At 71.9% G+C, this 112,443-nt stretch carries 103 protein-coding genes and 1 pseudogene (2 of these 104 running past the window's edge); 41 read left to right on the top strand and 63 right to left on the bottom strand.

Going from position 1 to position 112,443, the window contains the following annotated elements; genetic code table 11:
• The 3 genes in view from NNW99_RS21795 to NNW99_RS21785 are tightly spaced (at most 10 nt apart) and all read left to right on the top strand, a layout consistent with a single transcriptional unit that may run on beyond the window.
• On the top strand, positions 1 to 107 hold the 3' portion of the coding sequence (locus tag NNW99_RS21795) for a helix-turn-helix transcriptional regulator (RefSeq protein WP_215120806.1). It extends 706 nt beyond the left edge of the window; the window shows 107 of its 813 coding nt (coding positions 707–813); the start codon falls outside the window, past its left edge; its stop codon occupies positions 105 to 107.
• Positions 104 to 286: a DUF397 domain-containing protein gene (locus NNW99_RS21790; protein WP_215120805.1), complete on the top strand. Its 183-nt coding sequence runs from the start codon at positions 104 to 106 to the stop codon at positions 284 to 286. The genes NNW99_RS21795 and NNW99_RS21790 overlap by 4 nt, the downstream gene beginning before the upstream one ends.
• Before the next feature lie 10 nt (positions 287 to 296).
• Complete coding sequence (locus NNW99_RS21785) at positions 297 to 557, top strand: DUF397 domain-containing protein (RefSeq protein ID WP_215120804.1); 261 nt, start codon at positions 297 to 299, stop codon at positions 555 to 557.
• Here NNW99_RS21785 and NNW99_RS21780 read toward each other — a convergent pair.
• Positions 464 to 1,549, bottom strand: a complete 1,086-nt coding sequence (locus NNW99_RS21780) for a serine hydrolase (protein ID WP_251057888.1) — start codon at positions 1,547 to 1,549, stop codon at positions 464 to 466. The two genes, NNW99_RS21785 and NNW99_RS21780, sit on opposite strands and share 94 nt — an antisense overlap.
• A gap of 96 nt (positions 1,550 to 1,645) precedes the next feature.
• The gene (locus tag NNW99_RS21775; protein ID WP_215120803.1) at positions 1,646 to 4,153 is read right to left on the bottom strand and encodes a tetratricopeptide repeat protein; all 2,508 of its coding nucleotides are present in this window, start codon (positions 4,151 to 4,153) and stop codon (positions 1,646 to 1,648) included.
• Positions 4,154 to 4,236: 83 nt separating this feature from the next.
• Here NNW99_RS21775 and NNW99_RS21770 point away from each other — a divergent pair, with 83 nt between their 5' ends.
• Entirely contained in the window at positions 4,237 to 4,749 is a 513-nt protein-coding gene (locus tag NNW99_RS21770) for a DUF2165 domain-containing protein (protein WP_215120802.1), read from the top strand.
• Here NNW99_RS21770 and NNW99_RS21765 read toward each other — a convergent pair.
• Both NNW99_RS21765 and NNW99_RS21760 read right to left on the bottom strand, forming a co-directional pair.
• Positions 4,742 to 5,302 carry a hypothetical protein gene (locus NNW99_RS21765; RefSeq protein ID WP_215120801.1) on the bottom strand — a complete coding sequence of 187 codons (561 nt, stop codon included), beginning with the start codon at positions 5,300 to 5,302 and terminating at the stop codon, positions 4,742 to 4,744. The two genes, NNW99_RS21770 and NNW99_RS21765, sit on opposite strands and share 8 nt — an antisense overlap.
• A 205-nt stretch (positions 5,303 to 5,507) precedes the next feature.
• The gene (locus tag NNW99_RS21760) at positions 5,508 to 6,500 is read right to left on the bottom strand and encodes a glycosyltransferase family 2 protein (RefSeq protein WP_251057887.1); all 993 of its coding nucleotides are present in this window, start codon (positions 6,498 to 6,500) and stop codon (positions 5,508 to 5,510) included.
• A gap of 96 nt (positions 6,501 to 6,596) precedes the next feature.
• On the opposite strand from NNW99_RS21760, the gene NNW99_RS21755 reads away from it, so the two are divergent.
• A complete protein-coding gene (locus NNW99_RS21755; RefSeq protein WP_215120799.1) occupies positions 6,597 to 7,067 on the top strand; it encodes a GtrA family protein in 471 nt (156 codons plus the stop codon).
• A gap of 18 nt (positions 7,068 to 7,085) precedes the next feature.
• Positions 7,086 to 8,498 (top strand): hypothetical protein, encoded by a 1,413-nt coding sequence (locus tag NNW99_RS21750; RefSeq protein ID WP_215120798.1) that lies wholly within the window; start codon positions 7,086 to 7,088, stop codon positions 8,496 to 8,498.
• A gap of 201 nt (positions 8,499 to 8,699) precedes the next feature.
• Here the strand turns inward: NNW99_RS21750 and NNW99_RS21745 are convergent, their stop codons facing one another.
• From NNW99_RS21745 to NNW99_RS21735, 3 genes are read right to left on the bottom strand one after another with little or no spacing between them, the layout of a single operon-like run.
• Positions 8,700 to 11,285 carry a bifunctional FO biosynthesis protein CofGH gene (locus NNW99_RS21745; protein WP_215120797.1) on the bottom strand — a complete coding sequence of 862 codons (2,586 nt, stop codon included), beginning with the start codon at positions 11,283 to 11,285 and terminating at the stop codon, positions 8,700 to 8,702.
• Positions 11,286 to 11,328: 43 nt separating this feature from the next.
• Positions 11,329 to 11,535, bottom strand: a complete 207-nt coding sequence (locus NNW99_RS21740; protein ID WP_215120796.1) for a hypothetical protein — start codon at positions 11,533 to 11,535, stop codon at positions 11,329 to 11,331.
• 38 nt (positions 11,536 to 11,573) lie between these two features.
• Positions 11,574 to 12,428, bottom strand: a complete 855-nt coding sequence (locus NNW99_RS21735; RefSeq protein WP_215120795.1) for an LLM class F420-dependent oxidoreductase — start codon at positions 12,426 to 12,428, stop codon at positions 11,574 to 11,576.
• Positions 12,429 to 12,591: 163 nt separating this feature from the next.
• On the opposite strand from NNW99_RS21735, the gene NNW99_RS21730 reads away from it, so the two are divergent.
• Together NNW99_RS21730 and NNW99_RS21725 are read left to right on the top strand one after the other, a co-directional pair.
• On the top strand, positions 12,592 to 14,109 hold the full coding sequence (locus NNW99_RS21730) for a CehA/McbA family metallohydrolase (protein WP_215120794.1): 1,518 nt from the start codon (positions 12,592 to 12,594) through the stop codon (positions 14,107 to 14,109).
• A 60-nt stretch (positions 14,110 to 14,169) separates the two neighbouring features.
• Positions 14,170 to 14,562: a nitroreductase/quinone reductase family protein gene (locus NNW99_RS21725; protein ID WP_215120793.1), complete on the top strand. Its 393-nt coding sequence runs from the start codon at positions 14,170 to 14,172 to the stop codon at positions 14,560 to 14,562.
• A 6-nt stretch (positions 14,563 to 14,568) separates the two neighbouring features.
• Here the strand turns inward: NNW99_RS21725 and NNW99_RS21720 are convergent, their stop codons facing one another.
• The 9 genes from NNW99_RS21720 to NNW99_RS21680 form a co-directional block, all read right to left on the bottom strand.
• The gene (locus NNW99_RS21720) at positions 14,569 to 16,020 is read right to left on the bottom strand and encodes an aldehyde dehydrogenase family protein (RefSeq protein WP_215120792.1); all 1,452 of its coding nucleotides are present in this window, start codon (positions 16,018 to 16,020) and stop codon (positions 14,569 to 14,571) included.
• A complete protein-coding gene (locus NNW99_RS21715; RefSeq protein ID WP_215120791.1) occupies positions 16,017 to 17,747 on the bottom strand; it encodes an amidohydrolase family protein in 1,731 nt (576 codons plus the stop codon). Before NNW99_RS21715 ends, NNW99_RS21720 begins: the two co-directional genes overlap by 4 nt.
• A gap of 96 nt (positions 17,748 to 17,843) precedes the next feature.
• Positions 17,844 to 18,962 carry an LLM class flavin-dependent oxidoreductase gene (locus NNW99_RS21710; protein ID WP_215120790.1) on the bottom strand — a complete coding sequence of 373 codons (1,119 nt, stop codon included), beginning with the start codon at positions 18,960 to 18,962 and terminating at the stop codon, positions 17,844 to 17,846.
• Between the two features lie 105 nt (positions 18,963 to 19,067).
• Positions 19,068 to 19,838, bottom strand: coding sequence for an SDR family NAD(P)-dependent oxidoreductase (locus NNW99_RS21705; RefSeq protein WP_215120789.1), 771 nt, complete (start codon positions 19,836 to 19,838; stop codon positions 19,068 to 19,070).
• A gap of 8 nt (positions 19,839 to 19,846) precedes the next feature.
• On the bottom strand, positions 19,847 to 20,749 hold the full coding sequence (locus NNW99_RS21700) for an LLM class F420-dependent oxidoreductase (protein ID WP_215124392.1): 903 nt from the start codon (positions 20,747 to 20,749) through the stop codon (positions 19,847 to 19,849).
• A gap of 14 nt (positions 20,750 to 20,763) precedes the next feature.
• Positions 20,764 to 22,014, bottom strand: a complete 1,251-nt coding sequence (locus NNW99_RS21695) for an amidohydrolase family protein (RefSeq protein ID WP_215120788.1) — start codon at positions 22,012 to 22,014, stop codon at positions 20,764 to 20,766.
• A gap of 140 nt (positions 22,015 to 22,154) precedes the next feature.
• Positions 22,155 to 23,084 (bottom strand): hypothetical protein, encoded by a 930-nt coding sequence (locus NNW99_RS21690; RefSeq protein ID WP_215120787.1) that lies wholly within the window; start codon positions 23,082 to 23,084, stop codon positions 22,155 to 22,157.
• Positions 23,085 to 23,214: 130 nt separating this feature from the next.
• Positions 23,215 to 23,400, bottom strand: a complete 186-nt coding sequence (locus NNW99_RS21685; RefSeq protein ID WP_215120786.1) for a hypothetical protein — start codon at positions 23,398 to 23,400, stop codon at positions 23,215 to 23,217.
• Between the two features lie 231 nt (positions 23,401 to 23,631).
• Positions 23,632 to 26,652: a BTAD domain-containing putative transcriptional regulator gene (locus NNW99_RS21680; RefSeq protein WP_215120785.1), complete on the bottom strand. Its 3,021-nt coding sequence runs from the start codon at positions 26,650 to 26,652 to the stop codon at positions 23,632 to 23,634.
• 315 nt (positions 26,653 to 26,967) lie between these two features.
• On the opposite strand from NNW99_RS21680, the gene NNW99_RS21675 reads away from it, so the two are divergent.
• Complete coding sequence (locus tag NNW99_RS21675) at positions 26,968 to 27,897, top strand: SMP-30/gluconolactonase/LRE family protein (protein ID WP_215120784.1); 930 nt, start codon at positions 26,968 to 26,970, stop codon at positions 27,895 to 27,897.
• Here NNW99_RS21675 and NNW99_RS21670 read toward each other — a convergent pair.
• On the bottom strand, positions 27,840 to 29,489 hold the full coding sequence (locus NNW99_RS21670; RefSeq protein ID WP_215120783.1) for a FadD3 family acyl-CoA ligase: 1,650 nt from the start codon (positions 29,487 to 29,489) through the stop codon (positions 27,840 to 27,842). The genes NNW99_RS21675 and NNW99_RS21670 overlap by 58 nt on opposite strands.
• 95 nt (positions 29,490 to 29,584) lie before the next feature.
• Here NNW99_RS21670 and NNW99_RS21665 point away from each other — a divergent pair, with 95 nt between their 5' ends.
• From NNW99_RS21665 to NNW99_RS21650, 4 genes are read left to right on the top strand one after another with little or no spacing between them, the layout of a single operon-like run.
• The gene (locus NNW99_RS21665; protein ID WP_215120782.1) at positions 29,585 to 30,733 is read left to right on the top strand and encodes a lipid-transfer protein; all 1,149 of its coding nucleotides are present in this window, start codon (positions 29,585 to 29,587) and stop codon (positions 30,731 to 30,733) included.
• A 10-nt stretch (positions 30,734 to 30,743) separates the two neighbouring features.
• Positions 30,744 to 31,157, top strand: a complete 414-nt coding sequence (locus tag NNW99_RS21660) for a Zn-ribbon domain-containing OB-fold protein (protein ID WP_215120781.1) — start codon at positions 30,744 to 30,746, stop codon at positions 31,155 to 31,157.
• Positions 31,154 to 31,927: an enoyl-CoA hydratase/isomerase family protein gene (locus NNW99_RS21655; protein WP_215120780.1), complete on the top strand. Its 774-nt coding sequence runs from the start codon at positions 31,154 to 31,156 to the stop codon at positions 31,925 to 31,927. The genes NNW99_RS21660 and NNW99_RS21655 overlap by 4 nt, the downstream gene beginning before the upstream one ends.
• Positions 31,928 to 31,979: 52 nt before the next feature.
• Positions 31,980 to 32,933: an alpha/beta fold hydrolase gene (locus NNW99_RS21650; protein WP_215124391.1), complete on the top strand. Its 954-nt coding sequence runs from the start codon at positions 31,980 to 31,982 to the stop codon at positions 32,931 to 32,933.
• A gap of 208 nt (positions 32,934 to 33,141) precedes the next feature.
• Here the strand turns inward: NNW99_RS21650 and NNW99_RS21645 are convergent, their stop codons facing one another.
• Both NNW99_RS21645 and NNW99_RS21640 read right to left on the bottom strand, forming a co-directional pair.
• Positions 33,142 to 35,547: a serine/threonine-protein kinase gene (locus tag NNW99_RS21645; protein ID WP_215120779.1), complete on the bottom strand. Its 2,406-nt coding sequence runs from the start codon at positions 35,545 to 35,547 to the stop codon at positions 33,142 to 33,144.
• Between the two features lie 192 nt (positions 35,548 to 35,739).
• Positions 35,740 to 36,477, bottom strand: coding sequence for a VOC family protein (locus tag NNW99_RS21640; RefSeq protein WP_215120778.1), 738 nt, complete (start codon positions 36,475 to 36,477; stop codon positions 35,740 to 35,742).
• Positions 36,478 to 36,598: 121 nt separating this feature from the next.
• On the opposite strand from NNW99_RS21640, the gene NNW99_RS21635 reads away from it, so the two are divergent.
• A complete protein-coding gene (locus NNW99_RS21635) occupies positions 36,599 to 37,246 on the top strand; it encodes a TetR family transcriptional regulator (protein WP_229873153.1) in 648 nt (215 codons plus the stop codon).
• A gap of 115 nt (positions 37,247 to 37,361) precedes the next feature.
• Here NNW99_RS21635 and NNW99_RS21630 read toward each other — a convergent pair whose 3' ends face one another.
• Positions 37,362 to 37,844, bottom strand: a complete 483-nt coding sequence (locus NNW99_RS21630; RefSeq protein WP_215120777.1) for a nitroreductase family deazaflavin-dependent oxidoreductase — start codon at positions 37,842 to 37,844, stop codon at positions 37,362 to 37,364.
• Positions 37,841 to 39,028 (bottom strand): acyl-CoA dehydrogenase family protein, encoded by a 1,188-nt coding sequence (locus NNW99_RS21625; RefSeq protein ID WP_215120776.1) that lies wholly within the window; start codon positions 39,026 to 39,028, stop codon positions 37,841 to 37,843. The genes NNW99_RS21630 and NNW99_RS21625 overlap by 4 nt, the downstream gene beginning before the upstream one ends.
• Before the next feature lie 109 nt (positions 39,029 to 39,137).
• Here NNW99_RS21625 and NNW99_RS21620 point away from each other — a divergent pair, with 109 nt between their 5' ends.
• From NNW99_RS21620 to NNW99_RS21610, 3 genes are all read left to right on the top strand, one after another.
• A complete protein-coding gene (locus NNW99_RS21620) occupies positions 39,138 to 40,307 on the top strand; it encodes an acetyl-CoA acetyltransferase (protein ID WP_215120775.1) in 1,170 nt (389 codons plus the stop codon).
• A 78-nt stretch (positions 40,308 to 40,385) separates the two neighbouring features.
• Complete coding sequence (locus NNW99_RS21615; RefSeq protein WP_215124390.1) at positions 40,386 to 40,811, top strand: pyridoxamine 5'-phosphate oxidase family protein; 426 nt, start codon at positions 40,386 to 40,388, stop codon at positions 40,809 to 40,811.
• 46 nt (positions 40,812 to 40,857) lie between these two features.
• The gene (locus NNW99_RS21610) at positions 40,858 to 41,526 is read left to right on the top strand and encodes a pyridoxal 5'-phosphate synthase (RefSeq protein WP_215120774.1); all 669 of its coding nucleotides are present in this window, start codon (positions 40,858 to 40,860) and stop codon (positions 41,524 to 41,526) included.
• 6 nt (positions 41,527 to 41,532) lie between these two features.
• Here NNW99_RS21610 and NNW99_RS21605 read toward each other — a convergent pair whose 3' ends face one another.
• The 4 genes from NNW99_RS21605 to NNW99_RS21590 are packed head-to-tail and all read right to left on the bottom strand — an operon-like array spanning position 41,533 to position 43,930.
• Positions 41,533 to 42,390, bottom strand: a complete 858-nt coding sequence (locus NNW99_RS21605; protein WP_215120773.1) for a GNAT family N-acetyltransferase — start codon at positions 42,388 to 42,390, stop codon at positions 41,533 to 41,535.
• 40 nt (positions 42,391 to 42,430) lie between these two features.
• Positions 42,431 to 43,045 carry a GNAT family N-acetyltransferase gene (locus NNW99_RS21600; RefSeq protein WP_215120772.1) on the bottom strand — a complete coding sequence of 205 codons (615 nt, stop codon included), beginning with the start codon at positions 43,043 to 43,045 and terminating at the stop codon, positions 42,431 to 42,433.
• A gap of 40 nt (positions 43,046 to 43,085) precedes the next feature.
• Entirely contained in the window at positions 43,086 to 43,481 is a 396-nt protein-coding gene (locus tag NNW99_RS21595; RefSeq protein ID WP_215120771.1) for a Zn-ribbon domain-containing OB-fold protein, read from the bottom strand.
• Positions 43,481 to 43,930: a DoxX family membrane protein gene (locus tag NNW99_RS21590; RefSeq protein ID WP_215120770.1), complete on the bottom strand. Its 450-nt coding sequence runs from the start codon at positions 43,928 to 43,930 to the stop codon at positions 43,481 to 43,483. Before NNW99_RS21590 ends, NNW99_RS21595 begins: the two co-directional genes overlap by 1 nt.
• A 215-nt stretch (positions 43,931 to 44,145) precedes the next feature.
• On the opposite strand from NNW99_RS21590, the gene NNW99_RS21585 reads away from it, so the two are divergent.
• The 5 genes from NNW99_RS21585 to NNW99_RS21565 all read left to right on the top strand — a co-directional run bounded on the left by NNW99_RS21585 (position 44,146) and on the right by NNW99_RS21565 (position 50,884).
• Complete coding sequence (locus tag NNW99_RS21585; protein WP_215124389.1) at positions 44,146 to 45,684, top strand: subtype B tannase; 1,539 nt, start codon at positions 44,146 to 44,148, stop codon at positions 45,682 to 45,684.
• A 215-nt stretch (positions 45,685 to 45,899) separates the two neighbouring features.
• Entirely contained in the window at positions 45,900 to 47,105 is a 1,206-nt protein-coding gene (locus NNW99_RS21580; protein ID WP_215120769.1) for an NAD(P)/FAD-dependent oxidoreductase, read from the top strand.
• Between the two features lie 117 nt (positions 47,106 to 47,222).
• Complete coding sequence (locus tag NNW99_RS21575) at positions 47,223 to 49,451, top strand: acetate--CoA ligase family protein (RefSeq protein WP_215120768.1); 2,229 nt, start codon at positions 47,223 to 47,225, stop codon at positions 49,449 to 49,451.
• Positions 49,451 to 50,236 (top strand): enoyl-CoA hydratase/isomerase family protein, encoded by a 786-nt coding sequence (locus NNW99_RS21570; protein ID WP_215120767.1) that lies wholly within the window; start codon positions 49,451 to 49,453, stop codon positions 50,234 to 50,236. The genes NNW99_RS21575 and NNW99_RS21570 overlap by 1 nt, the downstream gene beginning before the upstream one ends.
• Positions 50,237 to 50,278: 42 nt before the next feature.
• Complete coding sequence (locus tag NNW99_RS21565; protein WP_251057886.1) at positions 50,279 to 50,884, top strand: flavin reductase family protein; 606 nt, start codon at positions 50,279 to 50,281, stop codon at positions 50,882 to 50,884.
• Here the strand turns inward: NNW99_RS21565 and NNW99_RS21560 are convergent.
• From NNW99_RS21560 to NNW99_RS21550, 3 genes are all read right to left on the bottom strand, one after another.
• Positions 50,881 to 52,011: a class I SAM-dependent methyltransferase gene (locus NNW99_RS21560; RefSeq protein ID WP_215120766.1), complete on the bottom strand. Its 1,131-nt coding sequence runs from the start codon at positions 52,009 to 52,011 to the stop codon at positions 50,881 to 50,883. The two genes, NNW99_RS21565 and NNW99_RS21560, sit on opposite strands and share 4 nt — an antisense overlap.
• A 613-nt stretch (positions 52,012 to 52,624) precedes the next feature.
• Positions 52,625 to 53,473 (bottom strand): helix-turn-helix transcriptional regulator, encoded by an 849-nt coding sequence (locus tag NNW99_RS21555; protein ID WP_215120765.1) that lies wholly within the window; start codon positions 53,471 to 53,473, stop codon positions 52,625 to 52,627.
• A gap of 19 nt (positions 53,474 to 53,492) precedes the next feature.
• Positions 53,493 to 54,017 (bottom strand): DUF6879 family protein, encoded by a 525-nt coding sequence (locus NNW99_RS21550; protein WP_215120764.1) that lies wholly within the window; start codon positions 54,015 to 54,017, stop codon positions 53,493 to 53,495.
• Between the two features lie 387 nt (positions 54,018 to 54,404).
• Here NNW99_RS21550 and NNW99_RS21540 point away from each other — a divergent pair, with 387 nt between their 5' ends.
• Together NNW99_RS21540 and NNW99_RS21535 are read left to right on the top strand one after the other, a co-directional pair.
• Positions 54,405 to 54,620, top strand: coding sequence for a hypothetical protein (locus NNW99_RS21540; protein ID WP_215120763.1), 216 nt, complete (start codon positions 54,405 to 54,407; stop codon positions 54,618 to 54,620).
• Positions 54,617 to 54,910 (top strand): hypothetical protein, encoded by a 294-nt coding sequence (locus NNW99_RS21535; RefSeq protein ID WP_215120762.1) that lies wholly within the window; start codon positions 54,617 to 54,619, stop codon positions 54,908 to 54,910. Before NNW99_RS21540 ends, NNW99_RS21535 begins: the two co-directional genes overlap by 4 nt.
• Here the strand turns inward: NNW99_RS21535 and NNW99_RS21530 are convergent.
• The 3 genes from NNW99_RS21530 to NNW99_RS21520 all read right to left on the bottom strand — a co-directional run bounded on the left by NNW99_RS21530 (position 54,888) and on the right by NNW99_RS21520 (position 57,881).
• A complete protein-coding gene (locus NNW99_RS21530) occupies positions 54,888 to 56,033 on the bottom strand; it encodes an RNA polymerase sigma factor (RefSeq protein ID WP_215124387.1) in 1,146 nt (381 codons plus the stop codon). The two genes, NNW99_RS21535 and NNW99_RS21530, sit on opposite strands and share 23 nt — an antisense overlap.
• Positions 56,033 to 56,452: a YciI family protein gene (locus tag NNW99_RS21525; RefSeq protein WP_215124386.1), complete on the bottom strand. Its 420-nt coding sequence runs from the start codon at positions 56,450 to 56,452 to the stop codon at positions 56,033 to 56,035. Before NNW99_RS21525 ends, NNW99_RS21530 begins: the two co-directional genes overlap by 1 nt.
• Positions 56,453 to 56,555: 103 nt before the next feature.
• Entirely contained in the window at positions 56,556 to 57,881 is a 1,326-nt protein-coding gene (locus tag NNW99_RS21520) for an MFS transporter (RefSeq protein WP_370869152.1), read from the bottom strand.
• 38 nt (positions 57,882 to 57,919) lie between these two features.
• Here NNW99_RS21520 and NNW99_RS21515 point away from each other — a divergent pair, with 38 nt between their 5' ends.
• On the top strand, positions 57,920 to 58,945 hold the full coding sequence (locus NNW99_RS21515) for a GlxA family transcriptional regulator (protein WP_215120760.1): 1,026 nt from the start codon (positions 57,920 to 57,922) through the stop codon (positions 58,943 to 58,945).
• Here NNW99_RS21515 and NNW99_RS21510 read toward each other — a convergent pair.
• From NNW99_RS21510 to NNW99_RS21500, 3 genes are all read right to left on the bottom strand, one after another.
• Positions 58,935 to 59,984, bottom strand: a complete 1,050-nt coding sequence (locus NNW99_RS21510; RefSeq protein WP_215120759.1) for a Zn-dependent alcohol dehydrogenase — start codon at positions 59,982 to 59,984, stop codon at positions 58,935 to 58,937. The genes NNW99_RS21515 and NNW99_RS21510 overlap by 11 nt on opposite strands.
• A complete protein-coding gene (locus NNW99_RS21505) occupies positions 59,984 to 61,132 on the bottom strand; it encodes an acyl-CoA dehydrogenase family protein (RefSeq protein WP_215120758.1) in 1,149 nt (382 codons plus the stop codon). The genes NNW99_RS21510 and NNW99_RS21505 overlap by 1 nt, the downstream gene beginning before the upstream one ends.
• A gap of 117 nt (positions 61,133 to 61,249) precedes the next feature.
• Entirely contained in the window at positions 61,250 to 62,161 is a 912-nt protein-coding gene (locus NNW99_RS21500) for an SDR family oxidoreductase (RefSeq protein WP_215120757.1), read from the bottom strand.
• Positions 62,162 to 62,265: 104 nt separating this feature from the next.
• Between NNW99_RS21500 and NNW99_RS21495 the strand changes: the two genes are divergently transcribed.
• On the top strand, positions 62,266 to 63,192 hold the full coding sequence (locus tag NNW99_RS21495; RefSeq protein WP_215120756.1) for a cyclase family protein: 927 nt from the start codon (positions 62,266 to 62,268) through the stop codon (positions 63,190 to 63,192).
• 506 nt (positions 63,193 to 63,698) lie between these two features.
• Here the strand turns inward: NNW99_RS21495 and NNW99_RS21490 are convergent.
• From NNW99_RS21490 to NNW99_RS21475, 4 genes are all read right to left on the bottom strand, one after another.
• Entirely contained in the window at positions 63,699 to 64,178 is a 480-nt protein-coding gene (locus NNW99_RS21490) for an ATP-binding protein (protein WP_215120755.1), read from the bottom strand.
• Between the two features lie 443 nt (positions 64,179 to 64,621).
• Entirely contained in the window at positions 64,622 to 65,500 is an 879-nt protein-coding gene (locus tag NNW99_RS21485) for an acyl-CoA dehydrogenase family protein (RefSeq protein ID WP_215124385.1), read from the bottom strand.
• A 2-nt stretch (positions 65,501 to 65,502) separates the two neighbouring features.
• Positions 65,503 to 66,636 carry an acyl-CoA dehydrogenase gene (locus NNW99_RS21480; RefSeq protein ID WP_215120754.1) on the bottom strand — a complete coding sequence of 378 codons (1,134 nt, stop codon included), beginning with the start codon at positions 66,634 to 66,636 and terminating at the stop codon, positions 65,503 to 65,505.
• Positions 66,637 to 67,839: an amidohydrolase family protein gene (locus tag NNW99_RS21475; RefSeq protein ID WP_215120753.1), complete on the bottom strand. Its 1,203-nt coding sequence runs from the start codon at positions 67,837 to 67,839 to the stop codon at positions 66,637 to 66,639.
• Positions 67,840 to 67,930: 91 nt separating this feature from the next.
• On the opposite strand from NNW99_RS21475, the gene NNW99_RS21470 reads away from it, so the two are divergent.
• Complete coding sequence (locus NNW99_RS21470; protein ID WP_215120752.1) at positions 67,931 to 69,433, top strand: class I adenylate-forming enzyme family protein; 1,503 nt, start codon at positions 67,931 to 67,933, stop codon at positions 69,431 to 69,433.
• Between the two features lie 105 nt (positions 69,434 to 69,538).
• On the opposite strand, the gene NNW99_RS21465 is transcribed toward NNW99_RS21470, so the two are convergent.
• Both NNW99_RS21465 and NNW99_RS21460 read right to left on the bottom strand, forming a co-directional pair.
• Positions 69,539 to 70,051 carry an EF-hand domain-containing protein gene (locus NNW99_RS21465; RefSeq protein WP_215120751.1) on the bottom strand — a complete coding sequence of 171 codons (513 nt, stop codon included), beginning with the start codon at positions 70,049 to 70,051 and terminating at the stop codon, positions 69,539 to 69,541.
• A 168-nt stretch (positions 70,052 to 70,219) separates the two neighbouring features.
• Positions 70,220 to 70,600, bottom strand: a complete 381-nt coding sequence (locus NNW99_RS21460; protein WP_215120750.1) for an STAS domain-containing protein — start codon at positions 70,598 to 70,600, stop codon at positions 70,220 to 70,222.
• Positions 70,601 to 70,928: 328 nt separating this feature from the next.
• On the opposite strand from NNW99_RS21460, the gene NNW99_RS21455 reads away from it, so the two are divergent.
• Entirely contained in the window at positions 70,929 to 71,510 is a 582-nt protein-coding gene (locus NNW99_RS21455; RefSeq protein ID WP_215120749.1) for a sigma-70 family RNA polymerase sigma factor, read from the top strand.
• Between the two features lie 11 nt (positions 71,511 to 71,521).
• Positions 71,522 to 72,784, top strand: coding sequence for a zf-HC2 domain-containing protein (locus NNW99_RS21450; protein WP_251058120.1), 1,263 nt, complete (start codon positions 71,522 to 71,524; stop codon positions 72,782 to 72,784).
• Positions 72,785 to 72,862: 78 nt separating this feature from the next.
• On the opposite strand, the gene purU is transcribed toward NNW99_RS21450, so the two are convergent.
• Positions 72,863 to 73,744, bottom strand: a complete 882-nt coding sequence (gene purU, locus NNW99_RS21445; RefSeq protein WP_215120748.1) for a formyltetrahydrofolate deformylase — start codon at positions 73,742 to 73,744, stop codon at positions 72,863 to 72,865.
• 58 nt (positions 73,745 to 73,802) lie between these two features.
• A complete protein-coding gene (locus tag NNW99_RS21440; RefSeq protein WP_215120747.1) occupies positions 73,803 to 74,303 on the bottom strand; it encodes a hypothetical protein in 501 nt (166 codons plus the stop codon).
• A 117-nt stretch (positions 74,304 to 74,420) separates the two neighbouring features.
• Here NNW99_RS21440 and NNW99_RS21435 point away from each other — a divergent pair, with 117 nt between their 5' ends.
• Positions 74,421 to 75,731, top strand: a complete 1,311-nt coding sequence (locus NNW99_RS21435; protein ID WP_215120746.1) for an ABC transporter substrate-binding protein — start codon at positions 74,421 to 74,423, stop codon at positions 75,729 to 75,731.
• Positions 75,732 to 75,777: 46 nt separating this feature from the next.
• Here the strand turns inward: NNW99_RS21435 and NNW99_RS21430 are convergent, their stop codons facing one another.
• The gene (locus NNW99_RS21430) at positions 75,778 to 77,844 is read right to left on the bottom strand and encodes a hypothetical protein (protein ID WP_251057884.1); all 2,067 of its coding nucleotides are present in this window, start codon (positions 77,842 to 77,844) and stop codon (positions 75,778 to 75,780) included.
• A 201-nt stretch (positions 77,845 to 78,045) separates the two neighbouring features.
• Entirely contained in the window at positions 78,046 to 79,431 is a 1,386-nt protein-coding gene (locus tag NNW99_RS21425; RefSeq protein ID WP_215120745.1) for a transcriptional regulator, read from the bottom strand.
• 306 nt (positions 79,432 to 79,737) lie between these two features.
• Between NNW99_RS21425 and NNW99_RS21420 the strand changes: the two genes are divergently transcribed.
• The 3 genes from NNW99_RS21420 (at position 79,738) to NNW99_RS21410 (ending at position 82,885) form a co-directional block, all read left to right on the top strand.
• A complete protein-coding gene (locus tag NNW99_RS21420; protein WP_215124383.1) occupies positions 79,738 to 80,400 on the top strand; it encodes a bifunctional DNA primase/polymerase in 663 nt (220 codons plus the stop codon).
• A gap of 101 nt (positions 80,401 to 80,501) precedes the next feature.
• Positions 80,502 to 81,296 carry an ABC transporter ATP-binding protein gene (locus NNW99_RS21415; RefSeq protein ID WP_215120744.1) on the top strand — a complete coding sequence of 265 codons (795 nt, stop codon included), beginning with the start codon at positions 80,502 to 80,504 and terminating at the stop codon, positions 81,294 to 81,296.
• Entirely contained in the window at positions 81,293 to 82,885 is a 1,593-nt protein-coding gene (locus NNW99_RS21410; protein WP_215120743.1) for a transporter, read from the top strand. Before NNW99_RS21415 ends, NNW99_RS21410 begins: the two co-directional genes overlap by 4 nt.
• A gap of 25 nt (positions 82,886 to 82,910) precedes the next feature.
• Here NNW99_RS21410 and NNW99_RS21405 read toward each other — a convergent pair whose 3' ends face one another.
• Complete coding sequence (locus NNW99_RS21405; RefSeq protein WP_215120742.1) at positions 82,911 to 83,918, bottom strand: alpha/beta fold hydrolase; 1,008 nt, start codon at positions 83,916 to 83,918, stop codon at positions 82,911 to 82,913.
• A gap of 682 nt (positions 83,919 to 84,600) precedes the next feature.
• A complete protein-coding gene (locus NNW99_RS21400; protein ID WP_215120741.1) occupies positions 84,601 to 85,293 on the bottom strand; it encodes a metal-dependent transcriptional regulator in 693 nt (230 codons plus the stop codon).
• 302 nt (positions 85,294 to 85,595) lie between these two features.
• On the opposite strand from NNW99_RS21400, the gene NNW99_RS21395 reads away from it, so the two are divergent.
• Positions 85,596 to 86,351 carry an SIS domain-containing protein gene (locus tag NNW99_RS21395; RefSeq protein ID WP_215120740.1) on the top strand — a complete coding sequence of 252 codons (756 nt, stop codon included), beginning with the start codon at positions 85,596 to 85,598 and terminating at the stop codon, positions 86,349 to 86,351.
• Positions 86,352 to 86,411: 60 nt separating this feature from the next.
• Here NNW99_RS21395 and NNW99_RS21390 read toward each other — a convergent pair whose 3' ends face one another.
• Entirely contained in the window at positions 86,412 to 87,878 is a 1,467-nt protein-coding gene (locus NNW99_RS21390; protein ID WP_215120739.1) for a PAS domain-containing protein, read from the bottom strand.
• A 407-nt stretch (positions 87,879 to 88,285) separates the two neighbouring features.
• Between NNW99_RS21390 and NNW99_RS21385 the strand changes: the two genes are divergently transcribed.
• Positions 88,286 to 88,756, top strand: a complete 471-nt coding sequence (locus tag NNW99_RS21385) for a diadenosine tetraphosphate hydrolase (RefSeq protein ID WP_370869151.1) — start codon at positions 88,286 to 88,288, stop codon at positions 88,754 to 88,756.
• Between the two features lie 84 nt (positions 88,757 to 88,840).
• Here the strand turns inward: NNW99_RS21385 and NNW99_RS21380 are convergent, their stop codons facing one another.
• Positions 88,841 to 89,941 carry a citrate synthase 2 gene (locus NNW99_RS21380; RefSeq protein ID WP_215120737.1) on the bottom strand — a complete coding sequence of 367 codons (1,101 nt, stop codon included), beginning with the start codon at positions 89,939 to 89,941 and terminating at the stop codon, positions 88,841 to 88,843.
• Positions 89,942 to 90,225: 284 nt separating this feature from the next.
• Between NNW99_RS21380 and pdxH the strand changes: the two genes are divergently transcribed.
• A complete protein-coding gene (pdxH, locus tag NNW99_RS21375; protein ID WP_215120736.1) occupies positions 90,226 to 90,894 on the top strand; it encodes a pyridoxamine 5'-phosphate oxidase in 669 nt (222 codons plus the stop codon).
• A 10-nt stretch (positions 90,895 to 90,904) separates the two neighbouring features.
• On the opposite strand, the gene NNW99_RS21370 is transcribed toward pdxH, so the two are convergent.
• The 11 genes from NNW99_RS21370 to NNW99_RS21320 form a co-directional block, all read right to left on the bottom strand.
• Complete coding sequence (locus tag NNW99_RS21370) at positions 90,905 to 91,462, bottom strand: hypothetical protein (protein ID WP_215120735.1); 558 nt, start codon at positions 91,460 to 91,462, stop codon at positions 90,905 to 90,907.
• 34 nt (positions 91,463 to 91,496) lie between these two features.
• On the bottom strand, positions 91,497 to 92,108 hold the full coding sequence (locus tag NNW99_RS21365) for a TetR/AcrR family transcriptional regulator (RefSeq protein WP_215120734.1): 612 nt from the start codon (positions 92,106 to 92,108) through the stop codon (positions 91,497 to 91,499).
• The gene (locus NNW99_RS21360; protein WP_215120733.1) at positions 92,096 to 92,830 is read right to left on the bottom strand and encodes an enoyl-CoA hydratase family protein; all 735 of its coding nucleotides are present in this window, start codon (positions 92,828 to 92,830) and stop codon (positions 92,096 to 92,098) included. Before NNW99_RS21360 ends, NNW99_RS21365 begins: the two co-directional genes overlap by 13 nt.
• Entirely contained in the window at positions 92,827 to 94,395 is a 1,569-nt protein-coding gene (locus NNW99_RS21355) for a 4-coumarate--CoA ligase family protein (RefSeq protein ID WP_215120732.1), read from the bottom strand. Before NNW99_RS21355 ends, NNW99_RS21360 begins: the two co-directional genes overlap by 4 nt.
• Before the next feature lie 33 nt (positions 94,396 to 94,428).
• Complete coding sequence (locus NNW99_RS21350; protein WP_215120731.1) at positions 94,429 to 95,556, bottom strand: acyl-CoA dehydrogenase family protein; 1,128 nt, start codon at positions 95,554 to 95,556, stop codon at positions 94,429 to 94,431.
• A gap of 56 nt (positions 95,557 to 95,612) precedes the next feature.
• The gene (locus NNW99_RS21345; protein ID WP_215120730.1) at positions 95,613 to 97,502 is read right to left on the bottom strand and encodes a biotin carboxylase N-terminal domain-containing protein; all 1,890 of its coding nucleotides are present in this window, start codon (positions 97,500 to 97,502) and stop codon (positions 95,613 to 95,615) included.
• Positions 97,503 to 97,513: 11 nt separating this feature from the next.
• On the bottom strand, positions 97,514 to 99,112 hold the full coding sequence (locus NNW99_RS21340) for an acyl-CoA carboxylase subunit beta (protein WP_215120729.1): 1,599 nt from the start codon (positions 99,110 to 99,112) through the stop codon (positions 97,514 to 97,516).
• Positions 99,109 to 100,776: an acyclic terpene utilization AtuA family protein gene (locus tag NNW99_RS21335; protein ID WP_215120728.1), complete on the bottom strand. Its 1,668-nt coding sequence runs from the start codon at positions 100,774 to 100,776 to the stop codon at positions 99,109 to 99,111. The genes NNW99_RS21340 and NNW99_RS21335 overlap by 4 nt, the downstream gene beginning before the upstream one ends.
• Positions 100,773 to 101,591, bottom strand: coding sequence for a TIGR03084 family metal-binding protein (locus NNW99_RS21330; protein WP_215120727.1), 819 nt, complete (start codon positions 101,589 to 101,591; stop codon positions 100,773 to 100,775). Before NNW99_RS21330 ends, NNW99_RS21335 begins: the two co-directional genes overlap by 4 nt.
• 186 nt (positions 101,592 to 101,777) lie before the next feature.
• Positions 101,778 to 102,632, bottom strand: a complete 855-nt coding sequence (locus NNW99_RS21325) for a helix-turn-helix transcriptional regulator (RefSeq protein ID WP_215120726.1) — start codon at positions 102,630 to 102,632, stop codon at positions 101,778 to 101,780.
• Positions 102,633 to 102,638: 6 nt separating this feature from the next.
• Positions 102,639 to 103,154: a DUF6879 family protein gene (locus tag NNW99_RS21320; protein WP_215120725.1), complete on the bottom strand. Its 516-nt coding sequence runs from the start codon at positions 103,152 to 103,154 to the stop codon at positions 102,639 to 102,641.
• Between the two features lie 576 nt (positions 103,155 to 103,730).
• Between NNW99_RS21320 and NNW99_RS21310 the strand changes: the two genes are divergently transcribed.
• Together NNW99_RS21310 and NNW99_RS21305 are read left to right on the top strand one after the other, a co-directional pair.
• The gene (locus tag NNW99_RS21310) at positions 103,731 to 103,874 is read left to right on the top strand and encodes a hypothetical protein (protein WP_215120724.1); all 144 of its coding nucleotides are present in this window, start codon (positions 103,731 to 103,733) and stop codon (positions 103,872 to 103,874) included.
• Positions 103,871 to 104,428: a hypothetical protein gene (locus NNW99_RS21305; RefSeq protein WP_215120723.1), complete on the top strand. Its 558-nt coding sequence runs from the start codon at positions 103,871 to 103,873 to the stop codon at positions 104,426 to 104,428. The genes NNW99_RS21310 and NNW99_RS21305 overlap by 4 nt, the downstream gene beginning before the upstream one ends.
• 320 nt (positions 104,429 to 104,748) lie before the next feature.
• On the opposite strand, the gene NNW99_RS21300 is transcribed toward NNW99_RS21305, so the two are convergent.
• A complete protein-coding gene (locus tag NNW99_RS21300) occupies positions 104,749 to 105,207 on the bottom strand; it encodes a pyridoxamine 5'-phosphate oxidase family protein (protein ID WP_215120722.1) in 459 nt (152 codons plus the stop codon).
• A gap of 99 nt (positions 105,208 to 105,306) precedes the next feature.
• Between NNW99_RS21300 and NNW99_RS21295 the strand changes: the two genes are divergently transcribed.
• From NNW99_RS21295 to NNW99_RS21285, 3 genes and pseudogenes are all read left to right on the top strand, one after another.
• Entirely contained in the window at positions 105,307 to 105,957 is a 651-nt protein-coding gene (locus NNW99_RS21295) for an SUMF1/EgtB/PvdO family nonheme iron enzyme (RefSeq protein WP_215124382.1), read from the top strand.
• Between the two features lie 15 nt (positions 105,958 to 105,972).
• A pseudogene (locus tag NNW99_RS21290) lies at positions 105,973 to 106,530 on the top strand (GNAT family N-acetyltransferase); the annotation flags it as partial.
• Positions 106,531 to 106,546: 16 nt separating this feature from the next.
• Positions 106,547 to 107,383 carry a phosphotransferase enzyme family protein gene (locus NNW99_RS21285; RefSeq protein WP_215120721.1) on the top strand — a complete coding sequence of 279 codons (837 nt, stop codon included), beginning with the start codon at positions 106,547 to 106,549 and terminating at the stop codon, positions 107,381 to 107,383.
• A gap of 158 nt (positions 107,384 to 107,541) precedes the next feature.
• Here NNW99_RS21285 and NNW99_RS21280 read toward each other — a convergent pair whose 3' ends face one another.
• From NNW99_RS21280 to NNW99_RS21270, 3 genes are all read right to left on the bottom strand, one after another.
• Positions 107,542 to 108,531: a DMT family transporter gene (locus tag NNW99_RS21280; RefSeq protein WP_215120720.1), complete on the bottom strand. Its 990-nt coding sequence runs from the start codon at positions 108,529 to 108,531 to the stop codon at positions 107,542 to 107,544.
• 162 nt (positions 108,532 to 108,693) lie between these two features.
• Positions 108,694 to 109,830, bottom strand: coding sequence for a peptidoglycan bridge formation glycyltransferase FemA/FemB family protein (locus NNW99_RS21275; protein WP_215120719.1), 1,137 nt, complete (start codon positions 109,828 to 109,830; stop codon positions 108,694 to 108,696).
• Positions 109,831 to 109,930: 100 nt separating this feature from the next.
• Positions 109,931 to 112,443, bottom strand: the 3' portion of a protein-coding gene (locus NNW99_RS21270) for an FAD-binding and (Fe-S)-binding domain-containing protein (protein WP_215120718.1). The gene runs 406 nt beyond the window's last position; the window shows 2,513 of its 2,919 coding nt (coding positions 407–2,919); its start codon lies off the right edge, out of view — the gene reads right to left on this strand; the stop codon is at positions 109,931 to 109,933.

Raw genomic sequence — 112,443 nt, 5'->3', positions numbered from 1 at the left:
GGGAGGCCCAGATCCTCGACATGCGCTATGGAATGATCCGGGCCCAGGCCCTCTCACCCCGGGAGTCCCTGGCCTTCATTGAGAAAGTTCTGGGAGAAGAGACGTGACCACTGAGCTCGACTGGTTCAAGAGCAGCTACAGCAGCAACGACGGTCCTGATTGCGTCGAGGTCGCCATATCCCACCCCACGATCCACATCCGCGACTCCAAGAACAAGGACGGCGCGCACCTGGCCGTCACCGGCGGTGCCTGGTCCGAGTTCCTGATACTCGCGGCGGAGCACTGAGAGCAGCGGCGTGGGCACCCAACTCGACTGGTTCAAGAGCAGCTACAGCGGCAACGACGACGCTGATTGCGTCGAGGTCGCCATATCCCACCCCACCATCCACATCCGCGACTCCAAGAACAGGGACGGCGCCCGTCTGGCATTCACCGGCGGTGCCTGGTCCGAGTTTCTGGATACTCAGTCCGCGCAGAGTGCCGTGTCGACCGCGGCGATGAGGGACGTCGTGGTCGCGTCCGTGCGTGGGGACTCGTTGATGACGAGGGTGACCTGACGGCCGTCGGGGGCGGCGGCGGAGATCGTGTTGTGGCCGCCTCGTACGGAGCCGGTGTGGCCGGTCCAGTGGTCTCCGCAGGACAGGGGCGAGGTGATCAGGCCGAGGCCGTAGCGGCCGTCCGGGCCCAGTCGGTCGGGGTCGCCCGGGACCGTGTTGCGCATCTCGGCCAGCCCGGGGCGTGAGAGGAGACGGCCGTTCAGGAGGGCCTCGAAGAACGTGTTCACGTCCCGGGGCGTGGAGATCAGCGCGCCGCCCACGCCGCCCGCCGAGGTGTTCCACTCGGTGCCGTCCACGCGCTCGGTCGTGAAGTAGCTGCGGGAGTGGCGACCGCGGATGTGCTCGGAGTCGCCGGGCCAGTACGTGTCGCGCAGTTTCAGGGGCTTGATGATCCGGCGGGAGATCTCCTTCTCCGCCGGGTGGCCTGTGACCTTTTCGATGACCAGGCCCGCCAGGATGTAGTTCGTGGTCGAGTAGTGCCATGTGGCCTTGGGGGGCGGCAGTTGCAGGGCCCGGGAGACCAGTTCTCGGGGTGTGAACTGGTGGTGGCGCAGCCAGTCGATGTCGGCGGTGGCCAGCGAGTCGCCGTGGTCGGGGAGTCCGCTGGTGTGGCGGAGAAGGTCCCGCACGGTGATGTCGCGGCCGTCGTAGCCGTTGCCCTGGACGAGGCCGGGGAGGCAGTCCGCCAGTTGCAGGACCGTGGTGGCGGTGAAGGTCTTGGTGACGCTGCCGATGCGGAGACGGTCCTCGGCGTTCATGGGCCGTCCGGTGCGGAGGTCGGCCCGGCCGGCTGCGGAGGTCCAGCGGCCGCAGGACGGGTCGGTCACCTCGGCCGCCGCTCCGGCGAGTTGGTGTCTCCCGGTGAGCTCGTCCAAGGCGTGTTGCAGGCCCGGAGGCGCCTCGCAGTTCCACGTGGTCGCGTGGGAGGTGGGGTGGGGGGCGGCGACGGCCATCCCCGTGAGAAGCGCCAGGAGTAAGGCAGGGGTCTTCATGGCTCAGGACGCTACGGGGAGGGGTGTCGATTCTCGCTCCGGCTGTCCTCCGTCTCGGGGGTGGAGTCATGTACACCCCTGGGACGGGGGCGATGTTCACCCCGTGAGGAACGGGCCCAGTACCGCGCGGTCCGGATCCGGGAGGCGTTGCAAGGCGCCGGGGTCCAGGTCGCGTACGTGTTCCACGTCCGCCCGGGCCTGTTGGTGCTGGTCCATGGTCGCGTGGAGCGCGGCGCGGCGGCACAGGGCCCAGACGTAGGTCGGGCGGAGTTCCACTGCGCGGTTCAGGTCCGCGAGGGCTTCGGTGTGGCGGCCGAGGTGGGCGAGGGACGCGCCGCGGCTGGCGTACGCCGAGGTGTAGGCGGGGTCCAGGGCGAGCGCGTGGGTGAGGTCGGCGACGGCTTCCTCGTCGCGGCCGGCCGTGCGCAGGGCGTCGCCTCGTTCGCAGCGGGCCCACGGCCAGTCGGGGGTCAGGGCGAGGGCGCGGTCGAGGTCGGCCAGTTGGCGGGCGGAGTCGCCGAGGGACCGCCACACGCGGGCGCGGCGGGCTAGGGCCCAGGCGTAGTCCGGCTTGAGGTCCAGGGATCGGCCCAGGTCGGAGAGGGCGGCGTCCAGGTCTCCCCGGCGTTCGTGTGTGGCGCCCCGGGACGCCCAGGCGAAATCGTTGGCCGGGTCCAGGCGGATCGCTTCGGTCAGGTCCCGGAGCGCCTCCGTGTCGTGCCGGGCGATGCGGTGGTGCTCGCCGCGCAGGGCGACGTACCCGGCGTGGTTCGGCTCCAGCGCCACGGCCCGGTCGAGGTCGGCGATCGCCGCGTCGTGGTCGCCCAGGTCCCCGCGGATCCCGGCCCGGTAGCGGTAGGCGACGGCCAGATCGGGATCGAGGGCGACGGCCCGGTCGTACTCGGCGAGGGCATCCGTGTACGCGCCCGCGCCGCGCAGTTCGTCGCCCCGGATCACCCGGGCCCGGGCCTGGTCCGGGGCGTCGAGTGCGGCGTGGCTCAGCAGCAGGGCGAGTGCCGCGGCGATGCTCTCCGTGTCGAGTGCCGTTGTCAGCTTCCTTCCCCATTCGGCCACCGGCTCCGCGTCGGCGTCCTGTCCGGCGTCCACCAGGACGCGGGCCCATCGCACGGCCATGACCTCACCGGCGCCGCAGGCGTGGACGAAGTCCCGCAGGGCCTGCGGCAGTGCGTCCCGGTCGCCCGCGCAGAGGAGGTGGTACGCCTCGGCCTGGCGCAGGTCCCGCCAGGTGTCGTCCGCCCAGAGGTCCTCCAGCCCCCGTCCGGTCTCCTCCCGCCATTCCCTGAACGTCCGTGCCAGCCGTCGCTGCCGCCCGGCCCATTCGCGTGGGGACCGTCGCCGTTCGGCGCGCAGCATCGGCGCTCGTACGACGTCGTGGTAGCGCAGCCGTCCCCCGCCCCGCTCGACGACGAACGGCATGCCCCGCAACCACGTGTAGAGGGAGGCCAGTTCCTCTTCGGGGCAGTCGGCCGCCGCCCGGAACACATCGCCGTCGAGCCATCTCGGCAGTGCGCAGGACAGCGCGGCGGCCCGGCGTGCCGGGTCCTGCTCCCACTTCAGGAAGCGGTCGACCGCCGTGGCGCTGGGGTCGCCCACGTCGTCCGCGTCGGTGGGGCGGGACTCGGCGAGGGTGGAGACCAGGACGGGGAGGCCGCCGCTGAGGCGCAGTACCTCCTCGACGACCGGTTCGGCGGTCACGCCCTTGCCGGCCAGCAGTCCGCGGGCCTCGTCCTCGGTGAAGGGGGCCAGGGGTACTTCCGCCACGAAGTCCCGCACCCCGCCCCAGCGGGTCGCGCCCAGGGGGCGTTGGCCCGCCGTGACCACGACGAGTGTGGCGGGGACGGCCCCGTGGCGGTCGGTCGTCATCGTCTCGTGCAGCCAGTGGTCCAGATACGGGGCCGTGCGCTCGTACGTGTCGAGGAAGAGGGCGATCCAGGGGGCCGACGCCGCCGCGTCCGCGAGTTCGCGCAGGAGCACCGGGGTCAGCACCTGCTCCGGGGCGAAGACCAGTTGCACGTCCTCGTGGTTGCGGAAGCGGGCCATGACGCTCTCGCGGAACCGGTCCACTCCGCCCGCGAACTGCTCCGCGTCGAGCATGCCCGCGAGGGGGCCGACGACCGGGACCATCCCCAGCGCGATCATTCCGCCCCGGGCCACCGCTCTCCCGCCCGTCGACGGGCCGGTGTCCGCCGCCTGCCCGTCGAGGGTGGCGAGGGCGGCCAGAGCCGCCTCGTGGCGGCGCTCCTCGTGGGCGGCGAGCAGGCGGTTCAGTTCCTTCAGCCTGTGCCCCTGCGCGGCGAACTGACGGCTGATCTCCGCCATCACCTCCGGCACGCTGCCGGCGCTGTCGTCCACGTACGCGGTCAGCGCGCCCTGTTCACGGGCGATCTGCTCCAACTCCCGCACCAGAAAGGTCTTTCCGACGCCCGCGTTGCCGTGCACATGGAAGCGGAAGCGGTGGCGTTCGTCGTGCAGGGCGGTGGCGAAGTTGGCGCGGAACAGGGCCCGTTCGGCGCTCCTGCCGACGAAGCCGGCCCGGGTGCGTTGCCGTATCAGGTCCTGCATCGACGGTCCCGGCTGCGCCATCCGTACGTTCCCCTCGTCTCGCCCGGTCGGCTTCCGTCGTCATTGTCTCGCGCTCGCCCCGGCGTCCGGGGAGAATGATCGGCATGGCCACCTCCCCCACTTCACGCGGCACGCTGCCTCTTGCCGCCACGCTGCTCACCGCCACCATCGCCCTCTACATGACGCTCGTCGCCTTCGGGAACATCACCGACTTCGGCACCAACCAGCAGTTCGTCCGGCATGTGCTCGCCATGGACACCACGTTCAAGGACGAGGACCTGATGTGGCGGGCCATCACCAGCGAGACACTTCAGGACGCCGCCTATATCGCGATCATCGCGTGGGAGACCGTCGCCGCGTTCGCCCTCATAGCGGGGAGCTGGCTGTGGGCCAGACGTGATCAGCGGCGCGCCCGGCAGGTGTCGACGTACGGGCTGCTGATGGTGATGTTGCTGTTCGGGGCCGGGTTCATCGGGGTCGGCGGCGAGTGGTTCTCGATGTGGCAGTCGAAGAGCTGGAACGGGCTGGACGCGGCGACCCGGGTCTTCCTGTTCAGCGGTGTCGTGCTGATCGTCAACCAGTTGTCGGGCCCGCGTACGGAATCCTCTTCTACCTGACCACGGTCACCGTCGTACCGACGGTGCCGAACGCCCACAGTGCCGTGCCGTCCGCCTTCCGCATCCGGACTCCGCCCGTCTGCGTGCCGGAGGCGGCGGGCGGCGGTGAGGCGCCGTCGACCGCGTTGGAGAAGGCGACGGAGACACCGGACTTCGCGGCGAAGTACATGATGTGTTCGATCTGGACGCCGTCCGAGCCGGTCGTGCCCTCATTGCGCGACGACACCGTGTACGAGCCGGGGTCGGGGTTGACCGTGCCCGGCCACACGGTGAACGTACGGCGGCTGCCCTCGCTCGCGTCGACCAGCCACACCCGCTTCTCGCCGAGGGAGTAGACGATGCGCCGGCCGGTGCCGGAGCCGTCGGGCACCCGGGTCGGGGCGGACGCGGTAGGGGTGGGCTGCGTGTCCGCCGACGCCGTGCTTTTCGGCTTGGCCGACGAGGCGGTGGGGTGCGGGCCCCGGTCCGCCTGCACGGCCAGGACCGTCACCGCGGCTATCGCTCCGACGGTCAGCCCGGTCGTCCAGGCCCACGAAGGAAGTCGGGCAGGCACGGGTACGCATCTCCTCAGTCACGGGACCCCGTACAGCAGGCGGGGTTCCGATCATCGTACTGCGCGTGCGCCTCTTCAGGGGCGACGGACGCCACGCCCTCCCCCACCCCTCCCCCGGAAACCGTGAACACTTTCCGCGAAAGTGTTCACGGTTTTCGACAGAGGGTCCGGACCCCGGCCGATTCGCCCACAGCATCCAGCGGTCTCAGCCGCCGTGGGCCGGCTTGCGGACCGGCACCGGGCCCGTACCGGCGCCATGGGCGGTGCGGTCCGGCGCGCGGGCGGGGGCCGGGTAGGAGAGGTGCACGAGGCGGGACTGCTCCTGCCGCATGTGCATGAGGGACTCGAGGATGTAGCCCACGAGCAGGACGAGCGCGGCGATGGTCATGATGGCGGCGGCGAGGATCGCCGTGGGGACGCGGGGCACGGTGCCCGTCTCGATGAAGTCGGCGATGACGGGGATGCCGAGGATGACCGAGACCAGGGCCAGCACGCCCGCGATCACGGTGTGGACGAGCGAGGGGCGTTCGCGCCGCGCCAGATCGAGGATGACCCGCAGGATGCGCCAGCCGTCCCGGTAGGTGCGCAGCTTGCTCTCGCCGCCGGCCGGTCGGACCCGGTAGTCCACGACGACCTCGGCGGTGGGCAGCCGCAGGTGCAGCGCGTGGATCGTCATCTCGGTCTCGGTCTCGAACTCGCGGGCCAGCGCCGGGAACGACTTCACGAAGCGCCGCGAGAAGACCCGGTAGCCGCTGAGCATGTCGGTCACGTCGTTGCCGAACAGGGACCGCACGGCCCCGGTGAGCACCTTGTTGCCGACCGCGTGCCCCGCCCGGTAGGCCCCGTCGGCGGTCACCCGGCGGGCGCCGACGACCTGGTCGTAGGGCCCCTCGAAGAGCAGGTCCACCAGGTCACGGGCGCGTGCGGCGTCGTAGGTGTCGTCGCCGTCGATGAGGAGCAGGGCGTCGGCGTCGACGTCGGCGAAGGCGCGCCGGATGACATTGCCCTTGCCTTTGCGGGTCTCCTCCCGGACGATCGCGCCCGCTCCCCGGGCGATCTCCACCGTGGCGTCGGTGGAGGCGTTGTCGTACACGTAGACGACGGCCTCGGGGAGGGCCGCCCGCAGGTCGCGGACCACCTTGCCGATGGCCGCCTCCTCGTTGTGACACGGCACGACACACGCGATCGTCGGTTCCACGGCTGCTCCTCTCGGACCGGCACCGAATACGACTAAAATCATGCGATATGGGCGGGTCTGGTCGGTGAGGGCGCGCCGGGCCGTTAGTCTCACCGTGTGCCGGTCCTCGCAACTGTCGCGCTGCGTGCGCGTGACGCCGTCAAGGGCGTCTGGCGCGAGGCCGCCAAGTTCGGAGTCGTCGGCGCCTTGGCCTTCGTCGTGGACAACGGCGGCTACAACCTGCTGGTCTTCGGCCTGCCCGGCGGCGCGGAGGGCGGGCCGATGCGGACCTCCCCGGTGCAGGCGTCCGTCATCGCGACGACGGCGGCCGCGCTGTTCAGCTGGGTCGGGAACCGCTACTGGACCTACCGCGACCAGCACCGCGAGAAGGTGACCCAAGAACTCGTCCTGTTTCTCGTGGCGAACGGGGTCGGGCTCGCCATCACCGCCGGCACGGTCTTCGCCTCCCGGCAGCTGCTCGGGCTCGACTCGGCGCTCAGCGACAACACCGCCCGGATCTTCGGCTGGGTGCTCGCGACCCTGTTCCGCTTCTACGCCTATCGGCGCTACGTCTTCGTCGCACCCTGAGCCGTTAGCATCCGACTTATGGGACGAATGGGATGGATGCCGCGGGTGCGGCGCTGGGTCTGGGTGCCGGCCGCCGTCGCCGCGGTCTGCTGTCTGGGCACGATCCTCGTCTTCGCCCCGGGCTACCTGAGTCCCGACAGCCTCGACCAGCTCCGCCAGGCCCAGGGAAAGCTGCCCCTGACGGACTGGCACCCGCCCGTGCTGAGCCTGGTGTGGCGTGCACTGATCGCCGTGACCGGGTCGATCGCCTCCATGCTGGTCCTGCAATCGGTCGTCTTCTGGGGGGCGCTCTGGGTGCTGGCCTGGTGTGTGGGGGCGCTGACCGGGAGCCGTGCCGGTCCGTTCGCCGTGCTCGGGCTGGGGCTGACTCCGTTCGTGCTGACGTTCGTCGGGGTGGTGTGGAAGGACGTCCACGCGGCGTTCGCGCTGCTCGCGGCGTGCGCGGTCGCCTTCACGGGGCTGCGGCTGCGGGACAGCGACCTTCGCCGTCCCGCCGTGCGGTGGGGGCTGCTCGGGCTGGGCGTGCTGTTCCTCGCGTACGCCATGCTGGTGCGCAAGAACGCCTTCTTCGCCGCGATCCCCGTCTTCGTCATGCTCGTCCTCGCGCTGTGGCGCGCTCCCGGGCGCCGTACGTGGGTGACGTGCACGGCGGCGCTCGCGGCCGCCCTGGTCGTGCCGGCCGCCGCCATCTCCCTGTTCGCCCGGCCCTTGGAGACGAAGCAGGGCGCGCAGATCATGCTCGACGACCTCGTCCACGTCCTGAGGGTGGACGAACTCCGGTCGGCGGACGTGTCACCCGACCTGAGGGACCGGCTCGTCGCCTCCGCCGAGGAATGCCGGCGGGTGGACGCCCTCTCGGACGCCTACTGGGCCTGCTACGCCCGCCCGGCGGACGGGCTGCGCTCGGACTCGGGCGAGATCACGTCCCTGTGGCTGAAGGAGATGAGCGGGCATGTCCCGCAGTACCTCCAGTACCGGCTGCGGCTCTTCGCGAGTCTGCTGTTCGACACCGGCTACGTCTACAAGGCGGGGATCACCCGCAACGACCTGGGCGTCGAGGTGGCGCATCCCCGGCTGGAGGACACGCTCAGCACGTATGTGCGCGGCATGGCGAGTGACCTGCCGTGGCTGTTCCGCGGCTGGTTCTGGCTCGCCGTCGCCCTGGTCCTGACCGTCCGCCCGGGCAGGGGCCTGTTCTCCATGCCGGTCCGGGCACTGGGCATCAGCTCGGCGGCCTACATCCTCGGCTATCTGCCGATCATGCCCGCGACGGACTTCCGCTACATCTACTGGCCGGCGATCGCCAGCTCCCTCGGTCTGCTCCTGCTGTGGCTGGGCCGGGGCACGACCACCCCGCCACCGGCACACCCCGGCACCCCGGCCAACCGCACCTTGACGGCACATCAGCCGGCGGATGCCCGGGGCCAGTAGACCACCAGTTCAGCGGGCTGCCCGTCCGGCTGGGCAGCAAGCCTGGCAGGGCGGCGGGGCTGGCAGGGCGTCAGGCCGCATGACTGGCGAGACCGCCGATCCGAGAGGCCGACAGCCTGGCAGGCCGCCAAGCCCTCAGCCCATCAGCCCCGGCAGACGCTCAGGGCCCCCAGGCCCCCAGGCCGCCAGCCCCGCAGACCCTCAGTCCAGTACCGGCAGCAGTTCCGGCAGATGGCCGTCCGACGCCTGGGCCGCCTGCTGTCGTTCCTCGGGGACGTCCCCGTACAGGGTGTTCCGCGGCTTCGACGGGCGGCCCGCGGCGTCGGCCACCGCGATGAGGTCCTTGACCGACTTGTAGGAGCCGTACGACGAGCCCGCCATGCGGGAGATCGTCTCCTCCATGAGTGTGCCGCCGAGGTCGTTCGCGCCGGAGCGGAGCATCTCGGCGGCGCCCTCGGTGCCGAGCTTCACCCAGCTGGTCTGGATGTTGGGGATGTGCGGGTGCAGCAGCAGCCGGGCCATGGCCGTGACCGCGCGGTTGTCCCGCATGGTCGGGCCGGGGCGGGCGATCCCGGCCAGGTACACCGGCGCGTTGGTGTGCACGAACGGCAGCGTCACGAACTCGGTGAAGCCGCCCGTGCGCTGCTGGATGCCCGCGAGGGTGCGCAGATGCCCGAGCCAGTGCCGGGGCTGGTCCACATGGCCGTACATCATCGTCGAGGACGACCGGATGCCCAGCTCGTGGGCCGTCGACACGACCTCGATCCAGTCAGCGGCGGGCAGCTTGCCCTTGGTGAGGATCCAGCGGACCTCGTCGTCGAGGATCTCGGCGGCCGTGCCCGGGATGGTGTCCAGGCCCGCTTCCTTGGCGGCGGTCAGCCACTCGCGGATGGACATGCCGGTGCGGGTCGCGCCGTTGACGACCTCCATCGGCGAGAAGGCGTGCACATGCATGCCGGGGACGCGTTCCTTCACCGCGCGCGCGATGTCGAAGTACGCCGTGCCGGGCAGGTCCGGGTGGATGCCGCCCTGCATGCAGACCTCCACCGCGCCCACGTCCCAGGCCTGCTGGGCCCGGTCGGCGACCTGGTCCAGGGAGAGGGTGTAGGCGTCGGCGTCGGTGCGGCGCTGGGCGAAGGCGCAGAAGCGGCAGCCGGTGTAGCAGACGTTCGTGAAGTTGATGTTCCGCGTGACGATGTAGGTGACGTCGTCACCGACGGCCGACTTGCGTACGTCGTCGGCGACCCGGGCGAGGGCGTCCAGCGCGGGGCCGTCCGCGTGCAGCAGGGCCAGCGCCTCGTCGTCGGTGAGCTTCGTCGGGTCGTCGGCGGCCGTGCGCAGGGCCTCGCGTACGTCGGTGTCGATGCGCTGCGGCACCATGCCCGGGGCGGCGGCCTCGCGCAGGGCGCCCCAGTCGCCGTACACCTCGTCGAAGTCGTCCCGCCGGTCGGAGGTACGGCCCTCGCTGTCGATGGTGGTGTGCAGGTCGGTGCGCCCGGACGCCGTGAAGACCTCCTCCGGCTCCTGCCACGGCAGGCCCCGCGGAAGGACGTCGGGGCGGGCCAGCCCGGTCTCCGGGTCGGCCAGCGCCGCCACGTGCGGGCGCAGCCGCGGGTCCAGCCAGGGCTCACCGCGCCGCACGAACTCCGGGTACACGCAGAGCCGTTCCCGCAGCTCGAACCCGGCCACCCGGGACTTCTCGGCGAGCTCCTCGATCTGCGGCCAGGGACGCTCGGGGTTGACGTGGTCGATGGTCAGCGGCGAGACCCCGCCCCAGTCGTCGATACCGGCCCCGATCAGCCGCTCGTACTCGTCGTCGACGAGGTTGGGCGGGGCCTGGATGCAGCCCGACGGGCCCATGAGCAGCCGGGCGACGGCGACCGTGGCGACGAGTTCGTCCAGTTCCGCGTCGGGCATGCCGCGCATGGCGGTGTCCGGCTTGGCGCGGAAGTTCTGGATGATGAGTTCCTGGACGCCGTGGTAGGCCCGGGTCACCTTGCGCAGCGCGAACAGGGACTCGGCGCGCTCCTCGTAGTTCTCCCCGATGCCTATCAGGACGCCCGAGGTGAAGGGCACGGAGGAACGCCCCGCGTCCTCCAGCACCCGCAGCCGCACCGCGGGCTCCTTGTCGGGAGAGCCGTAGTGGGGACCGCCCGGCTCCGACCAGAGCCGGGTCGCGGTCGTCTCCAGCATCATGCCCATGCTGGGCGCGACGGGCTTCAGCCGCTGGAAGTCGGTCCAGCTCATGACGCCCGGGTTGAGGTGGGGCAGCAGGCCCGTCTCCTCCAGGATCCGGATGGAGATGGCCCGGACATAGGCGAGCGTGTCGTCGTAGCCGTGCGCGTCGAGCCACTCACGCGCCTCGGGCCAGCGGTCCTCGGGCTTGTCGCCGAGGGTGATGAGGGCTTCCTTGCAGCCGAGCGCCGCGCCTTTGCGGGCGATGTCCAGCACCTCGTCCGGGGACATGAACATCCCGTGTCCCTCGCGGCGCAGCTTGCCGGGGACGGTGACGAAGGTGCAGTAGTGGCACTTGTCCCGGCACAGCCGGGTCAGGGGGATGAAGACGCTCTTCGAGTACGTGATGACCCCGGGCCGGCCGGCCGCCTCCAGGCCCGCGTCCCGGACCCGGGCGGCCGAGGCCGACAGGTCCTCCAGCTGCCCGCCCCGGGCCTGGAGCAGCACCGCCGCCTCGGCGACATCGAGGGAGACGCCGTCCCTGGCCCGTTTCAGGGCGCGACGCATGGAGTTCTCGGTGGGTCCCGTTCCGGAGGTCGCGGAAGTCGTCATCCTTCGAGCATACGAGTGCGCTGATCAACCCGGGTGAGCCGCGTCAGTGGAAGGCCAGCCATCCAATTCCCAGGGCGGACGTGAGCCCGGCAGCGGCCAGGGCGGCCGGCCTGTTGCGGTGCAGCGCGAACCAGACCAGCGCGGCGGTCACGAGCACGGCCAGCGTGCCGATCGCGGAGGGCAGCAGACCTTGGCTGTAGCCGTAGTCGTCGAAGTGCTGCACGAGCCAGGCCAACCAGGCGAATCTCATGACGCGGTGCCGCTCCCCCGTTCGGCCCGACAGAGTTGTCAGGTACCTGGAAGATACCCGGTCAGATCGTCCAGCGCCTTCAGCACTTCCGCCTCCTCCGCCGGAGGCAACTGCACCACCACCTCCTCGACACCGAGATCGGCATAGTGCGCGAGCTTCCCCGGAGTCGGATGGACCGCGTACGGGACGACCTGGAGGGCCTCGGGGTCGCGGCCCGCCTCGGCCCAGGCCGTGCGCAGCCGGGGCAGGGACTCGGAGAGCCCGCGGCCGCCGATGGGCAGCCAGCCGTCGGCGTACTCGCAGATGTGGTCGAACAGCTTGGGCCCGGCGGCCCCGCCGAGCAGCGTGCGCGGGCCCACGACCGGGCCGCGCGGCTTCTGCACGGGCTTGGGGTGCGCGTGACTGGCCCGGACCCCGCCGAACTCCCCCTCGTAGGCGACCGGTTCCTCCGACCACAGCGCCCGCATCAGCGCCATCCGGTCCCGGCCCAGCTCGCGCCGGGTGCTCCACCGCACACCGTGGTCGGCGGCCTCCTCCACGTTCCAGCCGAAGCCGAGCCCGAGGGTGAACCGGCCGCCGGACAGATGGTCCAGGGTCGCGACCTGCTTGGCCAGGTCGATCGGATCGTGCTGGGCGACGAGCGTGATGCCCGTGCCGAGCCCGAGCCGCTCGGTGACGGCGGCGGCCTGGCCGAGCGCCACGAACGCGTCGAGCGTACGGCCGTACTCGCGCGGCAGCTCGCCGCCCGCCGGGTACGGGGTGGTCCGCTCGACGGGGATGTGCGTGTGCTCGGGCAGATACAGCCCGGCGAATCCGCGGCCCTCCAGCTCCCGGGCGAGCCGGGTCGGGGTGATCGTCTCGTCGGTGAGGAAGATCGTTACGGCGATGCGCATGAAGCATCCCTACCCGAGCGACGGCCGACTGTACATACCGACCGGTCGGCAAATCTCGGGTGCCGTATCGGCGAAAGCCGCCGATCCCCTTCCCGTGCCCGGGAGTTCACGGCTGAATACAAGGGTTGCACGGCACCTGACGACACACCTTGGGAGCAGCAGCATGTGCGAGGACCAGCATGAGGACAACCACGGCGGGCTCGCCCGGCGCGCCCTGTTCGTGACGGGAGCCGCCGCCGCGCTTACGTTGGGAAGCGTGAGCTTCGCCGCAGCCGCCGAGGGCGGTCAGGAGAGCAGAACCGTGCGGGGCACCCTGCCGCCCGGCTCCCCCGACTTCGTGTACGTGCCCGTCGAGGTCCCGGCCGGGGTCCGGGAGATCAAGGTCGCCTACACCTACGACCGGCCGTCCGTCCCGGCGGGCACGACCGGCAACGCCCTCGACATCGGCGTCTTCGACGACCGCGGCACCGAACTCGGCGGCCGGGGCTTCCGGGGCTGGTCGGGCGGGGCGCGCACCGAGTTCTTCCTCCGCGCCGACGACGCGACGCCCGGCTACCTCCCGGGCCCGGTGCGCGAGGGCACCTGGCACATCGCGCTCGGCCCGTACACGGTCGCCCCGCAGGGCCTGTCGTACGAGATCACGATCACGCTGACGTACGGCGAGCCGGGCGAGGCGGTGGAGCCGGTGTACCCGCCCGAGCGGGCCAAGGGGCGGGGGCGTGCCTGGTACCGGGGCGACTGCCATCTGCACTCCTGGTACTCCGACGGCCGCCGCACCCCCGCCGAGATCGGGGCCCTGGCGCGGGCGGCGGGGCTGGACTTCATCAACTCCTCCGAGCACAACACGCACTCGGCGCACGCGCACTGGGCGGATGTCGCCGGGGACGACCTGCTGGTCATGCTGGGCGAGGAGATCACCACCCGGAACGGGCACGTGGTGGCGCTCGGCACCGAGCCGGGCACCTTCGTCGACTGGCGCTACCGTGCCCGCGACAACCGCTTCGGCCGGTTCGCCCGCCAGATCCGCCGCGCCGGAGGCCTGGTCGTCCCGGCCCATCCGCACGCCACCTGCGTCGGCTGCAACTGGAAGTTCGGCTTCGGCGAGGCGGACGCGGTGGAGGTGTGGAACGGCCCCTACACGCCCGACGACGAGGTGACGCTGGCCGACTGGGACAGCATGCTCGTGGCGTCCGTACGGGACGGGCGGGACTGGATCCCCGCGATGGGCAGCAGTGACGCCCACCGCGACCCGGACCCCGTCGGCAGCCCCCAGACGGTCGTCCTGGCCGACGACCTGACCCGCCGGGCGATCCAGGAGGGCATCCGGGCCGGACGGTCGTACGTCGCCGAGTCCGCGAGGCTCGCGCTGTCGTTCCAGGTGTCCGGCGGGCGCGGCGAGCACGCGGGCATCGGAGGGCGGTTGCGGGTGGACCGCGACACCCCGGTCACCGTCCGTCTGGAGGTCACCGGCGCCCCGCGCTGCACGGTCCGCCTCGTCACCGACCAGGGCGTGCTGCACACGAGCGCGCCACTGCCGGTGGCCGGGGCGGGGGTCGTGGAGTGGCGCACGACGCCGTCCTACGCGGCGTACGTACGGGCCGAGGTACGGCACGAGGCGGCGGCGGGGCCGCTCCCCGGGGCGCTGGCGGCGTTCACGAACCCGATTTTCCTGGGACGTTAGCGACTAGCGATTAGCGATGTACACCCTGCCCGCCCTCACATGCCGAGGAGTCCGCTGACGATGTCCCGTCTCGCCGACGTCAGGTTCCGCGCCGCCACCGCCTTCCAGCGCCGTATCAATCCGCTCCTGCGCCGTCTGCCCCTGCAGACGGTCATCGAGACCAGGGGCCGTGTCTCCGGGCTGGCCCGGCAGACGCCGGTGGGCGGGCGGCGCGTCGGGGACTCCTTCTGGCTGGTGTCGGAGTTCGGTGAGCGGTCGCAGTACGTCCGCAACATCCAGGCCGATCCGCGGGTACGGGTGCGGATCCGGGGGCGGTGGCACCCGGGGACCGCCCATCTGGTGCCGGACGACGACCCCGTGGCGCGGCTGCGGCGGCTGCCCCGCTTCAACGGCCTGGGCGTGCGGGCGTTCGGGACGGATCTGCTGACGGTGCGGGTGGATCTGGACGGCTGAGCAGCCTCAGCCCGGCCAGACGATCGCCTGCACCTCGCTGTAGGCGTGCAGGGCGTACGAGCCGACGTCCCTGCCGACCCCGCTCTGCTTGAAGCCGCCGAAGGGCGCCTCCATGTTGCGGCCGACGGTGTTGATCCCGACCCCGCCGGCCCGCAGCCGCCGCGCCACCCGGAAGGCGCGGGCCACGTCTCCCGACCAGACGTAGTCGATGAGGCCGTAGTCGGTGTCGTTGGCCAGTTCCACACCCTCCTCCTCTTCCTCGAAGGGGATGACGGTCACGACCGGGCCGAAGATCTCCTCGCGGGCCACGCGCATGTCGTTGGTGCAGCCGGCGAGGAGGGTCGGGGCGATGTAGAAGCCCGTGGGGAGGGCCGGGCGTTCACCGCCCGCGACGACCACCGCGCCCTCCTTGCGGCCCAGTTCGACGTACGACTCGACGCGGTCGCGGTGCACGGCCGAGATCACCGGCCCCACCACCGTGTCCCGCTCCCCCGGGTCACCGACCTTCAACCGGCCCGCGTAGGCGGCCAGTTGCTCGACGAGACGGTCGTACACCCCGCGCTGCGCCAGCACCCGCGTCGGTGCCGTGCAGATCTGGCCGCTGTAGAAGGAGAAGGTGGTCCCGATGCCGGCCACGGCCGAGCCGAGGTCCGCGTCATCGAAGACGACCGCCGCGCCCTTGCCGCCCAGCTCCATCAACTGCCGTTTCATACCGCGCCCGCAGACCTCGGCGATGCGCTGCCCGACCGCCGTCGAGCCGGTGAAGCTGACCATGTCGACGTCCGGCGACTCCACGGCCGCCTCACCGACCTCCGTCCGCGATCCGCTGACCACGTTCACCACGCCCGGCGGCACGCCCGCCGCCTCCAGCGCCTCCGCCATCCGGTAGACCGACAGCGGGTCCTGCGGGGCGGGTTTCACCACCACCGTGTTGCCCATGGCCAGGGCGGGGGCGATCTTGCCGGCCGGGTTGGCCCAGGGGTTGTTGTACGAGGTGACGCAGGTGACGACCCCCACGGGCTGCCGGACGGCCAGCGCGCCCATCACCCCCGCCCGGCCCATGGGCCCGGCCTCGTTGATCTGGGGCGGGATCGCCCACTCGGCGGGCTCCACGCGCGCGTAGCGCCGGAAGCGGGCGGCGGCGACCCCGACCTGCAGGGCGCGTGCGGTGGCCGTGGTCGCTCCGGTCTCCGCCCGGGCCAGCTCGGCGTACGGCACGAGACGTTCCCGGATGACGTCCGCCGCCCGGCCGAGGACCGCGGCCCGTTCCTCCGGGGAGGTCCGTGACCACGGCCCGGAGGCCTCGCGGGCCGCGGCACAGGCCGCGAGCACCTGCTCCCGCGAGGCCTCCGGCGCCCACCCGACGGTCTCCTCGGTCGCCGGGTCGATCACCGCGTAGTGCCCGCCGTCCGGCTCCACCCAGGAGCCGCCGACGAACAGCGCCTGTTCTCTCGTCACCTGGTGCTCACCGTCTCCGTGTCCCGACCCGAGCGCAGCACCCGCCCCGGTACGGCACCGGTCACCACGTCGTCCCGGATCGCCTCGACGCCGTTGACCCAGACGGCCCGTATGCCGAGCGCGCGGGAGTCCAGTCGCGGGCTGTCGCCGGGCAGGTCGTGCACGAGGGTGGCCGGGCCCGCGTCGATCCGCTCCGGGTCGAACAGGACGAGGTCCGCGTGCCAGCCCTCCCGTACCCGCCCCCGCTCCCGCAGGCCGAAGAGCCGGGCCGGGTCGTCGGTCAGCATCCGCACGGCCTGCTCCAGAGCGACCAGCTTCCGGCCCCGCAGACAGTCCCCGAGGAACCGGGTCGTGTACGGCGCCCCGCACATCCGGTCCAGATGGGCGCCCGCGTCGGACCCGCCGAGCAGCACGTCCTCGTGGCTCCAGGTCTGAGCCCGCAGCGACCAGGACGCCGGGTCGTTGTCGGTCGGCATCGGCCACAACACCGTACGCAGATCATCGGCGGCGCAGATCTCCACCAGGCACTCGAAGGGCTCCTGGCCGCGCTCCTCGGCGATGTCCCTCACCACGCGCCCGGTCAGCCCGTCGTTGGCGTCGCTGTAGGTGTCGCCGATGACGTACCGCCCGAAGTTGGAGAGCCGCCGGAAGACGCCCGCCTCCTTGGAGGTGGCCCGGCGCAGCAGCTCCGCCCGGACGGCCGGATCACGCAGCTTCTCGATCCGCTCGGGCACGGGCAGCGCGAGCACCGGCCCCCACCCGGGGATGAGATTGAGCGCGCAGAACGTACCCAGCGACATGTTCATCGGCGTGAGGATCGGCATGGTCAGCGCCACGACCCGCCCGCCCGCCTTCCGCGCCTGCTCGCTCGCGAGGAGCTGCCGGGGCACGCGCTCGGGTACGGACGCGTCGACCGTCAGCACGTTCCAGTTCAGCGGCCGCCCCGCCACCGCGCTCATCTCCACGAACAGATCGATCTCGGCGTCGCTGAACTGATCCAGACAGCCCGCGACGATCGCCTCGATCTGCGTGCCCTCGTGCTCACCGACGGCCCGCGACAGCGCGAGCAGTTCGGCCGGCCCCGCATGCCGGGAGGCCACCGGCTGCCCGTCGCCGTCGGAGTGGCTGCTCGACTGGGTGGTGGAGAACCCCCAGGCCCCGGCGTCCATGGCCTCGCGCAGCAACCGCACCATCTCGGCGAGCTGCCCCTGACTCGGCTGCCCGCCCACCGCCTCGGGCCCCATCACATACCGCCGCAGCGCACAGTGCCCCACCATGAACCCGGCGTTGACCGCGATCCGCCCCTCCAGGGCGTCCAGATACTCCCCGAACGAATGCCAGCTCCACGGCGCCCCCTCCTCCAACGCCACCAGCGCCATGCCCTCGACCTTCGACATCATCCGGCGCGTGTAATCGGCGTCCTCGGGCCGCTCCGGGTTCAGCGGCGCCAGCGTGAACCCACAGTTCCCACCTGCGACGGTGGTGACACCGTGGTTGAGCGAAGGCGTGGCGTACGGGTCCCAGAAGAGCTGGGCGTCGTAGTGGGTGTGGGGGTCGACGAAGCCGGGGGCGAGGACGAGACCGGCGGCGTCCTCGGTGGTGCGGGCTTCCTCGGTGACCTGACCGATGACGGCGATACGCCCGTCCCGTATGCCGACGTCGGCGGTGTACGCCGGGGCGCCCGTCCCGTCCACGACGGTCACACCCTGGATGACGTGATCGAGCATTGGCCTCACCTCTCGATGTGGGGTGGTGCGGGTCACCTAGGGGCGCGGGGAACTGCGCGACAAGCCACAACGAACGCCGCACCCGCCAACGAACGCTCAAACCCCCTGACGGCACCGCGAGGTCCGATGCACAGGATCCGTATCGATCTTCGGAATCACGTACTCCCCGACCAACCGAATCGTCTGCAACGTCTCCTCCTTCGGCACCCCCACCGGCAACCCGAAACTCAACTGATCCGCCCCGGCCCGCTCCCACCGCTCACACTGCCGCAGCACCTCATCGGGATCCCCGCAGATCAGCAGCTCCTCCTCGATGAGCACCTCCACGAACTCCTCGGTGTACTCCGGCAGCGTCTCGGGCCACACCGGAAACCCCTCGGGCCGCGGAAACGTGTCGTGGTACCGGAACACCAGCGAGGGCAGATAGTGCAGCCCCCCGCTCGCCGCGATCCGCACAGCCTCCGCATGGGTCGGCGCACAGATCGCCGTGGTCGTCACCATCACGTTGTCGTTGACGAAGTCCCCCACCGGCTCCGCGTCCACGATCGCCGACTTGTACTGCTCCAGCACCCACTCCATGTCGGAGACCTTCTGCACGCTGAAGCCGAGCACGCCGAGCCCCTTCCTCGCGGCCATGGCGTACGACGGCGGCGACCCGGCCGCGTACCACATCGCCGGGTGGGACTTCCCGTACGGCTTCGGAAGGATCTTCCTCGGCGGCAGCGACCAGTGCTTGCCCTGGAAGCCGGCGTACTCGTCCTGGAGCCACATCTTGGGGAACTCGGCGATGGTCTCTTCCCAGAGTTCCTTGGTGTGGTTCATGTCGGTGATGCCCGGCAGGAACCCGAGGATCTCGTGCGATCCGGCCCCGCGCCCGCTGCCGAACTCGAAGCGTCCCTCGCTGAGATGGTCGAGCATGGCGACCTTCTCGGCGACCTTCACCGGGTGGTTGACGGGCGCGAGGGGGTTGAAGATGCCCGAGCCGAGATGGATCCGCTCGGTGGCGTGCGCCAGGTACCCGAGGAAGACGTCGTTGGCGGAGAGGTGCGAGTACTCCTCCAGGAAGTGGTGCTCGGAGGCCCAGGCGTACTTGAAGCCGGACCTGTCCGCCTGGATGACGTACTCGGTCTCCTCCATCAGCGCCTTGTGCTCCGCGAGCGGGTCGGTCTCGGCCCGCTTGCCGACGTATCCCTGTACGAAGATGCCGAATTCCAAGGAGGTTCACCGCCCCTGTACCGATTCTGGCGATCTGACGCACCGTCAGATGAATGACTCCGACTGTTCCATCCGCCCCTGGGAGCGTCAATAGCTGATGGAGCGTCAGATGATGGTGACCCCGGCCAGCCACCCGCCGTCGATCACGAAGGGCTGCCCCGTGATGTACGACGAGTCCTCCGAGGTGAGAAACAGGGCGAGCCTGGCCACCTCCTCGGGCTGCCCGACCCGCCCCAGCGGCACGAGCTTGCGGTAGAGCCGGTCGAGACCGCGGGAAGCCTTCTCGGCGTCGCCGTCCGGATCCAGCCGCGCCGGGTTGGCCATCGCCGTGTCGACGGCGCCCGGGCAGACGGCGTTGACGCGTATCCCCCGCCCGGCCAGCTCCAGCGCGGCGACCCTGGTCAGCCCGACCACGGCGTGTTTGCTCGCCGCGTAGGAGCCCACCCCGGCCATTCCGGTCAGGCCGGTGTAGGAGGAGGTGTTGACGATCGTGCCCCCGTCGGACATCTCCGGGGCGACCGCCCTGATGCCGAGGAAGCAGCCGACCTGGTTGACCTGGACGACCCGCATGAACTCGTCGAGGGGTGTGTCGAGGAGGGAGTTGAAGCGCAGGATGCCGGCGTTGTTGACGAGCCCGTCGACATGACCGTAGGCGTCCTTGGTGGCGGCGACGGCGTGCTGCCAGTCGTCCTCCCGGCCCACGTCGAGATGGACGTACCGCGCGCCGATCTCCTTGGCGAGGGCCTCGCCCTGGTCGTCCAGTACATCGGCGACGACCACCCGTGCCCCCTCCGCGGCGAACAGCCGGGCCTCCTGCTCGCCCTGGCCGCGGGCGGCGCCGGTGACGATGACGACCCGTCCGTCGAGCTTGCCCATGGCTCTCCTCACAGCTGGGGGGCGACCTCGGCTCCGAACGCCGCGATCTGGTCGGTGAGTTCCGTCCGGCTCCGGCTGCGGAACCGCACCTGGATCTGGTGGACGCCCATCGCCCGGTAGGCGCGGAGCGACTCGGCGAGTTCCGCCGCGCCCCCGGTGAGGGTCCTGCGGCCGACGTCCCAGCCGGGCTCGCCGACGTACAGCGGCTCGGTGATGGCGCCCACGGTGAACGCGCCCTGCACACCGGCCCGTTCGCGCAGCTCCCGGATCCGTGCGATCTGCGCGGGCAGCCGGTCCCTCGGATCCCCCTGCGGCAGCCAGCCGTCGCCCTTGAGCGCGGCCCGCCGTACGGCGGCGGGCGAGGAGCCGCCGACCCACAGGGGGACGCGGTCCTGCGCCGGGCGGGGCCGCTGGCCGAGCCCCTCGAAGTCGTAGAGCTTGCCGTGGTGTTCGGGGAACTCCTCCGGCCCGAGGGCGGCGCGCAGGGCGTCGAGGCTCTCGTCGAGCACGGCCCCGCGCTGCCGGAAGTCCACGCCCAGCGCCTCGAACTCCTCTTGGACGTGCCCGGCGCCGACCCCGAGGACCAGTCGGCCTCCGCTGAGGTGGTCGAGGGTGGCGTACTGCTTGGCGGTGAGCAGGGGGTGCCGCAGCCCGACGATCGCGACATGGCTGAGCAGCCGGACGCGTTCGGTGGCGGCGGCGAGGAAGGAGAGCGTGGCGACGGGGTCGTACCAGACGGTGCTCATGGCGGCGGCGAGCCTGCGCGGGATGCCGACGTGGTCGCAGCTCGCGAGGTAGGCGAAGCCGGACCGGTCCGCGGCGCGGGCGATCTCCAGCAGGTCCTCCGGCCCGGCCTCCGCCTCCCAGCCCTCCGCGTAGAGGGTGCTCTGCGACTGGACGGGGAGCTGCATCCCGTACCGCAGGCTCACCGCGCACCACCGCCGCCCGGGCCCGGCCACAGTCCCTCGTCGGTGAGCCCGAGCAGCTCGATGGCATTGCCCCGCACGATCCGCTCCACGACCTCCGGCTCCAGATGCCCCATCTGTGCCTCGCCTACCTCGCGGGACTTGGGCCAGGTGCTGTCGGAGTGCGGGTAGTCGGTCTCGTAGAGCACGTTGCCGACGCCGATGGAGTCGAGGTTGCGCAGGCCGAAGGCGTCGTCGAAGAAGCAGCCGTAGACGTGCTCGGCGAACAGCTCCGACGGCGGCCGGTGCACCTTGTCGGCGACGCCGCCCCAGGCCCGGTTCTCCTCCCACACCACGTCCGCCCGCTCCAGGATGTAGGGGATCCAGCCGATCTGCCCCTCGGCGTACATGACCTTGAGACCGGGGAACTGCTCGAACTTGCCGCTCATCAGCCAGTCGACCATCGAGAAGCAGCAGTTGGCGTAGGTGATGGTGGAGCCGACGGCGGGCGGGGCGTCGGCGGAGGTGGAGGGCATACGGCTGGAGGAGCCGATGTGCATGGCGACGACGGTGCCGGTCTCGGCGCAGGCGACGAGGAAGGGGTCCCAGCCGTCGGTGTGGATGGAGGGGAGTCCGAGGTACGGCGGTATCTCGGAGAAGGCGACGGCACGGGCCCCGCGCGCGGCGTTGCGCCGAACCTCGGCCGCGGCCAGCTCGGCGTCCCACAAGGGGATGAGGGGCAGGGGTATGAGCCGCCCGTGCGCCTCCGGGCCGCACCACTCCTCCAGCATCCAGTCGTTGTAGGCGCGCACGCACAGCAGGCCCAGTTCGTGGTCCTTGGCCTCGGTGAAGGTCTGGCCGCAAAAGCGCGGGAAGGTCGGGAAGCAGAGGGCCGACTGGACGTGGTTGACGTCCATGTCGGCGAGCCGGGCCGGGACGTCGTAGGAGCCGGGCCGCATCTGCTCGTACGTGATGACCTCGAGCTTGATCTCGTCCCTGCTGTATCCCACGGCGGTGTCGAGGCGGGTGAGGGGCCGGCGGAGGTCCTCGTAGACCCACCAGTCCCCGACCGGGCCGTCGTCGCCGGGCTGCCCCATCACGGGCCTGAAGCGCCCTCCGAGGAAGGTCATCTCCTTCACGGGCGCCCGGACGATACGCGGCCCGACGCCCCGGTACTTCTCCGGAAGCCGGTCCTGCCAGACGGTCGCGGGCTCCACGGTGTGGTCGTCCACGGAGATGATCAGCGGAAACGAGCTGTCGTGGGTGTCCATGGCGCTCACGGTAGCGCTGATCTGACGGATCGTCAGCTATGCGGGAGAGGGTGACTGGAGCGTTCGGGCGGGGCCGCCTCCCAGCAACCTGGGCATTCGGGGCGGCCCGTTGGCCCATGGGCTCCGACGCCCCCACCCCTTCACCGCCCCAGGACGACGAGGGCCGCCCGAATCTCCCTGATCATCCGGTCGGACTCCCGGAACACGTCCTGAGCGGTGAAACGCAGCAGATTCCGCACCTCGGTGCACTGAAGGACCTGATTGAAGCGGGACACGTCCTTCCGATGCGCCTCACGGGTGCCGTGATAGGCGTAACCCTCGATCTCGACCGCCAGCCCCTCGCGCCGGAAGAGGAAGTCGAGGACGGCTCGGCGACCGGCCGGGGTGAAGAGCTCGACCTGGCTCTCGGGCCGGAGGCCGGAGTCGGCCATGCGCAGACGGGCGACGGTCTCGGCCGGTGACCCGGCCCGGGGATCGCACAGTCCGAGCCACCGGAGGGCCCTCGCCGACCCTTGCGACGAGGCGGACAGCGCCGCCCCCACCGCGTCCAGCCCGGTGAGCGGCGCCCTGCGCGCCCCGGCGACCCGGCGGTAGGTCAGCGCCGAGTCCAGGGCGACGACCGCCTCGTCCCTCGGCAGGGAGCGAAGCAGGTCGGTGAGGGTCCGTACGGGGCTGGTGACCCGCAGGCCGTACCGCGTCGCCACGTCCCCGGGGTCCAGGAGTATCCGGTGTACGCGCACACCTTTGGCCTTGCCCCGGAAGCTGAGGGCGGGGTCGATGAACTCCAAGGGCGCTTTCGCGGACGGGGCGAGCGTCTCGATCCGCCAGAGGGCGGCCGCCGAGGAGTGGCTCACGACGAGCCGCTGGTTGAGGAGTTGGACGGCCCTGAGCCGGGTGGGCGGATCCGGGGCCCGGCCCGGCTCCGCCCAGGCGCCCGCCTGAAGCCGCCCCCAGCCTTCCGCCCGGAGCGCACGGGTGAGACTGCGCCGAGGCCAGCCGGACTCAAGCGCCCGGCACGTGAGCAGCACCCCACCCTGCGCCAGCTCCCGCAACGCCGTTCGTTCCTCCATGCCGCCAAGATCGCAGGATTCCGGCACGTTGTGGCGGCCTGTGGATAACTCCCGGGCGGGTTCCGGACATGCATCGGCCGCGACGGCTCCCCCTCCGCGCCGCCGCGGCCGAACCCCGTGTCGGTGTGGCTTACTTCGTCGGCTTGAAGGGCTCCGACGTGGCGTGCAGGTCCTTCGTCTCGAGCGGCTCGTCGGTGGCGTGCAGGTCCTGCTTCTTCACGGCGCCCTCGTCCGTGGCGTGCAGGTCCTCCGTCGACGCCTCGCCGGCCTTCGCGTCCGTCGCGTGCAGGTCCTGCGGCTTGAGCTCGTCGCCCATGATCGTCAACTCTCCTTGGCGTGGGTCGAGTACTGAGGTCCGCGGGCCCGCCCGGTCACTCCCCCGAGGGTGACCGGGGCGGGCCCACCCGGGCCGTTCACCCTAGTGCTGAGGTGGGCGGCCCAGTGCAGTGACCCGTCTGCCCCCCGACGCGACGGATCGACTACGTCAAGCATGGCGGGAGGCGATAAACGAACGATGAACGCGGCCGGCCGGCCCCGGAAGCGGCCGTCAGGCCGCCTGCACCGGGGACAGCAACGCACGCACCTCGACGGCCTCCGGCGAGCCCAACTCCTCGTAGATCCCCGCCGCTTCCTGCCAGCAGACCTGCGCCCTGCCCGTCTGCCCGATGCCGCTGAGCGCGCGGCCCAGGACGGTGAGGACGTTGCCGCGCCGCCACTCCCCGCCGATGCCGCGGAGCACGGTGAGTGCCATCTCGGCGTTCGAGGCGGCCTGCGCGGGGCGTCGGGCGGCGAGGTCCAGCTCGGCCAGCCGGAACAGGCTCATACCCTCCCAGAGGCGCTGCCTGCTGTCGCGGAACACCTCCAGCGCCTCCTGGAGCCGGTCCGCCGCGTTGCCCAACTCGCCGCTCTGGGTGAGGGCGAGGCCCAGGGCGTAGCGGGCGTTGGCCCCGCGCAGGGAGTTGCCCATGCCGTCGTAGATGGCGATGCCCTGCTGGGCCAGGGCGACCGCGCTCTGGGTCCGCCCGGTCGCGAGATGGATCCGGGACAGGTTGCACAGCGCGGCGGCCTCGCCGGGCCGGTCGCCCAGGGCACGGAAGTGCTCGATGGCCCGGGAGAGGTGCTCCTCGCCGTCCTCGTGGCGGTTCTGGTACAGCGCGATGATGCCGCGCGCGTTGCGGGCCCAGCAGACGGGCAGCAGGTCGTCGGCCTCCTGGGCGAGGAGGATGGCCCGTTCCGCCTCCTGGTCGGCCCGCTCGAAACGGCCGCTCACATGGTGGACGTTGACGAGCGTCGTCAGCGCCCGGGCCTCCGCCCGGCCCAGGCCGTGCAGCCGGGCTCCCTCCAGCAGCGCCGTGGCCGTCGCCTCGTACTCCCTGGAGTTGGCGCCCGACTCGGAGAGGTCGTGCGCGGCCCACAGCAGATCGATCGCCCGGGGAAGGGTCTCCGGCTGCCCCGCGGACTGCCGTACGCAGGCGAGGACGCAGCCGGCCTCCGCGTACAGCCAGTCCTGCGCCGCGTGCCGGTTGTCGAACCGCAGCCCCGGGTGGGAGGTCGGCTCCAGATGGTCCACGAGCCGGTCCCCGGGCCGTTCGATCGCGTACACGCCGGCCGCGGACGAGAGGTAGAAGTCCAGGAGCCGTGACACCGCCGCCGTGCGCTCACTCGGCGGCCACTCGTCGCGTTCGGCGCACGCACGCGCGTAGAGCCGTACGAGATCGTGGAAGCGGTAGCGGCCGGGGGCGGCCGATTCCAGCAGGGACGTGTCGACGAGGGACTCCAGGAGGTCCTCCGTGTCCTCGACGGGCAGGTCGAGGACGGCGGCCGCGGCCGGGAGGGACATGTCCGGGCCGTCGGCGAGGCCCAGCAGGCGGAAGGCGCGGGCCTGGGCGGGCTCCAGCTGGCCGTAGCCCAGCTCGAAGGTGGCCTTCACGGCCAGGTCGCCGGCCTGGAGTTCGTCCAGGCGGCGGCGTTCGTCGGCGAGCTTCGCCGCGAGGACCGACACCGTCCAGGTGCGGCGGGCCGCCAGCCGGGAGGCGGCGATGCGGATCGCCAGCGGCAGGAAACCGCAGGCCGCGACCACGTCCAGGGCGGCCTTCCGCTCGGACGCCACCCGCTCCTCGCCGACGATCTTCGTGAACAGCGCCAGCGCCTCGTCCGGGGACATCACGTCCAGGTCGATCAGGTGGGCGCCCGCCAGGTCCACCATCCGCACCCGGGAGGTGACCAGCGCGGCGCAGCCGTCCGTGCCGGGCAGCAGGGGGCGTATCTGGGCGGCGTCGCGGGCGTTGTCCAGCAGCACCAGCACGCGGCGGCCGGCCAGCACCGAGCGGTAGAGCGCCGCGCGTTCCTCCAGGGAGTCGGGGATCGCCGAGTCGGCCGTGCCGAGGGCGCGCAGGAACGAGCCGAGGACCGTCTCCGGCTCCGCCGAACGGGCGCCCGCGCCCTGGAGGTCGACGTACAACTGCCCGTCCGGGAACGCCGTGCGGGCCTGGTGGGCCACGTGCACGGCGAGGGTCGTCTTGCCCACGCCACCGATCCCGGCCAGGGCGGACACCGCCATGACACGGCCCTCGGCGGCGGTCAGGATGTCGCCGAGCTCGCGGACGAAGCCGGAGCGGCCGGTGAAGTCCGGCACCGTCGCAGGAAGCTGGGCCGGACGCACCGGGACGGGGGCGGGTTCGGCGGCCGGGGAGGAGGGTTCCGCGAGGCCCGGGTCGGCCTGGAGGATGCGCTGCTGCAGTTCGCTGAGGCCGGGGCGCGGGTCGACGCCCAGTTCGTCGGCGAGCAGGCGCCGGGTGTCGGCGTACACCGCGAGGGCCTCCGCCTGACGGCCGCTGCGGTACAGCGCCAGCATCAGCAGCTCGCGGAGCCGTTCGCGCAGGGGATGGTCGGCGGTGAGGGCCGTCAGCTCCGAGACGGCCTCGGCGTGGCAGCCCTGCTCCAGGTCCATGTCCAGGCGGGACTCGATGAGCTGGAGCCGCCATTCCTCCAGTCGGACGCGCTGCGCCTCGGCGTACGGGCCCGGCACTCCGGCCAGGGTCTCCCCGTCCCACACGGCGAGGGAGCGCCGCAGGGTGTCGCGGGCGTGGCAGAGGTCGCCCGCCGATCTGGCCTTCTCCGCCTCGGTCGCCAGGTCCTGGGCGACGGCCAGGTCGAGGGCGCCCTCGGCGAGGCCGCGCACCGCGTAGCCGCCGGACTCGCTGACCAGGACGCCCGGGTCCAGCACCTTGCGCAGCCGGGAGGCGTACGTCCGCAGCGCCGCCAGGGCCTGCGAGGGCGGCTCCTCGCCCCACAGGGCGTCGATCAGCTCGGCCGCGGTGGCCGTACGGCCCTCGCGCAGCAGCAGGGCGGCGAGCAGGGCGCGTTGCTGGGGGGAGCCGGTGGGGATCGCCTCGTCACCCCGCGAGGCCCGCACCGGCCCGAGCACGCTGAAGCGCAGCGTCGTCGAGGCCACCGCCTCAGCCGACTCCGGTGACTTCGGTGACTTCGGTGACTTCGGTGACTTCGGCAAGGAGTCGGGACGCCGCTGCTCCGGTACGCGCGGCACACCGTCCGGTACACCGTCCATGCCATCCCCCTAGACATCCTGAGCAACGACGCCAGTCTGCCTTGTACACGGCGGATACGTCAGCTTCGGGGGACACCGATCACGGGGCGACGCACGGGGGTCCACAAAGTCCGCACAATCTCTCCGAACTCGGGTCGCGAAAAGGCGCTGTGAAGGGGAGTTGGAGCGTTCCGGCCAGGAGGCGGCTCGGAGTGCCCTGCTCAGGAGGAAACAGGGCCGCCCGGATGCTCCAGTCGGTGGTGTCACCGAGACGCGCCCCCGGGCCCCACGCGATAGTGGACCCACCAGCTCACCCCCACCCCCGAAGGCGGTCGTATGCCCGGCGAGCAACCCCACCTCTACGAGACGCTCGACGAGCGCTTCCGGACCGGCCGGTGTCAGGCCGGGGACTCTCGGCTGGAGGTGTTGTACGAGGGGTGCCGGTGGGCCGAGGGGCCGGTGTACGTGCCGGCGGGGCGTTATCTGCTGTGGAGCGACATCCCGAACGACCGGCTGCTGCGGTGGGACGAGACGACCGGGGCCGTCGGGGTCTTCCGCTCGCCGGCCGGGTATCCGAACGGCAACACCCTCGACGGGCAGGGCCGGCTCATCACCTGTGAGCAGGGGAACCGGCGGGTGACCCGGACCGAGCACGACGGGTCGGTCACCGTGATCGCCGAGCGGTTCCGGGGGAAGCGGCTCAACAGTCCGAACGACGCCGTCGTGAAGTCCGACGGGTCGGTGTGGTTCTCCGACCCCGAGTTCGGGATCGCCTCCGACTACGAGGGGCATCGGGGCGAGAGCGAGATCGGCGCCCGGAACGTCTACCGCGTCGACCCGGGCAGCGGGGAGGTGCGGCTGGTGGCCGAGGGCTTCCAGGGGCCGAACGGGCTCGTGTTCGACCCCGGCGAGCACCGGCTGTACGTCTCGGACAGCCTCGCCAACCACATCCGCGTCTTCGACGTCCAGGACGACGGGACCGGCCTGACCGGCGGCGATGTCTTCGCCGAGTGCGCGAACGGCAGCTTCGACAACATCCGGTTCGACGACCAGGGGCGGCTCTGGGCCGGCGCCATGCACGGGGGCGTGCACTGCTACGACCCCGACGGCACCCTCCTCGGCCGCGTCCTGGTGCCCGGCACCGTCGCCAACATCCGCTTCGGCGGCGCCCGGCGGAACCGGATGTTCATCGCCGCCGACACCACCCTCTACTCCCTCGTCATGTCCGTCACCGGGACCCCGGCCCTGCCGCCCACCGGGCCCTGAGCCCGCAGTGCCCCCTTCACCACCTTCCCGCTCGCGTTCCTCGGCAGTTCCGCCACGAACTCCACCGACCGCGGGACCTTGTAGTTCGCCATCTCCCGGCGTGACCAGGCGATCAGGTCGTCGCCCGTGACCAACGCCCCCGGGCGCCTGACGACATACGCCCTGCCGACCTCCCCGAGCCGGGCGTCCGGGACGCCGATCACGGCCACGTCCGCCACGTCCGGGTGGAGGCCGAGGAGCTGCTCTATCTCGGCGGGGTAGGCGTTGAAGCCGCCGACGATGAACATGTCCTTGAGGCGGTCGGTGATGCGCAGGTTGCCCTCGACGTCCAGGACGCCGATGTCGCCCGTGCGCAGCCAGCCGTCCGCCGAGAGCACCTCTGCGGTGGCCGGGGCGTCCTCGTAGTAGCCGGTCATGACGTTGAAGCCGCGGACCAGGACCTCGCCCGGGGCATCGGGGCCCAGCGACCCGCCCTCGGGGTCCACGACCCGTACCTCCGTGCCGGGGATGGCCCGGCCCGACGTCGAGGCGATCACCGTCGGGTCGTCGCCGCGTCGGCACATCGTGACGACGCCGCCCGCCTCGGAAAGGCCGTACGCGGTCAGGACCGTGCCGATGCCGAGTTCCGTGCGCAGCCGCTCGACGAGCCGCAGCGGCACCACCGCCGCCCCGGTCACCACCAGGCGCAGGGCGGAGAGGTCGTGCGCGTCGCGGGACGGGTGGTCCAGGAGGGACTGAAGGAGGGTCGGGGGGCCGGGCAGCACCGACACCCGTTCCGCGGCGATGTTGGCCAGGACCGTGTTCACGCCGAACACCGGCTGGGGGATCATCGTCGCGCCCCGCATCAGGCAGGCGATGACCCCGGCCTTGTAGCCGAAGGTGTGGAAGAAGGGGTTGACGATGAGGTACCGGTCGCCTTCGGCCAGGCCCGCCAGCTCGCTCCAGATGTCGTACGCCCGCAGCGTCTGGGCGTGGGTGATGACCGCGCCCTTGGGGCGGCCCGTCGTGCCCGAGGTGAAGATGATGTCCGAGGGCCAGGACGCCCGCACCGACCCCGCCCGGTCCCGGACATCCCCTTGCCCCACCCCTTCCCCGCTCGCCAGGAAGTCCTTCCAGGTGAGGAAGTCGTCGGGGGCGTCCTCGGAGAGCACGACCACGCGCTCCAGGTCCGGCAGGCCGGGCAGTGGGCCGGTGCCCGGGCCCTCCCCGGCCGCTCGGCGCAGTGACGCCACGTACGAGGTGCCGAGGAACGTGCCCGTCACGAACAGCAGCCGGGCCCCGCTGCGCCGCAGGACGTCCGCCGCCTCGGCGCCCTTGAAGCGGGTGTTGAGCGGGACGAGGACCCCGCCCGCCGACACCGCGCCCAGGGCCGCCACGATCCAGTCGAGGGTGTTGGGCGCCCAGACGGCGACCCGGTCTCCCGGGCGGACCCCATCGGCCAGGCAGGCCGCTGCCGCTCGCTCCAACCGTGCGCCCAGTTCCGCGTAGGTGATCCGGGTGCGGCCCTCGACGACCGCCTCGACGTCGGCGTACCGCTCGGCCGCCGACCGGACCAGGTCCGGAACGCTCTCCCATGCCGTATCCGCTCGCACAGCACGCCTCCCGAATCCCCGTAGCTGACTACCCGTCAGATTAGCTGTACCCTGACGGCCTGTCAGCAGCCCTTCAGCGGCGTGGAGGTGTGCGCATGGCCGGACTCAAGGACGCCACGGCGATCGTCGGCATCGGACAGACCCCCTTTGCCAAGCACCTCCCCGAGGACGAACGCACCCTGGCCTGCCGGGCCGTGCTGGCCGCGCTCGACGACGCCGGGATCGCGCCCGGCGAGGTCGACGCCCTCGCCTCCTACACCATGGAGGAGACGGACGAGGTCGAGCTGGCCAAGGCCTGCGGCTTCGGGGACCTCACCTTCTTCAGCAAGGTCGGCTTCGGAGGCGGCGGTTCGTGTGCCACCGTCGCCCATCTCGCGGCCGCGATCACGGCCGGGCAGGCGAGCGTCGGGGTCGCGTGGAGGTCACGCAAGCGGGGCAGCGGGCCCCGGCCGTGGACCAACACCACCGTCCAGCTCCCGACGCCGGCCCAGTGGACCCGGCCGTACGGGCTGCTCAGGCCCGTCGACGAGATCGCCATGCTCACCCGGCGCTATATGCATGAGTACGGCGCCACCCGCGACCACCTGTTCAACGTCGCCCTGGCCTGCCGTAATCGCGCCAACCAGAACCCCGCCGCGATCATGTACGACCGGCCCCTCACCCGCGAGATGTACATGACGTCCCGCTGGGTCAGCGAGCCGCTCTGTCTCTTCGACAACTGCTTGGAGACGGACGGGGCGTTGGCCTGTGTGGTCGTCTCCGCCGAGCGGGCCCGGGACTGCCGGCGCGAGCCCGTGTACGTCCACTCCGCCGCCCAGTCGCTCCCCGCGCAGCACCACGGCATGGTCAACTACTGGAACGACGACCCCCTCACCGGCCCCGCCTGGAGTGCCGCCCGGCATCTGTGGAAGCACTCCGACCTGGCCCCCGAGGATGTGGACGTCGCGCAGATCTACGACGCCTTCACGCCGCTGGTGCTGCTCTCGCTGGAGGGCTACGGCTTCTGCGGGCGTGGTGAGGGCGGGGCGTTCACCGAGGGCGGGGCGCTGGAGACCGGCGGGCTGCTGCCCGTGAACACCGGCGGGGGCGGGCTGTCGGAGGCGTATGTGCACGGCTTCAACCTCATCAACGAAGGGGTGAAGCAGTTGCGTGGGACCAGTACCGCTCAGGTGCCGGGGGCGTCCACCTGTCTGGTCACGGCGGGTGAAGGGGTGCCGACCTCCGCCCTTCTGCTGAGGAACTGAGGAGTTGCCGATGCTGCGTCCCGTCACCGACCCCGACGGCGCCCCCTTCTGGGAGTACGCCGCCCGGGGCGAGCTGCGCGTCCAGGGCTGCGTCGAGTGCGGCGAACTCCGCTTCCCGCCCCGGCCGTGCTGCCCGCACTGCCAGTCCTTCGAGGCCGAGTGGCGCTTGGTCTCGGGGGGCGGCCGGGTCTGGTCGTATGTCGTTCCGCATCCGCCGCTGCTGCCGGACTACGCGGAGCTGGCGCCGTACAACGTGGTCGTCGTCGAGCTGGACGAGGCGCCGCGCATCCGGCTCGTCGGCAATCTGGTCGCGGAGCCGGGCGCGGCGATCGACTCCATGCCCGCCGAGCGGCTGCGCATCGGTGCCCGGGTGCGGGTCGTCCTCGGTGACGGACTGCCCGCGTGGGTCCTGGAGCGGGCATGAGCAGTGTGCTTGTCAGCGCGGACAAGGACAGCGGGGTCGCGGTCGTCACCCTGAACCGGCCCGGCCGGCTCAACGCGATCGATCTGGAGATGGCGGACCGGCTCGTCGATGTCTGGCGGGAGTTGCGGTTCGACGACACCGTGCGGGCCGTCGTGCTCACGGGGGCCGGGGAGCGCGCGTTCTGCACCGGTATCGACCGGGACGCCGTCGTGCCGCAGCCGAACTCGCCGTTCGCGCAGGACGATCCGCTGCTCGGGATCGGGCCGAAGGCGAACGACCTGTGGAAGCCGGTCGTCGCCGCGGTGCGCGGGATGGCCTGCGGGGGCGCCTTCTATCTGCTCGGCGAGGCGGAGTTCATCGTCGCCGACACCACCGCCTCGTTCTTCGACCCGCACACCACCTACGGCATGGTCAGCGCCTACGAGTCCGTCCTGATGGCGCAGCGCATGCCGTACGGGGAGGTCGCGCGGATGGCGTTGACGGGGGCGGCGGAGCGGATCTCGGCGCGGCGGGCGTACGAGGTCGGGCTGGTGTCGGAACTGGCGCCGGAGGGCGGGGCTCCGGCGGCGGCGATCGCGTGTGCGGCAGTGATCGCCGGGCATCCGACGGAGGCCGTGCAGGGCACGGTACGGGCGTTGTGGGCGGCGAGCGCGGCGGGGCGGGAGCAGGGGTTCGCCCAGGCGCCGCACCTCATCGCGCTCGGCAACGCGGCGGGTGAGCGGCAGGCCCGGCTGTTCGCGGAGCGGGCGCGTGCGTACCGGTTGCGGTAGTAAAAGTCGTTTACTCATACACGCGTATGCTCGACCCGTGGTTGAGCATCGGATGATCGACGTGAACGGCATACAACTGCACATCGCGGAGCAGGGCGAGGGCCCGCTCGTGGTGCTGCTGCACGGTTTCCCGGAGTCCTGGCACTCCTGGCGGCACCAGTTCGGTCCGCTGGCCGAGGCCGGTTTCCGGGTGGTCGCGCCCGACCAGCGCGGATACGGCGGCAGTGACCGCCCCGAGGACGTGTCCGAGTACAGCATCTTCCATCTGGTGGGCGATGTGGTCGGGCTGATCCACGCGCTGGGCGAGGAGCGGGCGTTCGTCGTCGGGCACGACTGGGGGGCGCCGGTGGCCTGGCACACCGCGCTGCTGCGGCCCGACGTGGTGCGCGGGGTGGCGGGGCTGAGCGTGCCGCCGCCCTTCCGGGGTGCGCAGCCGCCCCTGAAGACCATGCGGGAGCGGTTCGGCGGGCACTTCTACTGGAACTACTTCGAGGAGCCCGGCGTCGCGGACGCCGAGTTCGCCGCCGACACCCGCACGGCCCTGCGCAAGCTGCTGTACTCCGCCTCCGGTGACGCGCCGGACGCCGGGCGCCCCGAGCAGGCCCTGGTCGAGGACCTGGGGCGCGGCTGGCTCGCGGACGCCCCGAACCCCGAGGTGCTGCCCGACTGGCTCACCGAGTCGGACCTCGACACCCTCACCGAGAGCTTCGAGCCGGGCTTCACGGGCGCGCTGAACTGGTACCGCAACCTGGACCGCAACTGGGAGCTGACGGCCCCGTGGCAGGGCGCTGTGGTGTCCCCGCCCGCGCTGTACGTGTACGGCGACCGCGACCTGGTCCCGGCCTTCCCGGGAACGCCCGAACTGATCGAGGCGCTGCCCCGGTTGATGCCGAACCTGCGGCGCGAGCCGGTCGTGCTGCCGGGCTGCGGTCACTGGACGCAGCAGGAGCGGCCCGCCGAGGTGAACAAGGTCCTGATCGACTTCCTGACGGACCTGCGGGGCTGAGCACCCCTGAGTCGCTGGTTCGGCGGTCGGCCTCCTCGTGGCCGGCCGCCGGGCCCGGACCGTCCGTCACGGGCGGCCACCGCGTGGCGACGAGTGCGTACCCGGCGTAGCGTCGTGGGTGAGAGCGGTGATCGGATCGCTCCCCCCGGAGCGACGGCCGCCGTCTGGAACCCTTCCGTGCGCCGGTACGACGGCCGTCCCGGGCTGCTCACGCGGTGCGCGCCGTGCCCGTGCCCTTCTCCGCGTCCAGCGCGTACACACAGCGGTCCTTGCTGCACGCGTACACCACCCCGTCCCTGACGACCGGGGAGCCGGTGATCTCGCCGCCGGTGGCGAGCTTCCAGCGCAGCCGGCCGTCGTCGGCCTTGAGGGTGTAGAGCAGATGGTCGGTTGAGCCGAAGTGGATACGGCCCTCGGCCACCGAGGGGGCGCCCACGATGTCGCCGCCCGCCTGGAAGCGCCACTTGGGCGTGCCGGTGACCGCGTCGAGGGTGTAGAGGCCCTTGCCGCTGCCCACATGGACATGGCCGGCGGCGACCAGGACGGGTTCGACGGAGGCGCGGGACTCGGTGGCGATGCGCCAGCGGTCGCGGCCGTCGGTGGCGTCGAGGGCGTACACCGTGCCGAGGTAGTCGGCGAGGTAGACGCCGCCGCCGGTGACGGCCGGGCCGGGGACGAAGGTGGGCGGGGAGAGGAAGGCGGCCGGTGCCTCGAAGTGCCACTTCACATGCCCGGCGGCCACATCGAGGGCCAGGACGCGGGTGCCGGCGCAGACGTACACGTAGCCGTCGGCGGCCGGGGTGACGCGGACCGGGACGCCGCCGCAGGAGGCCGCGTCGCCGATCGGGTACGACCAGCGCTCGTCGCCGGTGCGGGCGTCCAGGGCGCGCAGCCGGGCGTCCTGCCACACGTAGACCGTGCCGTCGTGCAGGGCGGGTCCGGCCTCGGGGGATTCGAAGTCGGTCTGGCAGCCGGTGATCTCCCAGAGCTTCTGGCCGGCCGAGGCCTCCCAGCCCTGGACGCCGCCGCCCCGGGTGCCGGTGACGACGGTGCCGCGGCCGGCCTGCAGCGAGTAGACCCAGGCGTCCGTCTGCAGGCGCCACAGGTCGGCGCCCTCGCGGGCGTCCAGGGCGAACAGCGTGGGCCCGTCGGAGGCGTGGATACGGCCGTCCGCGACGGCCATGGACCAGGCGACGTCCCGGGTCTTGAAGCGGCGGCGGCCGGTGCCGACGTCCAGGGCGTGCACCTCGAAGGAGGTGACGTAGACGAGGTCGTCGGCGACGGAGGGGGTGCCCCAGACGTCGTTGGACATGCGGAAGCGCCAGGGCCGCCAGCCGCTCGCCTCGGGCGGGGCGACGGGGGCCGGGGGCGCGGTGACGGCGGGGCCGACGGCGGGGTCCGTGCCGTTGACGCCGGGGCGGGGCTTGGACCAGGAGGCGGCGAGGGCGGCCTCCGGAGGGGGTGCCTTGACGGCGGCGGCACGGACGTCGGCGACGCGCGGGCCCGGGCCGATGGGCACCGGGGCGCCGGCGAGCTGGACGGGGCCGGTGTCGGGGCCGCCGCCCACGGGGGCCGCCACGGACGCGGCCACGGAGACGGGCGCCGGGACGACGGGGTCGTGCGAGGGCGGGGGCGGGATGGGCGCGGGGCCGGGGGCCGGGACCGGGGCGGGGCGTCCGCCGCCGCTGCGGCCGGCGGGGGCGGGCTTGCCGGCCGGGCGGCCGTTGCGGCGGGACTCGATCAGGCCCACGGCCCGCTCGGGCAGCCACGCGGAGGCGGTGCCGCTGTCGTCGGAACCGGAGCCGAAGAGGTGGGGAGCCAGCTGGGCCTGGAGGTCGGCCGGGTTGGGACGGCCCGTCGCCTCCATCTGCATACAGGACTCGATGAGCGGACGCAGCTCGTCCGGGAGTCCCTCCAGGTCCGGACCCTCGCGCAGCAGCATGAAGACCGTCTCGACCGGGTTGGCGCCGTGGAAGGGCGGGTGTCCGGTGGCGGCGAAGACCAGCATGGAGCCGAGGGAGAAGACGTCGGAGGCGCCGGTGACGCTGCGGGAGTCCTTGGCCTGCTCGGGGGACATGTAGGCGGGCGTGCCGACGGCGACGTTCGTCATCGTCAAACGTGTGTTCGACACGCCGGAGGCGATACCGAAGTCGATCACCCGGGGGCCGTCCTCGACGACAAGGACGTTGGAGGGCTTGAGGTCGCGGTGGACCAGCCCGGCGCCGTGGATGGACTGGAGCGCCTCGGCCACGCCCGCCGCGAGCCAGCGCACCGCCTGGGCCGGGAGCGGCCCGCAGTCGTTCACTATCTCCTCGAGGGAGGGCGCGGGGACGTAGGCGGTGGCCAGCCAGGGCACGGCCGCACGCGGGTCGGCGTCCACGACCGCCGCCGTGTAGAAGCCGGAGACCGCGCGGGCCGCCTCCACCTCACGCGTGAAGCGGACCCGGAAGAGCTGGTCCTCGGCCAGCTCCGTGCGGACGGTCTTGATCGCCACCCGCCGGCCCGACGCCGAGCGCGCGAGATAGACCAGCCCCATGCCGCCGGCACCCAGCCGTCCCAGCACCTCGAACGGCCCGATCCGCCGCGGATCGTGCTGCGTCAGCTGATCCACCACTCTGCCTGCCACCTCCCCGTACGAGCCGCGCCAAGCCACATGTTCCACGCGACCCCGTGCAGCGTCTCACCACCGCACCGCCATGGCGGCACGCACCCCGATTCTTCCTGGCCAAAGCCGTGGTGGCGAACCCGGCGACGAATGGGGTGTCTCTGTACACACAGGGACAAAAGATGACCATATGGCGCCAGGTCAGGCACCCGACCGACGGTGCAGCAGCGCGAAGGACGCCCCCTGATCGTCCGTGACGACGGCCACCGTGCCGTACGAGGTCTCGAACGGCGGGACCTGGACGCGCCCGCCGAGCCGGGTGACGTCCTCCAGCGCGGCGGTCACGTCCTCGACGGCGAAGTGGATCAGGAAGTGGGGCGGCATCTCGGCCGCGAAACGGTCGGAGACGGCGGCCCGGCCGAAGTCGGGCTCGGCGTCCGGCCCGAACAGGGCCTCCTGGAAGAGATCGCCGTAGAAGTCGTCGGCCGCCTCGGTGTCCCGCGCGTACAGCTCCGCCCAGGCGAAGGTGCCCGGCTCGTGCCGCTTGCCGAAGCCGACGTGCTCGTCCGGCTGCCACAGGGCGAAGACGGCCCCCTCCGGGTCGGTGACCAGGGCGGTGACGCCCAGGTCGCCGGCCGGCACCGGCGCCGAGACGACCTGTCCGCCGGCCGACCGGATGCGCCGGGCCAGCGCCGGGGCGTCCGGGGTCGCGAAGTACACGGTCCAGACGGTGGGCAGCCGGCCGTCCACCTTGCGGACCAGCGCGGCGACGGCTTCGCCGTCCTTCAGCGCCTCGGCGAAGGAGCCGTACCACTCGTCCTCGAAGGTCCATCCGAAAAGTTCACCGTAGAACCGCTTGCCCGCCTCGACGTCGCGAAGCTGCGCGTCGACCCAGCAGGGGACGCCCTCTGCGTACACCGATGCCCTGTTTTCGGCCATGCCGCCAACGTAACCGCGACGGCCGCAGCCCGCAGACCAGGCACACCAGCCTCCGTACACCGCACACCCCATTTGCAGTCGGCCGAATCGCGCCTCGATCCCGCCTCGGTAAGCTGACGTCATGACAGGACAAGTGCGTACCGTCGACGGCCGCGTGGCCGGCCGGCGTGGGCAGGCGACCCGGCAGAAGCTGCTCGACTGCCTGAGCGAGATGCTCAGCTCCTCCCCGTACCGGGATGTCAAAGTCATCGATGTCGCCCGGAAGGCGGGCACTTCGCCCGCGACCTTCTACCAGTACTTCCCGGACGTCGAGGGCGCCGTCCTGGAGATCGCCGAGCAAATGGCGACCGAGGGCGCCGCGTTGACCGAACTCCTGGAGGGCCGCTCCTGGGCCGGCAAGGCCGGCTGGCAGACGGCTCAGGAACTCGTCGACGGGTTCCTGGAGTTCTGGCGCAAGAACGACGCGATCCTCCGGGTCGTGGATCTCGGCGCCGCCGAGGGCGACAAGCGGTTCTACAAACTCCGGATGAAGATCCTCAACTCGGTGAACAACTCCCTCGCGGACGCCGTCGCCGAGCTCCAGGCCAAGGGCCGGGTCGACAAGGACGTGAACCCGGCGGCCGTCGCGGGCTCGCTGGTCGCGATGCTCGCGGCCGTGGCCTCGCACCAGAAGGGTTTCACCTCCTGGGGCGTGAAGCAGGCCGAACTGAAGCCGAACCTCGCGCTGTTGGTGCACCTGGGCGTCACCGGCAGAAAGCCGACGAAGTAGCCGCCAGGCGCCCGTGCGCCTTCGGCCCTTTTCCCTTACCGAGTCCTGTCTGGCAGGCGGCGGTCCACACCGGTGGCCGCCGCCTGTCGCGCTTTCCGCTTCTGTCTCAGCGCGCTCAGCGTGACTTGTGGCTCCGTACGATCCTGAAGACCCGTATCTCCCGCTCCACCCGCGCCTGATAGGCGGCGTACGGCGGCCAGAACTCCAACACCGCCTTCCACGCCGCCGCCCGCTCCTCCCCCTCCAGCAGCCGGGCCGTGACGGGGATGTCCTGGCCCTTCCAGCTGACCTCGGCGCTCGGATGGGCCAGCAGATTGTGGCTCCAGGCGGGGTGCCCCGAGCGCCCGAAGTTGGACCCGACCAGGATCCAGGCCTGCCCGCCCTCCTCGGGCATGCAGGCCAGCGGCGTCCGGCGCGTCAGCCCGCTCCTCGCTCCGGTCGAGGTCAGCACCACACCCGGCAGCAGCTGTGCGCTGAGCAGCACCTTTCCGCGGGTGAGCCGGTGCACGGCCCGGTCCAGGGCCGGGAAGACGTGGGGTGCCACCCGGGCGAACCCCGGGGTGGAGGACACCTTCTGCACGAACCGCACGCCCCTCATCGGCCGGCCTCCTCGAAGAGATGCGCCGCGTCGGCGGCCCACGCCCGCAGCCGGTGCACCGGCCCGAACAGCAGCTCGTCGCCCGCGGCACGCTTGAAGTACAGATGGGTGTCGTGCTCCCAGGTGAACCCGATGCCGCCGTGCAGCTGGATCCCCTCGGCGGCGGCCCCGCGCAGGGCCCCCAGCGCCTGGGCGAGGGCGAGCCCGCCCGCCTGCTCGCCCTCGGCGGCGACACCGGCCCAGGCCGCGTAGTACGCCGCCGAGCGGGCCGCCTGCACCTGGACGTACGCGTCGGCCAGCCGGTGCTTGACCGCCTGGAAGGAGCCGACCGGCCGCCCGAACTGCTCGCGCTGCCCGACGTACTCCACGGTCCGCTCCAGCACCCGGTCGGCGGCCCCCACGGCCTCGGCGGCGAGACAGACGGCGGCGGTGTCGCCGAGCCGGGCGAGGGGGGCGAGGACGTCGTCGCCCTCACACCCCAGCAACTCGGCCTGCACGTCTCGGAGTTGTACGCGCGCCTGCGGACGGGTCGCGTCCAGTGCGGTCTGCCGTACGCGGGTGAGACCGGCGGCGTCCGCCTGCACGAGGAAGAGCAGAACGCGGGAACGGGCGAACCCCCCGGTGTGCGCGGCGACCAGGAGGAGACCCGCGCTGTGCCCGTCGAGGATCTGCCCGGCCTCCCCGTACAGCCGCCAGCCGTCGTCCGTCCGCCGGGCCTGCACGCCCCCGGCCCGTCCGCCGCCGGCCCACGTTCCGTGCGGGTCGTGGCCGGTGAGCGCGAGGGCGGTGGTGAGGGCGGGGCCCGGTACGGCGAGGGCGGCGGTGAGGGTGCCGGAGGCGATCCGCGGGAGGAGGTCGGCCCGCTGGGCGTCGGCGCCGAGGGCGAGGATCAGGGGTGCCGTGAGGACGGCGGTGGCGAGCAGGGGCGAGGGGGCGAGGGCCCGGCCCGTCTCCTCGCAGGCGAGGGCCAGCTCGGTGACCGAGCAGCCGACCCCGCCGTAGGCCTCGGGGAGGGCAAGACCGGGCAGGCCCAGCTGGTCGGCGAGGGCGGTCCACAGGGCCGGGTCGTGTCCGGCCGGGGTGTCGAGGGCGGCCCGCAGCTCCACGGGTCCGCACCGCTTGTGGAGGAGTTCGCGCAGGGTGCGGCGGATCTCGTCCTGTTCGGGAGTGAAGCGGGCGTCCATGGGGGCACCACCTCCGCATCTGACGGTGCGTCATATTAGGGCGGTGGGACGGGGATGCCCAGAGTTCCGGCGCTCCCCCGCACGACTTATCTGATGTACCGTCAGATTCATGGTTGCCCGGAGGAAAGTGGCCGTCGTCGGCGTGGCCCTCTCGGACTGCGGCCGCGTGGACGACGCGACCCCGTACGCCCTGCACGCCCAGGCGGCCCGTCGCGCCCTGGCCGACGCGGGCCTGGACCGTTCACTGGTCGACGGCTTCGCCTCGGCGGGCCTGGGCACGCTGGCCCCCGTCGAGGTCGCCGAGTATCTGGGGCTGCGGCCCACCTGGGTCGACTCCACCTCCGTCGGCGGCTCCACCTGGGAGGTCATGGCGGCCCACGCGGCGGACGCGATCGCGGCCGGGCACGCGCGTGCGGTGCTGCTCGCCTACGGCTCCACGGCCCGCGCGGACGTGAAGGCGGGCCGCCGCACCGGGACCCTGTCCTTCGGCACCCGCGGCCCCCTGCAGTTCGAGGCGCCCTACGGCCACACCCTGATCGCCAGGTACGCCATGGCCGCCCGCCGCCACATGATCGAGTACGGCACGACCATCGAGCAGCTCGCGGAGGTGGCGGTCCAGGCCCGGGCCAACGCGGCCCTGAACCCCGAGGCGATGTTCCGCACGCCCATCACTGCGGACGAGGTCGCCTCCGGCCCGATGATCGCGGACCCCTTCACCAAGCTGCACTGCTGTCTCCGTTCCGACGGCGGGGCGGCGGTGCTGCTGGCGGCCGAGGAGTACGTACGGGACTGCCGTACGGCACCGGTGTGGGTGCTGGGCAGCGGGGAGTCCGTGTCGCACTCGGCGATGTCCGAGTGGCCCGACTTCACGGTGTCACCGGCGACGGTGAGCGGACGGCTGGCCTTCGAGCGGGCGGGCGTACGGCCCTCGGAGATCGACTTCGCCGAGATCTACGACGCGTTCACCTATATGACCCTGGTGACCCTGGAGGACCTCGGTTTCTGCGCGAAGGGCGAGGGCGGGGCGTTCGTGGAGAAGGGCCGGCTGCGGGTCGAGGGCGGCGAGCTGCCGGTGAACACCGACGGGGGCGGTCTTTCGGCCCAGCACCCCGGGATGCGCGGTCTGTTCCTGCTGGTGGAGGCGGTACGGCAGCTGCGGGGCGAGTGCGGCGACCGCCAGGTGCGGCGCGCCGACGGCTCTCTGCCACGGCTGACGGTGGCGTCGGGGACGGGGGGCTGGTTCTGCTCCTCGGGGACGGTGGTGCTCGGGGCGGGGTGAGATGAGGGGAACACGGATGCCGGGGCCGGTGTTTGCTTGGGGGAGAAGGATCTGAGCGAGCCGCTGGAGGAGACCGGAATGGCCCTGACCCGCGAAGAGCGCGAACAGTTCCTGGCCGAGCCGCATGTCGCCGCGCTGGCGGTCGACGCGGGGGCGGGCCGCGCCCCGCTCACGGTGCCGATCTGGTACCAGTACGAGCCCGGCGGCGACATCTGGATCATGACCGGCCTCGACTCCCGCAAGAACGAGCTGATCAGCACGGCGGGCCGGTTCTCGCTGATGATCGACCGGCTCGAACCCACGATCCGGTACGTGTCGGTCGAGGGCCCGGTCGTCGACACGGCCCCCGCGACCCTCGACCTGCTCCGAGAGCTCTCGGCCCGCTATCTCCCGGCCGACAAGGTCGACGGCTATGTCGACTTCGCCTGGAAGAACCACGGGGAGCAGCTGGTGCTGCGGATGCGGCCGGAGCGGTGGGTGTCGTCGGATCTGGGACAGGTGTGACGACACCCGCGAGCCCCCACGGGCACCCCCGGGTGACAATCGGCCCATGGCACCCGATCTTCACGAGCTGCTGAGGTCGCTGCGGGTCTGGGACCCGCAGTCCACCCACCTGCCGCCCTTCGACCCGACCGCAGCCCCCGCCACGCCACTGGCGCTCTTCACCGAGTGGTTCGCGGCGGCGGTGGCGGCCGGGCAGAGCGAGCCGCACACCATGTCCCTGGCGACCTCGGACGAGTCCGGCCTGCCCGACGGGCGGATCGTCATGCTGCACGGCGCGGACGAGAGCGGCTGGTCGTTCGCGTCCCACGCCGGCAGCCGCAAGGGCCGGCACCTCAGCGCCCGGCCGTATGCCGCCCTCACCTTCTACTGGCCGGTGCTGGGCCGCCAGGTCCGGGTCCGGGGCCCGGTGACCGCCGCCCCGTCCGCCGACGCCCAGGGCGATCTGCACGCCCGCTCGACGGGCGCCCTGGCAGCCGCGCTGACCGGCCGCCAGAGCGAGCTCCTCGACTCGGTGGAGGAGCTGGCCCGGGCCTCCGAGGCGGCCTGGGAACGAGCCCGCGGCGAGCCGGAGGCTCCCGTGCCGTCCTGGACCCTGTACCGGCTGCGCCCCGAGGAGGTGGAGTTCTTCCAGGGCGACGGGCAGCGACGCCACGTACGGCTGCGCTACCGGCGCGGGGACGGGGAGGAGTGGGTGCGGGAGCTGCTCTGGCCGTGAGGGGCGTCAGCCGAAGTCGTACACCTCGAAGTCCGCCACCGCCCGGTACCCGATCCGCTGGTACAGGCCGTTGCTGGTCGGGTTCGCCAGGTCCGTGAAGAGCAGCACCTCCTGCGCCCCGGAGGCGAGGGCGGCGCGGCTGACCTCGGACGTCGCCGCGCCCGCGTAGCCCCGGCCGCGGAGGTGGGACGGGGTGTAGACGGGGGCGACGCGGGTCTGGCCGGCGATCAAGGGGGTCCGGCCGGCCATGGCGACGGGTGTGCCGTCCGGGGTCTCCCAGAAGGTGATGCCGCCCTGCTCGATACGGGCGTCGGCCCATCCACCGTCGTCCCGGACGGTGCCCATGCCCAGGGCCTCGTTGAACTCCTGGTGCCAGCGGATGAGATGGGCACGGTCGGCCTCGATGGCGACCCGGGGCGCGCCGGACGGTACGGGGTCGGGCACGGTGAGGGTGCCGAGCCGGTAGAGCCGCTGGCGCTGACGGAGCGTGGCCGTGGCGCCGGTGTGCCGCTGCCAGGCCTCGGTGAAGGCGACCGCGGTGTCGCGGTCGGCGTTCACGCCGGGCAGCCGCTGCCCGAGCGCGGCCAGCCGCGCCGCGAGGGTGTCGGCCTCCTCGGGGGTGAGGGCGGTGAGGTTCAGCCAGTGGGGCGGGGTGCGGAAGAACGACGCCCGGACGGCGCCGTCCCGCTCCAGCACGCCGAACTCCGGCGGCCCGTCGCCGTAGACGCCCGGTCCGCGGGTGCGCAGCGCCTCCGTGACGGTCAACGGGACGGTGTGCAGGGCCGGTTGGGAGCGGAGGAAGGATCCCGCGCGGGACAGGAAGTCGTCGAGGTCCTGGGTGAGGTGCCAGTCATGGGTGCTCATGCCCCATGGTGACGTCCGTGTCCCCGCCGGCACCTCCGAATTACGCCCCGTGCGCGGGGCCTTCGCCGGGTTCCGGATCCGTCGCCAGCCGCGCGTGCAGATGGGCGTCCCGGAACGCGTCGTGCCGGTCCTCCTGGAAGATCGCCCCGCGCAGGGTCCCCTCGTAGGCGAACCCGCATCTCTCGGCTATCCGGCACGACACGTCATGGCCGACGGCGTGGTCCAGCTCCAGCCGGTGCAGGCCGAGTCCGTCGAAGGCCCAGCGGGCGGCGAGCAGCAGGGCCCGGGTGGCGACGCCCTGGCCGCGGGCCTCGGGGAGCACCCAGTAGCCGACGCGGGCGACCTTCAGGTGGTACTTGATCTCGTTGACGCCGATGTGCCCCAGGGGTGTGTCACCCCGCGCGTCCGCGACCCGGAACGACATCGACGTGCCCTCCATGGCGCTCTGCCCCCGCGCGAGCAGCGAATCCCGGGCGCTCGTCAGGTCCGTGACCGGCCTCAGCGGGGTGTTCCAGCGCCGGAACTCCGGGTCCCGCATGCCGCGCAGCCAGGTCTCGACGTCGGCGCCGGACGTGGCGTCCCAGGGGCGCAGACGGAGGCCGTGGCCGTGGAGTTCGGGATGAGCAGCCGAGGACGGGTCGCGTAGGGAGGCCATGGGGCCATTCAAGCCGGTGGGACGGGAGGAATCACTCCCCTTACGGCGCCTCGGCCACGATCCGGAACACCGGGATTCCCTCCCGGAACGTCACCTCCAGTTCCGCTCCCGCCGACAGCTCCCTCTCCCCCACGACCTCTGTCATCATCCGCGGCCCTTCGACCAGGTCGACCACGGCGGCGACGTACGGTGTGCGTCGCGCGAAGGGCGGCAGGTCGTTGCGGTGGACGACGGACCAGGTGTAGAGGGTGGCCCGGCCGCTCGCCTCCTCCCAGACGACGTCCTCGCTCCAGCAGCGCGGGCAGAACTCGCGCGGGTAGTGGTGGGCCCGTCCGCAGGCACGGCAGCGGCGGATCAGCAGCCGGCCCTCGGCTGCCGCGTCCCAGTACGTCCGGGTGAAGGCGTCCGGTTCGGGCAGGTCGAAACGCCCCGTCATCAGAACAGCCCCAGCGCGCTGTCCAGCGACCAGGTCTGCCAGGACATCCCGAACAGCGCGACCACGGACATCAGCGCCATCATCGAGTTCTGCCCCTGCTCGGCCACGTCGTGGATCATGAGCGTGAGGTAGAGGACGTTGAGGAGGAACCCGCCGGCCAGGGCGATCGGGGTGAGGAAGCCGGTGATCAGGCCGAGGCCCAGGGCGAGTTCCGCGTAGACGACGACGTACGCCATCACGCGCGGGTGGGGCGCGACGACCGTGCCGAAGCCCGAACGGACGGCGCTCCAGCGGTGCTCGGCCGCTATCCCGGCCGCCCACTTGATGCCGGTGCCCCGTTCGAACCAGGCCTTGCGGTCCTTGTGCCGCCAGCTCTCCAGCCACCACAGCCCGAGCCCGATCCGCAGTACGGCCAGCCACTCGGCTCCGCCGAGCCAGATCGTGTCCATGCGATCTGACGGTACGTCAGTTACCGGGATCCGCAAGACCCCGCGGAGGCCCGGACGCTGCGCGCTTCCCATGAAGCTATGTGTTCACAATGAGTCCGACAGAATTGTTGGCAATTTTGTCGGCGACTGGCTACGTTCGCTGGCACAAGCCAGCAACGAGTCCACGGAGGGGCGTCAAGGTGAAGCACAGGGCAGTCAGGCGCAGGAGCGTCGTGTTGGGGATCGGGGCGACGGCCGGTGCCGCCGCTGTCGGCGGTATCGCCCTGAACGCACAGGCGTCGAGCGGGCCGGCGCCCGCCTCCGGGGGCCTGGTCTTCGACACCGACGGCTACACGGAGCAGACGACCACGATCACCGACGCGAACGGCGACGACCACGAGGTGATCTACCGCTTCTGGAAGGCCGTCACCTACGTCGCGAAGCCGGTCGACGAGAAGTACCAGAGCCTGAACGTCAGCGCGCCCGTGAAGATCGACGGCACGTCCGTGGACGCGAGCGGCGCACCGATCCTCTTCGCCAACTCCGTCGGCGGCTACATGCCCTCGTCCGTCGCCGACGCCACCGGCGTGGGCGCGGGCGGCACGGGCGGCCCGCCCGGGGGCGGGGGCGGCACCGGCAAGATGGTCAGCCTGCCGAAGCTGGCGCTGGCCGCCGGGTATGTCGTGGTCGAGCCGGGCGCCCGCGGCCGGACCCTGAAGAACTCCGCGGGCGAGTACTACGGCACCGCCCCGGCCGCCATCGTCGACCTGAAGGCCGCCGTCCGCTACGTCCGCGCCAACAAGGGCCGCATCCCGGGCGACACCGACCGGATCGTCTCCTCCGGCACCAGCGCGGGCGGCGCCCTGTCCTCGCTGCTCGGCGCCTCCGGCGACAGCCCCCTGTACGAGAAGTACCTGAGGGAACTCGGCGCGGCCGACGCCTCCGACGCCATTTTCGCCACCGGCGCCTGGTGCCCGATCACCGACCTGGAGCACGCCGACGGCGCCTACGAGTGGAACTGGGGCACCAACGTCGTCCAGGGCACGGGCGACCTCGCCGACCGGACGGTGTCGAAGGAACTGCTCGCGCAGTTCGCCGAGTACCAGGCCTCCCTCAAGCTGCGCGGCCTCGGCGGCTTCGGCACGCTCACCGCCCGCAACTACGACACGTACCTGCTCAAGCAGTACATGGAGCCCTCGGCCACCGCCTATCTCAAGGCCCTGTCGGACGCCGACCGCGCCGCCTATCTGGCCGACAACACCTTCATCACCTGGAAGAACGGCAAGGCCGGCTTCAGCTGGGCCGACTTCCTCACCCATGTCGGCGCCCGCAAGAAGAACGCCCCGTCCTTCGACGCCTTCGACCTGTCCACCGGCGAGAACAACCTCTTCGGCACGGGCACGACCGGGACCCGCCACTTCACGGCGTACGGCCTGAAGCACGACACCACCGGCAACACCGGCACGCGGCTCGACGGCGACATCCCAGCGAAGCTGCGGCTGATGAACCCGATGCCCTTCCTCACCGGGGACCTGCCCGGGGGCAAATCCGGGGGCAAGCCCAACGCCCACCGCAGCAGGCACTGGTGGATCCGCCTCGGCACCAAGGACTCCGACACCTCGCACACGATCTCCGCCAACCTCGCCGCCGCCGCGGCCGCGCTGGGCGACGACGTCAGCCACCTCTACTACTGGGACCAGGGGCACGGCGCGAACACCGACCCGGGCGACTTCATCGAGTGGATCGCGAAGGTGACCGGCCACCGGGCCAGGTAACCCCCGGCCCCTCAGGACCGCGGCCTCCGGTACTCCCGTCTGTCCGTACCGGAGGCCGCACCCCGCCCCGCCGTCAACAACGATCACGGGGCCGCCACAACCAGGCGCGCTACGCCACGAGCCCCACCCCCTCCTCCTACAGCCGTGATCAATCCGCAACCAATTCCGGTCTTGACCGAGACCCATCAAGCGGGCCCGTGATTACGCTCCCGCTCATGGCCGACTCCACGCCCTCCCCACACTCCTCCGCGCACCCCACACCGGACCGCCCCGTCTACGTCATCGGCGGCGGCCCCGGCGGACTCGCCGCCGCGTACGCGCTGCGCGCCCGGGGCGTACGGGCCGTCGTCCTGGAGAAGTCCGACCGCGTCGGGGCGTCCTGGCGGCGCCACTACGACCGGCTGCACCTGCACACCACCCGCGGCCTGTCGGCCCTGCCCGGGCTGCCGATGCCGCGCCGGTTCGGGCGGTGGGTGTCCCGGGACGACGTGGTGCGGTACCTGGAGAAGTACGCCGAGCACCACCGCCTGGAGATCGTCACCGGCGTCGAGGTGTCCCGGATCGAGCGCACGCCCGACGGCACGGGCTGGCTGTTGCACGCCACCGGGGGCAGGGAACTGACCGGCTCGGCGGTCGTGATCGCGACCGGCTACAACCACACCCCGCGCCTGCCGGACTGGCCCGGCCGCGACACCTTCACCGGCGAGTTCCTGCACGCCGGGGAGTACCGCGACGGCACGCCCTACGCCGGCCGGGACGTCCTCGTCGTCGGCATCGGGAACACCGGCGCCGAGATCGCCGTGGACCTGGTGGAGAGCGGCGCCTCCCGGGTCCGGCTGGCCGTACGCACCGTCCCGCACATCGTGCGCCGCTCGACGGCCGGCTGGGCCGCCCAGTACAGCGGCGTGCTCGTACGCCGTCTGCCGACCGGCCTCGTCGACCGGATCAGCCGGGTGCAGGCCAAGGTGGCGATCCCCGACCTGTCGGCGCACGGGCTGCCGCGCCCCGACACCGGCCTGTACACCCGGGTGAAGCAGGGCGCGATCCCGGTGCAGGACGTCGGCCTGATCGACGCCGTCCGCAAGGGCAAGGTCGAGATCGTGGCCGCCGTGGAGTCCTTCGAGGGCGACGGCAAGATCGTGCTGGCCGACGACACCCGGCTCTCACCGGACGCGGTGATAGCCGCCACCGGGTACGTCCGCGCCCTGGAGGGCCTGGTCGGCCACCTCGACGTCCTCGACGCCCGCGGCAAACCCGTCGTCCACGGCGCCCGCACCCCACAAAACGCCCCCGGCCTGTACTTCACCGGCTTCACCAACCCGATCAGCGGCAATCTGCGCGAACTGGCGCTGGACGCCGTGAAGATCGCGAAGGCCCTGGCCCGGGACGCCTCGGGGACGGTGTCCCGGCTGCCGGGCTGAGCGCCCGCCCGATGACGGGTGAACTTCGTCCGCTCACAGCCGTTCCTGACGTCGTGTCAGTTCAGTAACCTGACAGAGCGTCAGTTAGCGGCTGTCTCACAGGAGCGGGCGGAAACGATGCTTGGATCGACCCACGGCACCCTCACCACCGACTCCCGCCGGGCCCGGGCCATCGCCTGTGGCGAACGGCCCGGGCCTGCCGTGCACGGCAGGCCGGCCCAGGAGGGCGACCTCGACGTCAGCGGGCGTCCACTGCACGCCGACGTACCCGATCTCGACCACTTCTTCCGGCCCCGGTCCGTCGCCGTGATCGGCGCCTCGGACGCCGAGGGACGCCCCCACACCGGCGTGACGCGCCAACTGGCCGACTGGGCCGACCGCGTCGGGGCCCGGCTGTACCCGGTGCATCCGAGCCGCCCGTCCGTCTTCGGCCTGCCCTGCTCCCCCTCCGTGGCCGACCTGCCCGAGCAGGTCGACCTGGCGGTGGTCCTCGTCGGCGACCCCCTGCCCGTGCTGGAGGAACTGGCGGAGGCCAAGGCACGGTTCGCGGTCGTCTTCGCCTCCGGCTTCGCGGAGACCGGCCCCGAGGGCGAGGCCGCCCAGCGGCGACTCGCGGCAGCCGTCGAACGCTCCGGGCTGCGACTGCTGGGCCCCAACACCAACCTCAACGCCTTCGAGCACTTCCGCGAGGACCTCGACGGCCCCGCGATCGCCCTGATCACCCAGTCCGGCCACCAGGGCCGCCCCGTCTTCGCCCTCCAGGAACTCGGCATCCGCCTCTCCCACTGGGCGCCCACCGGCAACGAGGCCGACCTGGAGACCGCGGACTTCCTCTCCTACTTCGCCGAGCAGCCCGGGATCGGCGCCATCGCCTGCTACCTGGAAGGCCTCAAGGACGGCCGCTCCTTCCTCCTGGCCGCCGACCGGGCCGCCCGGCGCGGAGTCCCGGTCGTCGCCGTCAAGGTGGGCCGCACCGAGACCGGCGCCCGCACGGCCGCCTCCCACACCGGCAAACTGACCGGCGCGGACACGGTGGTGGACGCGGCGCTGCGCCAGTTCGGCGTGATCCGCGTAGACGGCCTGGACGAACTCCAGGACACAGCGGCCCTGTTGGCCCGGGCCCCCCGCCCGCCGCGCTCGGACGGCGTGGCCGTCTACTCCATCTCGGGCGGCACGGGCGCCCACGTCGCGGACCTGGCGACCGAGGCGGGCCTGCGGCTGCCGCCGCTCTCCGAGGCCAAGCAGACCGAACTGCACCAGTGGATCCCCGAGTACCTGAACGTCGCCAACCCGGTCGACAACGGCGGTCACCCGGTCGGGGACCAGCGCGGCCGGAAGATCATCGACGCGCTCCTCGCCGACCCCGAGATCGGCGTCCTGATCTGCCCGATCACCGGCCCCTTCCCACCCCTCAGCGACCGCCTCGTACGGGACCTGGTCGACGCGGCGGAACACACGGACAAGCTGGTGTGCGTCGTCTGGGGATCACCTGTCGGCACGGAACCGGCCTACCGCGAGGTCCTGCTCGGCTCCTCCCGCGTGGCCACCTTCCGCACGGTCGGCAACTGCCTCACCGCCGTCCGCGCCTACCTCGCCCACCACCGTTTCACGACGGCCTACCGCTCCCCCTTCGACGAGGCCCCGCGCACCCCCTCACCGTCCTACCGCAAGGCCCAGGCGCTGATGCACCCCGGCGAGCAGCTCAGCGAGCACGCGGCCAAGCAACTGCTGCGCGCCTACGGCATCCGCGTACCGCGGGAACAGTTGGTGACCAGCGCGGCAGCCGCTGTCCGGGCCGCGGGTCTGGTCGGCTACCCGGTGGTGATGAAGGCCTCCGGCGCCCGCATCGCCCACAAGACGGAACTGGGCCTGGTGAAGATCGGCCTGACCTCCGCGAGCCAGGTCCGCGACGCCTACCGGGAGCTGACCGACATCGCCCGCTACGAGGATGTCTCCCTGGACGGCGTACTGGTCTGCCAGATGGTCGAGCAGGGCGTCGAGATGGTCGTAGGAGTCACCCACGACGACCTGTTCGGCCCGACGGTGACGGTAGGCCTCGGCGGGGTCCTGGTCGAGGTCCTGCGCGACACCGCCGTGGCCGTCCCGCCCTTCGGCGAGGAACAGGCCCGGGACATGCTCGCCGGCCTGCGCGGCCGGGCCCTGCTCGACGGGGTCCGGGGCCGCCCGCCGGCCGACCTCGACGCCTTGGTCGAGGTCGTCCTGCGCGTCCAGCGCATGGCCCTGGAACTCGGCGACCAGCTGGCCGAGTTGGACATCAACCCCCTGATGGTGCTGCCGCAGGGGCAGGGCGCGGTGGCACTGGACGCGCTGGCGGTGTGCCGCTGATGCCGACGGTCCTGCACGAGACAGCCGACCAGGTCCTCACCCTCACCCTGAACCGCCCCGAGGCACTGAACGCCCTCACCCCGGACCAGCGGGAGGAGATCATCCACCTCCTCTCGAGGGCGTCCGCGACACCCGACATCCGAGCGGTCGTCATCACAGGAACGGGCCGGGGTTTCTGCGCGGGCGCGGACCTCCGAGGCGCCGCCACCACAGCCGAACGCACCGCCGGCGATGTCGCCCGCACCCTCCGCACCGGCGCCCAGCGCCTGATCGCCGCCGTCCTGGACTGCGAGAAACCGGTGATCGCGTCGGTCAACGGCACGGCGGCAGGCCTAGGAGCCCATCTGGCACTCGCCTGCGACCTCGTACTGGCGGCGGAGTCGGCGAAGTTCATCGAGGTCTTCGTCCGCCGAGGCCTGATCCCAGACGGCGGCGGCGCCTACCTCCTCCCCCGCCTCATCGGCCCCCAGCGGGCAAAGGAGCTGATGTTCTTCGGCGACGCGCTCACAGCGACACAAGCGGAGCACTTAGGCCTGATAAACCGGGTCATTCCGGACACAGACTTGTCCCACACAACCCAATCCTGGGCCGAACGCCTCGCCACCGCCCCGACCCGAGCCCTCGCCCTGACCAAGCAGCTCGTCAACGCGTCCCTGGACACCGACCGGGCCACCGCCTTCGCCGCCGAGGCCGCCGCACAGGAGATCAACATGACGACGGCGGACGCGCGGGAGGGGATACGGAGCTTCGCGGAACGACGGAAGGCGACATACGAGGGCCGCTGACCCTTCCAATCTGACGAACTGTCAGCTTCAATCGTGAACGTGATGGGACAAGCAGGAATGGCGGAAGCGGCCGTCCGCTACCTCAGGTCGACGGCCCGCACCCCGGCCCCACGCCCCGTGGAACCGCTGCCCCGCCCGGAGCTGCGCTGCGTGGGCGAGGACGAGCGCGCTCCCCTGGACCGGCAGGAGTTCCGCCGCGTCCTCGGCCACTTCGCGACGGGCGTGACGATAGTGACAGCACCCCCCGCCGCCGGCTTCGCATGCCAGTCCTTCAGCTCCCTCTCCCTCGACCCACCGCTCGTGGCCTTCATGGTCGGCCGCACGTCGACGACCTGGCCGCGCATCGCCCGCGCGGGCGTCTTCTGCGTCAACGTCCTGGCCGCCGACCAGGCCGAGTTGTGCCGCTCCTTCGCGGTGAGCGGCGCGGACAAATTCGCAGGCGTGGCCTACGACGCGGCCCCCGTCTCCGGCTCCCCCCGCCTCTCCGGCACGGTCGCCTGGATCGACTGCACGATCCACACCGTCCACACCGGCGGCGACCACCTGATCGTGGTGGGCCGGGTGAACGCCCTGGGCACGGGCACGGACGCTCCGGCCGAACCACTGCTGTTCCACCGAGGGCGCTTCGGGCGGTTGACGGAGGGCTAGGCGACGGGGAGGGCCAGCCGCCACAGCGAGGTGACCTCGGCGGCCCGTACGGCGTGCAGCGGATCGTCCGTATCCCGCGCACGGGCGTGCTGCGGCCGGGCATCCAACCGTCCGACGACCCGCAACCCAGCGTCCCCTACGACGGTCATCAACTGCTCCCGGCTGCGCAGCCCGAGCCGCTCCGCGAGGTCGGACAGCACGAGCCACCCCTCACCGCCGGGTTCCAGCCGCTCGGCGAGCCCGCCCAGGAAGCCCTGCAGCATCCCACCACCCGCGTCATACACACCGAGATCGAGATCGGAGGCGGGCCGGCCGGGAATCCAGGGCGGATTGCACACGACCAGGTCGGCACGCCCCGGGGGATACAGCTCGGCCCCACTCTCCACCCGTACGGCCCCCGAGAGCCCCAGCCGCCCCACGTTGTCCCGCGCACACGCCCGGGCCCGCGCACTGACGTCGGTGGCCACGACCTGCCCGACACCCCGCCGGGCCAGGAGGGCGGCGAGCACGCCGGTCCCGGTACCCAGGTCGAACGCGACACGCACGTCACGACCCCCTCGCGGCAACGGAGCCTGCGCGACGAGATCGACGTACTCACTCCGGGTGGGCGCGAACACCCCGTAGTGCGGGTGGATCCGCGCTTCCAGCGCCGGGACGTGGACACCTTTCTCCCGCCACTGCCGGGCACTGACGACACCCAGCAGTTCGGAGAGAGCGACAGCCAAGGGCCCGTCGAAGTCCCCGTAGGCCTCGGCGGCGGCCCGGCGCACATCGGGAGCCCGACGGAGGTCCAGTCCGTGTTCCGCGTCCAGCAGAACCAGCAACTTGCCGAGCACGCGCGCACGGTGGGCACGAAACCGCCGCTGCAACCGGAAGGTCTCTGCCGCCGTGTCCACCGCCCCGGGCGCGGTACGCCCGACACGACGGTCCAGGGCACTCAGCAACTGCCGCGCGTTGTGAAAGTCCCCGCGCCACAACAACGCGGTGCCCTCGCAGGCCAGCCGGTAGGCGACAGCGGCCCGCATCCGGTCGTCCGCGACGACGACCGTGCGGGGCAGGGGCAGTCCGGACTCAGAATGCCAGCGGGCGGAACGGGGGTGAGTCTCGATCCAGTGGATCGTGGACACGGCGTACTCCTCGGAAGATCGGGCGTGAACGAGCGTGCTGGGTCACTACGTCCAGGTCTCCGAGGACCATGCCGAGTGTCATCAACGAACCTTTCGCAGCAGGTGTGTCGAGTGTGCCGGATTCTCAGCCGGTCAGGGCACGAACGACCCCATCGACCAGCGTCGCCACGGCCTCCGGGGCCTCCCGGGCCTCCCGGGCCTCCCGGGCCTCCCGGGCCTCCCGGGCCTCCCGGGCCTCCGAGGATCATCCACCAACGAGCTCACCGCCCCTCCGGCCCCTCCTCCCAACACCCACCCACCGATCGATCGCCGCTGAACCCACCCGGCGTCCATGCGAGACGCGCCCGCGCCCGCCGACGCCCCCAGCCAACCCACGGGCCAAAGCCCGCACACAGGCCTGCTTGGCCACCCGCCTCCCCGGGCCGCCCGCTCGCTTCTCCCCCGTGCTGGAACGGCCTGGGTCAAGGGTGGCCCGCAGGGCCATCGCCGAAGGCGACGCGCAGCGCCCTTGATGCGGGCCGTGGAAGCACGACACTGCAAAGAAGCGGGCGGCCCCGACAGTTACGCGCCTTCGAGCAGCCCCCACGTAGGTGGGCCCGACGGCTGACTCCCATCAGCCCAAGGAGTCAAGCGCCCTGGTAATGCGGGCCCTTGCATGTGAGCCGTGCACGGCGGTGCGGGACAGTCCGGCGAACGCCTTGAGGTACGTGAGGATCTCGCCGGGGGCCGTGATGTTGACCTCGGCTGTCAGCGTCTCCACTGCCACTTGGGCGTCGTCGAAGGCGTAGAAGGCTTCCAGTGGCCACACAGTGCGTCGGGCCGTGAAGGGGATGATTCCGAGGGACACGTTGGGTCGGGACATGATCTCCAACAGATGCCTCAGCTGCCGCGCCATCGCCGCGTCGTCGCAGACTCGGTAGTAGAGAACGGCCTCTTCCAGGAGTAGGGCGAAGCGGTGATCGCCCTCATGAACGACTCGGGAGCGGTTCAGGCGGGCCCGCACGGCGTCGTCGACGTCGTCAGGGGTGCCTTGGAAGTGTGTGATGGACTGCAGGAGCCCCGTCGCGTAGTCGGCGGTCTGGAGCATGCCGGGAACCAGGTTCGAGGCGTAGACGCGGAAATTGCGCGTGCGCTGGTACAGCGGGACGGTCTTCTCATGGACGTGCCGCATGCCGTCGCGGTGGATCTGCCGCCACTGGACGTACATGGACTCCGCGGTGCGGGATGCGGCGATCAGATCGGCCGCCTGTTCCTCCGCGCCACAGGCCCGGCACCACGCCCGTATGTCCTCATCGGACGGGGCGGTCTTGGCGCGCGCGATGCGGGACGCCTTCGACTTGTGCCAGCCGCACCGCGTCGCCAGTTCAAGCCCACTGAGCCCGGCGTCCCTCCTCATGTCGTCCAGGCGCGTGGCAAGGGCGGCGCGGGCGGCCTGGGCGGTGGACAGCGGGGACGTGGACATGAACTGGCGTACCGGCTTCTCAGATGGCGTACTTCTCGTGCGGGACGGCCCGCTCCCAGACGGCGTCGAACGCGGTGGAGCACAGGCGGGCAACCGCCGGCTGGTCGGTCTCGTCGGTGTGCGCCCAACGCCCGTCACCGTCAAAGACGTTGAACTGCACGACGCGGCCGTCGAAGAGCCAGAAGTCGTTCCCCGGCAGGGTGAGGTCGGAAGCCTGCCGCCTCGGGAGCCAGCGGATCTCCTCGCCTGCGGCGACGTTGGTGAACGTGAACGAGTGCTCGTACCGGATGTACTCGCTGTGCGGCTCACCTACGATCCTCGCGCGGCGCATCACGACACCCTTGGCGGTGACCTCCTGGACGAGGTCGAGCCAGGGACGCCACCACGACTCGCGGTCGTCCGGGTCGAGCCGGTGACCTCGCTTCCACGCCGCGAAGCCCTCATCCTCGTTGGAGATCGCGTACGTGTCCCGCATCTCCAGGTGCACGGCGGAGTGCTCCACGGACCGGATCAAGTCCGCAAAGCTACTGAGGCTTTGCGCCATCGAGTGCCTCCCTCACGAGCGGGATCATCCGCTGCGGCAGCCGGATCACGCCCTCATGGTCCGGGAGCGGGCTGTCCTGGACGGTCCGGGACATGGTCTCCGCATCGGCCTTCACACCCTGGATGACGAGATCCCGCGTCTCCTCATCCACCCACACGGCCGGGCAGCCGTGATCTCCGGACTCCGGATCTTTGCCGACGAACCGTAGGCGCATTGCCTCTCCCTGTGTCGAGCCGGTTGCCGCTGGTCGCGGAGTGAGCCTCACCTGGGCGGAAGAGGCGGTCAAGGGCGAACGTACCCGTCGTGCAACCGCGTGCAACTTCATGGACCGGCTCAACTCCCGCTTCCTACGGTCGTATCTGGAGTCACACGAGTCGGGGAGACACGATGGCAGCCACGCGCCACAGAACCACCCAGGAACCGCCCATCGAGCTGCCGATCGGCCTGAACGCCTGGCTTCTCGACTGTGCTCCGGTCCAGGACTGCACGACGTGCCAGACCGAATGGCGACGTCTGAACGCGGCCAGCCGGCTCGGCGACATCGCCCAGGCCGCCCGGCACGCCACAGCGGTCAGGGATCACGCCGGGGGCGCGCACTCGTGACGATGGACATGCAGGCCTACCGGGACGGTCGTAGCAAGGCAACCGAGGCGGCGGAGGCCGTCCGGGAAGCCCTGGCAGGCCTCGGCTTCCCCGAGAGCGTCTGGGGCAGCGTTCGCCCGATGGTCACCCACAGCGGCAAGCCGTACGTGCACCTGGGCATGGTGCGTGCGGACGTGGCCGAGAAGATCGCCGAGGCCATGCGCACTTCAAGCTCTGCGAAGCTGCCTCTTGAGCCGCCCGACGCCGGCACAGCTCACGCCCACCCCCTCATCGCCCCCGCCCCGCATTGAGCCGCGCCGCCTGCCGCGTCAGATGGTCGCGTTCGGCGAGGTTGGGGGCCAGTCGGGCCGCCTCGGCGTACAGGCGGGCCGCCGTCGCCAAGTCGCCGTCGCGTTCGTGGAGGTACGCCGCCACCGCGGTGTGGCGGGGAAGCGACGAGTCGACCGCCGCGAGGGCGGCCAGGCCGGCGCGCGGGCCGTCCGCCTCCCCCACGGCGACCGCGCGGTTGAGGCGGACGACCGGGCTGTCGGTCAGGCGGGCGAGTTCGTCGTACCACTCGACGATCTGCACCCAGTCGGTCTCCCCGGCGGTGGGCGCGTCGGCGTGGAGGGCGGCGATGGCGGCCTGGGCCTGGAACTCGCCCAGTCGGTCGCGGGCGAGTGCCGTCTGGAGGATCACGACGCCCTCGGCGATCGACGCGGTGTCCCACCGGCCCCGGTCCTGCTCGGCGAGCGGCACGAGGCTGCCGTCGGACGCGGTGCGGGCGGCGCGCCGGGCGTGGTGGAGGAGCATGAGGGCGAGCAGCCCGGCCACCTCGGGGTGGTCGATCGCGGCGGCGAGCTGCCGGGTGAGCCGGATGGCCTCGGCGGCGAGGTCGACGTCGCCGGAGTAGCCCTCATTGAAGACGAGGTAGAGGACGCGGAGGACGGTGGCGACGTCCCCGGGCCGGTCGAACCGCACCCTGGAGACCGTGCGCTTGGCCCGGCTGATGCGCTGCGCCATGGTCGCCTCGGGTACGAGGTAGGCCTCGGCGATCTGCCGGGTGGTGAGGCCGCCGACGGCGCGCAGGGTGAGCGCGACCGCCGATGCCGGGGTCAGCGAGGGGTGGGCGCACAGGAAGTAGAGCTGGAGCGTGTCGTCCGACGAGGACGACGGCCCGGGCGCCGGTTCCTCCTCGACGCGGTCCTCTCGCCGGCGGCGGGCGAGGTCCGACCGGGTCGCGTCGAGGAACTTGCGCCAGGCCACCGTGACCAGCCAGCCCTTGGCATCGCGCGGCGGGTCGGCCGGCCAGACCCGGAGCGCCTCGACGAGGGCGTCCTGGACGGCGTCCTCGGCCGCCGCGAAGTCGGCTCCGCGGCGGACGAGGACGGTGAGCACGCTCGGCGTGAGGCTCCTGAGCAGGGCCTCGTCCATCAGGGGTGGCACTCGTCCGTGGTGGTGGGCGACGCGGCCAGGAACGGGCGCACCTCCAGCCACTCGTGGATCGGCTTACCGCCCGCGCCGGGGGCGGCGGACAGCTCCCCGGCCAGTTCGACGGCGCGCTCGTGGCTGTCGACGTCGATGATCATCCAGCCGGCGATGAGGTCCTTGGTCTCGGCGAACGGTCCGTCGGTGACCGGCGGGCGCCCCTCACCGTCGTAGCGGACCCATGATCCCTCGGGGGCGAGCGCCTGACCGTCGACGTACTCGCCGGTCTTCTCCAGCCGCTCCGCGAAGTCCCGCATGTACTGGATGTGGGCCGAGATCTCCTCCGGCGTCCAACGGTCCATGGGCACGTCGTTGACTGCGGCCGGGGCCCCGCGGTAGTGCTTCAGCAGCAGGTACTTCGCCATGATGGTCTCCTCGGTGCTCGTGCGGCCCATTGTGGTCGCGTTCACACCGGGGACGGAGCGGGACGCGGGTTCTCGACATCACCGTCCGACTTCATTTTCCGGATCACCCGTCCGACGTCTTCTTCCGGATCACCAACGCCATCAGCGCCGCCACCGCGCACAGCGCCCCCGACGCGTACCAGACCACGTCGTACGACCCGAACGTGTCGCGGGCGACCCCGCCGAGGAAGGCGACCAGGGCGGCGCCCACCTGGTGGGAGGCGAGGACCCAGCCGAAGACGATCGCGCTGTCCTCGCCGTACTGCTCGCGGCACAGGGCGAGGGTGGGCGGGACGGTGGCGACCCAGTCGAGGCCGTAGAAGACGATGAAGAAGATCATCGGCGGGTGGACCGAGGGCGCCAGCAGCAGCGGGAGGAAGAGCAGCGAGACGCCGCGCAGGGCGTAGTAGACCGCGAGCAGGCGGCGCGAGTCGAAGCGGTCGGTGAACCAGCCGGAGGCGATCGTGCCGACGACGTCGAAGATCCCGATGACCGCGAGCAGGGAGGCCGCGGCCGTGATGGGCATGCGGTGGTCGTGGGCGGCGGGCACGAAGTGGGTCTGGATCAGGCCGTTGGTGGAGGCGCCGCAGATCGCGAAGGTACCGGCGAGCAGCCAGAACGGGCCGGTGCGGGCGGCCGAGAACAGGACGGAGACGGCGCGGCGGGCGGCGCCCACCACCGGGGGCGGCTTCGGTACGAACTCCGCTGCTCCGTACGGCTTCTGGCCGATGTCGGCCGGGTGGTCGTGCAGCAGGAGCCACACGAACGGCACGACCGCGAGCGCGGCGAGGGCGACCGTCACGGCCGCCGGACGCCAGTCGTAGCGGTCGATGATCCAGGACAGCAAGGGCAGGAAGATCAGCTGGCCGGAGGCCGACGCGGCGGTGAGGATGCCGCTGACGAGGCCGCGCCGCTCGGTGAACCAGCGGTTGGTGACGGTCGCCGCGAACGCCAGCGCCATGGAGCCGGAGCCGAGGCCGACCAGCAGCCCCCAGCACAGCATCAGCTGCCAGGCCGCCGTCATCCACACGGTCAGGCCGGAACCGAGCGCGATCACCGTCAGGGCGACGGCGACCACCCGGCGGATGCCGAAGCGGTCCATCAGGGCCGCCGCGAAGGGGGCCGTCAGGCCGTACAGCGCGAGATTGACGGAGACCGCGGCGCCGATCGTGCCGCGCGACCAGTCGAACTCCTCGTGCAACGGGTCGATGAGCAGACCCGGTACGGAACGGAAGGCCGCGGCGCCGATGATCGTCACGAAGGTGACGGCGGCGACGAACCAGGCGCGGTGCACCCGCCTGCGGGTCGGTTTCGACGGCTGCTCCACGGCGGCCGGGGCTTCGCTTGTCTCGGTCACGTCATAGAGCTTCCGATCCAGGCCCGGACGCATCGAGTGGCCCGAAGGACAGCATTCGTTAGGATCGGGCCATGGCAGCGAGCGCAGCAGACTCCGGTTTCCGGCCCCACCGTGTCGTCGTCCTCGCCCTCGACGGGCTGCTCCCCTTCGAACTGGGCATCCCGCACCGCATCTTCGGCCGCCCCAAGGACACCGAGGGCCGGCATCTCTACGAGGTCGTGACCTGCTCGATCCGCCCGCCCGGCCCGGTGATGACGGACGCCGACTTCACCATCCACGTCGCCCACGGCCCGGAGGCCCTGGCCACCGCCGACACGGTGATCGTCCCGGCGTCGTACGAACTCGGCCCGGTCTACGAGGACGGCGTACTGACGGCCGAACTCGCCGCCGCCCTCGCCCATCTACGCCCCGGCACCCGGCTGGCCTCCATCTGCACCGGCGTCTACGTCCTCGCCGCCGCGGGCCGGCTCGACGGCCGCCCGGCCACCACCCACTGGTCCGACGCCGAACGCCTCCAGCGGCTCTTCCCCCGGATCGAGGTCGACCCGGACGTGCTGTTCATCGACGACGGCGATGTGCTGACCTCCGCGGGCGTCGCGGCCGGACTCGATCTGTGCCTGCACATGGTGCGCCGCGACCACGGCGCCGCCGTCGCCAACGACGTGGCCCGCCGTACGGTCGTACCGCCCCACCGCGACGGCGGGCAGGCGCAGTACATCGAGCGGCCGGTGCCCGATCCGCAGCAGGCGTCCACCACCGCCGCCCGCGCCTGGGCCCTGGGCCGTCTGCACGAGCCGATCCAGCTGCGTGACATGGCCGCCCAGGAGTCCATGTCGGTCCGCACCTTCACCCGCCGCTTCCGTGAGGAGACGGGTGTCAGCCCGGGCCAGTGGCTCACCCAGCAGCGGGTGGAGCGGGCGCGGCATCTGCTGGAGTCCACCGACCGCTCCGTCGACCAGGTGGCCCACGACGCCGGTTTCGGCACGGCCCAGTCGATGCGCCAGCACCTCCAGACGGCGCTCGGCGTCACCCCCACCGCCTACCGGCGGACCTTCCGGGCCGGGGAGGCCACACCCCGTGAAGACCTCAGAATGTGAGCACTCCCCGCGCCACCCGCCCCGCCTCCGCGTCCGCCGCCGCCCTCTCGAACTCCTCGACCGGATAGGTCCGGGTGACGAGTTCGTCGAGCAGCAGCCGGCCCTCGCGGTACAGGTCGGCGTACAGGGCGATGTCGCGCTGCGGGCGGGAGGAGCCGTAGCGGCAGCCCAGGACGGACTTGTCGAGGTACATCGACGAGACGCGGAAGGACGCCTCGGCCGAGGCCGGGGGCACGCCGAGGAGGATCGCCTGGCCGTGCCGGTCCAGCGCGTCGATCGCCTGGCGGATCAGCTCCACCCGGCCGACGCACTCGAAGGCGTGGTCCACGCCGGTGGGCAGGATGTCGCGCACGCCCTCGGTCGAGGTGAGGAAGTCCGTCGCGCCGAAGCGCCGCGCCACCTCCTCCTTCGCCGGGTTGGCGTCGACGGCGACGATCCGCAGGGCGCCCGCCAGCCGCGCCCCCTGCAGCACGTTCAGCCCGATCCCGCCCGTCCCGATCACCAGCACGCTGTCGCCCCGGTCCACCCGCGCCCGGTTCAGTACGGCACCCACCCCCGTCAGCACCCCGCACCCGATCAGCGCCGCCGACGCCAGGGGGATGTCCTCGGGGATGCGGACGGCCTGCACGGCCTTCACCACCGTGCGCTCCGCGAAGGCCGAGTTCGCCGCGAACTGGTACACCGGCAGGCCTTCATGGCTGAACGGCCGGCCCGGGCGCCCGATCGCGCCCCGGCACATCGTCGGCCGTCCCCGGTCGCACTCCGCGCACGTCCCGCAGTTGGCCAGCGTGGACAGGGCCACATGGTCACCGGGCGCGACATGGGTGACGCCCACACCCACCGACTCCACGACCCCGGCCCCTTCATGGCCCAGCACCACGGGAACGGGGAAGGGTATGGTCCCGTCCACCACCGACAGATCGCTGTGGCAGAGCCCGGCCGCCCGGATCGCGACCCGCACCTCACCCGGCCCCGGCTCCCGCACCTCCAGATCCGTCACGACCCGGACCTGCTTGCCGTCGAAGATCACGCCTCGCATCACACGGCTCCCTTGGGCTCCCTGGGCAGGCCGAGCACACGCTCGGCGATGATCGTGCGCTGGATCTGGTCCGAGCCGCCGTAGACGGTGTCGGCCCGGGAGAACAGGAACAGGTGCTGTGCCGCGTCCAGTTCGTACGGCGCCGAGGCCGACCAGTCGGCGGGACCCACCCCCGCCGCCGCACCCCGCACCAGCACCGCCAGCTCCCCGAGCCGCTGATGCCAGCCGGCCCACAGCAGCTTCGCCACACTCGGCGCCCCCGCGTCGCCCGAACCGCCCAGCGTGCGCAGGGAGTTCCAGCGCATGGCGCGCAGTTCGGCCCACTGCCGCACGAGCCGCTCCCGTACGACGGGATCCCGCACCGCCCCCGACTCCCGCGCCGCCCGTACGACGCCCTCCAACTCCTGGGCGAAACCGATCTGCTGGGCCAGCGTGGAGACCCCCCGCTCGAAACCGAGCAGGCTCATGGCGACCCGCCAGCCGTCGCCCTCACCCCCGACGACCTCCTCCGCGTGCGCGCCGTCGAAGAAGACCTCGTTGAAGTCGCTGGTGCCGGTGAGCTGCCGGATGGGACGGACCTCGATACGGCCCGGCTGGTCCATGGGAACGAGGAGAAAGCTCAGCCCGCGATGCCTCCGGGACCCGGCCTCGGTACGGGCCAGCACAAAACACCAGTCGGCCTCGTGCGCGAGCGACGTCCAGATCTTCTGCCCCGTGACGCGATACCCACGCCCGTCCGCCACCCGCACGGCCGCGGTACGGATCCCGGCCAGATCCGACCCGGCACCGGGCTCGCTGTACCCCTGGCACCACAGCTCATCACCGGCGGCGATCGGAGGCAGAAACCGGGCCTTCTGCTCCTCGCTGCCGTGCGCTATCAGCGTCGGCGCGAGCAGATTCTCCCCGATATGCCCGGACCGCGCCGGCGCCCCCGACCGCGCATACTCCTCGGCCCAGACAACCTGCCGGGTGAGCCCCACCCTCCGATTCCCGTACCCCTCCACCCCCCACCCGATCCCGATCCACCCGGCGGCACCGAGCGTCCGCTCCCAGGCGCGCCGGTCGCTCGCGCCCGTGGCATGCGCGGCAAGCCAGTCACGGACCTCGGCACGAAAGTCCTCGTCTTCACGCGTGAACCCAAAATCCACAATCGCCGCCTCGATATCGATCTGCGGTGGAGTGACGCCCTTCTTTAGGGGCGCGGGGAACTGCGCGAACAACCCCCACCGCCCCGCACCCGCCACACCACAGACAAGCCCACCCCCTCACGCGTTAGGCCGCTCCCCCTCCCGCGCCGCCCTCTCCATCCCCGCCACCCGCTCCAACAACGGCATCGGATCCACCCCCACCGACCCCGGCAAAAACTCCGCGATCTTCTCCACGGTCCACCCCCCAGCCGCAAACCCCGCCCGCAACTCCCTCGGCTGAGCCCACACCGCGATCTTCGCCCCGGCGACCGTGTACACCTGCCCGGTGATCCCCTGCCGAGAGGCCTCGTCGGACAGCAGATACACCACCAACGCGGCGACATCCTCCGGCTCCCCGATCTCCGCCAACTCCATCGGCACCCCCGCAGACATCCGCGTCCGCGCCACCGGCGCCACCGCGTTCGCGGTCACCCCGTACTTGTGCAGCCCCAGCGCCGCGCTCCGCACCAGCGAGATGATCCCGCCCTTCGCCGCGCTGTAGTTGGCCTGCGAGACGGACCCCTGGTGATTCCCGCTCGTGAACCCGATCAACGTCCCGGCCCGCTGCTTCCGCATCACCGCGGAGGCCGCCCGGAACACCGTGAACGTGCCCTTCAGATGGGTCGCGACGACCGGGTCCCACTCCTCCTCGGTCATGTTGAACAGCATCCGCTCGCGCAGGATCCCGGCCACGCAGACGACCCCGTCGAGCCGCCCGTACGACGACAGCGCCACGTCGACGACCCGCTGCCCGCCCGCCATGGTGGAGATGTCGTCGGCGACGGCCACCGCCTCCCCGCCCGCCGCCTCGATCTCCTTGACCACGCCCTCGGCGATCTCGCTGGTCGGCGAGGCGCCGTCGACGGAGACGCCGTAGTCGTTGACGACGACCTTCGCCCCCTCGGCCGCCGCCGCGAGCGCGACCGCCCGGCCGATGCCCCGCCCGGCGCCGGTGACGGCGACGACCTTCCCTGCCAAGAAGTTCCCCACGCCCGGCCCCTTCCCGTCCCACGGTTTCTGACGGACCGTTAGATTTCAGGTTCTCGAATTCTACGACCCGTCAGATACAGGAAGACAAGCCCCGGGGAGGACTCATGTCGCTGCCGGACGCGTTCCACGACATCGCCAAGCGCGTGAACAACTGGGGCCGTTGGGGGGCCGACGACGAGCTCGGCACACTGAACCTGATCACCGACGAGGTCGTACGGGAGGCCGCGGCCACTGTCCGCACCGGCCGCCGCGTCCCGCTCGCGCTCCCCCTCGAACAGAACGGCGTCCAGACGGGGATGATCCCGGGCCGTATCGACCCACTGCACGTCATGGTGCAGATCAACCAGGAGCTGTTCGGCCCGGGCACGGTCGCGTGCAGCGACGACGTCGTGACGATGGGGCTGCAGGCGGCCACCCACTGGGACGCGCTGCCCCACGTCTCGCACTCGGGCCGGATCTACAACGGCCGCCCGGCCGGCTCCGTCACGGCGCACGGCGGCGCCGGGTTCAGTGGCATCGGCACGGTCCGGCACCTCGTCTCGCGCGGGGTCCTGCTCGACGTCGCCCGGGCCCGGGGCACGGACCGGCTGGACGGCGGGTACGCCGTCACTCCCGAGGATCTGGACGCCGCCGAGGAGCTGGCCGGGACGCGCGTAGGGGCCGGCGACATCGTGCTCGTACGGACCGGGCAGGTCCAGGTCTGTCTGGCCGGGGACCGGCACGCCTACGCCTATCCGTCACCGGGGCTGTCGATCCGGACGCCGGAGTGGTTCCACGCGCGCGATGTCGCGGCCGTCGCCAACGACACCCTGACCTTCGAGGTGTTCCCGCCCGAGGTGGACGGCCTGTGGCTGCCGGTGCACGCGCTCCACCTCGTGGAGATGGGGATGCCGCAGGGCCAGAACTGGAATCTCGAAAAGTTGTCCACAGCCTGTGGAGAAGCGGGGCGCTATGTCTTCCTGCTGGCGGCGACGCCCGAGCCGTTCGCCGGGGCGACCGGGTCCCCGGTGGCGCCGGTCGCCATCCTCTAGGGCGTCGGCCGCCCGGGGCCGCCCAGCAGGATGGCGGCGCCGCGCTGCTCGCCCCGAGCACGGCAGCGCGCGCCGCCACCCCACTCCGGCGCTCCCGCCCCGGCTCCCCTGGCCCTGAAGGGAGCCGACGCCGAATCACGACTCACACTCGCCGAGGGCTGCCGTCACCGAAGCCCTCGCCGTCCCCTCACGGCGAATCGCTGCCCACCAGCGTGAGCACATGGTCACGACGCGTCAACACCCGGTTCGGTGATTTGCCGGATATGCGGTGTGTACCGTGGGTGCGCACGGAAGCACGTCCGGCGCATCGCCGCATGCCCCGCCGGAAACGGCCGGCCCGCCGTGCCCCCATGCCCCGGCTTCGCCGCAAGACCCCGCGGCATGTGCCGCCGTCCACAACGCCTCGCGCTCCACACGCCCGGCGGGCGGGGACACACAGGCGGGGGGGCAGGCAGAGACGGGCGGGAGGCAGGCATCAAACGGGCACACCGAAAGTCCGGGCGGCCCTACACCGCCTCGTACGCCAGCCCCTCGAAGGACGTCCCGCCGCCGTACGCCGCCGCGCCCCCTCCGCACGACGCCGTCACCTCACCGGACTTCGAACACCGGTCCAGTTCGCACCAGATGCGCTTGCCGGTGCTCTCGACGCTCCAGCCCCAACGGTCGGCGAGGCCGTCGACGAGGGCGAGGCCCCGGCCGCCGGTCGCGTCGTCGTCAGCGCACCGCGGTACGGGGGCCCGGCCGCTGCGGTCGGCGACCTCGAGGCGGACCGTGGACTCGTCCGTCACCGCGTGCGGCAGCGACAGCAGCAGCACCGCGGGACAGCCGGTGTGCACCACGGCGTTGGTGACGAGTTCGGAGACGAGCAGGATCAGTGTCTCGGCGAGCGGTTCGTCGGCCTGTATGCCGGACCCGGCCAGGCGCGAGCGGGCCCACCGCCTGGCACGCCCCACCTCTGCGGGGTCGGGCCGGATCTCCAGCTGCACTTGAAGCACCTGCACCGCTCACACCATCCGAACCGGCGGACACTTAGGCTCGCGCCTCACGAGGGCCACGATCGTAGCCATTTTCTGCATGGCCAGAACAACGGCCGGGACAAGGATCACGGAACGTGAATCCCTTGTGGGACAGCATGGTTGACGTACAGTCACCCCAACAAGCGCTTCGGGCATATTCCAGCGCGAAGGAGTACCCCTGCGGGATACTGTGCGACGCTCACCGCGGGGAGTCGAACAGGCCGCGCCCCTGGGTCGCACTGCGCTCTGAGCCACTCGCATCTCACACAAGGTACCGGAGCGGACAGCCGACTCCGGGCTGTTACGAGTCACGCATCGGATACGACCCGATATCAACTCTCCGTAATTCCGGCATGCCACAATCCGCGACATCTCTGTGGGCATCGTCGGCAATGTCGCAGCCAGAGGGCCTGTCAGGGCGTTCCGGCGACCAGATCGGCGGCGAGGAGTTCCTCACTCTCCGTGATTCCACCCGCACGTTGGGTTCGAACCCATGCGCGTTTCAGGTGCAGATGGACCTCGGACTCCCAGGTGAAGCCCATGCCGCCGTGCACCTGGAGACAGTCGCGGGCGCCGTGTACGGCGGCCTCGTCGGCGAGCAGCCGGGCGGCGGCGATGTCGGCCGGGTCGGCGGTGACGGCGGCCGCGTACACCGCGACGCGGGCCGTCTCCGCCCGGACCAGCATCCCCGCGCACAGGTGTGCCACCGCCTGGAAGGCCCCTATGGGCCGTCCGAACTGTTCGCGGGCCCGGGCGTGTTGCGCCGCCAGTTCGCAGACGCGTACGGCCGTGCCGAGCTGCTCCGCGGCGGTGAGGAGGACGGCGACGGGGTCCGGGGCCGCCGCGGCCCCGGGCACGCGGTGCAGGGGCGTCAGCGGGTCGAGGGAGCGCAGCGGCACGGCTCCGGCGGTGTCGCCGCGTACGACGTCCGCTTCCGTCAGCCACTCCGCGAGGCCGCCGTCGACGGCCGTCACGACGGTCTCCCCCTCGGCGGCGCCGGGCACGGCACCGGCCGCGAGGTGGGTGGCGGCCAGCGGCCCGGGCAGCAGCGCCCGCCCCGCCTCCTCGAACACCAACACCGCCTCGGGCAGCCCCAGTCCGACCCCGCCGTCCGCCTCCGGCAGCCGCAGCGCGAAGAACCCGGCGTCGCCCAGGGCCCGCCACAGCGCCCGGTCCAGCCGCACCGGGTCCCGCACGGCGGCCCGCAGCGCCTCCGCGTCGAAGCGCCGGGCGAGCAGCTGCCGCACCCCGTCGCGCAACGCCCGCTGGTCGTCCGTCAACCGGAAACGCACGGTCACCGTCCCTTCGGCAGGCCGAGGATCCGCTCGGCGACGATGCTGTGCTGGATCTGGGAGGTACCGGCCGCGATGGTGTACGAGAGGGAAGAGAGGCGGTCGAGGGTCCAGGGGCGGTCCAGGTCGAGGCGGTCGGGGCCGAGGACGTCCGCGGCGGCGTCGTAGAGCTCCTGGCGGGCGTGCGAGTACCGCAGCTTGAAGACCGAGCCTCCGGCGCCGGGCACCCCGCCCGAGGCCTCCGCCGCGCTCACGTTCCACTGTGTGAGCCGCCACAGCGCCCGGAACTCGGCGTTGAGCCTGCCCAGTCGGCGCCGCAGCGCCGGGTCGTCCCAGCGGCCGTTCTCGCGGGCCTGGAGGGCCAGTTCGGTGAGGACGCGGCGGCAGGCGACGACCTCGCCCGCGAAGGCCGTACCGCGTTCGAACGACAGGGTCACCATCGTCACGCGCCAGCCGTCGTTCTCGTCCCCGACGCGGTTCGCGAGCGGCACGCGCACCTCGTCGAGGAAGACCTCCGCGAACTCTGCCGACCCGGCGAGCGTGCGCAGCGGTCGTACGGTGATGCCGGGCGTGTCCATGGGCAGGGCGAGCCAGGTGATGCCCCGGTGCTTGGGCGCCGAGGGGTCCGTGCGGACCAACAGCTCGCACCAGTCGGCGACTTCCGCGTGGGAGGTCCAGATCTTGGAGCCGGTCACCACGTAGTGGTCGCCGTCGCGCCACGCGCGCGTGCGCAGGGCCGCGAGGTCGGAGCCGGCCTCCGGTTCGCTGAAGCCCTGGCACCAGACCTCCTCGCCGCGCAGGATCGGCGGCAGCCAGCGCGCCCGCTGCCCGTCCGTGCCCTCGGCGGCGATGGTCGGGCCGGCGTGCAGCAGCCCCACGAAGTTGGCGCCCACATAGGGCGCGCCGGCCTTCTCGGTCTCCTCCAGGAAGATGAGCCGGGTGGTCGGGGAGGCGTCCCAGTGGACGTCGGCGTATCCGGCGTCGTGGAGCCTGCGCTGCCAGCCGAGGTCGTAGGCGCGGCGGGCGGGCCAGTCGTCGGGAGACGGCTTGGGCGGCAGCGTGGGCAGCGCCGTGCCGAGCCACTCCCGCAGGCGGGCCCGGAAGTCCTCCTCATCCGGGGTGTACGTGAGGTCCATCTACTTGTCGAGATCCAGGTCGAGCATGCGGATCGCGTTGCCGCGCATCAGCTTGTAGACCGTCTCGTCGTCGAGGCCCTTGACGTGGTCGAGGGCGACTTCCTTGGTGTGCGGGAAGGTCGAGTCGACGTGCGGGTAGTCGGTCTCGAAGGTGGCGTTGTCGCGGCCTACGACGTCGAGCGAGGCGACCCCGTGCTTGTCGCGGAAGAAGCAGCAGTAGATCTGCCGGTAGTAGTACGTGGACGGCGGCTCGGGGATCGTGTCGCGGACGCCGCCCCAGGCGCGGTGCTCCTCCCAGACGTCGTCGGCGCGTTCCAGGGCGTAGGGGATCCAGCCCATCTGGCCCTCGGAATAGGCGAGTTTGAGGCGCGGGTACCGCACCAGGACCCCGCTGAAGAGGAAGTCCATCATCGAGGCCATCGCGTTGTTGAAGCTGAGCGAGGCCTGGACGGCGGGCGGGGCGTCGGGGGAGGCGGCGGGCATCTGGGACGAGGACCCGATGTGCATGTTCACGACGGTCCCGGTCTCCTGGCAGACCGCGAAGAACGGGTCCCAGTAGCCGGAGTGGATGGACGGCAGCCCGAGATGGGTGGGAATCTCGGAGAAGGTCACCGCCCGCACTCCGCGCGCGGCGTTGCGCCGGATCTCCGCGACGGCCAGTTCGACGTCCCACAGCGGGATCAGGCAGAGCGGGATGAGCCGCCCACCGCTGTCCCCGCACCACTCCTCGACCATCCAGTCGTTGTAGGCGCGCACACAGGCCAGGGCGACCTCCTTGTCGTGCGCCTCGGCGAAGGTCTGGCCGCAGAAGCGCGGGAAGGACGGGAAGCAGAGGGACGCCTCGACATGGTTGAGGTCCATGTCCTCCAGGCGGGCCTTCGGGTCCCAGCAGCCGCGCCGCATCTCCTCCCTGGTGATGCCCTCCAGGGTCATCTCGTCGCGGTCGAAGCCGACGGCGGCGATGTTGCGCTTGTACGGGAACTTCAGGTCCTCGTAGATCCACCAGTCGGTGGGCGGGCCGTCCGGGTCCATGGTGATGCGGTACTTGCCCGCGATGTAGGCGAGTTCACCGATGCCCGCGGTCAGGGGCCGGGGGCCGCGATCGCGGTACTTGGCCGGCAGCCACGTCTCGAAGAGGTGGGCGGGCTCGATCACGTGGTCGTCGACGCTGATGATGCGGGGCAGTTCGGTCGCGCGCTCCATGGGTCCCCTCCGCCGGACTGATGCTTATCTGATGCAGCGTCAGTTAGCATCCCACCTGACGACCCGTCAGCCAAGCAGGCAGGGGGCAGCCGTGAACGAGACCCCGCACGACCTGAGTTCGTCCCGCACCCTGTGGGAGCTGGTCACCCGCCGCGCCGCCCTCACCCCGGACCGGCCCCTCTTCCTGGCGGACGACCGCGCGCTGACCTTCGGAGGACTTCACACGCGGGCCGAACGGGTGGCGGCCGGGCTGTACGGCATGGGCGTCCGCCCCGGCACGGTGGTCGCCTGGCAGCTGCCCACCCGGATGGAGACGGCCCTGCTGTCCTTCGCGCTGGCCCGTCTCGGGGCCGTGCAGACGCCGGTGATCCCCTTCTACCGGGACCGCGAGGTGGGCTTCGCGCTGCGCGAGTCGAGGGCGGAGTTCTTCGCGGTGCCGGGCGTGTGGCGCGGCTTCGACCACGGGGAGATGGCCCGGCGGCTGGGCGCGAAGGGCGTCTTCGAGGCGTACGCCGACCTGCCCGACGGCGACCCCGCGATCCTGCCTCCCCCGCCCTCCGACGGCACCGCGGTCCGCTGGATCTACTGGACGTCCGGCACGACCTCCGACCCCAAGGGCGTGCTGCACACGGACCGTTCCCTGATCGCGGGCGGCTCCTGCCTCGCACACGCGCTGCGGCCCTCCGGGGACGACGTGGGGTCGATCGCCTTCCCGTACGCCCATATCGGCGGGCCCGACTACACGGTGATGCTGCTGCTGTACGGCTTCCCGGCCGTCCTGTTCGAACAGTTCGCGCTGCCGGACGCGCTGGAGTCCTACCGCCGACACGGGGTGACCATGGCGGGCGGCTCCACGGCGTTCTACTCGATGTTCCTGACGGAGCAGCGAAAGCAGCCGGGAACCCCCGTGATCCCGACGCTACGACTCCTGGCGGGCGGCGGCGCCCCGAAGCCGCCGGAGCTCTACCACTCGGTGATCCGCGAGATGGGCGTACAGCTCACCCACGGCTACGGCATGACCGAGGTACCGATGATCACCATGGGGGCCCCGGACGACACCCCCGAGCTGCTGGCGACGACCGAGGGACGACCGCCGGAGGGCATGGAGATACGGATCGTGGACGGGGAGGTGCGGTTGCGCGGGGAGGCGGTGTGCCGGGGCTACCTGAACACGGGGCAGACGGCGGAGGCCTTCGACCCCGACGGCTTCCTGCGCACCGGCGACCTCGGCCACGTCACGGAGACCGGCCACCTGGTCCTCACCGGCCGCCTCAAGGACGTCATCATCCGCAAGGGCGAGAACATCTCGGCCCAGGAGATCGAGGACCTCCTGCACCGGCACCCTTCGGTCGGAGACGTGGCGGTGATCGGCCTACCGGACGCGGCACGCGGAGAGCTGGTGTGCGCGGTGGTGGAACAGCCGCCGGGGGCCGAGGTGCTGACCCTCGACGCGGTGACAGCGCATCTGCGCGCCGAGGGCCTGTCCGTGCACAAGCTGCCGGAGCGACTGGAGGTGGTGGACGCGCTTCCGCGGGGGGAGACGTTGCGGAAGGTGCTCAAGTACAAGCTGCGGGAGCGCTACTCAGGCGAGTGACACGACTCGGGCGAGCGGCGCGGGCATGCGGGCGGGCCCGGGCGGGCGGCGCCGCCCGGGGCCTGGGCACCGCCCGGGCCGACGCCGCCGCCCGAGCCAGTCGCTCTACTCCGGCACCGTGAAGTACCGCGCGAAGGCCGGTACGACCTCGGTCTCGGCGACCTTGCCGTCCTCGTCCGCGTCGAGCGCGCCGGCGGCTCTGTGGGCGACGTCCTCGGGGGCGCCGAGGCAGGTGAGGACGCGGGTCACTTCCTCGAGGGTGGCCGCGCCGTCGCCGTCCGTGTCGGCGATGTCCAGGGCCGCGTGCAGGAAGGGGCGCGCGATCTCGGCGAAGCGGTCGGGGTTGTCGCGCAGGCGCTTGACCGCGCCGCCCACGAACTCCTCGCGCGTGATGCGCTGGTCGCCGTCGCGGTCCGCGATGCCCGCCATGCCCTGCCAGAACGCCTCCGCGCCGCCGTACAGCGCCTGGCCCTTGTCGGACCGGGCCGCTACGGCGAACTCCCCGAGCAGCGCCTTGGCCGCCCCGTAGAAGTCCTCGCGGTCGATGTAGCCGTTGCCGTCCTGGTCGAAGATGGCGAACCGGGCGGCGATCCTGCGCTCGTACTCGCTGCTGACCATGTCTCTTTCAGGCCGCCTTACGTCAGGTGGGGTGCGTCTCGCTCGGAGCGTACGACGGCAGGGGCCGTTCGGGCGCGGGAAAACGTCACTTGCGCCAAGACCGGGGGAATTCCGGGACAACGGCGTGTCAGAACGGCAACACTCGCCCTACCGTGCGTGATCGGCCCCTCACGCGGACAGGGGTTCGCCCTCGTCACCCAGGGCCGCGTCCACATCGCCGTACACGTCGAACAGCCTGCGTACGCCCAGCGCGCCGAGGACCCGGTTGACATGGGACCCGTCGGCCGCGCCCCGGGCGGGCAGCACCAGCCGCAGCCGGCCCTGGCAGGAGCGGATCAGACGACGGGCGGCGATGAGCACGCCGACGCCGCTGGAATCGCAGAAGAACACCTCGGACAGGTCGAGGACAAGACAGTGGTGCCCCTCGGCCACTACGTCGTGCACACGCTGACGCAGCACCGGCGAGGTCACCAGATCCAGTTCGCCGGACACCTGGAGCACGGACCATTCGCCGTGCTCACCGCCGGTCACTTTGAAGGTCACCACCACGCCCTTCGATCGCCAAAACGGAAGCAGTCCCTACGCTTCCTTGCAGCGCGGCTGCCCAGCGGCCGTTCCCTGAAACACAACCCGAAAAACGGATCCCCGTCGAATCAGGCTTGATTTGGTCGACTTCGATCCTGTTCGATCCCCTTCAGTCACGCCTGATCGGACGCCGGAAGGGTAGACGCCTCTACCACCTACGGCCGCCCAGGGGGCGCACATTGCCACAAAGGGGCGTGCGCTACCGGACGTGCCGACTACATTCGAGGAGACATCAGGCACAGGCTGGACAGGGCACGGGCGCGGGACACGAGCAGGGGGGTGAGGGGGCCGCATGGCGAAAAAGGACGTACCGCCCCGCTGGGACCGCAAGATGCAGCAGCGGCTCGCCCGCGGTGAGGCCGCCGCCCTGGGCGAGCTCTACGACCGGTTCGCCTCCCTCGTGCACGGCCTCGCCCACCGCGTCCTCGGCGACGAACGCGCGGCCGACGGCATCACCCGCGAGGTCTTCGTCCACGTCTGGGAACACCCGGACACCTACGACCCCCGGCAGGGCCCGCTGCGCACCTGGGTCGCCACCCTGACCCACCGCCTGGCCGTACAGCGCCTGCGCGCCACCGAGACCGCCGCCCTCGCCCGCGACGGCTCCGGCACCGCGGAGGAGCTGGAGCACCGGGTGCGCCGCGCCTCGGTCGCCGCCCGCGCCGACTACATCGTCCAGTCCATGCCGGTCCCGCTGCGCTCGGCCCTGGAGCGGGCCTACTTCCAGCGCCGCGACTACCGCCAGACCGCCACCGACCTCGGCATCACCGAGGACGAGGCCCGCCGCCGACTGCGCCTCGGCCTTCAGCTCCTGTCAACCGCCCACGAGACCGAGCCACCCGGCGCACCGCCCGGGCACGGGGGTGCGGTGTGAGCGGGTCGGAGATCCCCTCGGGCCCGGGCGAGCCGGACGGGCCCGAGCCGGAGCCGGGGAAGCCGCCGCGGATCCCGCCGCCCCGGGCCTCCGTCGAGGACAGCGGGCTGCCGCTGCCCGCCCTGGCGGACCTCGGCGACCCGACGCCCCCTCCCGTACGGCCCGTGCTGGAGCACCCCGTGCTGAAGGCCCTGCTCGGCGCCTGGGCGCTGGCCGCCTGCTCGGCCGAGGAGGCCGTGGCCGTCGAGGAGCACCTCGGCGAGTGCGGGAGCTGCGCCGACGAGGCACGGCGGCTGCGCGAGGCGGTCGGGCTGCTGCAACGGCCCGAGAGCCTCGACCTGGACCCCTCGCTGCGCACCCGGGTCCTGGAGACCTGCCTGGAGCGCCGCCCGCCGCGCATCCCGGTGCCGGACTGGGCCGCCGCGTACGACGCCGAGACCGCGCGCCTGGACGCCCTGCTCCAGGACTTCGGCGAGGCCGAGTGGCACGCACCGGTACGGCTGCGCTGGTTCCGGGCCGACGAGTCCACGAGCCGCCGTACGACCGTCGCCGGGGTCATCGCGCATCTGCTCAGCGTCGACGGGCTCGTCGCGCTCGCGCTGGGCCTGGACGACCCGCTGGGCGACGTCACGTCCCGGCACCCGACCCCGGCGGCTCGCACCGAGGCGTACTGGGAGGCCTCCCACTTCCCGCCCACCCGGTCCGTGCGGGCGCCCTGGCGGGAACAGAGCCACAACCTCGTGCGCACGGTGTCCTTCACGGGCGGCACCGCCGGGAAGATGCCCGTACCGTACGGCGACTTCGCGCTGCCCCTGCACGACGCGATGCTCGACCGGGCCTTCGAGTGCTGGGTGCACGCCGAGGACATCGCGGACGCGGTCGACTACCCCTACGATCCGCCCTCGCCGCGCCATCTGCACCGCATGATCGACCTGGCGGCCCGCATGCTGCCGACGGCCCTGGCCCACCGCCGCCAGGCCGGCCTCGCGGCCCCCGCCCACCACCGCCACCTCGTGGCCGCCGGCGAACCGGGCCGCAGCCTCCGCCTGGAGATCGAGGGCCTCGGCGGCGGCGAGTGGCTGATCCCCCTCGACTCCCCCGCCGCCAAGGGCTCCGCGGAACACGAGGTGGCCCACGTAGCCCTGGACGGCGTCGAATTCTGCCGCCTGGCAGCAGGCCACGTACCCCCACAGGAAGCGGCAGCAGGCCAACTGGGAGACAGAGAGGCCATCAGAGACGTCCTCTTCGCAGCCGCCTCACTGAGCCGGATGTAACTAACCCAGGGGCGCGGGGAACTGCGCGAACAACCACGATTCGCCCGCACCCGCCACCAAACGGGACAACCCGAACTCTCAGGCGAAAATCACAGTCCGCCGCCCATTGGGCAGAATCCGCCGCTCGGCATGCCACTTCACAGCCCGAGCCAACGCCTGACACTCCACATCACGCCCGATGGCGACAAGCCCCTCAGGCGTCACGTCATGCCCCACCCGCTCGACTTCCTGCTCGATGATCGGCCCCTCATCAAGATCAGCCGTCACATAGTGAGCCGTCGCCCCGATCAACTTCACACCCCGGGCATGAGCCTGGTGATACGGCTTCGCACCCTTGAAGCTAGGCAGGAACGAGTGGTGGATATTGATGATCCGCCCGGACAGCGCCTTGCACAGATCGTCCGACAGCACCTGCATGTACCGGGCGAGAACGACCAGCTCCACACCCTCCTCACGCACGATGTCGAGCAGCCGCCCCTCCGCCTCGGACTTCGTGTCCTTCGTCACCGGAATGTGGTGGAAGGGGATGTCGTACGAGCCCACCAGCTCGGCGAAGTCCGTGTGGTTGGACACCACACCGGCGATCTCCACCGGCAGCGCCCCGGTCCGCGCCCGGAACAGCAGGTCGTTCAGGCAGTGCCCGAACTTGCTGACCATCAGCAGGATGCGCATCTTCTGGTCGCCCCGGTTGATCTGCCACTCCATCTGGAAGGAGTCGCCGATCGCCGCGAAGCTGGCCCGCAGCTTCTCCACGGACACCGGCGCATCCGCCGAGAAGTGGACGCGCATGAAGAACAGTCCCGTGTCGTGGTCGCCGAACTGCTGGCTGTCCTCGATGTTGCAGCCGGTCATGAAGAGGTAGCTCGACACGGCGTGCACGATGCCCTTCCTGTCCGGGCAGGAGAGCGTGAGGACGTACTGGTCCGGCGGGGTCGCGGCGGTGGTGGACTGCTCGTTCATGCAGGACAGGGTCCCACAGGCGGCCGCACCGCCCGCAATCGTCCCGCTGTACGGACCCCTAGGCGGACCGGGTCATGATCCGCAGGACCTCCAGGCTGCGCGGCGGTGTGTCCGGCTCCTCGCCGTCGCTCGTGGCGAGCCGGACATGCGCGTCCCGGGCCGCCTGGATCGCCTCGGGCCACGCCTGGTTCTCCAGGTACGCGGTGACCGGGGCGTCCGGCCCGACCTGGTGCATGATCCGCAGCACCCGCAGCACGGCGGTGTCCACGAGGGCCGCCTCCTGCGAGTCGCGGAAGATCGTGCCGACGTACTTCTCGGCGGACCAGTGATCCAGCCAGGTGTCCTCGACCAGCCGGTACACCGCGTCGGTCACGTCGCCGTAGCCGTCCACACCGGCCAGCCAGACCTCCCGCTGGAACCCGGGATCGGAGAGCATGTGCAGCGCCGAGCGCACGTTGCTGCGCCAGCGCCACCACGGCATGTCGTTGGCAGGCATGCCGCCCATGGTGGATGAGCGACGGCCACGACGGGAAGAGTTCTCCGAAGCTTGCACGGTCATCGATCGTACGTTCCCCTCCACATCGGTCACCCCTGCCCCCGCAATTCACCTGCGCGTCACCCATTGTTGAGCCGAGATCACTCTCGGGTTGGTCATGTGGCGGAATCGTGCGGAACCATGACCGGCAGGCGACGCACCCGCAGCACATTCCTCCCCGGCCACCTCACCCGTCACGCCAGAAAAGGCGTGCTTCGCGCGGGCACGGCGGCCGCGTGCGCGTCGATCCTCGCCGGCTGCGGGGTCGTCCCTGGCACCACGGGGGATGCCGGGGACGATCCGATCACCGTCATGACGTGGGCACCGCAGGACACCAAGGCCACCAACAAGCCCGGAATGCCCGCCTTCGCCCACGCGTACGCCCGCTGGATCAACGCCAAGGGCGGGATCAACGGCCGCAAGCTCAACGTGCTGACCTGCAACGACCACAACGACAGCGTGGCCGCCGCCAAGTGCGCCCGACGGGCCGCCAAGGAGAACGTCGTCGCGGTCGTAGGATCGTACAGCCAGTACGCCGACTCCTTCTTCCCGTCCCTGGAGGGCGCGGGCATCCCGTACATAGGCGGCTACGGCATCACCAACGCCGAGTTCACCAGCCCCCTGTCCTACCCCGTCAACGGCGGCCAGCCCGCGCTGCTCGCCGGTCTCGGCAGGTCCCTGGCCGGCTGCGGGCCGGTCGCCCTGGTGCGGCCCGACACCATCGCGGGCGACCAGCTGCCCCCGCTGCTCGACTCCGGCCTGAAGGCGGGCGGGCACTCGGCGGCCCGGGACCAGCGCGCGCCGGAGGACGCCACCGAGTACGACGGCCACGCCGAGCGGGCGCTGGAGACGACGACGTCCAGCCCCGGGGACGAGGGGTGTGTGGTGCCCGCGCTCGGGGACCGCAACGGCACCTTCATGGACTCCTTCCGGCGGACCCGCGAGGACTATCCCGACGTACGGACGGCCACCGTGCTCGGCAGCGTCGACCAGACGGTGATCGACGCGACCGGCGGGGCGTCGGGGCCGTACGAGGGCTCGTACATCACCGGCTGGTACCCCGTCGCGAGCGATGCCCGCTGGGACGGGATGAAGCGGGTGATCAAGGAGGAGGCCTTCGGCGACAACCGCATCGACGCCGCGGACGCCGGGGTGCAGACCACCTGGATCGCCTACACCGTGTTCAAGAAGGTCGTCGAGTCGCTCGGCGGCGGCGAGGTGAGCGCCGACACGGTGACCGAGGCCCTCGACGACGGCCTCGGCGTCAACACGGGCGGGCTCACGCCGACGCTGCGGTGGCGGTTCCAGGACAAGCTCGCGGCCGTCGGCTTCCCGCGGCTGGTGAACGCGAACGTGACCCTTCAGGTGGTGCGGGAGGGGCGGCTGGTGTCGGCGCGGAAGGGCTTCGTCGACACGACCAGGACGCTGCAGGACGCCGACGTGAACTACTGAGCCCCGCTCAGCGGTTCACGCCCGGACCGGATCACGTCACCTCACGTCACAGCTGCGTCGGCTGACGCTCGGTCAGGCCGTACGTCTTCGCTATGGCGTTCCACAGCCCGGCCGCCTTGGTCTTCTCCGTGCTCGCGACGCCGCTGGCCTTGTTGCCCGCCTGGGTCTGGCCGGTGGCACGGGCCTGGCCCTTCCGGCAGCCCTTCTTGCCCGCGGTCTGGTCGGCCCAGGCCGCGTAGTGGTTGTCGGCCGACGCCGAGGCCTGCCACGCCTTGGTGAGGGCGGTGGTCAGCGCGGCGTGCTCGGGCAGCTGGTCGACCGTGATGCCGGAGAGCCGGGTGACCAGCTCGGTGCGCTGCTTGGCCGCGTCGCGCAGGTTCTTGGCCGCCTGGGGCAGGTTGTCGCAGCCCTTGACGTCGGCGACGGAGGTGATCACGGTGGTGCGGCTGTCGCCGCTGTCGGCGAGCAGCTTGTCCAGCTCGACCGCCTGGGCCCGGGCCGGGTCGGCGGAGGGCGAGGCGGACTCCTCCTCCGCGGGCGCGGAAGCGGCCACGGTCTTGTTGTTGTCGCCGCCGTCGTCACCGCCTCCGCCACTGGCGAGCAGCGCGCCGGCGCCGACGCCGAGGACGGCTATGCCGATGCCGACGGCCGCGATGACCGGCACCCGCGAGCCGGAACCCCCACCGCGCCCGCCCCGGCCGCCGCCGGACTGGCCGGGCGGGGCGTAGGACTGGGGCTGGGCGTGGTGGGGCTGGGGCTGTTCGAAGCGGGGCATCTGCTGCGTCGACGCGGCCGGGCTCTCGGCACCGTTGCCGCCGCGGTCGCTGCGGAAGAGGTTGTCGAACTCGGACGGCGGCTGCTTGTCCCCGCCGGGCACCGGCGCGATGTACTGCGTCGCCTCGGCGTCCGGATTCGAGGCGGGCGGCAACGGCCCGGCTCCGGCGCGGGGCCCGGTCCCCAGGAACGTGGTCGCCTCGGGGTCGTGACCGGTGGGCGTCTCGGGCGGCAGCGCGCCCGGGCCCACCGGGGGTATGTACTGCGTCGCCCCCTCGTCGGCCGCGGCGGCGACGGGCGGCAGGAACTGGGTCGCGCCCTCGTCGGCGGGCGCGGGCAGGGGTGCGCCTCCGGCGCCCGTGGACGAGGAGGGAGCCCCGTACCCGTCCGTCGCGGGCGGCAGCGGAGCGCCCCCGGCGGGAGCGCCGTACGCGTCGGAGCCCGGCAGCGAGGCGCCCCCGGCCGGGGAGCCATAGCCACCGGCGGCCTGCGGAGACTGACCGCCCGCGGCAGCGGAGCCGTACGCATCGGAGGCAGGCGGCAGGCCGCCCCCGGACGGGGAGCCGTGCCCGCCGGCCGCCTGCGGAAGCGAACCGCCCGCAGCCGCGGACCCGTACGCATCAGAGGCAGGCGGCAGGCCGCCCCCGGACGGGGAGCCGTGCCCGCCGGCGGCCTGCGGAAGCGAACCGCCCGCAGCCGCGGACCCGTACGCATCGGAGGACTGTGGCAGAGCGCCCCCGGCAGGAGAGCCGTAGCCGTCCGTCGCCTGCGGCAGCGGGGCGCCCCCGGCCGGAGGGCCGTACCCGCCCGCGGCGGCCGAGCCGTACGCGTCGGAGGAGGGCGGCAGGCCGCCCCCGGCAGGAGAGCCGTAGCCGTCCGTCGGCTGGGGCTGCGGGGTGCCGTACGGGCCCGGGGTCGGGGGGAGTTGGGAAGGGTCGGGCTGGGTGCCGTAGCCGGCGTACGGGTTGGGGGGCTGGGTGCCCTCCTGGGGGAGCGCGCCGGGCGCGGAGTGCTGGGCGTCCCACGCCGGAGGCTCCGGGGTGGTCCACTGCTGGGACTGCTGGGACTGCTGAGGCTGTGGGGACTGCCAGCTGTTGTCCTGCGGCGGGGGCGGGGCCTGCTGTTCGGGGCCCCACGGCTGGCCCCAGGTCTGGCCCCCGGCGGGAGCGGAGGCCGAGGTCTGGCCGGTCGGGGCCGGGCCGGGCCGGTGGCCTGCCGGGGTGTCAGCGGGTCCGCCCGTCATCCCCGGCAGCAGGGGTTCGCCACCGTCGGAGGGCAGCACGATGCCTTCGCGCGCTTGGCGCGCCGAGGGCTCCTCGCCCTGTCCACTCTGCGTCACCGGGACTCCTACTTATGGGGGACCTTGTGAATCGTCGGGTCACGCTACCGGGTCCCCAGAGCCCCGTGCCACGCAGCACAGGGCCTGACCGCAAGCCCTGTGAGCGCGGTAACACAACCGGGTCACGGCACGCTGTTCATGTCACCTCCTGCGCGCGAGCGGGCCGTTTCCCACACGTTCACGCATCCGCAGACCCTGTGTTCACGCCGCGGCCTGGAGATCCAACCGCGCCCCGAACTCCCTGACCACGGCCTCGTCCCGGTACGGCTCCAGCCGCTGCTGGAAGTCCTCCAGATACTCGGCGCCCCGGTTGGACCGCAGCCCCTCCAGGAGTTCCACGGCCTTCATGCCCGTGTTGCACGCCTCTTCGACCTCGCGCTGCTGCACCTGCGCCGTGGCCAACAGCACATAACCGATGGCCCGGCGGCGGGCCCGCGTCTCGGGATGCCCGTCCAGCGACTCCCGCGCACACCGCGCCGCCGCGTCGGCCTGCCCCAGGTCCCGGTGACAGTGGGCCAACTCGTCGGCGAGATACGCCTCGTCGAAGTGCGCGATCCACACCGGGTCGTCCCCGGCGGCCGGGTCGGCCGCCTCCAGGGCGCTCACCGCGCGCCCGGCCGCCGACTGGGCGGCGCGCACGTCGCCCATCAAGGCGTGCCCGCGCGCCTCCGCCGCGTAGAACATCGACTCCGCGCGCGGTGACACGCGCCCCCGCGCCCCCTCCTGCGCCGCCCTCGCCAACTGCGCGATCTCCCGCGGGTTCCCGAGCTGCGCGGCGAGATGACTCATGGAGGCCGCGAGGACGTATCCGCCGTAGCCGCGGTCCCCGGCCGCCTGGGCGAGCCGCAGCGCCTGGATGTAGTAGCGCTGCGCCAGACCGGGCTGCCCGGTGTCCACGGCCATGTACCCGGCGAGCTCCGTCAGCCGGGCCACCGCGGCGAACAGGTCCCGCCCCACCGCCTCCCGGTACGACCCCGCCAGCAGCCCCGACACCACGCTGTTGAGGTAGTGCACGACGACCGGGCGCACATGCCCGCTGCCGTACTGGTGGTCGAGATCCACCAGCGCCTGCGTCATGGCGAGGACCGCCTGTACGTCGGACTGCCCCACGCGCGGTCCCGCCGAGCGCGACACCTGCCCGTCGGGCGCCGAGATCAGCCAGTCACGGCTGGGCTCGACCAGCGCGGACGCGGCGACGGAGGAGCCCGACAGGAAGTCCCGCCGGCCCACATCGCTGCGCCACAGCTCGCAGACCTGCTCGATGGCCCCCAGTACCGTCGGCGAGAACTGCAGGCCCACGCCCGAGGCGAGGTTCTTGCCGTTGGCCATGCCGATCTCGTCGATCGTGACCGTACGGCCGAGTTTGCGGCCCAGCGCCTCGGCGATGATCGCCGGTGCCCGGCCCCGTGGCTGCTGCCCGCGCAGCCAGCGCGCCACCGACGTCTTGTCGTAGCGCAGGTCGAGGCCGTGCTCGGCACCGCACATGTTGACCCGGCGGGCGAGGCCGGCGTTGGAGCATCCGGCTTCCTGGATGAGCGCCTGGAGCCGTTCGTTCGGCTGCCGAGCGACGAGCGGCCTTGCGGCCATGGCGTACCCCCTGTGGCTGCGGTGCCTGCCCACGCACCGAGTTGACGTGTCTTCCGCGGCCGGACCCCTCACGTCCCAGCGAAAAGATCCGGCCGTGAAGATCAATGCCCCGCCGACCAGGCGAAAATGCGAGGCATGTGAGGATTGCCGGGGTAACGGCTGTTGCCGGCCCCACTCGTGGTTACCCACCTCCGGCCACGGATCCTCCTGCGCGCCCCCGCACATGCACCCATGCGCCCCGACGGCAGGGGCGGTGCTCCTCCCCGCGCACGGCGGCGGGCGTAACCCCTGGTGACGACCAGAGTTGTGTTCATCGTGGAAGAGACGATCGCGGGCACCGAAGCCGCTCAGATCCCGAAGCAGCGCGGGGAATCGCTGCTGGAGACCGCCGTCCGCTACGCGGAGGAGCGCCACTGGGACGTGTTCCCCGGCACCTGGCTGGAAGCGGTCGACGGGAGTCAGCGGTGCTCCTGCGGTGACGCCGCGTGTCCGGCACCCGGCTCGCACCCGGCGCGCCCGGACTGGGCGACGCAGGCGACGGGCAGTGCGACCGTCGCGCGACGGATGTGGCAGAAGCAGCCCACCGCGTCGATCCTGCTGCCGACGGGGCGGACCTTCGACGCGATCTCCGTGCCGGAGACGGCCGGGTTCCTGGCGCTCGCGCGGATGGAGCGGATGGAGCTGACGCTGGGGCCGGTGACGCTCACGCCGGATCGGCGGATGGAGTTCTTCGTGCTGCCGGGGGCCGGTGTGAAGGTTCCGGATCTGGTGCGCAAGCTGGGGTGGGCGGTGTCGTCGCTGGATCTGACCGTGCTGGGCGAGGGGGCGTATGTGGCGGCGCCGCCCACGCGGTTCGGGTCGCGGGGGGCTGTGCAGTGGGCCTGCCGGCCTACGCCTGCGAATCGGTGGTTGCCGGATGCGGAGGAGTTGATCTCGCCGTTGGCTTATGCGTGCGGCAGGGATCGGTAGGCGCCTGTTCGTCTGCCCGCTTGCGTGGTGTGGCGACCGCGGGTCGTCGGTGGTTGATCGCGCAGTTCCCCGCGCCCCTGAAAAGCGCCACCGTAGGGTGCATGGTGACGGAGGGAGACGCGGTGGGATCCAGCGCTGTGCGGGTGCAGGGGCTCTGGAAGCGGTTCGGGCAGCAGGTGGCTGTTGCCGGGGTCGATCTTGAGTTGCCGGCGGGGAAGTTCATCGGGCTGGTCGGGCCGAACGGGGCCGGGAAGACCACCACCTTGTCGATGGTGACCGGGCTGCTCAGGCCCGATCACGGGACCGTCGAGGTGGTCGGGCACGACGTGTGGCGCGACCCCGTCGAGGTGAAGGCCCGGATCGGGGTGCTGCCCGAGGGGCTGCGGCTGTTCGAGCGGCTGTCGGGGCGAGAACTGCTGGCGTACAGCGGGCGGTTGCGGGGACTGCCCGGTGCCGAGGTCGACAAGCGGGCCACCCAGCTCCTCGACGTCCTCGATCTGGCCGGCAGCCAGCACAAGCTCGTCGTCGACTACTCGACCGGCATGCGCAAGAAGATCGGGCTCGCCACCGCTCTCCTCCACAATCCCGAAGTGCTGTTCCTGGACGAGCCGTTCGAGGGCGTCGACCCCGTCTCCGCCCAGACCATCCGGGGCGTGCTGGAGCGGTACACCGCCTCGGGCGCCACGGTCGTGTTCTCTTCCCACGTCATGGAGCTCGTCGAGTCGCTGTGCGACTGGGTGGCCGTCATGGCCGCCGGGCGGATCCGGGCCACCGGGACCCTCGCCGAGGTGCGCGGTGACGCGCCCTCGCTGCAGCAGGCGTTCCTCGAACTCGTCGGGGCGCAGAGCCGTGGCGCCGGGTCCGACCTCGACTGGCTGGGCGGCGGGGCCCGGTGAGTGCCCCCGCCCTCACCCCCGTCGTCGTACGGCTGAAGCTGTCGCTGCTGCGCAACGGACTGAAGCAGTCCGGCGGGCGCAAGGCCGCCTACATCGCCTCGGCCGTCTTCGCCCTGCTCTTCGCCGCGCTGCAACTGCTCGGTCTGGTCGCGCTGCGCGGGCACGCGCACGTCGAGTCCCTGGTCGTGCTGGCCGTCGCGGTCCTGGGGCTGGGCTGGGCGGTGATGCCGCTGTTCTTCCCCAGTGGTGACGAGACGCTGGACCCGACCCGGCTGGTGATGCTGCCGCTGCGGCCCCGGCCGCTGGTACGGGCCCTGCTCACGGCGTCGCTGGTCGGCATCGGGCCGCTGTTCACGCTGTGCCTGCTGGTCGGTTCCGTGATCGCGGTCGCGCGGGGCGGGGCGGCGTTCGCGGTGGGTGTCGTCGCGGTCGCCCTGGCGCTGCTGGTGTGCGTGGCGTTCGCGCGGGCCGTCGCCGCCGCCAACGTACGGCTGCTGAGCAGCCGCAAGGGCCGCGACCTCGCCGTGCTGAGCGGGCTCGTCATCGCCGTCGGGGCGCAGGTCGTCAACTTCGGGGCGCAGCGGCTCGGTTCGGCCGGCCTCGGCGAGCTGGACCCGGCCGCGGACGTGCTCCAGTGGGTGCCGCCCGCCTCGGCGATCGCCGCCGTGCACGCGGTGGGCGAGGGGTCGTACGGCCTGGCCGCCGTCCAACTGGCGCTGACCGCCGGTGCGCTGGTGGCGGCGCTCGCGGTGTGGTCCCGGCATCTGACCCGGTTGATGACCTCGCCCGACGGATCCACGCTGCCCACCGCCGGGTCGGCCGCCCGCGAGGGGTCGTCGAGCGGGCTCGGGCGGCTGCTGCCCTCCGGGCGTACGGGCACGGCCATGGAGCGCAGCCTGCGCTATGTGTGGCGCGACCCCAAGACCAAGACCGCCTGGGTGACCTCGCTCGCCCTCGGGCTCATCGTGCCCGTGTTCAACGCCTGGCAGGGCACCGGCTCCGTGTACATCGCGTGCTTCGCCGCCGGGATGCTCGGCATCCAGATGTACAACCAGTTCGGCCAGGACACCTCCGCGTTCTGGATGGTCGCCATGACCATCTCCTCACGCCGGGACGCCTACGTCGAACTGCGCGCCCGCGCGCTGGCCCTGCTGCTGATCACCCTGCCGTACGCCACCCTCGTCACCGTGGTGACGACCGCGATGCTCGGCGACTGGCCGCGGCTGCCCGAGGCCCTGGGGCTGACCTTCGCGCTGCTCGGCGCGATGCTCGCGACCGGCGCGTGGACATCCGCCCGCTTCCCCTACTCCATCCCTCAGGAGGGCTACAAGAGCGTCGCCCCGGGGCAGACCGGGCTCGCCTGGATCTCCATCTTCGGCGGGATGATCGCCGCGGCTGTGCTGTGCGGGCCCGTCATCGCGCTCACGATCTGGCTGAACGTGAGCGCGGGCGGCGAGGCCTGGACGTGGCTGCTGCTGCCGACGGGCACGGCGTACGGGGCCGCGCTCACGGTGCTGGGGCTGCGGCTGGCGGCTCCGCAGACGGCCCGGCGGCTTCCGGAGATCCTCGGGGCGGTCAGCAAGGGGTGACCTCGCTGTCCTCCCCCGCGCGCCGTCAGTTCGTGCTGAGAGCGTCCAGGAACGGCTCGATCGCCGCGCGCCAGGCCTCCGGCTGGTCGTAGTGGACCAGGTGGCCGGCGTCGGCGACCTCCGCGTACTGGCCGCGGGGCAGGACGCGGACCATCTCCTGGGCCTCGGCGCGGCCCAGCTCGCCGTCGAGACCGCGCACGACCAGGGCCGGGCAGCGGACCTGGGTCAGCTCCTCCCAGTGCGCGTCGTACACCCAGGTCTCGCGGGAGCGGAGCATCTGCTCCGGTTCGAAGACGGGGCGCCAGCCGTCCGGGGACTCGGCCATCACCTCGGCGTAGAACGCGCCGCGGGCCGGGTTGGGCCGCTCCACCCAGGGGTCGTCCTCGCCGAACCACTTGCGGACGTCGGCGAGCGTGGCGAAGGGCAGCGGCCAGGACCGGAACCACTGGTCCCACTCGCGCTGCGAGGCCGCGCCGAGGGCGGAGGCCCGCATGTCGCAGATGATCAGCCCGCGGACCAGGTCCGGGCGCTTGGCGGCGAGCTGCCAGGCGGTCAGCGCGCCCATGGCGTGGCCGATGAGGACGACCGGGTCGAGGCCGAGCTGCTCCAGAGCGGCTTCGACGTCGTCGACGTAGGCGTCACGGGAGAAGGCTCCCTGCGGGGGCTTCTCGCTACGGCCGTGGCCGCGCTGGTCGAGAGCGACGGCGCGGTACCGGCCGGAGAGCCAGCGGGCGGTGGACGCCCAGTGCGAGGCGCGGCCCATCAGGCCGTGCAGTAACAGCACGCCCGGGGTGCCGTCCGGGGCGGTCGACGCGCCGGGCGTGCGCTGCGGGTCGTGCGGCTGCCGTACGTCGTGGTGGTGCTGCGGGTCGTGCGGGGCGTTCGTGTGCTGCGGGTCGTGCCGGTCGTTCGTGTGCCGCGGGTCGTGCCGGTCGTGCGGGTCGTGCGCCGGATCGGTCTTGGGCGGGTCTCCGAACTCCCAGGCCGCGAGGCGTACGCCGCCCGTCCCGGTCACGTCGATGCGTCGCGCCATGTCCTGGCACCCCCCCAAGCTTCGCGCGGACCGCGGCCGTCTCCGGCTGTTCGGTCCTGTGAACCGTGTTCTGCCTGTTGCGCCTTCTTGCCGTGCCGTGCGTCACCCGCACACTATCGAATGCCCATTCGAGAATGCTGTTCTCGCGGCCAACACCCCTCGTTCGAGTGACCATCCCCGGGGATTGGCGGCCGCTGCTGCGGGGAGATCTTCAGCGGGAGGCGGACCGCTCGGGGAAACCGGTCCGTGGGGGATGACCTTGAGAGCTCGGGGCTCCAGGTCAGCACAGGGGAGGACAGGCCCCGGCGCCACCAGGCGCCGGGGCCCTCCACATCTCCACGGCACATCCTCCCGCCCCCTCCCCGGCCGGGCGACATCGCTGTCGAGCCACGACCAAGAGCCCTCAGGTCATATGCCTCACGCGACAGCGTCGCACGGGAAGCGGACGAGCGCTGCCATTCGACGGACTGAATCCCGGATACGACGGGATCACGCCAACGCGGCGTGCGCGGGTCGCCCGGCCGGTCCTTCCGGGGCGCCCCGGCCGGTCACGCCGGCTGGTCCTCCCGGTCGGCCGCCCCAGCTGGTCGCCCCGGCTGAACGCCCCGACCGGTCACCCCGGTCGGTCACCCCGGTCGGTCACCCCGGTCGGCCGCGCCCCTGCTGGTAGCCCCGTACGGGCTCAGGGCTTGGCGACGAACACGTGGGAGGCGACCTCCGACTCCAGCTCGGCCGCCTCGCCGCCGCTGCCCACCAGCACGCCGCCCGCCGACTCGGTCACGCTGACCACCGAGCCGGGCTGCACGCCCGCGCGCCGCAGCGTGTACATCAGCTGCGCGTCCGTCTGGATCGGCTCGCCGATCCGGCGCACCACGACCGTCTTGCCCTCGGCCCCCGGGTCGAGGGTCGCCAGGGACACCATGCCCTCGTCCAGGAACGGGTCGGCGCCGTCCTTCTCGCCGAGCTCCTCCAGACCCGGGATCGGGTTGCCGTACGGCGACTCCGTCGGGTGCCGCAGCAGCTCCAGCACGCGGCGCTCCACGGCCTCGCTCATCACGTGCTCCCAGCGGCACGCCTCGGCGTGCACCTGCTCCCACTCCAGCCCGATCACGTCGACGAGCAGACACTCGGCGAGCCGGTGCTTGCGCATCACGCGCGTGGCGAGACGGCGGCCCTCGTCGGTCAGCTCCAGGTGCCGGTCGCTGGCGACGGACACCAGGCCGTCGCGCTCCATCCGCGCCACGGTCTGGCTGACGGTCGGCCCGCTCTGGTCCAGCCGCTCGGCGATACGGGCGCGCATGGGGACCACACCCTCTTCCTCCAGCTCGAGGATGGTGCGGAGATACATCTCCGTGGTGTCGATCAGTCCGGACATACGTGCCCCTCGATGAGATGTGCCGGAGGCTGGACGGCTCACCGGCGCGTGCGCTGGCCCTGCAACCAATTCTGCCGGATACCACCGACAACCGTGCCGCGGGAGGGAAAGCAGGGGATTACGCGGCACGAGGGAAGGGTACGAACATGCCCTTCCCGGACCCAAGAGCCCCGCGCAGCACCCGCCGAGCGCCCTCGCCCCGGCCGTCACGACCGTATTGACACCGCACTGGTCCAGACCGCACCGTGATGCGCGACACGCGCCCACCGAGGCCATCGTGGGCCATCCTGAAGGGATCCCGTATGAGCGACCGCGCGCCGGCCGGCCAGTTCCTCGACGCCGCGATCGACCTGCTGCGGCGGGTCCGCGACGAGGAGGCCGACAGCATCAAGGCCGCGGGCACGCTCCTCGCCGACACCGTCGAGGACGGAGGCCGCCTCTTCGCCTTCGGCGCCGGGCACTCCTCCCTCGCCGCGCAGGACCTCGTCTACCGCGCGGGCGGTCTCGCCCTCATGAACCTGCTCGCCGTACCGGGCGTCGTCGGCGTCGACGTCATGCCCGCGCCGCTCGGCTCCGCCCTGGAACGCGTCGACGGCCTCGCGAGCGCCGTCCTGGACAGCTCCCCGCTCCGCGCCGGCGACGCCCTGCTGATCATCTCCCTGTCGGGGCGCAACGCCCTCCCCGTGGAAATGGCCATGAAAGCCCGCGCCCTGGGCGTACGCGTCATCGGCGTGACCTCGGTCGCCTACGCCGCGGAGACCACGTCCCGGCACTCCTCGGGGACGTACCTCAAGGACCACTGCGACCTCGTCCTCGACTCGAAGATCGCGGTCGGCGACGCCGAACTCACCCTCGACAACGTCCCGGCCCCCTTCGCCCCCGCCTCCACGGTCGTCACCTCGGCCCTCCTCCAGGCCGTCATGGCCACCACGGCCGCCACCCTCGCCGACCGGGGCCTGGAGCCCCCGCTGCTGCGCTCCGGGAACGTCGACGGCGGACACGACTGGAACAGCCGCGTGATGGAGCGGTACCGGGACCGGATCTTCTACCGGCACTGACCGGTTCTTCTACCGCCACTGACCGGTTCTCCTAGCGATACCGAGCCCACGGGGCCGGTTTCACACCGGCTCGTCCGACAACCCCGCGAGATCCAGAGACGCCGCGATCCGTATCGCCACATCCTCCGCGTACATCGCGTCGGACCGCTCGAACGCGCTGCGCCCGGCCCCCCGCAGGAACGTCACCACACCCAGCGTCCGCCCCCGGCTGCGCAGCACCGCGCACAGGGCGTGCACCGCGTCCGGCGGCCACTGCCGGGCCTCGGCCCACAGCCGGGCCTCCTCGGGCGACGCGGACCCCGCACTCGCCCGCAGCGCCCCGACCCGCTCCACGCACTGCAGCGCCGGATGCCCCTCCGCGTACCGCGCGGGCAGCCCCGCGTGGCCCGAGAGCTTGCTCGGCCCCGGCGCGCCGGACGGAGTGGCGGCGACCCGCACCAGCCGTACCGGCGCGTCGGTCTGCGCCTCGACGAGCGCACCGCCCGCCACCCGGTCGATCAGCGCGTGGTCGGCGAACCCGGCCAGGGCGAAGTCCAGATGAACCGTCGCCGCCTCCGCCGGGTCCTCGCACTCGGCGGCGGCCCGCGAGGCCCGGTGCAGCTGCTGCGTACGGAACCGCAGCAGCGACGCCTCCTGCTCGCTCTGCTTGGCCTCCGTCACGTCCTGGAACAGCCACCCCACACCCAGCGGAACGGGCTCCTCCGCGAGCGGCGAGGCCAGCCGTACGAAGCCGCTGCGCCAGCACCGCCGCCGCTCGCCCTCCGGCGCGCGCACACCCACCCACACCTCGGCGGGCGCCGGCGGCGCGCCCTCGGCCAGCACATGCTGCAGCGCGCTCTCCAGCTCCTCCACGCCCTGCGACAGCAGATCCCCGAGCGGCCGGCCGAGCACGGACGTACGGCCCGTACCCAGCGCCTTGGCCGCGTGCGCGTTCACCACGGCCGGCCGCAGGTCGACATCCACGAGCACGACGCCCCAGCTGGCGTCCTCGAACAGTGCCTCGCTGAGCGCGATCGACCGCTCCAGATCGATCTGCGCGTGCACCTCGCTGAAGGCGCAGTACACCCCCGCCGGCTTCCCGTCGGTCCCGCGCACCGCCGCCGACTGGGTCCGTACGAGCACCCGGCCGCCGTCCTTCGTCAGCAACGCGAACTCGTTCACCTGCCGGCCCGGGGCGTGCATCGCCGACAGCAGCCGGCTCTCGACCTCCTCGGCGTCCGCGCTGCGCACGGCCCATCCGGCCAGGCCCCGCCGCCCCACGGCCTCGTCCGCGCTCCATCCGAGAATCCGCTCGGCCTCGCGGTTCCAGTGCGTCACGACACCGTCGGCGTCGAAGGCACACAGCGCCGCGTCCATCCCGTCCAGCAACGCGGCAAGCAGATCGGACCCACCCGAGCCGTCCCGCTCGGGCTCTGGCTCGTCGGGCCCCAGTTCGTCGGTGGTCCCACTACGCCGGGAAGCACTCACCTGGACCCCCTGCAGGCTGCGTCCGCACGTACCGCACGTCGGTTCGCTACTTGCAATCATTCAACTGGAACGTGACCCAGCGCACACCGTGTTCCCACAACATTGAAAGAATCGTTGTACGAGGGCATTCCCCACGTCATCCGCCGACGAACCCCGTCTCCTCGGGCGCGGCCCGGAGTCAAGGTCTCAGAAAAACGGTTGATGCGAGGCCGATCGGTTTCTTAGGGTTCCAGGTACACGAGAAGGGAGGTGGTTCGGCAGATGTATGAGAACCGGACGCGTGAGGTGGCTGCGGGCTAGCGGCCCGTCACCACACACAGTGCGGTGCCGGACCAGCGCGTGAGCGAAGCGCGCAGCCGGCCCAATCTCCAGCAGTCACCCGACCCGCGAGCCGCCGGTACGTCCGGCCGGCCCTCCACAGGAGGACCAGGCTCGCGGGTCGTCTGCGTTTTCGGGGGTGGTTCGTGATGGGCGGATGGCGTGAGGACCGGGTCGGCAGTGCGCTGCGGGGTGAGAATCCAGCCGTGCTGCGGAGGCTGGACGCCGGGTTCGCGGCGATCGGGGACGTGCAGTTTCTGCCCGGGTACTCGGTGCTGCTGACGGATGATCCGGCGGTGCGGCGGTTGTCGGAGCTGCCCCGGGGCAGGCGGCTGGCGTTTCTGGGGAACATGGACCGGCTGGGGGAGGCCGTCGAGCGGGCCTGTCGGCGGGTGGAGTCGGGGTTTCGGCGGGTCAATCTGGAGATTCTCGGGAATGCCGAGGGGTTTCTGCACGCGCATGTGTGGCCGCGGTACGACTGGGAGCCCGAGGATCTCGTACGGCTGCCCGTGTGGCTCTATCCGCGGGAGCGGTGGAGCGAGGAGCGGTATGCGCTCGGGGCGCGGCATGCCCCGCTGCGGGAGGCGATCGGGGAGGAGCTGGACCGGCTCGGGGAGTAGGGGCGCCGGCGGGACGGCGAACGGCCATCACGCGGGGCGCTGCGCTCCGGGTGATGGCCGTCGGGGTGGTGGGCTCGGGTGGGGTCAGTGGGCGATGTCGCCGTAGCCCTCGATGTCGCGGGGGTCGCGGGTGCCCGGGCCGACGTAGCGGGCCGAGGGGCGGACCAGGCGGCCGGTGCGCTTCTGCTCGAGGATGTGGGCGGACCAGCCGGCCGTGCGGGCGCAGGTGAACATGGACGTGAACATGTGCGCCGGGACCTCGGCGAAGTCCAGGACGATGGCCGCCCAGAACTCGACGTTCGTCGCGAGGACGCGGTCGGGGCGGCGGGCGTGGAGTTCCGCGAGGGCCGCCTTCTCCAGGGCCTCGGCGACCTCGAAGCGGGGGGCGCCGAGTTCGCGGGCGGTGCGGCGCAGGACCCGGGCCCGGGGGTCCTCGGCGCGGTAGACGCGGTGGCCGAAGCCCATGAGGCGCTCGCCCTTGTCGAGGGCCTGTTTCACATAGGCCTCGGCGTCGCCCGTGCGTTCGATCTCCTCGATCATGCCGAGGACGCGGGAGGGGGCGCCGCCGTGCAGCGGGCCGGACATGGCTCCCACGGCGCCGGAGAGGGCCGCCGCCACGTCCGCGCCCGTCGAGGCGATCACGCGGGCCGTGAACGTGGACGCGTTCATGCCATGCTCGGCCGCGCTCGTCCAGTACGCGTCCACCGCCGCCACATGCTTGGGGTCCGGCTCGCCGCGCCAGCGGATCATGAAGCGCTCGACGACGGACTGCGCCTTGTCGATCTCACGCTGCGGGACCATGGGCAGGCCCTGGCCGCGGGCCGACTGGGCGACGTAGGAGAGGGCCATGACGGCGGCGCGGGCGAGGTCGGCGCGGGCCTGCTCCTCGTCGATGTCGAGGAGCGGCTTGAGGCCCCAGACCGGGGCCAGCATGGCCAGGGCCGACTGGACGTCGACGCGGATGTCACCGGAGTGGACCGGGATGGGGAACGGCTCGGCGGGCGGCAGGCCGGGGTTGAAGGCGCCGTCGACGAGCAGGCCCCAGACGTTGCCGAAGGAGACATGCCCGACGAGGTCCTCGATGTCGACGCCCCGGTACCGGAGTGCGCCGCCCTCCTTATCGGGTTCGGCGATCTCCGTCTCGAACGCGACTACTCCCTCGAGCCCGGGTACGAAGTCGGACATCAGGCGGCTCCTCGTGATGTAAGTGACAGATGGTGTCTGGTGGGGTGAGACGGGTGAACCATGTGTCAGTCAGCTTGCGAAGCGGGCGGCCGTCCGGAGGATCCACGGTCGTCGCGGCGACTCGCGGCCCTGGCCGGTCTCCCCTGTGATGCCCCGTGCGGCTGGCGGTCACCCAACCGGATCGGCATCAGAACGATATCCCCGAGTGCCACCTTTGGGGAGGGGTCACGGCACTCAGTGCCACGCAGTGACGAAGGACACCGTCCATACGGCAAGATGACCGGGTGACCGACCGCGACGCCGTCCCCTTCGATCTGGCCTCGATGCGCAAGCAGTACCGGGCCGAGGGGCTCTCCGAGACCGAGCTGGCCGCGACCCCCGTCGAGCAGTTCGCGCGGTGGTTCAAGCAGGCCGCGACGGACGGCGGGCTGTTCGAGCCGAACGCCATGGTCGTCTCGACGGCCGACGCCGAGGGGCGGATCAGCGCCCGTACGGTTCTGCTGAAGCACTTCGACGAGCAGGGTTTCGTCTTCTACACGAACTACGACTCCCGCAAGGCCCGCGACCTGGCGGAGAACCCGTACGTCTCGCTGCTCTTCCCCTGGCATCCGATGGCCCGGCAGGTCCTCGTCACCGGTGTCGCGCGGCGCACCGGCCGGGACGAGACGGCGGCGTACTTCCGGACCCGGCCGCACGGCTCCCAGCTCGGCGCGTGGGCCAGCGCGCAGTCCTCCGTGATCTCCACCCGCGCCGGCCTCGACGACGCGTACGCCGAGCTGGCCGCCCGCTATCCGGAGGGCGAGCAGGTGCCCGTGCCCCCGCACTGGGGCGGCTTCCGGGTGGCCCCGCAGGCGGTGGAGTTCTGGCAGGGGCGGGAGAACCGGTTGCATGACCGGTTGCGGTATGTGGAGCAGGTTGACGGGAGCTGGCGGGTGGAGCGGCTGAGTCCCTGACGGGCCGGCCTCAGATATCTCCCCAGACGTACGCCGTACGGTGGCCGTCCAGCTGCCCGGCGAGACGGGTGCGGAAGTCCTCGGTGAGGTCGGGCCAGTTCCAGAACTCGAAGCCGAGGTGGCCGAAGGCCAGGGGGGCCTCGTCCCAGGACCAGTCCGGGACGGCGACGGGCGTGGTGCAGGCGGGGCAGTCGACGGACGCGGTGCCGGTGTCGTGCCAGGTCTGCATGGCGGTGAAGAAGCGTGGCCGGGTCTCGTCGTCCAGCGGCGTGGCCGAGGCGCAGTGCGGGCAGACGGCCGCGCCCGGCATGTCGGCGCCGCTGGTGAAGCCCGTACGGCGGGTGTGGACGGCGAGTCCGTCCCAGGGTTCGAAGTCCCAGTCGTCGGTCACGGCCCGTTCCCAGTGGGGGCCGGGGAGATGTCCGAGGGGCTGTCCGAGCACGCAGTCGGTGCGCTCGGCGAGGACGACGCCCTCCGCCGCGAGCCAGTCCAGTACCCGGCGGGCGAGCGGTTCGGCGTCGGTCGCGGTCGCGTCGAGGTCGACGATCGTCTGGAAGCGGTCACCCATGCCGGAACCGTAGCCCCCGCCACCGACAGCCCCCTCAGCCCAGCGTCTCCTCCAGCAGCCCCGCCCACTGCTCCACCACCCGTTCCCGGCGGGTCGTGTCGTCGGTGAGGAGGTTGGCGAGGCCGAGGCCTCGGGCCATGTCGAGGAGGCCCTGGACCGTTTCGCGGACGCCGGGGAGGGATTCGTCGGCGGCGAGGAGGTCGACCGCTATGCGGTGGGTCTCGCGGCCGACGCGGGATTCGAGTTCGGTGACGCGGGGGCGGAGCTGGTCCTCGTTGGAGGCGGCGACCCAGAGGTGGAGGGCGGCACGGAAGAGGGGGCCGGTGTAGAGGTCGACCAGGGCGGCGACGACCGCGTGGCGGTCTCCGGACGCGCCGTCGGGGAAGAGGGCGCGCAGGGCCGTGGAGCGTTCCTCGGCGACGTACTCGACGGCCGCCGTGAAGAGGTCCTCGCGGGTCGGGAAGTGGTGCTGTGCGGCGCCGCGGGAGACGCCGGCGCGTTCGGCGACGACCGAGACGGTGGAGCCGGCCCAGCCGTGTTCGGCGAGGCAGGCCACGGCGGCTTCCAGGAGCCGTTGCCGGGTGGCCCGGCTGCGGTCCTGCTTGGGGACCCTGTCCGCACGTTCGGCCGTGCTCACACCACCCATGCCGCATCCCGTCGTTCGAGGAAGGCCGTCATCCCCTCGCGGGCCTGCGCGGAGGAGAACAGCCGGGCCGAGAGCGCGGTCAGGTCGGCCGCGTCCCGGTCGAAGGCTTCCAGCACCCTAGCCGTGAGCAGCCGTTTCGTCTCGGCCAGGGCGTCGGGGGCCGATTTGCGCAGGCCGTCCAGGATGGGGGCCAGGGCCCCGTCGACATCGTCGGCGTGTGTGGTGAGCAGGCCCGTGCGCTGTGCCTCCGCCGCGTCGAAGCGTTCGCCGGTGAGGTAGTGGCGGGCCAGGGCGCGCGGGTCGGTGCGCGGGAGCAGGGGCAGGGAGATGACCGCGGGGGCGACGCCGATCCGGACCTCCGTGAAGGCGAAGGTGGCCTCGGTGGAGGCGGCGGCGATGTCGCAGGCGGCGAGGAGGCCGAGGCCGCCCGCGCGGACGTGGCCGGTGACGCGGGCGAGGACCGGCTTGGGCAGTTCGATGATCTGCCGGAGCAGACCGACCAGGGCGTCGGGGGGCGGTGGGTCCTTGAGGTCGGCGCCGGCGCTGAAGGTGTTGCCGGTGTGGGTGAGGACGATCGCGCGGACGCCGGTGTCCTTGCCGGCGTCGGTGAGGGCGTCGGCGAGTTCGGCGACCAGGGCCGCCGACAGGGCGTTGCGGTTGTGCGGTGAGTCGAGGGTGAGGGTCTCGACGGCACGCGCGCGGGTGCGCGTCACGAGGCTCATGTGCTCTCCCTGAGCTGTCGGCGGAGGATCTTGCCGGAGGCCGCGCGGGGGATGCCGACGATGAAGGTGACGTGCCGGATCCGTTTGTAGGGGGCGACGCGTTCGGCGACGAACATCATGATCTCGGCCTCCGAGAGGCCGGTGGCGGACGGCTGGCGGACCACGTACGCGTGCGGGACCTCGTTGCCGTCGTCGTCGTATCTGCCGATGACGGCGGCGTCGGCGATGCCCGGGTGGGTGAGGAGGAGGGCCTCCAGTTCGGCGGGGGCCACCTGGAAGCCCTTGTACTTGATGAGTTCCTTGACGCGGTCGACGACGAAGAGCCAGCCGTCGTCGTCGACATGGCCGACGTCCCCGGTGTGCAGCCAGCCGTCGGGGTCGATCATCGCGGCGGTGGCGTCGGGGCGGCCGAGGTAGCCCTTCATGACCTGGGGGCCGCGGATGAGGATCTCGCCGGACTCGCCGGCGGGAAGGTCCTTGCCGGGGTCGTCCAGGGAGACGACGCGCATCTCGGTGCCGGCGATGAGCTTGCCGACGGTTCCGGGCGGGGCGTCGCGCATCGCGTCCAGGGGGACGACATGGGTGCCGGGCGACAGTTCCGTCATGCCGTAGGCCTGGCCGACGGGCGGCAGGCCGAGCCGTTCGGAGCAGGCGGCGGCGAGGCGGGCGTCCAGGGGTGCGGCGGCGCTGAGGATGTACTTCAGGGACGACAGGTCGTACTGCGCGACGGCCGGGTGCTTGGCGAGGGCCAGGACGATCGGCGGGGCCACATAGAGGGCGGTGATGCGGTGGTTCTGGATGGCCGCGAGGAACTGTTCCAGGTCGAAGCGGGGCAGGACGACGACGGTGGCGCCCTTCCTGAGGGGCGCGTTCATCAGGGCCGTGAGCCCGTAGATGTGGAAGAACGGCAGGACGGCGAGGACGCGGTCGCCGGGGCCCGCGGGAATCGCCCCTTCGAGCTGGGCGAGGTTGGTGGCGATCTGCCGGTGGGTGAGCAGCACGCCCTTGGGGGTGCCGGTGGTTCCGGAGGAGTACGGGAGGGCCGCCACGTCCTCGGCGGGGTCGATGTCGATCACCGGCTCGGGGGCGGTGGAGGCCAGCATGTCGATCAGGGAGCGGTGGCCGGTGGCGCTGTCGCACACGAAGATCTCGCGTACGCCGCCCGCGAGTTCGGCGGCCCGGCGCGCGACGTCCAGCAGCGGTGAGACGGTGACGATCCAGCGGGCCGCCGAGTCCGTCAGCTGCTTGGCGAACTCCTGGGCGGTGGCGAGCGGGTGCACGGTGGTGACGGTGGCTCCCGCGCGCGTGGCGGCGTAGAAGGCGGTCGGGAAGGCGATGGTGTTGGGGCTGTGCAGGGCGAGGACGTCGCCCTTGCGCACCCCGGCCTCGGCGAGCCCGGCGGCGACGCGCCGGTGGAAGCGGTCCAGCTGCTCGTAGGACAGGGTCGTGCCGTCGGTGCCGTCGATCAGTGCCGGGATGCCGCCGAACTCCGCGGCCCGGGCCAGGACCGCGTCGTGGATGGGGAGGTCGACGGGCGGGACGTCTGCGTACTCGCTGCGGAACATGGTTCCTCCTCGCGCGGGCCGTCTCCGGCCGTCTCAGTACGACTTGGGCAGGCCCAGGGTCTGGTGGGAGACGTAGTTCAGAATCATCTCCCGGCTCACCGGTGCGATACGAGCCACGCGCGCGGCCGTTATCAGCTGCGCCAGGCCGTACTCACGGGTGAGGCCGTTGCCGCCGAGGGTGTGCACGGCCTGGTCCACGGCCCTCACACAGGCCTCCCCGGCCGCGTACTTCGCCATGTTGGCGGCCTCCCCGGCACCCATGTCGTCGCCCGCGTCGTACAGGTGGGCGGCCTTCTCCATCATCAGGCGGGCGAGTTCCAGCTCGATGTGCGCCTGGGCGAGGGGGTGCGCGATGGCCTGGTGGGCGCCGATGGGGGTTTTCCAGACCTGGCGGTCGCGGGCGTACTCGATGGCCCGCGCGAGCGCGTAGCGGCCCATGCCGATCGCGAAGGCGGCCGTCATGATGCGCTCGGGGTTGAGGCCGGCGAAGAGCTGCAGCAGGCCCGCGTCCTCGTCGCCGACGAGGGCGTCGGCGGGCAGCCGTACGTCGTCGAGGGTGAGCTCGAACTGCTTCTCGGTGGCGTTGAGTTCCATGTCGATCGCGCGGCGGCCGAACCCGGGGGTGTCGCGCGGGACGATGAACAGGCAGGGCTTGAGGCTGCCGGTGCGGGCGTCCTCGGTACGGCCGACGATGAGGGTCGCGTCCGCGATGTCCACGCCGGAGACGAAGACCTTGCGGCCGGTGAGGATCCAGTCGCCGGTGTCCTGGTCGCGGCGGGCGGTGGTGGTGATGCGGTGGCTGTTGGAGCCGGCGTCGGGTTCGGTGATGCCGAAGGCCATGAGGCGGGAGCCGTCGGCCAGGGCCGGGAGCCAGGTTTGCTTCTGGGCGTCTGTGCCGAAGCGGGCGATGACTGTGCCGCAGATCGCCGGGGAGACGATCATCATGAGGAGGGGGCAGCCTGTTGCGCCGAGTTCTTCGAGGACGAGGGAGAGTTCTGTGATGCCGCCGCCTCCGCCGCCGTGCTCCTCCGGGAGGTTGACGCCCAGGTAGCCCAGTTTGCCTGCTTCCGACCAGAGTTGGGTGGGGTCGGATCCTCGGCCGTGGCGTTTGCCCAGGGCTGAGACGGCTTCTCGCAGTGCCTTGTGGTCTTCCGTGTCCATGAGGAGTCCTTTCGCGTGCGGGCCGTATGTGGCTTGTCGCGCAGTTCCCCGCGCCCCTAAGAAGAGACCTCCTTCACCACTGCCAGGAGCGCGCCCGGCTCTACCTGTTGGCCTGGTACCGCACACAACTCACTCAGCGTTCCCGTCACGGGCGCTGTGATCTTGTGCTGCATCTTCATCGCTTCGAGCCAGAGGATCGGTTCACCGGCCTTGACGGGGGTTCCTGGGGTGAGGCCGTCGGCCACTCGGACGACCGTGCCGGGCATGGGGGCCAGGAGGGAGCCGGGGGCGTGCTGGGCGGTCGGGTCGGGGAAGCGGGGCAGGGCGGTGAGGGTGGTGGTGTTGACGTAGAGCTGGTCGCCGTAGCGGGACACCTCGAACCGTCGTCGTACGCCGTCCACTTCGAGGATGACGAGACCGGCGTCCGCGTGTACGACGGTCACGCCGTCCGCCTCCAGGCCCGTGCGGGTGTGGCGGTAGTGGGCCTCGTGCTCCTCGCCCGCCATCGCATAGCGCTTGATCTGCGGCTGTGAGGGGACGTTGCGCCAGCCGCCGAAGCGGGAGGGCGCGCGGGAGCCGGTGTGGGCGTCGGCCAAGGCGGCTGCCAGGGGGGCGTGCGGGTCGGTGGTGGGGGTGGTCAGGTCGGGCAGGTGGCGGTCGTAGAAGCCGGTGTCCATACGGGCCGCCGTGAACTCCTCGTGCCGCAGGGAGCTGACGAGGAGGTCGCGGTTGGTGACGGGGCCGTGGATCACGGCCCGTTCAAGGGCGGAGGCGAGTGTGCGGAGGGCCTCCGCTCGCGTGGGAGCGTGGGCGACGACCTTGGCGAGCATGGGGTCGTAGTGGACGCCGATGGTGTCGCCGTCGGTGTAGCCGGTGTCCAGGCGGACGCCCTCCGGTACGGACAGGCGGTGCAGGCGGCCGGTCTGCGGGGCCCAGTCGCGGGACGGGTCCTCGGCGTACAGGCGGGCCTCGACGGCGTGGCCACGCGCGCGTGGCGGGTCGTTGTCGAAGGGATGGCCTTCGAGAGGGCGGCCTTCGAGTGGGTGGCCTTCGGCGATCCGGAGCTGTGCGGCGATCAGGTCCAGGCCGAACACGGCCTCCGTCACGGGGTGTTCTACCTGGAGGCGGGTGTTCATCTCCAGGAAGTGCGCCCTGCCGTCGGCGACGAGGAACTCGACCGTGCCCGCGCCCACGTAGTCGACGGCCCGGGCGGCCCGTGCGGCGAGGGTGCTCAGCTCCTGGCGGAGTTCGTCGGGGAGCCCGGGTGCGGGGGCCTCCTCGATCACCTTCTGGTGGCGGCGCTGGAGGGAGCAGTCGCGGGTGCCGAGCGGCAGGACCGTGCCGTGGGTGTCGGCGAGGATCTGGACCTCGACATGGCGGCCGTTCTCGACGTACGGCTCTACGAAGACCTCGCCGTCGCCGAAGGCGCTCGCGGCCTCGGCGCGTGCGGCGGCCAGTTCGGCGTCCAGGTCCGCGAGCCGTCGTACGACGCGCATGCCGCGTCCGCCGCCGCCCGCCGCCGCCTTCACGAGGACGGGCAGGTCGGCTTCGGTGACGTGGGTGAGGGGCTGGATGCCCATGAGCTGCTTGGCGCGGGTCTTGGACGCCATCGCCTCGATGGCCTCGGGGGGCGGGCCGATCCAGAGCAGGCCCGCGTCCTGGACGGCCCGGGCGAAGTCGGCGTTCTCGGAGAGGAAGCCGTATCCGGGGTGCACGGCGTCCGCGCCGGCCGCGACGGCGGCCTTCACGATGAGGTCGCCGCGCAGATAGGTGTCGGCGGGCGCCTCCCCCGGAAGTCGTACGCTCGCGTCGGCCACGCGTGCGTGGAGGGCGCCCTCGTCCGCGTCCGAGTGGACGGCGATGGTGCGGATGCCCAGTTCGCGGCAGGTGCGGAAGACGCGGCAGGCGATCTCGCCCCGGTTGGCGACCAGCAGAGAAGTGATCACGGAAAGGTCCCTCACATCCGGAAGACGCCGAAGCCACCGCGCGCACCCTCGTACGCCGCCGTGTGGATGGCCGACAGGCACAGGCCGAGGACGGTGCGGGTGTCGCGCGGGTCGATGACACCGTCGTCGTACAGCCGCCCGGACAGGAACATCGGCAGCGACTCGGACTCGATCTGCTGCTCCACCATGGCGCGCAGGGCGGCGTCCGCCTCGTCGTCGTAGGGCTGTCCCTTGGCGGCGGCGGACTGGCGGGCGACGATCGACAGCACGCCCGCGAGCTGCTGGGGGCCCATGACGGCCGACTTGGCGCTGGGCCAGGCGAAGAGGAAGCGGGGGTCGTAGGCCCGTCCGCACATGCCGTAGTGGCCGGCGCCGTACGAAGCGCCGAGCAGGACGGAGAGGTGGGGGACGCGGCTGTTGCTGACGGCGTTGATCATCATCGCGCCGTGTTTGATGATGCCGCCCTGCTCGTACTCCTTGCCGACCATGTAGCCGGTGGTGTTGTGCAGGAAGAGCAGCGGGATGTCGCGCTGGTTGGCGAGCTGGATGAACTGGGCGGCCTTCTGGGACTCCTCGCTGAAGAGGACCCCTTGGGCGTTGGCGAGGATGCCGACCGGATAGCCGTGCAGGGTGGCCCAGCCGGTGGTCAGGCTCGTGCCGTAGAGCGGCTTGAACTCGTCGAAATCGGAGGCGTCGACCATGCGGGCGATGACCTCGCGCGGGTCGAAGGGGCTCTTCAGATCGCCGGGGACGATGCCGAGGAGTTCGTCGGCGGCGTACTTGGGCGGCTCGGCCGGGCCGGGATCGTCGTACGCCTTGCGGTGGTTGAGGCGGGCGACCACGCGCCGGGCCTGGCGGAGCGCGTCGGGCTCGTCGACGGCGAAGTAGTCGGCCAGGCCCGACACGCGCGCGTGCATCTCGGCGCCGCCCAGGGACTCGTCGTCGCTCTCCTCGCCCGTGGCCATCTTCACCAGCGGCGGGCCGCCGAGGAACACCTTCGCCCGCTCCTTGACCATGATCACGTGGTCGGACATGCCGGGGATGTAGGCGCCACCGGCGGTGGAGTTGCCGAAGACGACGGCGACGGTCGGGATCCCGGCCGCCGACAGCCGTGTCAGGTCCCGGAAGATGGCGCCCCCGGGGATGAAGATCTCCTTCTGGGACGGCAGATCGGCGCCGCCGGACTCCACCAGGCTGATGCAGGGCAGCCGGTTGGCGAGGGCGATGTCGTTCGCGCGCAGGGCCTTCTTCAGCGACCACGGGTTGCTCGCTCCCCCGCGCACGGTCGGGTCGTTGGCGGTGATCAGGCACTCCACGCCCTCGACCACACCGATGCCGGTGACGAGGGAGGCGCCGACCGCGTAGTCACTGCCCCAGGCCGCCAGCGGGGACAGCTCCAGGAACGGGGTGTCCGGATCGAGGAGCAGCTCGATGCGCTCGCGGGCGAGGAGCTTGCCGCGTTTGCGGTGCCGCGCCACGTACTTCTCGCCGCCGCCCGCGAGGGCCTTGGCGTGCTCGGCGTCGAGTGCGGTGAGCTTGGCGAGCATCGCCTCGCGGTTGTCCCGGTGCTCGGGGCTGTTCGGGTCGAGCGCGGAGGTCAGGACGGTCACAGGAGGGCCTCCGGTATGTCCAGGTGGCGGGAGCGCAGCCATTCGCCGAGGGCCTTGGCCTGCGGGTCGAAACGGTGCTGAGCGGCGACGCCCGCGCCGAGGATGCCCTCGACGACGAAGTTGAGGGCGCGGAGCTGGGGCAGCAGGTGCCGGGTGACGTGCAGTTCGCGGCTCTCGGGGATCAGCTGCTGGAATCGTTCGGCCGTCAGCTCGTGTGCGAGCCAGCGCCAGGCGTCGTCCGTGCGGGCCCACACCCCGACGTTGGCGTTGCCGCCCTTGTCACCGCTGCGGGCGCCCGCGACTAGGCCGAGGGGGGCGTGGCGGGTGGGGCCGGTCGGCAGGGGCGCCGGGAGCGGGGGGTCGGGCAGCCGGTCGAGTACGAGGGTGTCGTGGGGCGGTGGCACGGGAATCCGGCGTCCGTCATGGAGGACCGCCACATGGTCGACGGCCCCATGGGGGACGTACACATCCTCGAAGACCCCATAGGGCGAGCCCTTCCCCGGTGGGGCCAGCACATGGAAGCCGGGGTAACTGGCGAGCGCCAGCTCCACGGCCGCCCCGCTCAGCGCCCGCCCGACGGTGTCCTGGTCCGGGTCCCGTACGACGAGCCGCAGCAGCGCGCTCGCCGTCTCTTCGCTCGGAGCGTCGGGCCGGTCGGTGCGGACCAGCTCCCAGCGCACGTCGGCGGCCTTGCCGAGGGCGGGTTCCAACTGCTCCCGCACAAGGGCCGCCTTGGCCTCGATGTCGAGGCCGGTGAGCACGAAGACGACCTCGTTGCGGAAGCCGCCGAGCTTGTTGAGGCCGACCTTGAGGGTGGGCGGGGGCGCCTCTCCGCGCACGCCGTCGATCCGCACCCGGTCGGGGCCGTCCTGGCCGAGCCGTACGGTGTCCAGCCGGGTGGTGACGTCGGGCCCCGCGTACCGGGCACCGGCCGTCTCGTACAGCAACTGGGCGGTGACGGTGCCGACATCGACGAAGCCGCCGGTGCCGGGGTGCTTGGTGATGACGCAGCTGCCGTCCTCGTGGAGTTCGGCGAGCGGGAAGCCGGGCCGGCGGACGTCGCCGTCCCGGAAGAAGGCGTAGTTGCCGCCGGTGGCCTGCGCCCCGCACTCCAGGACATGCCCGGCGACGACGGCGCCCGCGAGCCGGTCGTAGTCCGTCTCCCTCCACCCGAAGTGGGCGGCGGCGGGCCCGGTGACGAGGGCCGCGTCCGTCACCCGCCCCGTGACGACGAGGTCCGCGCCCTCCCGCAGACACGCCGCGATGCCGAACCCGCCGAGGTAGGCGTGGGCGGCGAGACTGCCGGGGTGGTGGGAGGTGAGGTCGTCACCTCCCACATGGGCGACGCGTACGGGGATGCCGAGCCGGTCGGCCAAGTGCCGTACGGCGTCGGCGAGTCCGGCCGGGTTGAGCCCACCGGCGTTGGTGACGATCTTCACGCCCCGCTCGTGGGCGATCCCCAGGCAGTCCTCCAACTGCCGCAGGAACGTGCGGGCGTACCCGGCGGCCGGGTCCTTCAGCCGGTCGCGGCCGAGGATCAGCATCGTCAGCTCGGCGAGGTAGTCGCCGGTGAGGACGTCGAGTTCGCCGCCGGTGAGCATCTCGCGAAGGGCGTCGAAGCGGTCGCCGTAGAAGCCGGAGGCGTTGCCGATGCGCAGGGTCACGGGGTGGCCTCCTGTGAAGGCCCCTGGGCTGCCCCCTTCGGTGTACGGCCGCTGCCCGGTGGTCCTGCGAAGGCCTGGGCGAGGTCCAGCCAGCGGTCGGCGTCGGGGCCGTCGGCGTGCAGGGCGAGGTCGGCGCGGTGGGCGCGCTGGGTGACCAGGAGGCAGAAGTCGAGGGCGGGGCCGGTGACGCGTTGCGGGGCGTCCTCGGGGCCGTACGCCCACACGTCGCCGGAGGGTGCGTGGAGTTCGACGCGGAACGGTTCGGCGGGTGGGGTCAGCCCGTGCACGCCGTAGGCGAAGTCCCGGGTCCTCACCCCGAGCCAGGCCACATGTCGCAGCCGGTCGGTGGGTGGGCGCACCACACCCAGGGCGTCGGCCACGTCCTGTCCATGGGCCCAGGTCTCCATAAGGCGGGCCGTCGCCATGGATGCCGCCGACATGGGTGGGCCGTACCAGGGGAAGCGCGCCTTCGGCGGGGCGGCCCGCAGCGCCTTCTCCAGTGCCGTACGGCCCTCACGCCAGCGCGCGAGCAGTTCGGCGGGCGGGAGCCCCGCGCCCTCCTCGGCGCCCTCGTCGACGAAGGAGCCCGGGGCCGCGAGGGCCTTCTCGACCAGGGCGCGGAAGCCGTCGGCGTCCGTGACGGCGAGCAGGGCCGAGCGGTCGGTCCAGGCGAGGTGGGCGATCTGGTGGGCGACGGTCCAGCCGGGGGCGGGGGTCGCGAGCGCCCAGCGCGGCTCGCTCGCCCCGGCCACGAGGTGGTCGAGTTCCTCGCTCTCCTCGCGCAGGTCGTCGATCACGGACGTCGGATCGGACACGGGCGCTCCCTGGGGCACGGCGGTGTGCGGGGTGGTGCGGGGTGGTGCGACGTGCTGAGGAGCATGGCAGCGGGGTCAGAAACAATCAAGCATGCTTGCATGAAAATGTGAGGTGGCTGCCCGGACGGCTACAGCCTCCAGGCGCCGAGACGGGACCCCGATGGGCATCTTCCTGCTCTTACGAAGTCAGCGCAGGGCCTCGATCGCACGCAGGATCAGCGTGCGGGCCTCCGCTCCGTAGACGGCGAGTTCGGTGAGCCGCGCGAACCCTCGAAGGTAGATGTCCAGCTCTCCCGGTTCCGTAACGGTCACCTTCGCGGCCAGCAGCTCCACATGGATACGCACATCGTCGAAGACCGTGAACTGCTCCAGCGGCCACATGACCTGTTCCCGGGAAACCGTGGCCGGGATGATCCCCAACGACATCGAAGGGAGCGCCATGGTGGCGAGGAGGCTGCCCAGTTGGCCGGCCATGACCTCCGTGTCGCCGACGCGGTGGTGAAGGACGTGCTCCTCGATGAGCGTCGCGAATCGGTGGTCTCCTTCATGAACGACGCGCGACCTGCGCAGGCGGGCCTCGACGGCCTCGCTCACATCGTCCGGGGTGCCGCGAAAGCCCGCGATGGTGCCCATGAGAGCAGTTGCGTAGCCGGGTGTCTGGAGGTAGCCGGGGATCACATGGGAGGCGTACACACGGAACAGGCGGGTGCTTTCGTAACGCGGTGTGGAGGCCTCCTGCAACTGCTTCATGCCGGTCCGCTGAAGTCGCTTCCACTGGACGTACATGGAGTCGGCCTGGCGGTTGGCAGCGATCAGGTCCGGTGCCTGGTCGCCGGCGCCGCAGGCAGTGCACCAGGCGCGGACGTCCGCGTCCGACGGAGCGGTGACGGCGTTCTCGATGCGCGAGGACTTGGCGACGGACCAACCGCAGCGGTTGGCGAGTTCCTTGCCGGTGATGCCCGCGTCCAGGCGCAGCTCCCGCAGACGAGCGGCGAGAGCCGCGCGTGCTTCCTGCACGCTGGACGTGGGGAAAGTGGACATGGCTGGTTACTTGATCTCGTACTCGTCGTGCGGAACGGCCCGCTCCCAGACTCTCTCAAACGCAGCGGCGTGCTGTTCCACCACGGCTGGGTCGCCGCATAGTTCCTTGCCGCTCCAGTGCCCGTCACCGGTGAAGTGGTGGACGCGCACGAGTTCACCGTCGAAGATCCAGAAGTCGCTGCCTGGCAGCAACAGGTCCCACGCGCTGCGTCGTGGCAGCCAGCGCACCAGCTCTCCCGCCTCGATATTGGCGGCGGTTTGGTAGTGCTCCCAGCGGATGTAGTCGGTGACCGGCTCGGACACGACGCGGGCTCGGCGCACGGTTACGCCCCGGGCGACACTGTCGGCGATGTCCTGATGGAAGGGCCGCCACCAAGAGGCCCGGTTCTCCCATTCGACGCGGTCGCCGCGCTGCCAGGCCTCGAAGCGCGGGTTGCTGAAGTAGGCATCGCGCATCTCCAGGTGGACAGCGGATTTCTCGGCGCCGGCGAGGAGTTCACCGAAGTCCGGGATCGAGCTCATCGCACGCCTTCCTGATGATCGGGACCATTCGGGCCGGGATCCTGATGACCGTCTCGCCAGGCGGGATGGGTGCCCTGGCCGGAGACAGCCTGTCGCAGGTCACGGTCGTCTCCTGGTCTGCCTCGTAGCTCTGGATCAGCAGGTCTGACGTATCCGTGTCCACCCAGACTGTCGGGCACCCGTCCTCGTCCGTGTCAGGGTCGATTCCGACGAAGTGAATGTTCATGGCGGTCGGCCTTCCGCGCTGGTCGATTGCAGCGATTTACACCACAGTCATACGCACTGCTCACACGGTCAAGAGCGCCTGCCCGCTGTCACCCACAATGCTCAACTGCCGTGTAATTCAATGCAACTTCGTAGCGACCAGGAGCCGCCGCTTCCTAACGTCAGGAGTCACGACAGAACCCCGGCGAGACACCGAACTCCCGGGGCGTGGCCCCCGCTGCGAGGAGCGTCGACACCGTGACCGTTACAGCCCTGTCCACCGCGGCCGAAGTTCCGCCGGACCTCTCGGTTGTGCGCAGCACCGCACAACGGGTTCTGGGCCGGGCTCCGGCCCGGACCACGTGCCGAGCGATGAACAAGGAAGGCGCGAACGCCAATCTCCCCTGCGAGACGCACGACCAGCTGCACGACCAGCTGCACGACACGTACCGGCAGGCCCGTACGTCCACGGCCGGTCTCGGCCGCCGACGCCGCACGGCAAAGGCCTCCGCATGATCAGTGCCGTGACCGCGCCCGGGACGCACAGCCCGGACAACAGGCCGGCCGTGGAACGGTGGCTGCTGTCCGCGCACTCGGAGCCCGAGCAGGCCCGCGGGGAATGGGGCGAGAACGGGGTGGTGCTGCTGCCTCTCGGGGCCCGGTTCTCCGCTGTCCGGATCCCGCGTGAGCTGGTGATGAGTGCGGCCCGGCTGGAGGAATCGAAGGACTACCTCGTCGACGTCATGCTCGACGAGTTCCTCGGCGAGACGCTCAATGAGGGACCCGTCATCTTCGACCAGCACAGACAGCGGTACTACGTGCTCGTACCTGGCAGCACGCCCATCCGATGGCACAAGGCGGCCGCGTCCTGGCGCACTCTCGGCGTGGACTGCCTGGGCCTCGACACCTACCTGGGTGTCCCCCGCCTCAACGCCAACCGCGGATACCCGGAGCATTGGTCCTCCTACTGGGCGGTCCCGATGCGGTCGCCCGGTGCGCTGTGCAACGTCATCGACGTAGCCCGGCTGATCGCCGCGGGCAAGCGGAATCTGGCAGAGGTAGCGGAGTGAGCAGCACCGGCCACGAGGCGACTTCGGGCCCTGCCCGGAGAACGGAAGGAGAGGTGCCGGTGTACTGCGCGCGGTGCGACAAACCGATCCAAGGCGAGCACGACACCATCGACAACCCCGGTGCTTCCGGGTCCGGCGCCACGATCCCCGTGTGCAAGGGCTGGTGCCCGAGCGCGCCCCAGCGAGATGCCCCCTCCAGACCCCGCTCCTCGCGCGTGCGCCGACCGCGCCGTTAGCGGACCACCGCGGGGCCGCCCTCCGTCGAGGGGCGCCGCTCACCCGACGAGGTCGGAAAGGGGCGTTGCCGAGCACCCGTGGGACTATCCGTCGATGTCGAGCGCCGTCCCGTACAGTCGGTCCACCCTCAACCGGACGACCACCCGGCGCTCGGCGACCAACTCCTCCAGGAACGCGCCCTCGTCCTCCGGCCTCGCGCCCTGCGGGATCATCCCGAGCAGCTCCCGCCCGACCGCGTCCCCGGGAACCGTGGTGACCTCCGAGACCTCGGCCTCCCCCTCCGCGACGGCGAACGACCACACGTCACCGCCCTGCACATGCAGCGCCGCACGCGGGTCGCGTCTCAGGTGCTTGACCTTGACGCGGTCAGCCGTGGTCGAGAACCGCACGATCCGGGCCTCGCGGTCCCAGCTGTAGACCATGGTCGTCAGGTGGGGCCGGCCATCGCGCTTGACACTGGCGAGCGTGCCGAACTGCTGCTTGCCGAGGAGGTCGGAGAGGGCTTCGTCGGAGAGGGGGCGGGGGCCCGGGCGTTGAGTCATGGACGGAGCAACTTCGGTATCTGCTTGGATATTTCGTCACGGGCGCCCATAGGCTCACTCCGCATGGGAGTTGGCGCAGGCACTGGCGTGGAGAGCGAGATGATTGCCGTCCCGGCCGGGGTGGTGACCTTGTCAGACCGGCGGACTCAGCGGAGTTGGACGGCCGAGGTCGGGGCATTTCGAATGTCGGCGTTTCCCGTCACCCAGGAGTTGTACGCCCAGGTCACCGGGGAGTGGCCGAGTGCTGCGCGTGGGGAGCGGCTGCCGGTCGAGGGGGTGTCGTGGTGGGACGCGGTTCGGTTCTGCAATGGGCTGTCCCGTAGGGACGGGCTGACGCCCGTGTATCGGCTGCGCGGCGAGGACGAAGGTGTCGAGTGGGACGCCGTCGGCGATGGGTACCGGCTGCCGACCGAGGCGGAGTGGGAGTACGCCTGCCGGGCCGGGAGTGCGGGTCCGCGTTATGGCCGGCTCGATGAGGTCGCCTGGTATCGGGGGAACTCGGATGAGCAGGTCCATGCGGTGGGCGGCAAGCAGGCCAACGCGTGGGGGCTGTACGACATGCTGGGCAATGTCTGGGACTGGTGCTGGGATCTCTACGACGCCGAGGTCTACGGGACGTACCGGGTGCTGCGGGGCGGTGGCTGGTCCGACGAGCACTGGAGTTGCCGGGCGTCGGTGCGGCGTCGTAGTCATCCGACGTTCCGGATCGACGATGTGGGGTTCCGCGTCGCGCGGTCGGGGTGTCGGTGAGAGGCGGGCGGTTGGATGACCGCCGTGAGTGAGTGGGGACCCGGGTGTGCCTGGCCGCCTGACCCGATCAGGACCGAACGGCTTGTGCTGCGCGAGTCCGAGGGCCGGGATCGTGTGGTGTTCGTCGAGTTGTTCGCTTCGCCGGACGTGGGCGCCTACGTCGGTGGGCATCGGTCGCGTGAGGAACTCGAGCGTGCGGTGCCTGAGGTGCCCGGGCGGCGGCCTGGATTCTTCGTGGTCGAGCTCGACGGAGTGATGGTCGGCATGGTCACGCTCGATCGGCGTGACGTGGGGCGTCCGGGGCATGTCCGGCCGAAGGGCGGGGAGGCCGAGCTCGGTTTCCTGTTCCTGCCGGAGGCGTGGGGATGCGGGTACGCCGTCGAGGCGTGCGGGGCGGTGCTCAGCTGGTTCGGCGACTGGCTTCCCGGTGAGCCGGTGGTGCTGTGCACCCGGACCGCCAACGGGCGTGCGATGCGCCTCGCGGAGAAGCTGGGGTTCGCCGAGGTGGAGCGGTTCGAGGAGTACGGCGCCGAGCAGTGGTTGGGTGTGTGGTCCTCGGTCACGCCCGGAGGAGAGGGATCAGGCGACGATGCAGGTGTCAGAGGTACAGCGTGCGAGGGCCGCGGCCCTGTCGATCGCCTCGTCACTCGGCCTGAGAGCCGACGACGCGATCGTTCTGCATGACTCGAACAAGCTCACCCTGCGCTTGCTGCCCTGTGACGTCCTGGCCCGGGTGGCGCCGGTGGCGGATCAGGTCGCGTGGTTCGAAGTCGAGGTGGCTCAGCGGCTCAACGAGGTCGGGTGCCCGGTGGCCGCTCTCGAGCCGCGGGTGGAGCCACGCGTTCATGAGCGGGACGGCTTCGTCATCACGCTGTGGACCTACTACGCACCCGTGACGCCGAGTGAGGTCTCACCGGCCGACTACGCCCACGCGCTCGCGCGGCTGCATGCCGGGATGCGCGAGATCGACGTCCCGACGCAGCACTTCACGGACCGGGTCGAGCAGGCCCGGCGGCTCGTGGCGGACCGCGAGCGTACTCCCGAGCTCGCCGACGCCGATCGGGAGCTGCTCGGCGACACGTTGCGGGAGCTGAGGCGAGTGATCGGGGAGCGGGGTGGGGTCGAGCAGTTGCTGCACGGCGAGCCGCACCCGGGGAATCTGCTCAGCACGGGGAACGGGTTGCTGTTCATCGACCTGGAGACCTGCTGCCGTGGGCCCGTCGAATGGGACCTCGCGCATGCGCCCGAGGATGTCGGCGAGCACTATCCGGGTGTCGATCGGGAGTTGCTGCGCCTGTGCCGGATCCTCGTGCTGGCGGTGATCACGGCGTGGCGCTGGGATCGAGACGATCAGCTCCCGAACGGGCGCCGGCTGGGTACGGAGTGGCTCGGCCAGATGCGGGCGGCACTCGATCGCGAGCCCTAGCCGCGGCCGCAGCCCAGCCCGGCTCAGCCCGGCCCGGCTCAGCCCGGCCCTCCAGCCCACAGCCTCAGAACCCAGCCCCTAGCCCGCAGCCCTCCGAGCCGAGCCCTAGCCCGCAGCCCTCCGAACCGAGCCCCTAGCCCCCAGCCCTAGCCCTAGCCCTAGCCCTCCAACCCCGTACTCTCCAGCGCCGCCGTCCTCTTCCGCCCCCGCCCCACCTGCGTCCGCACTGCCCCCATACTCGCCGCAACGACCAGGGCAATCGCCGCGGCCTCCATAGCCGTGAGGGCCTGGTCGAGGATGAGGAAGCCGGCCGTCGCGGCGATGGCGGGCTCCAGGCTCATCAGGATCGCGAAGGTGGAGGCGGGCAGGCGGCGCAGGGCGAGGAGTTCGAGGGTGTAGGGCAGGACCGAGGAGAGCAGGGCCACCGCCGCGCCCAGCCCCAGCGTCACCGGGTCGAGCAGCTTCGTCCCCGACTCGGCGATGCCCAGCGGCAGGAACAGCACCGCACCGACCGCCATCGCCAGGGCCAGCCCGTCCGCCTGCGGGAAGCGGCGGCCCGTACGGGCGCTGAAGACGATGTACGCCGCCCACATGGCGCCCGCGCCCAGGGCGAAGGCCGCTCCCACGGGGTCGAGGCCGCTGAAGCCTCCGCCGCCGAGGAGGAAGACACCGGCGAGGGCGAGCGCCGCCCACACCAGGTTGATCGCGCGGCGGGAGGCGAGGACCGAGAGGGCGAGCGGGCCGAGGACCTCCAGCGTGACGGCGGGGCCCAGCGGGATGCGGGCGACGGCCTGGTAGAAGAGGCCGTTCATCGCGGCCATGGTGATGCCGAAGACGACGACCGTGCCCCAGTCGGTGCGCGAGTGGCCGCGCAGCCGCGGACGGCAGACCAGCAGCAGGACGACCGCCGCCACGAGCAGGCGCAGCGCCACCACCCCGAGGGCACCCGCCCTCGGCATCAGGGTCACCGCCAGCGCACCGCCGAACTGCACGGAGATGCCGCCCGCGAGCACCAGGCCCACGGGACCGAGGGACCCGAGACGGCCGAGGCCGCCGGGGCCGCCCGGGCCGCCGGCCGGGGAAGGCGTGGCGGCCGTCGCGGCGGACTGGGGTGTGGTGGCGCTGGCAGGAGTGGCGGGCGTGGTCACGGGCGGTCCTGTGCTGGTCGGCTCCGGGTGCGGGCTGTGGGTGCACCCCCATGTACTCCACGTACATCCCGATGCACTACTCAGTCCACAGTAATGGACTCAGACAGGTGCGTGAAGTCCTTTTGCCACTGTCTCGGGCTCTGAGACGTCAGCGCCGGGACGTCAGCGCCGGGAGAGGTAGAGGCCGAACGCCTTGTACAGCAGCCGGTTGAGGGGGTACTCCCATTCGCCCAGGTACTCCACGGCCTCGCCGCCGGTGCCCACCTTGAAGCGGAGCAGGCCCAGCAGATCGCTGGACTCCTCCAAGGTGTCGGTGATGCCGCGCAGGTCGTAGACCGCGGCGCCGAGTGCGTGCGCGTCGGTCATCATGCGCCACTGCACGGCGCTGCTCGGCTGGACCTCGCGGCGGCGGCCGGTGGAGGCGCCGTAGGAGTACCAGACGTGGTCGCCGACGGTCAGCATGGTCGCGGCGGCGAGCACCTCGCCGTCGTGGTAGGCGAGGTAGAGCCGCATACGGTCGGGGTGCTCGGCGGTGAGCGCCCTCCACATGCCCTGGAAGTAGGACAGCGGGCGCGGGATGAACCGGTCCCGCTCGGCGGTCTCGCCGTACAGCTCGTGGAAGGCCGGCAGATCCTCGATGTCGCCGCGTACGACCTTCACGCCGGCCTGCTCGGCCTTCTTGATGTTGCGCCGCCACTGCTGGTTCAGACCGCCCTGGATGTCGTCCAGTGACCGGCCGGCGAAGGGCACCTGGAAGACGTAGCGGGGCTGCCCCGCCGCGAAGCCGTTCTCGCCGCCGGTCTCGGTCTGCCGCCAGCCCATGCGGCGCAGATCGCCCGCGATCCGGCCGGCCCTCGGGTCGTACGACGTCGCCCGCACGTCCCGCAGCCGCCCGGCGGCCGGGTCCGCGATGCCCGCCTTGACCGCCTCGGCGCTCCAGCGGCGCACCGCGACCGGCGGGCCCATCCGCACCGCGAAGGCGCCCCGGCGTCTCAGGTGCGCGAGCATCGGCTCCAGCAGCCGTTCGAGGCCGGGCTCGTGCCAGTCGAGGAGCGGGCCCTCGGGCAGATACGCGAGGTATCTCCGCAGCCCGGGCAGCTGCGGGCCGGGCAGCGGGCGCAGCAGGACGAGCCCGGCGCCGACGAGCCGCCCGACCGCGTCGAACCAACCCAGGCTCTCCGCCCGCCAGTCGGGCTTCACCTCGCCCCAGGAGGGGACCTGGGTGTGGCTGGCGGAGGGGCGGGCCGCGACGAACGCTAGGTGCTCGTCACGGGTGATCGGCTTGACGCGGATACTCAACGCGGGCTCCTTCGAGTGGCTGACCCCGCGAGCCTAGGAGCGCCCCCGGCCCTCCCCCGGCTCAGACACTCGGGTCCCAGCGTCGCGTGGTCCGTTCGCCTCAAGCACGTCCGCGTTCGTCCGTGGGGGCGGCTCCCCCTCCTTCCTGATCCCCCGCACCCTCCAGCCCCGCCGCCAGCACCTCCGCCAGATGGCTCCCCCGCACCCCCGCGAGCTGCTCCAGCTGTGTGCGGCAGGAGAAGCCGTCGGCCAGGACCACCGTGCCGTCCGGGGCGTTACGTACCGACGGCAGGAGCTGTTCCTCCGCGCAGGACGTGGACACCTCGTAGTGGCCCTGCTCGAAGCCGAAGTTGCCGGCGAGGCCGCAGCAGCCGCCGCTCAGTTCGCCGGAGAGCCCGGCGGCCGCGCGCAGCCGGCGGTCGGCGGTGTCGCCCAGTACCGCGTGCTGATGGCAGTGGGTCTGCCCGGCCACCGGGCGGTCCAGGCGCGGCGGTGTCCAGTCGGGGGCGTGGCGCTCCAGCGTCTCCGCGAAGGTGAGGACCTTCGCGGCGAGGCGGGCCGCGCGCGGGTCGTCGTGCAGCAGCTCGGGGACGTCGGTGCGCAGGGCGGCGGCGCAGCTGGGCTCCAGGACGACGACCGGGGCGTCGGTCTCCAGCACCGGTTCCATCAGGTCGAGGGTGCGGCGCATGACCGCCCGGGCGCGGTCCAGCTGGCCCGTCGACACATACGTCAGCCCGCAGCAGACCCGGCCCCGGCCGCGCAGCACCGACAGCGGATCCATCGCGACCGTCCGCCCGTCGCCCACCGGCGATTCCACCAGCCGCAGCGTCGGCGGCAGCCCCACTCGCAGCCCGGCCGCCTCCAGCACCCGCACGGCGGCCTGTCCGACGGAGGGCGAGAGGTGCTCGGTGAAGGTGTCGGGCCACAGGATGACCAGATCGCCGGAACCCACCGCCGCCTCACCCCGCCGCCGCTCCCACCACCGGGTGAACGTCCGCCTCGCCACCCGCGGAATCTCCCGTTCGGGCGCGATCCCGCCCAGCCGCTTCGCCGCCCACGCCAAGGGCCGGATCCGGGCGAGGGCGTTGACCAGGGCCGCCGTGCGCGTACGGGACACCGCCCGGAGCCACACCGGGAGCCGTCCCATCGAGTAGTGCGCGGCGGGGCGGAGCCGACCGGCGTAGTGGTGGTGGAGGAACTCCGCCTTGTACGTGGCCATGTCGACCTCGACCGGGCAGTCCGAGCGGCAGCCCTTGCAGGACAGGCACAGGTCGAGGGCGTCCCGCACCTCGGTCGAGCGCCAGCCGTCCGTCACGACCTCACCCGCGAGCATCTCGTGCAGCAGCCGGGCCCGCCCGCGCGTGGAGTGCTCCTCCTCGCCGGTCGCCCGGAAGGACGGGCACATCACGGAGGAGCCGGACACCGACGTCGTACGGCATTTGGCGACGCCCACGCAGCGTCGTACCGCCGCCGAGAAGTCACCGCCGTCGGAGGGGTAGCCGAAGGCGACGTCGACCGGTTCGCGGGGCAGGACGGAGAAGCGGAGGTCGGCGTCGAGGGGGGCCGGGCGGACGAGCATCCCCGGGTTGAGCAGGTCGTCCGGGTCCCACACCCCCTTCGCCCGCTCGAACAGGCCGACCATCTCCTGGCCGTACATCCTCGGCAGCAGCTCCGCCCGCGCCTGCCCGTCGCCGTGCTCCCCGGACAGCGAGCCGCCGTGTGCCACCACCAGCTCCGCGAGGTCCTCCGAGAAGCGGCGGAAGCGGGCAACCCCGGGCTCGGTCAGCAGGTCGAAGTCGATCCGGACGTGGATGCAGCCGTCCCCGAAGTGCCCGTACGGCGTGCCGCGCAGCCCGTGCGCGGTGAGCAGGCCCCGGAAGTCCCGCAGATACGCCCCGAGCCGGGCGGGCGGCACCGCGCAGTCCTCCCAGCCCGGCCAGGCCTCCGTGCCGTCCGGCATCCGGGTCGCCGTACCGCTCGCGTCCTCCCGGATCCGCCACAGCGCCCGCTGCCCCGCCGGGTCGGTGACCACCAGGGCGTCCACGACGTCGGCCGCCCGCACGATCGTCTCCGCACGCGCGCGTGCCTCGCCCGCCGACTCCCCGCCGGTCTCCACGAAGAGCCAGGCCGTTCCCTTGGGCAGGGCGGTCGCGGACGGCACCAGGTCCGCCGACATGCCCTCCACCGTCAGCGGCCCGAACGGCAGCAGCCCGGCCGCCGCCTCCGCGGCCGCGCTCTCGTCGGCGTAGCCCAGCACGGCCAGCGCCCGCGCGCGGGGCGCCTCCACCAGTCGTACGACCGCCTCCGTCAGCACCCCGAGCGTGCCCTCGGAGCCGCAGAAGGAACGGGCCACATCGGCGCCGTGCTCGGGCAGCAGGGCGTCCAGCGCGTATCCGGAGATACGGCGGGGCAGCTCCGGGAAGCCCGTGCGCAACCGGGACAGCTCGCCGTCCACCAGGGCCCGCAGCCCGTCCGGGGCCCCGGACCAGTCCTGCCCGAGCCGCAGCCGCCGTCCGCGCGCGGTGACCACGTCCAGCTCGCGCACGCTGTCCGCGGTGGTCCCCCACGCCACCGAGTGGGAGCCGCAGGAGTTGTTGCCGATCATGCCGCCGA

This window comes from Streptomyces sp. CRCS-T-1 (assembly GCF_024442335.1).
GTDB lineage: Bacteria > Actinomycetota > Actinomycetes > Streptomycetales > Streptomycetaceae > Streptomyces > Streptomyces koelreuteriae.
This window is presented reverse-complemented; position numbering and strand designations above follow the sequence as displayed.

Bases quoted from the DNA above. Each gene is read 5' to 3' on its own strand.
- NNW99_RS21730 (WP_215120794.1), top strand. From the start codon at position 12,592: ATGTGCGAGGACCAGCATGAGGACAACCACGGCGGGCTCGCCCGGCGC.
- NNW99_RS21285 (WP_215120721.1), top strand. From the start codon at position 106,547: ATGCAGGTGTCAGAGGTACAGCGTGCGAGGGCCGCGGCCCTGTCGATC.
- NNW99_RS21495 (WP_215120756.1), top strand. From the start codon at position 62,266: ATGTCGCTGCCGGACGCGTTCCACGACATCGCCAAGCGCGTGAACAAC.
- NNW99_RS21385 (WP_370869151.1), top strand. From the start codon at position 88,286: ATGGGCGGATGGCGTGAGGACCGGGTCGGCAGTGCGCTGCGGGGTGAG.
- NNW99_RS21700 (WP_215124392.1), bottom strand. From the start codon at position 20,749: ATGCAGCTCCCCGTCCAGTCGCAGAGCACCCTCTACGCGGAGGGCTGG.
- NNW99_RS21605 (WP_215120773.1), bottom strand. From the start codon at position 42,390: ATGAGCACCCATGACTGGCACCTCACCCAGGACCTCGACGACTTCCTG.
- NNW99_RS21480 (WP_215120754.1), bottom strand. From the start codon at position 66,636: ATGGACCTCACGTACACCCCGGATGAGGAGGACTTCCGGGCCCGCCTG.
- NNW99_RS21620 (WP_215120775.1), top strand. From the start codon at position 39,138: ATGGTTGCCCGGAGGAAAGTGGCCGTCGTCGGCGTGGCCCTCTCGGAC.
- NNW99_RS21350 (WP_215120731.1), bottom strand. From the start codon at position 95,556: ATGGACACGGAAGACCACAAGGCACTGCGAGAAGCCGTCTCAGCCCTG.
- NNW99_RS21675 (WP_215120784.1), top strand. From the start codon at position 26,968: ATGCCCGGCGAGCAACCCCACCTCTACGAGACGCTCGACGAGCGCTTC.
- NNW99_RS21735 (WP_215120795.1), bottom strand. From the start codon at position 12,428: ATGCGCATCGCCGTAACGATCTTCCTCACCGACGAGACGATCACCCCG.
- NNW99_RS21725 (WP_215120793.1), top strand. From the start codon at position 14,170: ATGTCCCGTCTCGCCGACGTCAGGTTCCGCGCCGCCACCGCCTTCCAG.
- NNW99_RS21455 (WP_215120749.1), top strand. From the start codon at position 70,929: ATGGCGAAAAAGGACGTACCGCCCCGCTGGGACCGCAAGATGCAGCAG.
- NNW99_RS21435 (WP_215120746.1), top strand. From the start codon at position 74,421: ATGACCGGCAGGCGACGCACCCGCAGCACATTCCTCCCCGGCCACCTC.
- NNW99_RS21320 (WP_215120725.1), bottom strand. From the start codon at position 103,154: ATGAGCTCGATCCCGGACTTCGGTGAACTCCTCGCCGGCGCCGAGAAA.
- NNW99_RS21600 (WP_215120772.1), bottom strand. From the start codon at position 43,045: ATGGCCTCCCTACGCGACCCGTCCTCGGCTGCTCATCCCGAACTCCAC.
- NNW99_RS21575 (WP_215120768.1), top strand. From the start codon at position 47,223: ATGCTTGGATCGACCCACGGCACCCTCACCACCGACTCCCGCCGGGCC.
- NNW99_RS21325 (WP_215120726.1), bottom strand. From the start codon at position 102,632: ATGTCCACTTTCCCCACGTCCAGCGTGCAGGAAGCACGCGCGGCTCTC.
- NNW99_RS21745 (WP_215120797.1), bottom strand. From the start codon at position 11,285: ATGACGACTTCCGCGACCTCCGGAACGGGACCCACCGAGAACTCCATG.
- NNW99_RS21365 (WP_215120734.1), bottom strand. From the start codon at position 92,108: ATGGGTGGTGTGAGCACGGCCGAACGTGCGGACAGGGTCCCCAAGCAG.
- NNW99_RS21570 (WP_215120767.1), top strand. From the start codon at position 49,451: ATGCCGACGGTCCTGCACGAGACAGCCGACCAGGTCCTCACCCTCACC.
- NNW99_RS21680 (WP_215120785.1), bottom strand. From the start codon at position 26,652: ATGGACGGTGTACCGGACGGTGTGCCGCGCGTACCGGAGCAGCGGCGT.
- NNW99_RS21775 (WP_215120803.1), bottom strand. From the start codon at position 4,153: ATGGCGCAGCCGGGACCGTCGATGCAGGACCTGATACGGCAACGCACC.
- NNW99_RS21540 (WP_215120763.1), top strand. From the start codon at position 54,405: ATGGCAGCCACGCGCCACAGAACCACCCAGGAACCGCCCATCGAGCTG.
- NNW99_RS21380 (WP_215120737.1), bottom strand. From the start codon at position 89,941: ATGTCCGACTTCGTACCCGGGCTCGAGGGAGTAGTCGCGTTCGAGACG.
- NNW99_RS21355 (WP_215120732.1), bottom strand. From the start codon at position 94,395: ATGTTCCGCAGCGAGTACGCAGACGTCCCGCCCGTCGACCTCCCCATC.
- NNW99_RS21740 (WP_215120796.1), bottom strand. From the start codon at position 11,535: ATGAGATTCGCCTGGTTGGCCTGGCTCGTGCAGCACTTCGACGACTAC.
- NNW99_RS21550 (WP_215120764.1), bottom strand. From the start codon at position 54,017: ATGGCGCAAAGCCTCAGTAGCTTTGCGGACTTGATCCGGTCCGTGGAG.
- NNW99_RS21655 (WP_215120780.1), top strand. From the start codon at position 31,154: ATGAGCAGTGTGCTTGTCAGCGCGGACAAGGACAGCGGGGTCGCGGTC.
- NNW99_RS21595 (WP_215120771.1), bottom strand. From the start codon at position 43,481: ATGACGGGGCGTTTCGACCTGCCCGAACCGGACGCCTTCACCCGGACG.
- NNW99_RS21695 (WP_215120788.1), bottom strand. From the start codon at position 22,014: ATGGACACCCACGACAGCTCGTTTCCGCTGATCATCTCCGTGGACGAC.
- NNW99_RS21685 (WP_215120786.1), bottom strand. From the start codon at position 23,400: ATGGGCGACGAGCTCAAGCCGCAGGACCTGCACGCGACGGACGCGAAG.
- NNW99_RS21515 (WP_215120760.1), top strand. From the start codon at position 57,920: ATGGCAGCGAGCGCAGCAGACTCCGGTTTCCGGCCCCACCGTGTCGTC.
- NNW99_RS21395 (WP_215120740.1), top strand. From the start codon at position 85,596: ATGAGCGACCGCGCGCCGGCCGGCCAGTTCCTCGACGCCGCGATCGAC.
- NNW99_RS21580 (WP_215120769.1), top strand. From the start codon at position 45,900: ATGGCCGACTCCACGCCCTCCCCACACTCCTCCGCGCACCCCACACCG.
- NNW99_RS21665 (WP_215120782.1), top strand. From the start codon at position 29,585: ATGGCCGGACTCAAGGACGCCACGGCGATCGTCGGCATCGGACAGACC.
- NNW99_RS21650 (WP_215124391.1), top strand. From the start codon at position 31,980: ATGATCGACGTGAACGGCATACAACTGCACATCGCGGAGCAGGGCGAG.
- NNW99_RS21415 (WP_215120744.1), top strand. From the start codon at position 80,502: ATGGTGACGGAGGGAGACGCGGTGGGATCCAGCGCTGTGCGGGTGCAG.
- NNW99_RS21590 (WP_215120770.1), bottom strand. From the start codon at position 43,930: ATGGACACGATCTGGCTCGGCGGAGCCGAGTGGCTGGCCGTACTGCGG.
- NNW99_RS21465 (WP_215120751.1), bottom strand. From the start codon at position 70,051: ATGGTCAGCAGCGAGTACGAGCGCAGGATCGCCGCCCGGTTCGCCATC.
- NNW99_RS21370 (WP_215120735.1), bottom strand. From the start codon at position 91,462: ATGGGTGACCGCTTCCAGACGATCGTCGACCTCGACGCGACCGCGACC.
- NNW99_RS21690 (WP_215120787.1), bottom strand. From the start codon at position 23,084: ATGGAGGAACGAACGGCGTTGCGGGAGCTGGCGCAGGGTGGGGTGCTG.
- NNW99_RS21295 (WP_215124382.1), top strand. From the start codon at position 105,307: ATGATTGCCGTCCCGGCCGGGGTGGTGACCTTGTCAGACCGGCGGACT.
- NNW99_RS21440 (WP_215120747.1), bottom strand. From the start codon at position 74,303: ATGACCGTGCAAGCTTCGGAGAACTCTTCCCGTCGTGGCCGTCGCTCA.
- NNW99_RS21770 (WP_215120802.1), top strand. From the start codon at position 4,237: ATGGCCACCTCCCCCACTTCACGCGGCACGCTGCCTCTTGCCGCCACG.
- NNW99_RS21780 (WP_251057888.1), bottom strand. From the start codon at position 1,549: ATGAAGACCCCTGCCTTACTCCTGGCGCTTCTCACGGGGATGGCCGTC.
- NNW99_RS21565 (WP_251057886.1), top strand. From the start codon at position 50,279: ATGGGACAAGCAGGAATGGCGGAAGCGGCCGTCCGCTACCTCAGGTCG.
- NNW99_RS21630 (WP_215120777.1), bottom strand. From the start codon at position 37,844: ATGAGGGGCGTGCGGTTCGTGCAGAAGGTGTCCTCCACCCCGGGGTTC.
- NNW99_RS21475 (WP_215120753.1), bottom strand. From the start codon at position 67,839: ATGGAGCGCGCGACCGAACTGCCCCGCATCATCAGCGTCGACGACCAC.
- NNW99_RS21405 (WP_215120742.1), bottom strand. From the start codon at position 83,918: ATGGCGCGACGCATCGACGTGACCGGGACGGGCGGCGTACGCCTCGCG.
- NNW99_RS21750 (WP_215120798.1), top strand. From the start codon at position 7,086: ATGGGACGAATGGGATGGATGCCGCGGGTGCGGCGCTGGGTCTGGGTG.
- NNW99_RS21360 (WP_215120733.1), bottom strand. From the start codon at position 92,830: ATGAGCCTCGTGACGCGCACCCGCGCGCGTGCCGTCGAGACCCTCACC.
- NNW99_RS21390 (WP_215120739.1), bottom strand. From the start codon at position 87,878: ATGATTGCAAGTAGCGAACCGACGTGCGGTACGTGCGGACGCAGCCTG.
- NNW99_RS21300 (WP_215120722.1), bottom strand. From the start codon at position 105,207: ATGACTCAACGCCCGGGCCCCCGCCCCCTCTCCGACGAAGCCCTCTCC.
- NNW99_RS21660 (WP_215120781.1), top strand. From the start codon at position 30,744: ATGCTGCGTCCCGTCACCGACCCCGACGGCGCCCCCTTCTGGGAGTAC.
- NNW99_RS21635 (WP_229873153.1), top strand. From the start codon at position 36,599: ATGACAGGACAAGTGCGTACCGTCGACGGCCGCGTGGCCGGCCGGCGT.
- purU (WP_215120748.1), bottom strand. From the start codon at position 73,744: ATGAACGAGCAGTCCACCACCGCCGCGACCCCGCCGGACCAGTACGTC.
- NNW99_RS21715 (WP_215120791.1), bottom strand. From the start codon at position 17,747: ATGCTCGATCACGTCATCCAGGGTGTGACCGTCGTGGACGGGACGGGC.
- NNW99_RS21640 (WP_215120778.1), bottom strand. From the start codon at position 36,477: ATGGCCGAAAACAGGGCATCGGTGTACGCAGAGGGCGTCCCCTGCTGG.
- NNW99_RS21525 (WP_215124386.1), bottom strand. From the start codon at position 56,452: ATGGCGAAGTACCTGCTGCTGAAGCACTACCGCGGGGCCCCGGCCGCA.
- NNW99_RS21510 (WP_215120759.1), bottom strand. From the start codon at position 59,984: ATGCGAGGCGTGATCTTCGACGGCAAGCAGGTCCGGGTCGTGACGGAT.
- NNW99_RS21615 (WP_215124390.1), top strand. From the start codon at position 40,386: ATGGCCCTGACCCGCGAAGAGCGCGAACAGTTCCTGGCCGAGCCGCAT.
- NNW99_RS21520 (WP_370869152.1), bottom strand. From the start codon at position 57,881: ATGCGTCCGGGCCTGGATCGGAAGCTCTATGACGTGACCGAGACAAGC.
- NNW99_RS21400 (WP_215120741.1), bottom strand. From the start codon at position 85,293: ATGTCCGGACTGATCGACACCACGGAGATGTATCTCCGCACCATCCTC.
- NNW99_RS21610 (WP_215120774.1), top strand. From the start codon at position 40,858: ATGGCACCCGATCTTCACGAGCTGCTGAGGTCGCTGCGGGTCTGGGAC.
- NNW99_RS21305 (WP_215120723.1), top strand. From the start codon at position 103,871: ATGATCAGTGCCGTGACCGCGCCCGGGACGCACAGCCCGGACAACAGG.
- NNW99_RS21625 (WP_215120776.1), bottom strand. From the start codon at position 39,028: ATGGACGCCCGCTTCACTCCCGAACAGGACGAGATCCGCCGCACCCTG.
- NNW99_RS21425 (WP_215120745.1), bottom strand. From the start codon at position 79,431: ATGGCCGCAAGGCCGCTCGTCGCTCGGCAGCCGAACGAACGGCTCCAG.
- NNW99_RS21530 (WP_215124387.1), bottom strand. From the start codon at position 56,033: ATGGACGAGGCCCTGCTCAGGAGCCTCACGCCGAGCGTGCTCACCGTC.
- NNW99_RS21555 (WP_215120765.1), bottom strand. From the start codon at position 53,473: ATGTCCACGTCCCCGCTGTCCACCGCCCAGGCCGCCCGCGCCGCCCTT.
- NNW99_RS21310 (WP_215120724.1), top strand. From the start codon at position 103,731: ATGAACAAGGAAGGCGCGAACGCCAATCTCCCCTGCGAGACGCACGAC.
- NNW99_RS21705 (WP_215120789.1), bottom strand. From the start codon at position 19,838: ATGGGCAAGCTCGACGGACGGGTCGTCATCGTCACCGGCGCCGCCCGC.